Genomic DNA, 115343 nt, shown 5'->3' on the forward strand with positions numbered 1-115343 from the left:
TGCAGGCGTTCGAGGTTTTCCATCGTCCGCCGCATGCGGTTTTCGGTTTCACGGCGGCGGTCCTTGTAACGGGAAATCCCTGCCGCTTCTTCAACGTAAACCCGCAATTCGTCCGGCTTGGCTTCAATCAGCCGCGAAATCATGCCCTGTTCAATGATGGCGTAGGAACGCGGTCCAAGGCCTGTGCCGAGGAACAGGTCGGTGATGTCTTTACGGCGACAGCGGGCACCGTTGAGGAAATAGTTCGACTGACCGTCTCGGGTGACCTGTCGACGCACACTGATTTCGTTATAGGCGGCGTATTCGCCACGCAAGGTACGGTCGGAATTATCAAAGATAAGGTCAACGCTGGCTTTACCAACCGGCTTGCGTTCCGACGAACCGTTAAAAATAACGTCCGTCATGGCATCGCCACGCAGGTATTTGGCCGAGCTTTCACCCATTACCCAGCGCACGGCATCAATCGTGTTGGATTTGCCGCAGCCATTGGGTCCAACAATACCGGTCATATTGGTGTTAAAACTGACCGTGGTTGGATCGACAAATGACTTGAAACCAGAAAGCTTGATGGCCTTGAGGCGCATGGGAAATCAGTTCACCGGGCTACTTTAGAAGCCCGGTATCATAACCATGAAGTATCAGCTTGAATATGGGTCAGGTGGAGTTAGCGAGATGCGGTTCCGCTCTGGTCCTGAATGGCTTGTATGACCAGCGCGCTATGGCGTTTGAAATAGCCATTAACCAGTTCAGAGACCTTGTCGATTTGATCGCCCAGCGCGAAATCCACCAGATTTGCCATAAAGGAGGTGGTTTCATCCATCTCACTGAGGTTATTGCGAACCGCCAGCGCCAGCGCCCGCTGTACCGGTGGTCGCAGGTTCTCCAGCGCAGTAGTCAGATATTCATTGTCGGCCACTTCAGCGGCATTACTGATCAATTCGAAGTTGGCTTCAATAAACAGGTTTTCATCATGTACGGCCGCCGACTTGCGCAACTTGTCAGTCAGGCCGGACAACTGCTGGCGATCACTGTCGGAACAGCTCCAGCTGAGTTTTTCGGCCAGCATTTCCAGCAAGTTGCCATACAGCCGATACAGACCACGTACCCGCTCGGCATTGAGTTCGGTTACGAAGGCACCACGACGCGGCAAAATGGTAATCAGATGGCGACGTTCCAGAATCAGCAGCGCTTCACGCACGGAACCACGACTGACCTGCAGCTCGTTAACGATGCGGGCTTCCTGAATACGCTCATTGTTGACCATTTCGCCCTGAATAATTCGGCTTGCCAGATGGTTGGCAATTTGTTCTGCCAGGCTCTCGGCGACTACAAACGCCATGTCTTTTTCCTCACGACCAAAACCCTGTTCATCGTTTGCCTCTGCCAGGTCTGCTGGCAAAGGCTATCCATTCATTACATTAGATTACAGCTACTTATGCATCATAACGAATCATTCGTAAACCATCAGGTTATATCGACGTGTTACGGACCTGCTGTCTGACCATATTAATTATGGCTGAAAAACACCCAGCCAGCTGATTTTTACAAAATTCGTTGACGATCCGCAGGCTGATCAGACCTTACTTCCGCGTACATCCGGGAGCATTGTAAGAAATTGTAACCTATCAGGATCGTATAAATAAGCTCCCCCGATCAGCCACCAGCCAATTCTGTTAACCGGTGAATATTACGATTATCAGGGACGACTTCCGTGACCTGGGCCGGAATAACCCGCTCAACAAAGCCAGACAGTAATTCTTGCGTTCCAAAGACGCCATAAAATGAAATGTCTATCCGCCAGGAAAGCCGGAAAAGTGAACATTTTTCAGCCACCTAAACATCTTATGAGTGGTGTTATAAAACAAGAAACAAATAGAATTCGACCATATGGTCAGGATATATCCATTATATCGACAAGGTTATTAATAAAGAATCGATCAATAAATCAACGAATCTTTTAATATCTATTATTACCAAATGGCCAATCGCAATGACTTCAGCTCCCCCCTAAAAAGGCATCAGACCGCTTTCTTGAACCGCAATACCACAAAGACCCCCACCACAATCATGGCCATGGCGCCAATCATCGCCAGACTCAATGTTTCCTGCAGGACGATTGCTCCCATCACCACCGCCAGTGCTGGTACCAGCAGCTGTAATTGCGCTGCCAGCTGTAATCCCAGCCGCGGTAATACCTGATACCAGCCAAAATAACCGATCCCGGAAGCTACGCCACCAGACAGCAAGGCCAGCCCCCAGGCTTGCCAATGCATCGGTTGTTGCCACTGCACCAGCGGAATCAAGCTGAGCACCAACACGGCAGCCAGCACAAAGGCGGTTTGAACATCCTTCAGCGGTGCAGAGGATCCCTGCCCCAGCAGCACAAAACCACTCCAACCCAACCCCGCCAGAATCATCAGCAGCACCGGCAGCAATTCAGCAGAACCACTGCCGGGTAATAGCAGCCCGGCCAGGCCAGCCATCGCCAACAGGATTCCCACTATCTGCATCGGTGTATAAATAACCCCTCGAATCAGGCTGACGCCCTGCAGGCTCAATTGCACCGTGGTAAACAGGATAAAAGCACCAAGTCCGGTATCCAGCTGCACGTAGGCGGCCGAAAAGCCCGCCGCATACACAAACAGCGTCAGTGCCAGCAGCCAGTTGCGCCGTTGCTGCCAGAATGCGCTTGCAGCTCTCGGCGTGGCTATCAACCTGCGGCGACTGAGCTGTAACAGCAGACTCAGCATCAAGGCTCCAGACCACAGCCGCACCAGCGTGAACAAGGCCGGATCAAACTGGTATTCCCGCAACGCCCAACGACACAGCAGCGAGTTGGCTGCAAAAGCGATCAGCACCAGCGTTGTTATAAGTCCCAGTGGCATAAGCGATATCCTTGTTGGCGGCATGCCTGAATGAATAGTCAGAGCATCTGAAAGCAAGATAGCCAGAAACAACCGCTCTGATAGTTATCAGGCTGGCTGTCGATACTGGCGGTTTCCCTGTTGGCGGGCAATGGCTACTATGGGCCGAATTTCGTTGGCCTAACGGCCGATGATGACTGCCGGATTTATTCACTAACGACAGATAGAGATTGCAGATGACCTTGCTGATTATCGGCCTGATTATTTTTATTGGCGTACATTCCATTGTGCTGGCAGCTCCCGGCTGGCGTGAGCAAACCATTCAGAAACTGGGCAAAGCCAGCTATCAGGCCGTGCACGGCGTACTGGCACTGGTGTCTCTGCTGCTGATTATTAAGGGCTATGGTGACGCTCGTATGAGCCCGACCTGGTTGTGGATCGCGCCGGTCTGGACCCGCCATATCGCTGCCCTCTTCACGCTGATGGCGTTTATTGTGCTGGCTTCGGCCTATATTCCGGGCACCTGGATCAAGGCCAAGACCGGACATCCGTTACTGGCAGCGATCAAGGCCTGGGCGTTTGCTCACCTGCTGGCCAACGGCGGTCTGCACGATGTGCTGTTGTTTGGCTCAATCCTGGCCTGGTCCATCGTGGCTTATATCGTCCATCGCAAACGTGATCGTAAAAACGGCGTGACCTACCAGCATCAGGGCATTGCTCGCGATCTGATCGCGCTGGTTGCTGGTCTGGTGAGTTGGGCAGCGGTGGCGTTCTGGCTGCACGGTATGTTGATTGGCATTGCGCCGTTTGGGGTTTGATTCGGTCAAACTCCGGCAAGCTATAAACAAAAACCCCGCTGTTGCCAGCGGGGTTTTTGTTTACTCGACGTTTGTCGCCTGAAAGCTGGGCTATCTCATGCCCATGTTCCGACATGAGAATGCAGACCTGTACTCCCACGCAGGAACGCAGGAGCAAGGACGACCTCCCAGACGTCAGTCCAGTCGTTCCCAAACAGTCGCGATACCCTGTCCCAAACCAATACACATGGTTGAAACACCGTAACGACCACCCTTGTCTTCCAGCACGTTCAACAGCGTGGTGGAAATGCGGGCGCCGGAGCAACCGAGCGGGTGACCCAGCGCGATAGCGCCGCCGTTGACGTTAATGCGTTCGTCGGCGATTTCGGTCAGTTTCAGATCCTTGATGCACGGCAGTGACTGTGCAGCAAAGGCTTCGTTCAGTTCCCAGTAGTCGATGTCGGTAGTTTCCAGACCGGCACGCTTCAGCGCCTTTTTGGTCGCAGGCACCGGGCCGTAACCCATGATGGCGGCATCAACACCGGCAACTGCCATAGAGACGATCCGGGCACGAGGCTTGAGGCCCAGTTCTGCGGCTTTCTCGGCACTCATCAGCAACATGGCGGCAGCGCCGTCGGTGATCTGGGATGAGGTACCGGCGGTCACCGTACCATTCTTGGGATCAAACGCCGGACGCAGCTGGCCGAGGGTTTCCGCGGTGGTTTCCGGACGAATGGTTTCGTCTTCCGTCACCAGCACCTGTTTGCCATCGGCATCGTGGCCATAAACCGGCACGATTTCATTTTTAAACTTGCCATCCAGAGTCGCCTGATGGGCACGAGCGTGAGAACGGGCAGCAAACGCGTCTTGCTGCTCACGGGTAATACCGTGCATCTTGCCGAGCATTTCCGCAGTCAGGCCCATCATGTTGGAAGCCTTGGCGAAGTGTTTCGAAGACGCCGGGTTATGGTCAAAACCATGGGTCATTTCCACGTGGCCCATGTGCTCAACACCACCGACCACAAACACATCACCGTTGCCAGTCATGATCGCCTGGGCGGCAGTATGAATAGCGCTCATGGCGGAACCACACAGACGGTTAACCGTCTGGGCACCGGCTTCTTTTGGCACCTTGGTCAGCAGACCAATCTGGCGGGCAACGTTAAAGCCCTGCTCTTTGGTCTGGTTCACACAGCCCCAGATAATGTCTTCCACCAGCTTCGGCGGCACATTCGGGTTACGGTCAAACAAGGCGTCGATCAGGGTTGCAGACAGGGTTTCTGCCCGTACGTGGCGGAATACGCCACCTTTGGAACGGCCCATCGGTGTGCGAACCGCGTCAATCACTACAACGTCTTTTGGATTCAGGGTTGTCATGTTTATCTCCAGGTTCGCTCTTATTCTGCTGCCGCTTGCGGGAAGTAGGATTCACCTTTGGCGGCCATTTCACGCATGCGTTCGGTCGGCTGGTACAGCTTGCCGAGATGCGCGTATTGGTCACACAGGGCAACAAATGCCGCCAAACCAACGGTGTCCATGTAACGACAGGCACCGCCGCGGAATGGAGGGAAGCCAATACCAAAGATCAGACCCATATCGGCTTCAGCCGGAGTCGCAACAATGTTTTCTTCCAGACAGCGAGCGATTTCGATACACATTGGAATCATGCAACGGGCGACGATTTCGTCGGCATCGTAGTCTTTGGCTTCAGCCACTACAGGCTTGATCAGCTCATAGGCCACTTCATCAGCCACTTTCTTTGGCTTGCCCTTGCGATCTTTTTCGTACTTGTAGAAGCCCTTGTTGTTCTTCTGGCCGTAACGCTCGTTTTCGAACATCACTTCCATTGAAGTCTTGTAGTCGGCCTTCATGCGATCCGGGAAGCCTTCCGCCATCACTTCGTTGGCGTGCACGCCGGTGTCGATACCCACCACGTCGAGCAGATAGGCCGGGCCCATCGGGAAGCCGAACTTCTCCATCACCTTGTCGATTTGCTGGAAGTCAGCACCGTCACGTACCAGCGCCGCAAAACCGGCGAAGTACGGGAACAACACGCGGTTTACCAGGAAGCCCGGGCAGTCGTTCACCACAATCGGGGTTTTGCCCATTTGCTTGGCATAGGCCACCACAGTTGCAACGGCTTCATCGGAAGTTTTTGAACCACGGATCACTTCCACCAGCGGCATCATGTGTACCGGGTTAAAGAAGTGCATACCGAGGAAGTTTTCAGGGCGCTTGAGGTCAGCCGCCAGCAGGTCAATGGAAATGGTCGAGGTGTTGGAAGTCACAATGGTGTCTTCGCTGACCTGATTTTCCAGATCCGCCAGTACCGCTTTCTTGACCTTGGGATTCTCAACCACGGCTTCGACAACCACATCGACATCGCCGAAGTCGCCGTAGCTCAGGGTTGGACGAATACGGTTGAGGGCTTCACCCATTTTCATTGGCGTCATCTTGCCCTTTTCAACCCGCTTCGACAGCAGCTTGTTGGCTTCAGACAAACCCAGCTCAATACCGGCTTCGTTGATATCCTTCATCAGGATTGGGGTGCCTTTGTAGGCACTCTGATAGGCAATACCACCACCCATGATACCAGCACCCAGTACGGCCGCCTTTTTGGTTGGTTTGGCTTGCTTGTCGTATTCCTTGGCTTTTTTCTTCAGCAGCTGGTCGTTCAGGAACAGGCCGATCAAGGCCTGGCTTTCTGTCGACTTGGCCAGCGTGGCGAAACCTTTGGATTCGGTCTCCAGCGCCTTGTCCCGAGTCATGCTGCAGTGCTTCTGGATGGTCTTGATGGCCATGATCGGTGCCGGGTAATGGCCCTTGGTCTGGCCCATCACAAAGCCCTTGGCGGTTTCAAACACCATCATGGCTTCCATCGAATTCAGCTGCATCTTGCCGGTCTTTTCAGCCCGACGTTGCTGCCAGTTGATTTCACCGCTAATAGCAGACTTCAGCATTGCAATGGCGTTGTCGCGCAAGGTTTCCAGCGGGAAAACGGCATCCACAGCGCCATCAGCCAGCGCCTTGTCAGCTTTCTGCTCGTTACCCATGCAGATCCATTCGATGGCGTTATCAGCACCAATAACCCGTGGCAAACGTACGGTACCGCCAAAGCCCGGCATGATGCCAAGTTTGACTTCCGGCAGACCGATTTTGGCACTGTCAGCCATCACGCGGATGTCTGTAGACAGCACCATTTCCATACCGCCACCCAGTGCAATGCCGTTGATGGCAGACAGGGTTGGCACCGGCAGATCTTCTACCGCACTGAAGATAGCATTGGCATAACCGAGCCATTCAATGATGGCGTCTTCGCTACCGGCAAAATAACTGCCGAATTCGGTGATATCAGCGCCGACGATAAAACTGTCCTTGGCGGAAGTGACCAGCACCCCCTTAACAGCTTCGTTAGCAGCAATGGCCGCAGTCGCCTGCTCCAGTTCCTGCAATGCAGCGCGGTTGAATTTATTGACGGATTCGCCTTGCAGGTCGAACTTCAGCTCGGCGATATCACCTTCGATCATGCTTACCGTGATGGCTTTACCTTCGTAAATCATCAACTGATCTCCAAGTGTGGTTAGCTTTGGCACTGCCCGTCGGTTGCAGGCAGTAGTCTTGTTATTTTGCTGTCTTGCTGCGTTCCGCCCACTCCCTGCGGCAAAACCGACAGCCTGATCATTCAAACAATTGATTCATACGACCGTTTGAAACTGCAAGTACCTTCGTTGAATCAGGGGACAAAGTCAATAGCCTGATAATAGCCAAATCCACTGACTGCTGTTCGAGTACAAGGCAACAACCACAGTTCAAACACAGCAGCCTGAATCATCAGGCAAACACTTGCATTACCCATAAGTCACCATTCAACGATTCATAAAAGAACCGTTAAATAATTCAAAAAACCGGATTGCAACAAATGAGAGCTGTTGCACAAATCCTCATAAAAAACGCCACTATTCACGCCTTTGAGTCTTACTACCAATGTATTAGAACGGGACATCCTGCCAGGAATGCCTTACTATCGAATGACCCAAGGGATCTGGGCTGTCTTACCAGGCACGCCAAAGCTATTCCTCAAGGCACCACAAGAAGTAGCCGGGTAAACATAAAATAATCATAAAAAAGACAGAGGCCGCTATGAAAAAAATCCTTCGCCACGCAGGGGTTGTCCTGACCCTGTTAATCTGCTCGTTCTCAGCCAACGCTGCTACCGATCAACTGATGACTCACCTGCAACACATGCGTCTTGCTTCCGTGGGCATCATGACTGACTTCTTCATGTATACCGGGCTCGAGGGAGACCGCAAATACGCCCGCCGCATGCAGTCTGACGTTGAATCGTTTGAAACCGCGATGCAGAAAGCCATCGAAAATGCTTCCCGCAACGAACACAAGAATGAGCTGAACGGTATCCAGAATGACTGGCTGGCATTTACCAACTCACTCAACAGCAACCGCAACCTGATCCAGAACCAGGGCTTCCCCAGTGTCGAAATGGTCAATGACCTGACCCGCCTGAACTCCAGCCTGACCGAACGGATCGGCTCCTTCTACAAGCTGCTGGCTGGTAACTCCGACACTAATCCGCTGGTGCAGCGCACCCGTGAAATGGCGCTGATGCTGCAGGAGATGACCACTCAATACGCTGCTTCAGCGTCGATGGATCACGACGCCAACTTCCTCGATGAATACCAGACCAGTATGCAGAAGCTGACTTCTGATTTTGAATTCAAGCTGGAAGATCTGCGCGCCCAGGCCAATGCCAAGTCCAACTACGTTCTGATGGACAACATCAATAACAAGTGGCGCTTCCTGCGTAACTCCATCACCCGTCAGCACGAAATGGACGTGCCTTTCCTTGTGATCAGTTACAACGACCGCATTATCCGTCACCTGGAAGAACTGGAAGGCAAGATCGGCAATTCATGAAAGGGTAAGGAGCCTGCTCCAGCTCCCTGATTGAAAGACTGCAAGAACGAAAAGACAGCAAGAAAAAACGGCGCTGCTGATGATTCAGCAGCGCCGTTTTTGTTTGTCGAGGATTTGGCCGCCGAGGCGAAAACGCATCAGGATCAGCCTTTCAAGCCATCCGCCACGCTTTTCAGACCTTCCAGCACTTTGAGATATTTCTCGGCTGAGGCAGTTTTCTGCTCCGCCGGAAACAGCGTGATACGGTTTTCAAACACTTCCAGCATCACCAAACCATCATCCAGTGACGACAACAAACGCACCAGCTGTGGTGCCAGTTGTTCTGCAGCGGCCAGCTGTCGATCATGATCCTTGCCCGCTGGCAGATCATGCCAGGCCCATCCATCTGGTAAACCTGCAGTTTCCCAGCCAGTCTGGCCAACCACCCGGAACAACAGCGCCTGGCGTGGTTTTTCACCATGGGGCTGCGCTGGCAGCATCAGGGTGTAACCGGTAGCGGTAATATCTTCCCGCACACCGCTACGGGCGGAGTCGACCTTGAAGGTTTGCTGGCGAATTTGCAGCCCGGCCCGAATCGCAGACAGCCGCAGGTCGGCCAGGCGCTGATCCCGGGCGCTGGGTTTGAGCCAATAGATAGACCCAAACAGCATCAAACCAACAGCAACAAAAACCAGCCAGGTCATGAAGCCATTTCCTCCAGTTCCAGCCAGCGCTCTTCCAGCTGTTCCAGTTTTTGTTCTGCTGCTGCCAGCTGAGCCAGTGCTGCTTGCACCTTGTCCTGATCACCGCTGTAGAAATCCGCAGCACCGGTTTGCTGTTGCAGGGCATCCCGAGTCGCCTCGGCTTCGGCAATCATATCCGGCAGCATGTCCAGTTCGCGTTGCAGCTTGTACGACAGCTTTTTGGCTGGCGCAGCTTTGGCCGCTTCGGCTTTGGGAGCCGCTTGCTGGGTTTGTTGCTTCTGCTGATTGGCTTTTTCTAGCGCCTTGAATTGCGCCGCCTGGGCTTTCTTGCGTTCTTCCCAATCGCTGTAGCCACCGGCTTGTTCATCGATACGGCCTTCGCCCTCAAACACCCACATCTGGGTAATGACATTATCCAGGAAGGCCCGGTCGTGGCTCACCAGCAACAGGGTGCCATCGAATTCCATCAGGCGTTCTTCCAGCAACTCGAGGGTTTCCACGTCGAGGTCGTTAGTCGGTTCGTCCATTACCAGCAGGTTGCAGGGCTTGAGGAACAGCTTGGCCAGCAACACCCGGTTACGCTCACCACCCGACAAGGCACGCACAGGAGTGCGGGCACGTTCTGGCGGGAACAGGAAGTCGCCCAGGTAACCAATCACATGGCGGCTGATGCCGTTCACAATCACGTGATCCTTGCCATCGGCAACGTTGTCAGCAATCGACTTGTTATCGTCGAGCATTTCTCGTGACTGGTCGAAGTAGGCAACTTCCAGCTTGGTGCCGGTTTTCAGAGTACCAGTCTGAGGTTGCAGGGTTCCCAGCAGCAGTTTCAACAGGGTTGATTTACCCACGCCGTTGGGGCCAACCAGACCAATCCGGTCGCCACGCTGGACAATGGTGGAGAAGTCAGCGACCTGAGCCTGATCGGCCCAGCTGTAGTTAACCTGATCCAGTTCGAAAACGATCTTGCCGGAGGAGTCCGTGCTGGTCATGGCAATATTGGCAGTGCCCTGACGCTCACGACGGGCACCACGTTCCTTGCGCATTTCCTTCAGACGTTCAACCCGGCCTTCGTTACGGGTACGACGGGCCTTGATGCCCTGGCGAATCCACTTTTCCTCTTCCGCCAGCCGCTTGTCGAACAAGGCATTCTGGGTTGCTTCATCTTCCAGACGCTTTTCGCGGTACTCAATAAAGCTGAGGTAATCGCCCTGCCAGTTATAGAGATGACCACGATCCAGCTCGATAATACGGGTCGACAGATTCTGCACAAAAGCCCGGTCGTGGCTGATAAATACCAGCGTGCCCTGGAATTGTTTGAGCTGGTCTTCAAGCCACTGAATGGTGGCGATGTCCATGTGGTTGGTTGGTTCGTCGAGAATCAACAGTTCCGGTTCGACCACCAAAGCCCGCGCCAACATCACCCGCCGCTGCCAGCCACCACTGAGGCTGGCGAAACTGGTTTCGGCAGGCAGGTTCAGACGCTGGATAATAGCGTCCACCTTCTGCTGCCAGCTCCAGCCATCCTGACTTTCGATGCGGGTTTGCAGCTTTTCCAGCAAATCCAGATCAGCATGCTCACCTTTCATGGTCTCATCATGATAGGCGGCAATGTCGTCGCCCAACTGACCCAGCCCCTGCGCCACGACGTCGTATACCGGAATGTCTACCTTGGCTGGCAGTGCCTGTTGCAACACCGCCATTTTCAGCAGATCACGGCGCTGTACCACGCCATCATCCGGGATCACCTCGCCGGTGAGCACTTTCAGCAGCGTTGACTTGCCTTCGCCGTTACGTCCGACCACACACACCCGTTCGCCGTTCTGGATATCCAGATCGACCTTGTCGAGCAAGACATGATCACCGAAAGCCAGTTCGGCCTGCTTTAAACTCACCAACACCATACCAATGCCTGTAACCTTCTGGTCTGCAACAGCTGCGATACTTTGCCAGCGCCACAAACAGTCATATAACCAATAAAATAGGGTCAGCAGTTTACTGGCCTGGCCCAGATGTGAACAGCCTTGTTGGTCACCTTGTCGGGAACAGTGAGACTGACGCGTTCATATTGCAGCCGTAACTGTTTATCATCGTGGAAAACAATTACGCCAGCCCAACTGGCGACCAACAAGGAAGAATCATCATGCGTCTGGCTCTTAATCGCGGTCACCTGGTCGCTATTCTGCTGGTTCTCGGCACCCTTGGCTGGATGCTCAGTGGCGATACTGATCAGCCAACAAGGTCTGACACCGACAGCCTGCGTCCAACCACAGCTAACAGTCTTCCACGGGTACAGGCCAGCCATCTGCAACCCCAGCCCCATCAGCAACAGATTCGTTTATCCGGCCAGCTGGCAGAGGGCCGCCAGGTCACCTTGCAGGCGGAAATCAAGGCCAAAGTGGTGGCAATTCAGGCTCGTAAAGGCCAGCAGGTCAAAGCCGGTGAATTATTGTTACAACTCGACAAACGCGACTGGCCGGCACGGGTAAAACAGGCGGAGGCCAATCTCAAACAACGGCAACTGGAACAACAAAGCGCCCGCAGATTGTCTGAACAGGGACTCGCCAATCAGTCCTTGCTGGCGCAGGCAGAAACCGCGCTGGCCAATGCCGAAGCCGAACTGACGTCTGCCAGGCTGCAACTGGCCGCCACCGATATTCGGGCGCCGTTCGACGGTATCGTCAACAATCGTATGGTGGAAACAGGCGATTACGTGCGGGAAGGCGGCCAGCTGTTACAGCTGGTTGATGTGTCGCCCTACAAGGCGGTGGCCGGACTGCCGGAAAACCAGCTGAATCAGGTGCAAAGCGGCATTCATGCCCGTGTTAAACCCGTTAGTGGCCCTGCGGTAGCGGGCCAGATCAGCTTTGTTGCTGTGCTGGCCAACCAGGCCACCCGCACCTTCCGGCTGGAAGTCGAGATTGCCAACCCGGATAACCAGCCCGTCGCCCTGGGCCAAAGTGCCGAAATCATTATTCCCCTGACAACCCGCCCGGCCTATCGGGTTTCCCCGGCCCTGTTGATTGTGGATGACAGCGGCCAGCTGGGCCTGAAAACCCTGGACCAGCAACAGCGTGTGCAATTTACTGCCGTCGAGCTGGAAGGGGCCGAACAGGATGGTGTCTGGGTATTTGGCCCAGAGCAGCTTGATCTGATCACCCAGGGCGCCGGTTTCGTCAATGTCGGCGATCAGGTCGAAGCCGTCTGGCAAACCACCAGCTCGGCGACTCCGGAGAACTGATCATGCTGCAACTGATTGATGCGGCACTGAGCCGTACCCGCACGGTACTGATGCTGTTTACCCTGTTAATGATCGCTGGCGTGATGGTACTGATGAGCATTCCCAAGGAAAGTTCGCCCGACGTCACCGTGCCGATTGTGTATGTGTCGGTAAGCCACGAGGGGATTTCACCGGAAGACGCCGATGCCCTGATCTACAAGCCGCTGGAACGGGAATTACGTGGTCTCGATGGCCTCAAGGAAATGGTCGCTACCGCCACTACCGGTCACCAGTCGATCAAGCTGGAATTCTACTCCGATGTCGATATCGACCAGGCACTGCTGGACGTGCGTCAGAAAGTGGACGACGCTCGCGCCGACCTGCCCGCCGACAGTCATGAGCCACGGGTGCTGGAAATCAACGTCGCGCTGTTCCCGATTGCCGTTGTGACGCTCTCTGGTGATGTCAGTGAATCGGTTCTGTACGCCGTCGCCAGTGACCTGCAGGATCGCCTCGAAGCCATTCCTGGGGTGCTGGAAGCAGACATCAAGGGCAAGCGTGAGGAAATCGCCGAAATTATCGTTGACCCGACCCGGCTGGATAACTATCAGCTGTCGATGAGTGAGCTGGCTCAACTGGTTTCCAACAACAGTTCGCTGGTTGCCACCGAAGACCTGCAAAACCAGCAAGGCCGTTTTGCCATTCGTATTCCCGGACTGGTCGAAGACATCAATGACATCCTCAACATGCCGGTCAAGGTATCTGGTAATCAGGTGGTGCTGTTCCGCGATATTGCGGTTGGTCGACTGGCCTATAAAGACCGCAGCAGCGCCGCCAGAATCAACGGTCATCCGGCAGTAACGCTGGAAATCAAAAAGCGCATTGGTGCCAACATTATCGAAAGTGTTGAGCAGGTGCGGGCGGTGATCGAGCAGGTCAAACCCTATTGGCCGCAAGGCGTTGAGGCGGGCATCATTCAGGACGGCTCACGCGAGATCAATAACCTGCTCAACGACCTGTTTAACAACGTGCTGGTCGCCACCCTGATGGTGATGGCCGTGGTGCTTGGCAGTCTCGGAATTCGCAACTCCATCCTGATTGGGCTGGCCATTCCCGGCGCCTTCCTGATGGGAATTATCTGGCTCAGCCTCAGTGGCAGCACCATGAACATGGTGGTGCTGTTTGCACTGATTCTGGCCGTCGGCATGCTGGTTGACGGTGCCATTGTGGTGACCGAATTTGCCGACCGGCGGCTGGCTGAAGGTGATGCTCCGAAGCAGGCCTACGCGGCGGCAGCCAAACGGATGGCCTGGCCCATTATCGCCTCTACCGCCACGACCCTGGCGGTGTTTTTGCCACTGCTGTTCTGGCCCGACGTCACTGGCGAGTTCATGAAATACCTGCCACTGACGCTCCTGTATACCCTCACGGCGTCATTGGTGATGGCCCTGATTGTGGTGCCGGCGATGGGATCGCTGCTGGCCCGTCCGGTGACCGCAAATAGCACCACAGACCCTGCTATTGCTCTCATCATGGCGGCGGAGCGCGGTGAATTCGAAAAAATCGGCGGCATCGCAGGTGTCTATATCCGCTTGCTTCGACAAGCCTTGCAGCGGCCGCTGCTGATTCTGGCGCTGGCACTGCTCGCCATGGTCGGTTCTTTCTACCTGTACGGAAGCCACGGCCACGGCGTTGAATTTTTCCCGGAAGTTGACGCCGATATTGCTCTGATTGATGTGCGGGCGCGCGGCAACCTGTCGATGGACGAACGCGAAACGCTGGTGAATCAGGTCGAAGCGCTGATTTTCGACATGGACGAAATTGAATCCGTCTACACCACCGCCATGGTCAAACCCGCCAACGACGGTGCTCCCGACCAGATTGGCCGCATCCAGATCGAGCTGGTCGACTGGGAGCAACGACGTCCAGCCAATACTATCCTGACCGAAATTGAGCAAAAAGCCGCCGCCATTCCCGGCATTATTGTCGAAACCCAGAAGAAACAGGGCGGCCCCGCCGGTGGTGCTGATATCCAGCTGCAGCTGACCGGCCGTACAGGCGACACCATCATTCCGGTGCTGGAGCAGGTCCGCAAGATTTTTGAGGCCGACCCTGACCTCAAGGATATTCGGGATGACCGCCCACCAGAAGGCATCGAATGGCAGTTAAAGGTCGACCGTCAGCAAGCCGCCGAACTCGGCGCCAGCATCTCTGCCACTGGCGGCATGGTGAGGATGCTTACTGGCGGCCAGAAGGTCGGCAGCTTTCAGCCGGATTTTACCGATGATGAAGTGGATATCGTGCTGCGATACCCGGAAAACCGCCGCACCATCAGCGACCTCGACGGCTTTAACATCACCACGCCCTACGGGCTGGTACCAGTCAGTCAGTTTATGCAGCAGCAGGCCATTCCCCGCAGTGGCGATCTGGTTCGTATTGATGGCAAACGCCGTTACCGACTGACCGCCAACGTCCGCGAAGGAGTCAATGCCACAGAAAAGATCCGCCAGCTGGGTCAGCAAATGCAGCAGATCGATTGGCTCAAGGCGGGTGTCGAACCCAGATTCCGAGGGGATTTTGAACAAATGGCCACCACCGGGCGCTTCCTTGGCATCGCCTTTGGTATTGCCATCTTCCTGATGGCGACGATTCTGGTCACCCAGTTCAACAGCTTCTATCAGACAACCCTGATCATGAGCGCCATTGTGCTGTCGATTGTGGGGGTGCTGATGGGCCTGCTGATCCGTGGAGAGCCGTTTGGCATCGTTATGAGCGGCGTTGGTGTGATTGCCCTGGCGGGCATCGTGGTCAACAACAATATCGTGCTGATCGACACCTATAACCGTTTACGGCAAGAAGGGCTGGATGCCGTCGACGCCGCCCTGCGTACCGGTGCCCAGCGTTTGCGACCTGTGTTGCTGACGGCCATCACCACGGTATTGGGATTGATGCCAATGGTGCTGCAATGGAATATCGACCTGTTGCATCGCCATTTCAGTATTGGTGCGCCGTCATCCCAGTGGTGGACCCAATTATCTACCGCCATCGCTGGCGGCTTGACGTTTGCGACTGTGCTGACGCTGATTCTGACCCCTTGTTTGCTGGTTCTGGTGGACCGAAAACGGCCAATAAATACGCTAACGGCTAAAAAGCCCTAGTCTCTGATCAAAACTCAGCCAGAAAGGACAATAATTACGCAAGTTACTGAAAAATTGAAAAAAATCGAAATAAAGGTTTGACATCAGAACGGCCATGCGTAGAATGCCCACTCGCTTTCAGGGGGTGATTAGCTCAGCTGGGAGAGCATCTGCCTTACAAGCAGAGGGTCGGCGGTTCGATCCCGTCATCACCCACCAGAAAGCAAGAATGAAAAGCTGGACTGGTAGTTCAGTTGGTTAGAATACCGGCCTGTCACGCCGGGGGTCGCGGGTTCGAGTCCCGTCCAGTCCGCCATCTTTTCGTTCAACTCATGCCAGTGAGTATAAACATGGGTGATTAGCTCAGCTGGGAGAGCATCTGCCTTACAAGCAGAGGGTCGGCGGTTCGATCCCGTCATCACCCACCAATCTTTTGATGTGATTGGTCTGGTAAAGTAAAACATCAAGCGAATAAAAAGCTGGACTGGTAGTTCAGTTGGTTAGAATACCGGCCTGTCACGCCGGGGGTCGCGGGTTCGAGTCCCGTCCAGTCCGCCATCTTTTTATTCAACTCATACCAATGAGTATAAATTATGGGTGATTAGCTCAGCTGGGAGAGCATCTGCCTTACAAGCAGAGGGTCGGCGGTTCGATCCCGTCATCACCCACCAACCTTTGATGTGGTTGATCTTTGTAGATAGAACATCAAGCAGAATGAAAAGCTGGACTGGTAGTTCAGTTGGTTAGAATACCGGCCTGTCACGCCGGGGGTCGCGGGTTCGAGTCCCGTCCAGTCCGCCATCTTTTCGTTCGACTCATCCAGTGAGTATAAATTTGGGTGATTAGCTCAGCTGGGAGAGCATCTGCCTTACAAGCAGAGGGTCGGCGGTTCGATCCCGTCATCACCCACCAATAATGATGTCTCTGTTCAGATAACATCATGACAATGTGGACTGGTAGTTCAGTTGGTTAGAATACCGGCCTGTCACGCCGGGGGTCGCGGGTTCGAGTCCCGTCCAGTCCGCCATCTTGTTTTAAAATCCCTGATTTAAAATCCCTGTTCTGTTTCTCTGGTTTTGGTTGGCTCACCGCGAGTCTGATGAATTCAAACCAGTCGATTCACACTGATCAAAATCCCCTGGTTTTTAAACCTTGCAAGCTCTTGCTGGGCAACTCTGCTTCTGCCCACCCTGCGCATCAGCCAATTGGGCTGGCCCAGAATCAAACACCTGTTTGCCATAACAGGTCATCTTCCCAACAAGCGCTCTGCAGTCTTGATTTGCATCAGCCAGCCAGCTCAGCAACAAAAGTCAGCTGATTTATCATAAAGCTGTGGTTTTTCCTTAACCTCGGTGTCACAGATGCTGCTTAAAGTCTGCCGAGGCTTGAAGGGAACCTAGGGGTTTCCAAATGGTCAAACCAAACAGTTTCAGTTTCAGAAAGGATTTCTGGCACAGTAACTGCTTTATAAAACATGAAATTACATAACTAAAATAAGCCTCTGAACATATCGATCAGAGTCGCAATGGGACCACACCGAGTGGTGGTTCTCGAGGAAAAGGAGAAGGACTATGTCTGACTATACAGATGAACTGCTGGATATTAACTACGAAGAATACGAAGAGTATGACGACGACGTCGATGACGCCGTTGAGATGTAAATAACCCGCCTACGACTGCCTTAGCTGGCGTGGTGTTTGATTCGTCCAACGTTTAAACGCCCGCTGGAAGGCAGTCGCCGATCCAAACCCCGTCAAATACGCAATTTCCCCAATCGCAAGGCCCGTTTCCCGCACATACGCCAGCGCCAGCTCTCGTCTGGTGTCATCCAGCACCGTTTGATAATTGGTAGATTCCGCAGCCAGCAGCCGTTTCAGCGTCCAGGGTGGCTTACCCAGCTGACGTGCAACTTCAGATAATTCCGGGGCATGACCAACCAGCAAGGGGCTCAGAGCCCGTGCGACCTGCTCGGCAACCGACAACCCCCGCCGTACCTTGTCCAGTTCCAGCTCCGCCTGCTCGACCAGCCAGCGATGACTGGATGCGCAACTTTGAGTCAGCATCTGCTCCAATGCGCCATCACGGAGCAACAGCGCATTCTGTCCAGCACCAAACACCACCGGACAATCAACAAAACGCGGATAATCCGCCTGATATTCAGGTGCCGGAAATTCAATCAGAATGGCTTCAATCAGGCTCTTGCCAGCCATTTGCTCAAGCAAGGTTTTCCAGCCCACCAGCACCAGATCCACAACAAAACGGTTGTAATCGTTATAGGGACTGATCGAATAGAAACACATACGGCCCTTGCCGCCTTCGACGACAAAGGCCGAGCGTCCGCGCGCATTAAAACTGCACAACAATTCATAACGCACCAGCGCCTCACAGGCGCTGCGCACGCTGGCCGCCGAGTGGGCAATCCAGCCCGCCAGTCCCATCACCGAAGGACCACTGAGAACCCCCATTTGCAGGCCCAGATACGGTGCCCGGGTGCTTTCAATCAGCTCATGGCCGACCCGCATAAATCTGGGGATACTGACCCGATTTCCCGGTAGTGCGAGCCGCTCAGGCGGCAGCTGATAAGCCTGCAACACGGCTGAGGGATCATAGCCAAGCTGACGCGCAGCCCTGGCCATCAACTCGACATAGCTGATTGAAATATCGCCCAGTTTCATCAGTCAGCAATCAGGCATCAAAGCCGCCCGAGGAAGAACCTGAGCGGCTGAAATCCGTTGTCTGATCAGACTCAGCCGCACCGCCCTGCCCCGGACCATCCGTAAATTCAGCCAGGAACTGATAAGCCAGCGACAGGGTTACCAGGCCCACCAGAGTGGCAACATAGGAAACAAATGAGCCGACAAACACCAGCAGCAATTGCTGTTGAGACATCAGCCAGATGGCTGGAATCATCATCACCAGCGGCAGAATCACCACCACAATCGCCATACGGCTGCCATTTCCCTTGCTCATTTGCCAGGCGCGGGCAAAGCTGGTTTCACGTCCCAGTGCAATTTCCGGCAACGTAATCATCAGCCGGGAAGCCACATAAATAGCCACCATGATACAGGCGACAACAGCGACAATCCCTTCGCTGCTCGGTGCCTTGCCTTCACTCAATGGCACCGCAATCATCATAAAGCCCGGTACCATGATCATTCCGGCGAACACACCAATCAGCATGCTCCGCAGCAGATAACGACGCTGTGGACGACCAAAAACCCCGGCACTGAACATTTGCTGCTGTGGGCACAAGGTCATCCGATGAGCGGCAGTCGCCACCACCACCGACAGCAGCATGTTAATCATGGAAATGGGTAAGCGACCGACACCGTCACCGAAAAACTGCCCGGCCACAACGTCCAGCAGCGTCATCAACAACAGAATCGGCAAAAAGCGCTGTAGCAGGATTTGTCGCTTCTGAATCACCAGCGCAATCGCTTCCTTGACCAGATCAACCACCGGCAGGTTGGTATCCAATCCCAACGGGCTTTTCATTAACACTCTCCAGACAATCAATTGGGCGGCCAGTATAACGTCATAACGCAAAGACCCGGCATAGGCCGGGTCTGCAGTTGCGTAACAGAACCGTTTATACCGCTGGCGGTACCTGTTCGTGAATACGCTCATGACGCTGGCGAATCTTCGGCAGGTTAAGCAGTAAACTGGCCAGCGCTGGCAATAGAATCAACGCCCCCAGCATGTTCCAGATAAACATAAAGGTCAGCAGCACGCCCATATCAGCCTGGAACTTGATCGGTGAGATCATCCAGGTGGCAACACCAATCGCCAGTGTCACGCCGGTGAAGCTCACCGCCTTGCCGGTTGAGCGCAAGGTTTGCAGATAGGCATCCCGCAGACTCAGGCCGCTGATGATCATGGCCTCCAGACGGGTATAGATGTAGATTCCGTAGTCCACACCGATACCTACCCCCAGTGCGATCACTGGCAGGGTGGCGACTTTCACCCCAATGCCCAGCCAGGTCATCAATGCCTGCCCCAGAATCGAGGTCAGTACCAATGGCAGCAGGATACAGGCCACCGCTGTCAGCGAACGGAAGGTCAGCATACAAAGAGCAAATACCACCACGTAAACAAAGATCAGCATGGTACCCTGGGCATCAGCAATGACCTGATTAGTCGCCGCCTCGATACCGGCATTACCAGACGCCAGCTGCAATCGCAGCGGCGCCCCCTTGAGTTCGCCATTGGCGATGGCTTCTTCAATGGCATCTGCTTTCATGCCGAAATACATGTCATCGACCTGATCATCGTACTGCGCCTTGAAGTCCTCAACCGCAGCGACCACCCCTTGCAGGGTTTCCGCCTTGTGGTCGTTGAGATAAATCACCACCGGTGTCATCGAACAATCCGAGTTGATCAGGCCAGTAGGAGCACGTTGAATCGAGGTGTTCAGGATGGTCTGGTTACGTGACAGTGCGTACCACTTGAGGTTGCCCTCGTTCATGGCCTTGGTAACCAGCTTGGAAACCGTCACCAGCGAGGCTGACGACTGCACCCCCGGCACATTGTCCATATGCCACATAAAGCGGTCGAGCACGTCCATCACCTTGAAGGTGTTACACATTTCCGCCGGGGTTTCGGCCATGATCACCAGCACATCCGAACTGGTTGAATAATGCGACACCATAAAGTCGTTATCGAGATTGTAACGGGAGTCCGCCCGCAGCTCAGGCGCGCCCTTGTCGAGATCACCAATTTGCAGGTTCAGGCCATAAACATAACCCACAGCCCCCATCGCAACGGCCACCAGCAACGCCGGAATCGCCAGCTTTTTCTCGGCAAACCCACTCAGCGCCTTCCACACCACGGGGTCGGCCTGCTCGGCTTTCTGGGCCTGACGAATGCCACTGGCACTGATGCCGAGGAACGACATCACAATCGGCAGCAACACCAGGTTGGTAACGATGATCATGGCAACACCAACAGACGCGGCAATCGCCAGCTCCTGAATCACGCCAATATCAATAAACAGCAGCGTCAGGAAACCCATCGCATCACTGAGTAACGCCAGCATGCCGGGAACGTACAAGCCACGGAAAGCCAGCCGGGCGGCCATTAACTTGTCGGCCCCATGACCGGATTGCAGCGCAATGCCGTTGATAATCTGCACCCCGTGGCTGATCCCGATAGCAAACACCAGGAATGGCACCAGCACTGAGTAGAGGTCAATACTGAAGCCCAGCAACGCCAGCGCACCCAGCTGCCAGACCACCGCAATCAGGGATGCAATCACCGGTACCAGGGTACCGCGCAAACAACGGGAATAGAGGTACAGCAGAATGGCGGTCATCACCATGGCCGCGAGGAAGAAATAACCGATAGAAACTGCGCCATCGAGCAGATCACCAAGTTTTTTTGGCGTACCGGTAATGTAGATTTTTACCGTGTCGCTGCTGTACTGGTCGCGGATTTTGGCTTCCAGCTGGTGCGACAGCTGCTGATAGTTAAGCTTTTCACCGGTTTCCGGATTGATTTCAACCAGCGGCACATCAATGATGCTGGAACCAAAATCGTTGGCGACCAGGCGGCCAACCTGACCGGATTTCAGCACATTCTCGCGTACCTGATCGAGACTCTGTGGACCACCATCGTAATCCGCCGGAATAACCGGCCCACCCTGAAAGCCTTCTTCCGTCACTTCTGTCCAGCGGGTGTTCGGCGTCCAGAGGGATTGCATGCCTGCCCGATCAACCCCGGCGATAAAAAATACATCGTCGTTGATCTTGCTGAGCGTCTTTAGATAGTGATCGTTGAAAATATCCGAGCCCACCGCTTCGACAGCAATTTTGACGTTGGCAACGCCACTCTGCATGTCATCCTTGTGCGTCAGATAATTCTGGATATAGGGGTGGTTCAGCGGAATGTATTTTTCAATGCTGGAATCGAGCCGGATCTGTGTCAGCCCCCAGGCAAATACCAGCGTCAGCAATACCAGAATGGTCAGCACCAGACCCCGATTGTGGAACAACACCCGCTCAAGCAGCGGCTCGGTTTCCGGCGACAGGATAAAGTGTTCGGGTTCACTCGAATAACGATGATTCTGACTCATGGTGATTATTTCTCCTGGCTGCCAGTGTCGGCCGCCAGCGAGCTGGCTTCTGCAGTGATGGTCCCGCCACTCATGGTGGCTGGCGGCAGCAATTGGGCTGCCTTGTTGACGAGCTGGATACCGGCTTCACCGGCCAGTACATAACCGTTTGACACAGCAATCACCGCCGCCAGGTTCTTGCGACCAGCAACCGTATCGATTTCCGGCTCAGACAGCAGCGGCTTGACCAGCGTACCGCCGTTCCCCACCAATACCGGATTACCATCGTCCAGCGTTGCCCCAATCAGGGTATCTTCGTTATCCAGCGCCAGCTCCTGCCAGCTGGCACCATCATCCTGCGAGTTGTACAAGTGGCCACGCAAGCCCATCAGCAGCAGTTTGTTACCGTAACCAAGAATGCCGAACAGCGAGCCTTCATAAGGCGACTCCAGCGACTGCCAGCTTTCACCAGCGTCATCAGAACTGAGCAACAGCCCCATTTCACCAACGATATACAGCTGGCCACTGGCGGTGATCGCAATAGCGTTTAAATGAGGGCGTTCAGACAGCGGCAAACGCGAGCTGAACTCAGTCCAGCTGTTGCCACCATCGTGGGTTTCAAACGCCATGCCGTAGGCACCAACGGCGTAACCGTTGGCAGCGTCGACAAACAGCACATCCAAAAGCGGCTTGGTCGAACCAATTTCAGCATCGTACTGGGCATCTTCGAGGGCAAAGGTGGCGTTTTCCACGGCGGCATCAGCATCTTCAATTGCCATATCGTCATCACCATCAGCGACTTCAGCCTGCAGTTCTTCTGCCTGTTCCAGCAAACTTTGCGAAGCCTCGATCATCGCCTTGTTGGCGGCATGACCATCAAATTGCAACTGCCATGACTGACCGCCGTCGGTACTGGCCAGAATCACACCGTCATGACCGGTGGCCCAACCGTGGCTGGCATCGGCAAACATCACAGAGGTCAGGGTAACGCGAACAGGCACAGCTGCCTGCTGCCAGCGGTTGCCCTGATCATCGGAATAAATAATGTTGCCGTAGGCGCCGACAGCGACCAGGCGGCCAGCAGATGTCTCGGCGATATCGAGCATTAATGCAGTTTGGGCTTTTTGGCTTGGCACCGCAGCAGACTGCAAGGGATCAACCCATTCTGCGCGTACCGTCGATACTCCACTGGCGAGTGCCAGACAGAGCAAAGTCGCCTTGATTACAGACATCAAGAACTCCGTTTATTATTGTTGGCAAAGACTCATGCCTGCAGCCGGGTTTTTGCCATTTAATGAGTTAAAGGAACAGGTCTATATCCTGAAAGTTTTGCATAGTCTCATGCTGCCGCCACTTTGCCAACTTGCGGCCCAATACTTACTCACTTCCCGACAAAAATATGACCTGAGACACGCTTTATCAGTTAATCATTTTGTAAAGCAAATCAAGACTACCGGAAACCGGCTCAATAATCAGCGTTGCCACCGGTAGCACCGCCGGAATTCGATAGTCGTTGACCAATACGTTTAGCCCGACCCGCACCAGTTCGCCATCCTTGTCGTAAAAATCCGCCTGGGTTATCTGCCAGCTGTCTTCATCAATGTAATAGACGCGTTTGCTGTATTGGTTCTGACGCCCCTTGCGCAGCGAACCATCAATCACCCACACCCGGTGCTTTTCAAATCTCAGTCCGCCCAGCCCGGCCAGTTCAACCGGATCCGGTAAATGACTGGCGTACTGATAGTTATTATAAGGAACCAGCATTTCCTGTTTGCCCAGCAGCAGCCAGTAATAGTCACCCGGTAACAGACTGAACAGTTCGACGTCATCCTTACTGCGCAGTTCGGTATCCCAGTTTTCCGGCCAGTCTCCAAGACCGGCTGTTTTGAGCTCAGGCTGAGCCCCCATCGTGAGCGTTTGTTGCCAGACCCGGCCAGACGGGTTATCGGCAGCCATTTCAGCCATGCCGCCAGACTCAGATGCAGTGGAATCCTGCTGCCAGCGACGACTCATCAACAAACGACCAGCCGACTCCAGTGAGGTTTTCATCATCAGCTCGTCACAACCCGGATGACAGCCCATTCCGGCCAGGTAATAGGGCCACAGCTCTTCCACCTGCCAGTCAAGCCGCTGTTGTTGGCCATTGATGACCTGCCATTCAACCACCTTGCCAAGCCAGCGCTCTCCACGCCAGCTGAGCCACTGGTTCCACAACACATCTTCAGCGCTTTGGGGAATCGGAAAAGGAATCGCACCAGCCGTGTAGAGAATACCTCCACCCAGATTCTTCTCGGCACGCAGCAAATTACGATAGGCCTGTTCATAAATCCGATCGGGCGCAGCCGCGCTGCGATGGGTCGGAAAAACGCGAATATAACGACGGCCATCCACCAGCAAGCGTCCCAATCCGGCGCTGAGCTGGCCAATGAAAGCCGCCATATTATTGCGGTCAATGGTGATGAGCTGGGATTCTGCTTCGTAGGGGTCGATCAACTCACCGCTGAAACCTGGTGGTGGCAAACGCACCCCACCCCGCCAGGGGGGAATGCCGGTGACACTGGCTGCCCGCTCAGCTCCGACCGGCGTCAGATCGGTCGTGAGCCGGTCAGCCTGTTGTTGCCGCTGTTGCAGCAGCTGTTCCGACAGCGAAGCAGACCAGACGGCTGGCGTGCCGAGCGATAAGCAGACGGCTGCCAGCATCGCCAGCAGCCGTGTGCGCCTTAGGTGTCTGCGAGACACAAGGCGTTTGAGAGGCAAATACAATCTCTGCAACGCCTGCTTATTGCAGGCTCTTGCTGACAACCTCATAAACGTCGCGAGACAGCTGAGGTTCATCGGCAATGCGCTGCAACTCGGCCTGCATCAGTGCAGACAAGGCTGGCACCAGTCGACGCCACTTGGTCAACGGGGTAATCAGCCGTGAAGCAATCTGCGGATTGGAAGCATTCAGACGGATAATGGCATCCGCCAACAGCTTGTAACCGGAACCGTCAGTGGCGTGGAAATGACGCAGTGCCTGATTGGCGAACGCCCCCAGCACAGAACGAATCTTGTTAGGGTTACGCCAGTCGAAGGCTTCGTGCTCCAGCAAGCCTTGCACCCGTTGCAAACTGCCAATTTCGGACGAACCACTCTGCACCGACAGCCACTGGTTAACCACCAGCGGATCGTTCTTCCATTGCTGGTAGAAGGCATCAAGGGTTTGTTGCGCCAGCTCGTCATCACCACTGTTGGCCAACGCCATCAGCGCTGCCATCTGGTCGGTCATGTTATCGGTCTTGCTGAACTGGCTGACGGCCTGACGCAAACCGGCATCAGAAGCCAGGCTCCAGTAGTACAGCGCCAGATTTTTCAGTGCCCGGGCTGCCATTTGCTGTGGTTCTGGCTGATATTCGGCATCGGATTTCAGCCGCTGATAACAGGCCGCGAACTGCTCGCTGAGCGCCATTGCCACGGCCAGACGTACACGCTGACGACCAAGATGAATCGCATGAGGATCTACTTCGTCAACGAATTCGGCCACATAGGCTTCCGATGGCAGGGTCAGCAGATAGCTCACCATGGCCGGATCAAGAGACTGATCCGCCAGCAGTTCAGACAATACGGTCTGAGCCTCTGTCGACAGTTCAAATTCGTCCTTGCGAGCCTGCAGAATCCAGCCCAGCATCAGTTGCTGACCGGCATCCCAACGGTTGAAACCGTCAGAGTCATGTTTCAGACGGAACAGCAATTCCTGCTCAGATTGCTCGAAGTTGACCTTCACAGGCGCCGAGAAATCACGGAACAGCGATAGCACCGGTTTCTCAGTCAGTCCAGAGAACACAAAGGTCTGCTCAGCTTCGGTGAAGTGCAGCACCTGACTGGATGCCGTCCAGCTTTCCAGCCCCTGAGAGTCTTTGGCCGGGCTGACGTTGACGGTCATGTCGTTACCAGCGGAGTCAATCAGGCCCAGCTGCACCGGAATCCACATCGGCTGCTTGCCAGTTTGTCCCGGTGTATCCGGACACTGCTGACGCAGGGTCAGATACAGTGCCTGCTCATCGGCACGGTATTCAGCACTGGCGCTGACAACCGGCGTGCCTGCCTGCTTGTACCACAGCTTGAAGCGGGTCAAGTCAACACCGTTGGCATCTTCCATCGCCGACACAAAGTCATAAATGGTCACGGCCTGACCGTCATGGCGTTCAAAATACAGGTCCGAGCCTTTGCGGAAACCGTCGGCACCAAGGATCTTGTGGATCATGCCAACCACTTCAGCGCCTTTTTCATAAATGGTCACTGTGTAGAAGTTGGAGATTTCAATAAAGGAATCCGGCTGTACAGGATGCGCCATCGGGCCGCCGTCTTCAGCAAACTGCACGGTGCGCAGAATACGGGCGTCTTCAATCCGCTTGACGGTTGCCGAGTTCATATCGGCCGAGAAACCGGCGTCACGGAAGACGGTGAAACCTTCTTTCAGGCTCAACTGGAACCAGTCGCGGCAGGTCACCCGGTTACCGGACCAGTTGTGGAAATATTCGTGCGCAACAATGGACTCAATACGCTGGTAGGCGGCGTCGGTCGCAGTGGCCGGATTGGCCAGCACGCAGGAAGAGTTGAAGATATTCAGACCCTTGTTTTCCATCGCCCCCATGTTGAAGTCGTCTACTGCGACGATCATGAAAATATCCAGATCGTATTCGCGACCATAGACTTCTTCATCCCAGCGCATCGAGCGCTTGAGGGCGTCCAGAGCGTAGTCGGTCTTGTCGATGTTCTGTGGCTCAACAAAGATTTTCAGCTTCACCTCACGACCATTCATGGTGGTGAAGCTGTCTTCCTTGCTGAGCAGATCCCCGGCAACCAGCGCAAACAGGTAGGCTGGCTTGCGGTGCGGGTCCTGCCAGGTCACCTTGCGACGGCCATCATCGAGAGTGATGTCGGATGTGCAGTTGCCGTTCGACAGCATCACCGGATACAGGCTGCCATCGGCAATGATGTGAGTAGTAAACACCGACATCACGTCCGGGCGGTCGAGGTAATAGGTAATACGACGGAAGCCTTCAGCCTCACACTGGGTGCAGTACATGCCGCCGGAACGGTACAAGCCCTCCAGCGCGGTGTTCTGGGCCGGATAGATACGGGTCACGATGGTCAGCGTGTGCTGGCTGCCCAGCCCGCTCAGCGTCAGGCTTTCCTCATCCTGCTGATAAGCGTCGGCGGCAACAGCCGCACCGTCAATCGCCACACTGACCAGCTCCAGCTGTTGGCCATCCAGCCGCAGCGAACCGGAAGCAGGCAGATTGCCATTGGCTTCGATCATCAGGGTTGAGGTAACCAGCGTTGCCTCCTCGTACAGTTCAAAGCTCAGTTCGGTACTGCTGATCCAGTAATCCGGCTGACGGTAGTCCTGCAGATAGATGGCTTGTGGTTGGGCATCACGCATAAAAATGTTCCTTCTGGACTGTGGCCCCGGTGTAGCCACCGGGAGGCTCAGATTCGTTCCGTAACTTGTTACAGCTGGTGCAGTGCAACCTGGTAACTGGTGTACTTGCGCAGGTTGATTACGCCGGTATCAAGGATCAGGTATTGCCCCTTGATTCCCATTAACCGCCCCTGTACCTCGGCGGTTTTATCAAGATTATGACTGCTTACCTTGGTTGGGTATTCCAGCACAGGGTAATGAAAAGTATGAGACAGCTGGTCGACACCGATCAATTGAACAACCGCATCGGCACCGTGTTCAGCGTTCAGGGCCGCCAACGGCTCAGCAAATTGCTGCAGCAAGGCGTCCCGTTCGGCCGCCAGATCCAGCTCCGCCACCGAGCCTTTCAGCATCGCCCGCCAGTTGGTTTTGTCAGCTATCTTGCTGCGCAGCAGATCTTCTACCAAACCGGCCAGCCGACGGGTTTTGACTCTGGCAATCGCCAGCCCCTGCACCGCCCCCTGATCAAGCCAGCGGGTCGGTAACTGGGTCGCCCGGGTAATACCGACCTTGAGGCCTGAGGAGTTGGCCAGATAGACATAATGCGGCTGAAAGCAAACATCTTCTGCCCACTGTGGCTCCCGGCACGTACCAAGATGAAAGTGGCATTTTTCTGGGCTCATCATGCAGCTGTCACACTGCGCCAGCTTGCTGAAACAGGGGTAACAATAACCCTGGCCAAAACTCTTTTTGGTGTTGCGGCCGCAGGCACAGCACTGGATTGCCCCTTGCCAGGCCAGTAACAGTTGCTGACCTAACAAGGCGTTCATATCAACCTGTTGGTCAGCCAGTTCCAGCCGGTAACGGACCTCGCCATTGTCATTGGCGGTGGCGACCATCTTGCTGAGGCCGCCGCTTGCTATCAAGGTCATAAATTACTGGATCGTCAGAGGCTTTGGTTCATCGTCACGGCCAATCTTGTCAACATTGCCAGAAGCGCAGGCGCCGCCGACGTAACCAACCCGTTCATCAAATGGCACATCCGCAGCGACTTCATAATGCAGAATGGCTTCCAGGCACAGCTCGCGCTGGCCTTCTTTCAGGGCCTGGCCATTGGGCCACTTGCCCAGCGCCACGGCGTTTTTCAGATTTTCGTAGACTTCCGGAGTCATCGACTGGATCAGATCTTCTAGAGTCATGGTCAACCTCGGTCCTGGTCGTTGGAGTCCGGATCATTGGCATCCGGACGGGAAAATGATTGTTTGGCAGCGATCAGCTGTCGTTCATGCAGGCTCAGTGGCCATACCCAGGCCATCAGCAGGCCGCATACAAGGCCTCCCAAATGGGCGCTGTTGGCTGTGCCAGACAAGCCGGGAATGATACTGTCTCCGGCCATGGTCAGCAGCAAGAATCCCGCCATCAGAGGCAACAGCATTCTGGGAATCGGATACGGCACACCGCGCTGATACTGACGCCAGCCAATCCAGCCCATCAGACCATAGGTCACGCCAGACAGCCCGCCAAAGCCAGGTCCACTCACCCACCACTGGGCCAGGTTGCCTACCAGAGCTGTAATCAGGGTTAACAGCAGCAACCGCCAGACACCGTCCTGGCGTTCCAGCGCGCGGCCGAGAATCCACCACCACATGGTGTTAAACACCAGATGCATCAGGGAAAAATGCAGCACCGTCGGCTTCAGCCACCCCAACAAGCCAACATGTAAATAAGCGGCCAACGAGTTTTTATGCTGTGGCCACAAGCCCAACCCGGGCTGGGCCCAGTCGTACCAGAAATGACTGACCTGCATATAGGCAAAGACCGCCACCAAGACGACGGCGACCGCCAGTGTAAAGGGAGTCTGCAACATCGACAGCAGATAATGGCTGGCTGATCCCTGACGAGCCAACGAATGCTCAACCTGTTGCAGGTCACCGGTCTGCCACTGCTGTAACCAGACCCGCACCTTGGCGACATCCGCCGCGTCAGCGAGATACAAATGTTGCTTGCCTTCCACTTCGATAACCCGATGGGCGATGCGATTGGCCCACAACTGTTGGGTGAGTGGCGCCAGATCCACATCCGGGGGCGCCACCAGAACAAGTACGGACATTAACGCTCTTTTTGCTCCACTCGAACCCAGGTGAACTTGCTGGGTTGTAATTGCTGTTCAAGATCCATGCGATAGGCCACCAGGCGGCCATATTTCACGGCACTGTAATCAAGACATGCCAGATTTGGGGCAATCGGGGAAGGAATGCCTGACATCCAGTAGTGACCAAAAAACAGCGGTTTTTCTTCCGGGCCATAGAATAAAAGCTGGGCTTTTTCGGCATCCGACAGCAATGAGTAGTGCAAATCCGGTGGTAGTGGGTCGGGCTGGAAAATCACATCGCTGTAGCGCTTGGGATCTTCTTGCCAGAACTTGGTGCGGAAAAACTGCCGCACAAAACCGTCTCGGGCGGTCATTGAACGGCCCTCTGGCAACTTCAGTGAAGTGCCCCGCAAGGTGCGGTCGAGGAAACGGTACAGGAAGGTGCTGGTATCGACCGACTCTACCACCAGATCGTGATCGAGCTGGTTACCGCCATAACGGGCGATGTATTCGTCGATCATCTGTTGATCCCAGCTGGCATGCACCACCCGGAAATGGTCGTAATCCATGAATAACGGCCGTTCGAGGAACCAAGCCAGCATCTCGTTGAGCTCGGCGGGATGATTGGCAAATTGCTCCAGCGTGGCTTCAACAATGCGGGTGTTGCGCTTGGTATGCTCACGCAAATAGGCCCGGCGCATTCCGGCAGGTGCGGGAGTGCAGTAGGTAATCAGATTGTATTCGTGATTGCCCATCAGCATTTCTGCTTCCCCGGCATCCACCATGGTGCGGACGATCTCACAGGCTTCGCGAATATGGGGGCCACGATCAACAATATCGCCGACAAACACCACCTTGCGACGCGGGTGGCGATAAACACCATGCTGCTTGCGGTAGCCCATCTGTTCCAGCAGTTTGATCAGCGTATCGCCGCAACCGTGGATATCACCGATCAGGTCGTATCCCTGATGCATACTCATTCTCCAAGGTTACTGCTCCAGCCCAACTTGGTACGACAGATCTCGTAGAAGTTATGACTTTTCGGGTGAATCAGCTTCAGCTTGTGCGGCTTCTTGCGAATGGTGATGGTGTCACCGGGCGCACAGGGAATGTGTGTCTGGCCGTCGCAGCTGACGGTCGGATAGATATCCAGATCGCCATCGACATGAATCTTGATTTCACTCTTGCCGTCGACCACGATCGGTCGGCTCGACAAGGTATGCGGGAACATAGGTACCAGCACCAGCGCATCCAGTTTCGGATGCATGATGGGGCCGCCACCGGAAAGGGAATAGGCGGTTGAGCCGGTTGGGGTTGATACAATCAGGCCATCGGAACGCAGGTTGTAGACGTACTGGCCTTCAATCCACAGGTCAAAGCCGATCATCCGCGCGGACTTGCCAGGATGCAGCACCACATCGTTCAGTGCCGCGCCCGAGCCAATCGGATTGCCATCGCGTTTGACTTCGGTATCCAGCAGGAAGCGCATTTCACTGGTGTATTCGCCCTGCAACACTGCCAGCACTTCATCACACATGGATTCGTCCGGGCTGATATCGGTGAGGAAACCCAGTCGGCCACGGTTAATTCCGAGCACCGGGATGTTGTACTTGGCCAGCGCCCGGGCCGCGCCCAGCAAGCTGCCGTCACCGCCGACCACAATCACCAGGTCGCAGATCTCACCCAGCAGATTCACTTTGGAAACCTGCATATTATGGCCGGGAATCACGTCGGCAATACGGTCATCGAGGATGACGTAGTAGCCTTCGTCAGTCAGAAATCGCGACAGTCGCTTGACCGTGTCGATCACCTTGTTACTGTTCAAACGCCCGATAATGCCGATGTTGCGAAACTCTTCCATCATCCCAACCCAGTTTGTCTTTGACTCTGCAACCAACGCTGTTTGTTGCCAATCAGACATATCGCCACGGTTGGCAATACCCCTGCAGAATTGGGCGATTTATAACACAGCGCCCCCCAAAAGGCTTGTTGAGCTAACGCATGCATCCATCAGAACCGTATTTTTTCGACCTTGTGGACAAGCCCAAACGGGATCTCTGGTGGGCAATCAAGTCGCCATCCTTGCTGGACTGTGACTGGTCGCCCGCCGCTCCCGCCTGGTTGATTAACCAATTAGCACGAATGCCGCACGCTGGCCAATGGCCGCTGCCGCCAGGCTGTAATCACAGCCGCCTCGGGCTGGTGTTTGAATCGCTCTGGCATCACTGGCTTGAACAGACCGGTTGGCGCTGGCAAGCCAACCTGCACATCAGCGCCGCTGGCAAAACCCTTGGTGAACTGGATGTGTTATTTGACGATGGCCAGCAGCAACGCCATCTGGAACTGGCGCTGAAATTTTATCTTGGCTATGGCAACGGCGCTGACAGTGAATGGATTGGCCCCAACCGCCGCGACCGCTTGCGCCGCAAGCTGGACCACAGCCGCGATCACCAGTTGCCCCTGGCGGCAACTGCAGCAGCCCGGCCGCAACTGCAAAGCCATAACTGGGCCATTAACGAATCCAGTGCGCTGATGCGCGGCTGCCTGTTCTGGCCTTGCGATCAGTCACAACAACCTGAGTTGCCAGTTGAAGCCAATCCCGCTCACTGGTCTGGTTTCTGGTGTCATGCCAGGGATATCCGCCGCTATCTGACAGACGGACATTGGGTAATTCTGGCCCGCGACGAATGGCTTAGCCCGGTCGTCGCCCAGAAGGTGGTATCGGCTGAGCGGCTGTGTGAGCTATTGGCCATCCATTTTCGGTATCTGGAAGTGCCGCTGGCCATTGCCCGTATGGAGCAACTCGACCGTCAACCTGATGACCAGGCCAACGAACAACGCTGGGGCGAACAGCAACGGGGAATGGTGGTATGTGATCGGTGGCCGCTTAACTAGCGCCCGGCAGACCAGGCATGCCTGGACCCTACGCAGCACGTTCCACCCCTTAATCCGTGGGGCACGACATGTCATGCAAAAATCCGCTGCTATCTTCCGCGCCTATCCAGGCATACATGGCCCCTGCGCCGAACTCTATCGGATCAGGCGCTGTCTCCAAATACATAATCCAGCCCAATCCCGCGCCGTCCCTGCAAACCGCCGCCGTGCAAAAACAGGGTTTTGCGCCCTTCAAATTCGGCTTTGTGAAGCGTAACCGCGGCCAACATGGGCGCAGTATAAATTGGCTCCAGAGGCAGTTGCTGCTGATCCCACTGCTGAATCAGGGGCAGTAACTGCTGACGCTGTTTGCCAAAGCTGGCAGCCGAGGACAACAGCCGCCAGTTATATCCACTAAACTGCTGCTGCCAACCTTGCTGCAAAGCTCCCTGATCTGCCACCACCTGCACCCCCAGCAAACGCACCGCCGCAGGTAAACGGGGTAACAGATGTTCCGCCAGGGTACCGCTGCCGATCGCCAGACAAATCTGGTCATAGCCGGCCGCTTGCCGGATAAGCCAGTCGAACGCCTGTTCGGCCTGATCGCAAAATGAAGCCGCGCAGGAGTTTGCACTGCCCTGGCTAAACGCTGCCAGCGCACCACCTTCACCAATAAAATACCCATGAAAATTTTGCGCCTGCTGACGCTGCCAAACCGCGTCATAACGCTGTTGATAGGCCTTGCGGTCGAGGAATTGCAGCTGCATACCCCAGCGCTGGCAATCCGCCAGCATCGCCGTTAAGGGCTGCGCAGCATAACCCCGGATCAGTCCGGTGGCTGAAATTTCAAGCTGCTGTGCCAGCCAGGCCACCGCATGTAAATGATTCGACCAGACACCGCCGGGCGTCACCCAGCCATCGGCTTGCAGCAAGTCGGGCCAGTGCACCAATAACTTGAAGAATTTATTGCCTTGTAAAACCGGATGAAGCTGATCGAGCCGCAGGATATCGGTATAACAGTCGTTCGACAGACCCAGTGACTGTGGCGCAAGTGTATCCACAGGCAGACTTTGCAAACGCGCCAGCAAGCTGGCAAGCAACTCTTCGGCGCGGGCGTTGGTGATGGTTCGGGACAAACGGATTTTCGCTATTCAATAAACGGCCAGCCTGGGGCCGAACTCAGTATTTGCGTTTTTCGTCGAGGCCAACCGGAATTCCATGAACGTCCGGTTCGTCTTTTTCGGCTTCGCGTGACAAGGCTTTGGCCAAGGCATCATCTCTGGTGGTGGTGCCGGAGTAAAGATCCGTGCTGCGTTTGGACAATATACGAATCTTGTCGTTTTTCTCTGGATACTGCAGATCAAATTCAATCAACAGCTTGCGTGCCGCCTTGTAATAATTACTGGCTGTGAGGATATCTCCACGCTGGGCCGCAACGTCGCCTTGAGCAGTGAAGGTATCCACCTCCCGCTCCAACAATATCACCCGCAAATAACGGCGATAATCGTTAAGGGAGGTCGCTGATATTTCCTTGCGTTTGGCCATCGCATTCAGCACCGACATAATTCGCGCCACCTGCCGTTTGGCGAAATGAATTTCGCGATCACTTTTCAAAACCATTCTGGGTTCATGGTTTTCATTGATTTTGGCGCGCAACACTTCGGTATCCAGCTTTTCTGCCTTGGCGGTGATTTCCTCAGCCCCTTTTGGCCATTGTTGCTGAGCCAGCTGCAACATATGGTCTATACGCTCGGCGACCAACAGCTGAATTTCCTGAAAATTATCGATCAGGATCAACAGCTCCAATGCTTCGTACAATTCTTCCGCCTTGGACAAAATCAGTTTTGCCTGCATTCGCATGGATTGCTGTTGCTGTTGATGACGGCCATAAATCACCATAGCCACCATAAGCAGGGCCACAGGCAAGGCGATGGCAATCACCAGACCAATCGCAGACATTCTGATTCCTCCGAAATAAATTCGTACCAACTTATAGTTCAGATATTCAGTCTAGCAACTCTGTGGCGATCCTCCTGTCATCCGGGTAAAAGCTCGGATTGGCTGCTATGGTTGCTAATCAAGGGCTATGCAAGCAGGCCTCAAAAAGACCATTTTTTGAGAACCAGCAGACTGTTTCTGTCAAGAAGAAATATCGCTCAGGCTTGACCAATACGGGGGGTATCCCTATAAAGTGTCGCGACAGCCGCCGCTGAACAACATTACAGAATTGAAAGGTAACTCGGAGAATATGGGCAAATCGCTGGTGATTGTGGAGTCGCCCGCCAAGGCGAAAACCATCAACAAGTACTTGGGCAAGGACTTCATTGTTAAGTCCAGCGTGGGTCACGTACGTGACTTGCCAACCTCTGGTTCTGGCTCCACTACAGACCCCAAGGAACGGGCCAAGCAGGCCGCCCTGACTCGTAAAATGTCGCCTGAGGAAAAGGCGGCCTACAAGTCACGCAAAGCCAAGGAGCAGCTGATCAACCGTATGGGCGTTGATCCCGAGCACGGCTGGTCGGCCAATTACCAGGTCTTGCCTGGCAAGGAAAAAGTGGTTGATGAACTCAAACGGTTGGCCAAAGACGCCGACCAGGTCTATCTGGCAACGGATTTGGACCGCGAGGGGGAAGCAATCGCCTGGCACCTTCGTGAGATTATTGGCGGCAAAGACGAACAATACCGTCGGGTAGTGTTCAACGAGATTACCAAAAAAGCGATTCAGAAAGCGTTTGAAGAACCTTCAGACCTCAACATGAACCGTGTCAATGCCCAGCAAGCCCGTCGTTTCCTCGACCGGGTCGTCGGTTTCATGGTGTCGCCACTGCTGTGGAGCAAGGTTGCCCGTGGCTTGTCTGCCGGCCGGGTACAGTCCGTCGCAGTGCGCCTGATCGTCGAGCGCGAACGTGAAATCCGTGCCTTTGTGCCGGAAGAATACTGGGAAGCCTTCGCCAACCTAAGCACCGCCAGCGGCGAAGCCCTGCGTGCCCAGGTGGTCCGTTACATGGGCAATGAATTCCGCCCGACCAACGAGGCCGACACCAGTGCCCTGATGGCCGCCTTGCAGAAACTGCCGTTCAAGGTCAGCAAGCGCGAAGACAAGCCAACCAGTTCCAAACCTGCTGCTCCCTTTATTACCTCTACCCTGCAGCAGGCAGCAAGCACTCGCATGGGCTTCAGCGTCAAGAAAACCATGACACTGGCACAACGCCTGTACGAAGCCGGTTACATTACCTATATGCGTACCGACTCAACCAACCTGAGTCAGGATGCCGTCGACAGCGTACGTGATTACATCCAGAACAAGCTTGGTGATGACTACCTGCCAGCCCAGCCACGCCTGTACAGCAGCAAGGAAGGCGCCCAGGAAGCGCACGAAGCGATTCGTCCTTCTGACGTCAAACTGCGTGCGGCTGACCTCAGCAGCATGGAGCCGGATGCCCAGCGCCTGTACGACCTGATCTGGCGTCGTTTTGTTGCCTGTCAGACTGCCGATGCCAAATTCACCAGCACCAGCATTACCACCGCTGCGGGCGACTTCGAAATGAAAACCCGTGGCCGGGTGATCCGTTTTGACGGTCACCTGCGGGTGTTGTCCTCACAGGGCAAGGACGAAGATGTGTTGCTGCCGGATGTTGCTGAAGGCGACACCCTGACGCTGGTTGAACTGGAACCCAAACAGCATTTCACCAAACCATCGCCACGCTTCTCCGAAGCAGCGCTGGTAAAAGAACTGGAAAAACGTGGTATTGGTCGCCCTTCCACCTACGCATCGATCATCTCCACCATTCAGGAGCGTGGCTACGTCAGCCTCAAGGGCCGTCGTTTCTATGCTGAAAAAATGGGCGATATCGTCACCAGCCGACTGGTGGAAAACTTCGACGACCTGATGGACTTCAGCTTCACGGCCAACATGGAAGAGAAGCTCGACCATATCGCCGAAGGTGACTACAACTGGACTGAAGTGCTTGATCAGTTCTACTCCGGTTTCCAGAAAAAACTGGACGATGCTGCCGACCACATGCGCCCCAATGATCCGGTCGATACGGATATTGAATGCCCGAACTGCGGCCGTCACATGCAGATCCGCAACGGTGCCACCGGTGTCTTCCTTGGCTGTTCCGGTTATTCCCTGCCACCCAAAGAGCGCTGCACCCAAACGCTCAACCTGGTCGCCGGTGACGAAGCTATTTCTGCTGATGAAGACGAAGAAGCTGAAAGCCGCCGTCTGATGGAAAAACGTCGTTGTCCAAAATGTGACGCGGCGATGGAAAGCTACCTGCTGGATGAACACCGCAAGGTTCATATCTGCGGTAACAACCCGGACTGTGATGGTTTTGAAGTCGAAAAAGGCCAGTTCAAGCTGAAAGGCTACGATGGCCCCACTCTCGAATGCGACAAGTGTGGCAGCGAAATGCAACTGAAGTCCGGCCGCTTCGGCAAGTACTTCGGCTGTACCAACAGCGAGTGTAAGAACACCCGCAAGCTGCTCAAGAGCGGTGAAGCTGCGCCACCCAAAATGGAGCCGATTCCCTGCCCGGAACTCAAGTGCGACAAGGTCGACGACACCTATGTACTGCGTGATGGTGCTTCCGGCCTGTTCCTGGCAGCCAGCCAGTTTCCGAAAAACCGTGAAACCCGGCCACCTCTGGTACAGGAACTGATTGCTCACCAGGCGGAACTGCCGCACAAGTATCACTATTTACTGGATGCGCCGCTGGCCGACAGCGATGGCAACCCGAGCGTGATTCGCTACAGTCGCAAGAGCAAGGAACAGTATGTGATGTCCGAAATCGATGGCAAGGCGACCGGCTGGTCTGCCTGGCTTACCGATAACAAATGGACCATTGACGAGAAGAAAAAGGCCGCTCCGAAGAAAGCAGCCCCAGCCAAAAGTACCAAAGCCAAGGCTTGACGCCTCGGTCTTTGGTATGAAGCGGCGGAATCCACCTCAGGATTCCGCCTGATAGTCAGCCCTATCAGGCTTTGCTAGCGTGAACGCCCCCATCAACAAGGAGAAGTTGTTATGCGTTCACTCAAACTCGTCAGCCTGATGCTGACTGCCCTGCTCACCCTGCCCGCCGCATTGTCCGCCAACGCTGTTGAAACCACGGCACCAGCCAGCCCGGCGACCGTTTCCGAAGTCGAGGTTACAGCGCCCGGCAAGATCAATATCAACACCGCCACTGCCGCCGAACTGACCAGCCTCAAAGGTATTGGCAGCGCCAAGGCCGCAGCCATTGTCAGTTATCGGGAGCAAAACGGGCCATTCAAAACACTCGACGACCTGACTCAGGTCCGTGGCATTGGCCCGTCGACAGTTGAAAACAATCGCCTGATCAGTACCGTTGAATAACAGTGTCAGGCTTTTGGCTCAGCCGGATCAGGTGAGATCCGGCTGTGTCCCAGCAGCCACCAGCTCAGCAGCCGATAAAAGAAATAGCAGATGAAACCGGCGAATAGGGTATCGCTGAGGAAATGCCCACCTTGGGCAATCCGCACATAACTCACCAGCGCGCCCAAACCGATTCCCAGCCATAACCAAACCTGACGGCGGGTCCACCAGGCGAACACCATCAGCCAGAACGCCATGGCCGAATGGCCACTGACGAAAGAACGGCATTTACGCTCACAGCTGTCAGACACCTCAAACGCCGGCGTAAAACCGCTTTTACCACCAAACTCCTGCACCTGCTTGGGCCGTGGTCGCTCAAAACCTTCCTTGAACACGCTGTGCACCAGAATTCCCGGCCCCGCCAGCAGGCTAACCAGCAAGAAAACCCACACCCGCCGCTGCGAGGCTGGCAAACCGGAACGCCAGAAAGTCAGCCCGGTTCCAATCAACAACACTGGCACAATCAGATAGGGGATATAACGAAAAACGCCGTATACCGCGACATAAAACGGTGCGTCCTCACGTGGCCACTGACCAGCCAGCGAATCATAAAACCAGCCACTAACAGCCAGATCAAGCTGTGGCCAGCCGACAAACAGCAGCACCAGCAAGGCAAAAATCACAATATCCAGATGGCGTTTCAGAAAATCCACGCAGAACTCCAGGCTAAATTCGGGAATACAAAACGGGGGCAGCATACCGATGCGGTTGGCTGACGGCCACCACCATCAGTCATTGGCAACGGATTTTGGTTGCAGTGCCATGGTTGGCAAACTCAGGATGTACCAGCTGACACCAGCACCGATTAACGGCAGGATAAAGCGGGCATGCACGGAGTCCAGAATCACAAAAGCCGTCAGCAGCAGTGACGACCACATCAGCAGCAGCGTGTAGATCTTGGCTTTCATCGGCATGCCGCGACCATCAAGGTAATACAGCAAATAACTGCCAAGCCGGGGATGGCCCACCAGCCAATAATAGAAACGCGGCGAACAGCGCACAAAGCAGCCGGAGGCCAATAACAGGAATGGCGTGGTTGGCAGCACCGGCAGAAAAATACCCGCTACTCCCAACGCAACAGCAAGCCAGCCGATCACCACCAGCAACCAGCGGATCAGCGGGTTTTTAACCTGCCGAAACTCAGGCAAACGGGTATCAACAGGCTCCGGACCGGTTTCAGGCATGACAGCTCCCAGGCAGTGATTTTCCCTGAGTATAACCGCTTTCCAGCAGCAAGGTTTCGGTCTCTTGATCTGTAAAACAGGCAGTAAAACGGACAGTAAAAACAGGCGGATTAAACCGCCCTCAGATAACCAGGGCCACCGTTGGGTTTGGGCGACGACGGATCTTGTGGATCGTGGTCAATCCAGCTGCTGCCGAGATATTCGACAATCGCCGCATCGACCTTTTGCTGCAACTCGGGAATACCCTGATTACCAAAAATGCGGTTGAATTCCAGCACATATGGATGACCTGCCACCATGGCAATATCGAAACCACCATGATTGATCTCCAGCGCGGTCGCCAGCCGCGCCACCAACTCCAGCGCGGCTTCCGGCATAATACCCTGTTCGGCATGACCACCACGGGCGAGGTTGTTGTAAAACCCCTGCTCTGCTTGGATACGCCAGTAACCACCGACCACCTGTTTGCCCACCCAGACAATCCGCAAGTCACGGTCAATCGGCAGATATTCCTGCACATACAGCACTGGCGACTTGCGGCAGTATTCACGCCACTGTGACAGCTGCTCGATCAGGAATACGCCCTCCCCCATGCTGCTGCGGGGAATCTTGGCGACAAACGGAATCGGCATCAGATTCCACAAACGTTCGGCTTCGTAGTCGGTGTTGGCAGCGATTTCCGTCCAGGGAACATGAGCCGATGCCACCATTTGGAAACAGCGGGTCATTTCGACCTTGTCGTGACCAATGTGATAAGTCGCCAGGCTTGGGAATACCTTGCGTTTCAATCCATAAACCAGCGGATTCAATTGCCAGTATTGCGGAAACAGCACACCGTCACAGGCCAGTAGCTGGTCGATGTGATTGTTCATGTGTTCTGGTTTGAGTGAAGTGGCAACCGGTAATCCCAGTGTCCGGAAAGCGTCGAATGAAATGAGTTTCATAAATCACGATGGCAGGGTTAGTCTAATGCCCACACGGATTTTTCAGCCAATGCAACAACAACCGGCACCATGGGCGGCGGCGATAGTAATTCGGCCAGTGACAACTGAATATCAAAGTGTTTTTTTCGTCAGCATGAACAAATTTGCAGATCAGCCATGAAAACCACTCTCGAACAATGGCGTATGTTCAAGGCCGTCGTTGAACACGGCGGCTACGCCCAGGCAGCAGATGCCATTCACAAAAGCCAGTCCACCATCAGTTATGGTGTCCACAAGCTGCAAGAGCAGCTGGGTATCGTGCTGCTGGAAGTTGAGGGCCGCAAGGCAGTGTTGACCGAACACGGCAAGGTCATGCTGCAACGGGCCAATCAATTGCTGGAGCAGGCCGAAAACATGGACAAGGCCGCTGATGTTCTACGGCAAGGCGTTGAACCCATAGTACGGCTGGCGCTGGATATGATTTTCCCCTACGAACGGCTGTTCTCCCTGCTGCAGGATTTTTCCAGCCATTTCCCTGACACCCGGGTGGAACTCACCGAGTTCGTCATGAACGGCGGCAATGACATGCTGGAGCGTGGTGAAATCGATCTGTTGGTCACCCCGATCATGCCCGCGGGCATGAAAGGCAAACTGATTCATCGTGAACGTTTTGTGCCGGTCAGCAGTCCCGCTCACCCGTTACAGCAACAACAGCATTTACGGCTCGAAGACCTCACCGAACACCGTCAGATCGTGATGCGTGACAGCAGCCGCCATCGGCGTGACTCCGGCTGGCTCGGCGCCCATCAGCGCTGGACCGTGTCACACACCTACACCAGCCTCAATATCGTGCTGCGCGGACTGGGTTATGCCTGGCTGCCAATGAGCTGGATCAGCACCGAACTGGATCAGGGTCATTTGCGGGCCTTGCCTATGCGGGAAGATTACAGCCGCTATGAAGACCTGTTTCTGGTTGAAGCCGCCGCCGGAGGCTCTGGCCCGGCGACGCGCTATCTGGCCAAGCTGCTGGGAAATTGTTCTGAGCATATGCACCCGGATCAATCAACCACAGAGTAAAGCTCCATTGCAGTGCACTTTTGCTCTAATCTGGCCGTGGTTCCGCGGTTTTTGTTGGTACAAGGATTGCTCTGAAACTGGTGACGCAGAGGATCGAAGGATCACTGGACAAGACGTCCTTACAATTCAGAAATAGGTGGCTAGGGTTCCGGCCTGATGAGTCTGGCAACAGACGCACAGGTGGCAGGTCCGAGAGCAACCGACCTCAGGCACTCAGGTGTCAGGTTACACGGCGGGACAAAAGCCCGGGAGGCCCAGGAAACAGCAAGGAATCATGCTGAATCCCGAGACCTCTTGCCGCCACCAAACCAATTGAGGAATTTCCATGTTACGTATGAATCGCCTTGTCATTGCCAGCCTGGTCACCCTGGCCACCGTACTGCCATTCAACGCTGCAAACGCCAAGGACAGCTTCCGTCTGGCCTGGTCCATCTATGTGGGCTGGATGCCATGGGACTACGCTGACAAGTCCGGCATTATCAAAAAGTGGGCCGACAAATACGGCATCGATATCGAAGTCGTGCAGATCAACGATTACGTTGAATCCATCAACCAGTTCACCGCGGGTGAGTTTGACGCCTGCGTAATGACCAATATGGACGCCCTCACCATTCCAGCCGCCAGCGGTGTTGATACCACAGCACTGATTGTTGGCGACTTCTCCAACGGCAACGACGCGGTCATCCTGAAGCAAGGCAGCAACATCGCTGACCTGAAAGGCAAGCCGGTCAACCTCGTTGAGCTGTCGGTTTCCCACTACCTGCTGGCGCGTGGTCTGGAAAGTGTTGGCCTGTCTGAAAAAGACGTATCCGTGATCAATACCTCCGACGCCGACATGGTCGCCGCCTACGGTACTGACGACGTCGACGCCGTGGTGACCTGGAACCCACTGGTCAGTGAAATCATGTCCATGCCAAACGCCCACAAGGTATTTGATTCCAGCCAGATTCCCGGTGAAATCATCGACGCCACCATGGTCAATACCAGCGTCCTGAATGAAAATCCAAAGTTCGCCAAAGCGCTGGCCGGAGCCTGGTACGAAACCATGAGCATTATGTCGAAAAACGACAAGGCTGGTAAGGATGCCCGTTCCATGATGGCCGAAGCCTCTGGCACCGATCTGGCGGGTTACGACTCCCAGCTGGCGGCGACCAAAATGTTCTACAGCGCCGCCGACGCAGCCAGCTTCGTAAACTCATCCGAGCTGGTTGATACCATGCGTTATGTCGCCGACTTCTCCTTCGCCCACGGTCTGCTGGGTGACGGAGCACCGGATGCCAGTTTTATTGGCGTCGCCTTCCCGAATGGCACGGTTAATGGCGACATCAAAAACATCAAACTGCGCTTCAGCGACAGCTACATGAAACAGGCCGCCAAAGGCGAACTGTAAACGTATGTAGAACCATGCCGGGCTGAGCGTTTCAGCCCGGCATGGTTCCTCTGCTACAGCTGCTATCAAAACTCAAACGCCAACCACCAAACGTCTGGCTTAAACGCCACTGATAACCGGTGGTGTGGTGTTTTCATTGGTGGGAGTCAGGGTTTCAGTACTGCTGCCTGCGCCAGTCGCACTGTCGTTAGACAGCGCCGCAGCCAGTGACAGACCCGCATCAATATCGCTATCAGACACACCAGCCTGGGTCGCCAGCGACTCAACTGTATTGGCATCCACCCCGGCAGCCAGCAAACCGGCCACCAGCACATCACCAGAAACTCCGGCAGCCAGCGCAGCTTCAACCACCGCAGACATATCAATCGACGGGTTCTGTTTGGCAGCATCTGCCATCGCCATAACCGCATCCAGAGCACTGACCGAATCCAGCTGCAGCAATGAGCTCATGATCTGATCAATCGTCAAGCCAGTATCAACGGCTGACAGCACCAGAGAGGAAAGAATAAAGGACTTGTCGCCACCACCGGCCAACACCGCCTCCAGCACATCATTGGTGGTGTAACCCATAGCCTGCAACTGTTTGGCAATATCCCCATCACAGGTGCCGCCACAATCACTCGACGCCTGCATGTAGGCATCCGTCAGGTTCAGGCCCTGGCCCAGATAATCACTGATGGCAGCGTTTGCAGACGATGCCAGACCAATCACGGCAGCAGCCAGCAGACTGCGATAAGCAACGAATTTCATAAGGATTCCCCCACAAGAATGTGAGGGGATGCTAGGAGCCTGACTACTCCGAAACCACGAGATTTACCCGCTCATGACCGCTTTTTCAAAGCCCGGAAACAAGCTGCCGGAGCCTGACAGCAGCGGAATAAATTCGACAAAAATCCATTACGACAAAGGTCAACCAAAACCTGCGTTGACCGTTATGGGCGATTGGAAAGGGACACGCTGCCAGCCCCACAGGCTGGCAGTAGAAGATCAGGCTGGCTCAGCGACCTTGCTGCGTACTGGCGCGGCGAAACGACAGTCGGGATACTGGCTACACACCAGCAGGGTCTGACCGGCAAACCGACCAGTGGTGGGTTTATGGGGTTTCAGCCCGGCACCACATTTGGGACACAACGGCTGTTTTTTGACCGGTCGTGCTGCTGGCGGCTGCGACAGTTGAGGCTCTGCAACTTCTGGTTCAACAACGTCAGTCGAGCCAGCAGTCAGCGGCTCGTCGTCATCGGTGGCCCGGAACGGCTCAAGTACCATACGCTCAGCAGCCGGCTGCGGTTCTACCGAGCTGAAGGACTCGGGCGAAGACTGCTGCACTTCCCCCGTCAGCGGGGTTGAATCATCCGAGCCTACGGACAAATTAAAATTGGCCAGCGGGTCCTGCTGAGGATGAGCAATATCGACCACCGCTAGTATTTGCTGACGCAGCTCCTCAACCGAGCGGGATTGTCTGGCGTCCATCAGCAACATTGGAATCTCGGCTGCCACGCAGGCTGCCGAAAGAAATTCATTACGCTTCTGGCGTTCAGTGTTGGATTGCGAGGCGGTATCCAGATCAATCACACAAAATACCGTCATATCAGCAGGGTTGCAGAGGACATAGCCAAATTCCTTCTGCACGATGCGATCAAAATGCAGTCGCCAGGCATTGGCCTTGAGGCCGGAACGCGGCTTGATAACATCCACCACCCGCACCTTGCACAGCACCAGTGCAGCATTACCCACAGCGCGCTGTAACTGCTCATAGAAACTGTACTCCAGTGGTGACAGCACAGCCCCCACTGCCACATAAGGCAAGTCCTTGCCAGACACCCGGCCACTCAGCAGTTTCCATACAATCACCACCAGGGCCACAACTACCGCTGCCGCCAGGCCGACGATAATGTTGTCCATTACACACTCCACCCCTGTCCCGAAAAGCTGTATTCAAACAAATCCGGCCGCAGTTAACACCCCTACAGTGACGTTAATGTGAATATCAATCAGCTGACCGCTGCCTGCGAATGACCGCTGTCGGTACGGCCATCCAGCACTGATGCCGCCAAAATCAGCCCACAACCGAGCCAACCGGCCAGATCCAGCGCACTGGCACCGAGCAGTTCGGCCGACAGCACCGCCGTTACCAGTTCCATAATAATGATCAGCGCCGAACGGCTGGCAGGTAACTTGCTCACGCCCCATTGGGAACCAAACGACATCAACATCAACCAGCTGACACCGTACAGAGCCGCAAACAACCAGGCCGACAGCGGTACCTGAGCAACCAGGCCGTGGGCGTCAGCAGCAGTCACTCCAACAATTTCGACCAGCAGTAACGACAGCGCCGAACCCAATAACATCACCCCGACGCGAGTTGGCAAATCAGCCGCTTCGGCACGGCGGAACAAAACATTATTAGCGGCATAGGTGAAGCCCGCCAGCAGCCCGAGGGTATCCGCCAGGCCCCAGGGGGCTGAGGTAAAACTGGTCAGGTTATCCGGTTTCAATCCAGCCACCAGCGCCACACCCAGCAAAGCCATGGCAATCATCAGGGTCTTGAGGAAATTGATCTGCTCCCCCAGCCACCAGCGCCCCAACAAGGTGCTCCACACCGGCAACAGGTAGAACAACACCATCACCCGCACCACGTCCCCCTCCATCAGCGCAATCGAGAAACTGACATTGGCAACACCACCAAACAGCAGAATCCCCAGCAGTTCACGCCGATAACCTGCGACCGCCTGCACCAGCAAGGCACGTCTTTGCCACACCAGCAGCCAGGTCAGCAGCGCCCCCACGCTATAGGCCACCAGCAACAAACGGCTGTGTGACAGCCCCAGTTCCTGAATGGCATTAAGCGGAATCCAGGCACTGCCCCAGAGAATGGATGCGAAAAACAGTACAACAGCCGGGTTCATGATGATTTCCAAAAACTTGTATACAAGGTTCATTACAAAAACGATGCCGAAATAACAATCGCAGGATATCCCTCAACGCAGAGCCAAGGCCCGACGTGACTGATGTAACACCGGCTGCAGATAAGCCCTCTAAAAAAACATGACACAGGTCAATGCCCATTTTTAGTGCAATTATATCCAGAGGAATCTGGCAGGCGTTCAGTCAAGCACTGATGGCTGCGGCCTTTCTGGTAATTCTTGCAAACTGGCACAGGCTTCGCTTAGTGTCTTGTATGCAAGATGCAATGGGATGCTGGCATCTCATCGAAATAGACCGCTAGGGTTCCGGTGACCAGATAATCTGTGTTCACGTCAGGTCCGAGAGCAGTCGACCTTGCCGCTTCAGACTTCAAGTCCCATCCGACCGGATGACCGACCAAAGCTGATACGGGGGTTACACGGCGGGACAAAAGCCCGGGAGACTTGCAGATATCGACAACAGATTAGTACAGCTGTTAGATACCTGCCGGAGGTCTGGAAACAGGCCAGCCCGTTGTTTCGAACCGTTAACCTGCTATCAGGAGAGCGCAATGCGCAAACTGGTCAACCTCAAGCCTTCCAGGCTGACAGCCCTGACTCTGGGGGCTCTGCCGTTTATCGCAGTACTGCTGCTGTATCTGGTCGCCTCCGACCTGCGGCTGGAAGAAAACCCACGTGACAAACTGCTGCCTGCTTTTGCGACCATGGGCGATACGCTGCTGCGGCTGGCCACCGAGGAAAGCAAACGTACCGGTGAAATTATTTTCTGGGGCGATACCCAGGCCTCACTGGTGCGACTCGGTATCGGCGTTGGCATCAGCGCCCTGATTGCGCTGTTTTTTGGCCTTGCCCAGGGCAGCTTCCCGCTGGCTCGCGCCAAACTTTCGCCCTTCACCACCGCCATTGCCATGGTGCCGCCGATGGCGCTGCTTCCCGTGCTGTTTATTGTGTTTGGACTCGGTGAAGTCTCCAAGGTGGTGCTGATCGTCATCGGTATCACGCCGTTCCTGATCCGTGACCTGCAACAGCGGGTGATGGAGCTACCAGAAGAACAATGGATCAAGGCCCAGACGCTCGGCGCCAACAGCTGGCAACTGATCACCCGTATGGTGCTGCCACAAATGATGCCGCGGCTGATCGACGCCGTGCGCCTGTCGATGGGTTCGGCCTGGCTGTTCCTGATCGCAGCCGAAGCCATTGCCGCCAATGAAGGCCTTGGTTACCGGATTTTCCTGGTGCGTCGTTACATGTCGATGGACACCATTCTGCCCTACGTCGCCTGGATTACTGTACTGGCCATTGTTGCTGACCAGTTGCTGCGACAGCTCAACCGCCGGGCTTTCCCCTGGTATCAACGTTGATTCATGACCTCGGTAAAAGGAGCCTGATATGAGCCTGCAACTCGTGACCGAGAAACCCGCCCACTTTCTGGAATTCAAGCGTGTTGGTAAACGCTATGGCGACCAGGTGGTGCTGGAAAACGTCAACATCACCGTTGAACAGGGTGAATTTATTACCATGGTGGGTGCCTCCGGCTGTGGCAAATCGACCTTTCTGAAAATGCTGTCTGGCCAGGAAACTGTCAGCAGCGGCCAGTGCCTGATGCAAGGCCAGCCGATCACCAACGAACCCGATGTCGACCGTGGCATTGTGTTCCAGCGCTATTCCGTATTCCCCCATCTGACGGTAATCGACAACGTCATTCTGGGGCTCGAACTGGAATCCAGCAGCCTGACCGGACGGCTGTTCGGCAAGCTGTTTGGCAGCGCCCGCAAGGCTGCTCGCCAGCAAGCACTGGAATTGCTGGAACAGGTCGGCCTCGATCATGCGGTCAATAAATATCCCCATGAGCTTTCCGGTGGTATGCAGCAGCGTCTGGCGATTGCCCAGGCCCTGATCAAAAAACCGAAAATCCTGTTGCTGGACGAACCATTTGGCGCGCTTGATCCCGGTATTCGGGCGGATATGCACCAGCTGATTCTGGAGCTGTGGCAGGAAACCGGCACCACCATCTTTATGGTGACCCACGACCTTACCGAAGGTTTTTACCTTGGTACCCGGTTGTGGGTATTCGACAAGGTGCGGAATGACCCGGACGCCCCCAACGCCTGGGGTGCGACCATCACCTACGACCTGCCGATTGGCCTCACCAGCAAGAATCTGCACGACGATATTCGTCACGACGTCAACCTGACTTCCCGTCACCAGGATGAATTACTGGTGTCCTGAGCCGACATTCACAGGAGTAAAAAGAATGAGTGAGTATCAACTCGGTGAAACCGTCTACACAGATACCCTGCGCGGTGGCTGCCACTGGTCGATGCGGGTCAGAAAAGGCACCTTGCTGACGCTGACAGATGTCGAAGGTGGCGCCAACGTCGGCATGCTGATGTACAACCCCAACGACCTGCTGGAAAAATACAACGCCCCGGACAGCCTCAAGGCCCAGCACACTTTCAAACTGACCAAGGGCCACTGCCTGTACTCCGATATGGGCCGCGTCATGGCCTCCATCGTTGAGGACGACTGTGGCTGGCACGACACCGTCTGCGGCAATATGAACAAAACCATGCTGGAACAACGCTGGCCTCGCATCAGCTACCAGCAGGGGCTGAATGACTGGACCCTGAACGGTTACGACAGCTTTATGGTCGAGCTGGCCAAATACGGCCTCGGCCGCAAGGACATGGCGGCCAACCTCAACCTGTTCAGCAAGGTATCCACCGATGACGAAGGCAACCTGAGCTACGAGCCTGCAGGCAAGGCCAGTGATTCCATCACCTTGCGTTTTGAAATGGACACCCTGGTCATCCTGCACAGCTGTCCACACCCGCTCGCGTCTCCGGCCAGTGGCTTTGCTGAATACCCACGCAAACCGGTGCAATACGCCCTCGCCAAGGCCGCGCCAGTGGCTGACGACGACTATTGCAAAAACCTCTGCCCGGAAAACCAGCGCGGCTTCCAGAACACCTTCCTGTACACCTTTATGGACTAACGCTGAGGAGCACTCGAGATGATTAAAGAAAGTACGCTGCGCCCCGAAGACGCCATATTCCGCCAGACAGTCGATGCCGGGGATTATTTCCTCCACCGCATTGAAGCTGGCCAGACCTTCCGCATTCTGGATCTGGAAGGCAACCAGGCCGCCGATACCCTGTTCTACAACGCCGACGACGTTGCCGAGCGCTACAGCGCCATGGACACCATTCGCGAACAGGGCAACGTCTACCTGACCGCCGGTTCCGTACTGCGCACCAACGAAAACAAACCGCTGCTGGAAATCGTTGCCGACACCTGCGGCCGCCACGACACCCTCGGCGGTGCCTGCGCCACCGAATCCAACACCGTGCGGTATGCGCTCGACAAAAAATGCATGCACGCCTGTCGCGACAGCTGGATGCTGGCCATCAACGAACACGAAGAATATGGCCTCAACAAAGCCGACATCACCCACAACATCAACTTTTTTATGAACGTGCCCATCACCAAAGAAGGTGGCCTGACATTCGAAGATGGCATATCCGGCGCTGGCAAATACGTCGAAATGAAAGCCCTGATGAACACCCTGGTGCTGATCTCCAACTGCCCGCAGCTGAACAATCCGTGTAATGGCTACAACCCGACACCGATTGAAGTGCTGGTGTGGGAATAACCGCAGGCAGTGAGGTGTTGGGCATGGCCCAACCTGCAAAGCGAAATATGAAAAGCTGATGTGCGTGTTCATTCCGCGCATCAAGGTTCGCCCGACCGGACAATATTGAGCAGGACCGACCGGCATGGATGCCGGGAGAGCCGACTCTGGACATGGATGTCCAGTGAAGGCGGGTCCGTCGCGAGATATTGACGAGATCGGATCAGCGAACCGGTAGCGCAAAGCAGAGGGATGCCCGTCGGCGGGAGGTAAGACCTCCCAAGAGACAAGGAAGCCAGGTAAATCAAAGAGCGCTGTCAGTCCTACAAACACGACGCAGATAGCGCAAAGTACCCAACAAAAAACCAGCGGGACGACCCACTGGCTTCAGAATACCCGGCAGGACGGCCTGCCAGCTGAACAACGGAGCATCAAGCTCATGCTGAACAAAGTCCTTATTGCCAACCGTGGCGCGATTGCCTGTCGAATCATCCGCACCCTGAAAAAACTGGGCATTGGTTCAGTGGCTGTCTATCACCAGCAAGACCAGCATTCCCGTCATGTTCAGGAAGCCGATGAAGCCTACAGCCTTGGTGAAGGCAGTGTTGCCAGCACCTATCTGAACCAGCAACGGTTACTGGAAATTGCCCGTGCAAGCGGCGCCACAGCGATTCATCCGGGTTATGGCTTCCTCAGTGAAAACCCCGACTTTGCGACCGCCTGTGCCAACACCGGAATTTATTTCCTCGGCCCACGCCCGGAACATATGAAGGCCTTTGGTCTGAAGCACAGCGCCCGCACACTGGCCGAGCAAAATCAGGTGCCGCTGCTGCCGGGTACTGAATTGTTGAGTGATCTTGATGCTGCGCTGACAGCCGCCGCTAACATCAAATACCCGGTGATGCTGAAAAGCACCGCCGGTGGTGGCGGTATTGGTATGCAGCTGTGTTACAGCGCGGACGAACTGCAATCCGCCTGGCACAGTGTCAAACGTCTGAGCGCCAACAACTTCGCCAACGACGGCGTGTTTCTGGAAAAATTTGTCGAGAAAGCCCGTCATATCGAAGTGCAGGTATTCGGTGACGGCAACGGCAAGGTGATAACCCTCGGCGAGCGCGACTGCTCGCTGCAGCGCCGTAACCAGAAAGTACTGGAAGAAACCCCGGCACCGGGCCTGACTGACGCACAGCGTCAGCAGCTGCAGGCAACCGCCGAACGGCTGACCGCGGCGGTTAATTACCAGAGTGCCGGTACCGTTGAGTTTATTTTTGATGCCAGCAGCGGCGAATTCTACTTCCTCGAAGTGAATACTCGCTTACAGGTTGAGCACGGTGTTACCGAAGAAGTCTTTGGTGTCGACCTGGTTGAATGGATGGTGCGTCTACCAGCCGTTCAGGCAGGTAAGGACTCACTACCGCTGGACGGCCAGTTTGAATCAAAAGGTCACGCCATTCAGGCGCGGGTTTACGCCGAAGACCCGGCACTGGATTTCCAGCCATCCGCCGGACTGCTGAGCCGTGTTGAATGGGCAGAGTCTGTATCTAACGGTCGTTTGCGTATCGATACCTGGGTGGAATCCGGCACCACGGTGCCGGCGCTGTTCGACCCTATGGTCGCCAAGGTGATTGTCACCGCCGACAACCGCGCACAGGCCATTTCCGGTCTCGCCGACGCGCTGGCCAGTAGCGAGCTGTACGGCATCGAAACCAACCGTCGTTACCTGCTGGATATTCTGGCCGACCAACGGGTAGTTGCCGGTGACGTTTACACCCAGCTGTTGAAAACCATTCACCATGCACCAACCACAGTGCAGGTGATCGCCGCAGGAACCCAGACCACAGTGCAGGATTTGCCCGCCCGCATTGGTTATTGGGACATTGGCGTGCCGCCATCCGGCCCGTTCGACAGCTACTCCTTTGAACTGGGTAACCGTTTGCTCGGCAATAAGGTAGAAGCTGCCGGTCTGGAAATCACCCTCAAGGGCCCGCTGCTGAAATTCAACAGCGCCACTCGGGTGCTGCTGGCCGGAGCCAGCACCAACGCCAAAATCACCCATGGCAATGGTGTGGTTGAAGCCGTTGAATTCTGGCAGCCGGTTCATATTCAGGCCGGTGATTTGCTCGACACAGGTTCGGTCAGCGCCGCCGGTGCCCGCGCCTATCTGTTGATCGACGGTGGTTGGCAGTGCCCGGATTATCTGGGCTCAAAATCAACCTTCACCCTCGGCCAGTTTGGCGGCCATAACGGCCGTGCCCTGCTACCCGGCGATGTCTTGCATATCACCGCCAGTACCGCGGCGGCAGAAGAAGTTGCATGCGATACTGCGCTGCTGCCGCAGATCAGTAACGAATGGCAGCTGCGGGTCATTTATGGCCCCCACGGTGCGCCGGAATTTTTCACCGAAGCCGATATCGACCGGCTGTTCGAAACCGCCTATGAAATCCACTACAACTCCAGCCGCACCGGTGTGCGCCTGATCGGCCCAAAACCGGACTGGGCCCGCACCGACGGCGGTGAAGCCGGTCTGCATCCATCGAATATTCACGACAACGCCTACGCCATTGGCACCATCGACTTCACTGGCGACATGCCGGTGATTCTGGGCCCGGACGGCCCCAGCCTGGGGGGCTTTGTCTGCCCCGCAACTGTGATTACCGCTGACCTCTGGAAACTGGGCCAGCTCAAAGCCGGTGACAAGGTACGCTTTATCCCGGTTTCGCAGCAAACTGCCGTTGAGTTGTTTGAGCAACAAGCCAGCAGCCTGCAAACCCTCAGCTGTCAGGACACTGTGGTCGTTGAAGAATATCGTCCGACATCGCCGATTGTGGCGGAAATCAGCAACGAACAGCATCCGACCGGCGTGGTCTATCGGCCGTCCGGTGATCGCTATCTGCTGGTTGAATACGGTCCGCTGCAACTGGATATCCGTTTGCGCTTCCGCGTTCATGCGCTGATGCAATACCTGCAAAGCCAGAACATCGAGGGGTTGCAGGAACTGACCCCGGGCATTCGTTCGCTGCAACTGCATTACGACTCCACGCGGTTGCCACAACAGCAGCTGCTGGATTTGTTGCAGGCCGCAGAAGATCAACTGGGCGACCTCGAAGGTGCTGAAGTACCGTCTCGCATCGTTCACCTGCCACTGAGCTGGGACGATGAAGTCTGTCGGCTGGCAGCGGAAAAATACATGCAATCGGTCCGTGCCGATGCGCCATGGTGCCCGGATAACATTGAGTTTATCCGCCGTATCAACGGCCTGGATTCGATTCAGGATGTGAAAGACATCGTATTCAACGCCAGTTATCTGGTAATGGGCCTGGGCGACGTCTATCTTGGTGCTCCGGTGGCTACGCCGGTAGATCCGCGTCACCGCCTGGTGACCACCAAATACAACCCGGCCCGTACCTGGACTGCGGAAAACTCGGTTGGTATTGGTGGTGCCTATATGTGTATCTACGGTATGGAAGGCCCGGGTGGTTACCAGTTTGTTGGCCGTACCCTGCAAATGTGGAACCGCTACAAGCAGACCAAAGAGTTCAACCAGCCATGGCTGTTGCGCTTCTTTGATCAGGTACGTTTCTACGAAGTCAGCCACGACGAACTGACCGATATTCGCCAACAGTTCCCGCACGGCCGTTACCCGATCAAAATTGAAGAAACCCGTTTCAATCTGGCGGAATACGAAGCCTTTCTGGCTGCCCAGTCGTCTGGTATCAATGAATTTCAGGTGGAACGTCAGAAAGCATTTCAGCAAGAGCTGGAAGACTGGAAACGCACCGGCCGCTTTAACTATGACAGCGAACCTGCGGATACCGAACAGGATGACGAACGTCCGTTGGCTGATGGAGAATTCACCGTCGAAAGCCACGTTGCCGGTAACGTCTGGCAGTGTCTGGTAAAACCGGGTGACAAGGTACAGGCCAATCAGCCATTGCTGATTCTGGAATCGATGAAGATGGAAATCGAAGTATCCAGCCACCAGGCCGGTACTGTGGTTGAGCTGGTCAAGCAAGCGGGTCAAGGCGTCGCGCCGGGCAGCTTGTTGGTGGTACTTAAAGCCGATTGAGCGATGTCCGCAACTCGCGGGCATAAAAAAAGCAGGCTGTCAGAGCCTGCTTTTTTGTCGGAAGATCGAGTTATCAGATATCTAATTAGATAACGACGATGTTCTCAGCCTGTGGGCCTTTTTTGCCCTGGGTCACAGTGAACTGCACTGCCTGACCTTCAGCCAGGGTTTTGAAACCAGTGCTGGCAATAGCGCTGTAGTGAGCGAAAACATCTGGGCCGGATTCTTGAGAAATGAAGCCAAAACCCTTGGTTTCGTTGAACCATTTAACAGTGCCGGTAGTTACGTTAGACATATAAATATCCTGTAGAAAAAATTGTGGTGCCTTTTATATAGGCGAAGTAGCAGGAAAATCAGACGGTATTTATTAACTACAGGACGAGGGACTACTGAGGTACTTCGAAACGGGAGTCGCTAAACGGCTACTTTCTAGCTTGGTGAGCAAAATATAGTCAGCTTCAGGCAGTGTCAATCTTTATTTTGTAATGTGCTGATTAAAACAGCCGTAACCCCCGGCGCCGGGGTCACGGCTTCCAGACTCATCAACTGACGCGCAAATACACCAGTGTCTGATTTACCAGCTGGTAGGCAATTTCACCAAAGGTCATCGGGCCATGCATACGCCCGGTTTGCTGCCCCTCCAGCTCACCATACAGATAGTTAAGAATACAATTACAGCAAAAGGCGATTTCACCATCGTCGCCTGGCATCACCTGCTGGAAGGCTTCGGCGTAGGAAGGGACCGGGTTGGCAATGTGGTATTGCAGCTCCGGAAAGACCGGTGCATAGAGCTTCACCTCCCCCTTATCGACATCAACAGCCTGCACACTGACGTTGATAAAAGCACCGCAGTAATCAGCCACCAACGGCAAACGGGTGTCGATTTTGTGTTCCTTCAGATAATGGGCAAAGTTGGTCAGTTGCCCATCAACCTCAACGTCTTTCACCACAAAACCGGAATCGTGAAAGCGTAGCGTCGGGCCATTACCGGGTTCAAACAGGTTGATGATTTCAATGCTGGCGGCACGGTCTGCTGCGATTTCCACATGCATGGCAACCGCCAGATCCTCATTAAATTCTCCGGTTGGTCCAAATACGGTTTTGGGTTTGCTGGCCGCCGGACTATTGGCCAGATCATCCAGATGGGCGCCTGCGACCCAACCCACCAACGGCTGCATGTACATGCCGTCGAATTCAGGTGCATCGTGGGCAAAGCGCTGATGGATCTCTGAAAACGCCGGAACAATCAGCACACTGAAACCATTAGCCGGGGCATCCATACAGACGCTGTCGATATTACTGACGTCGTACGTACACATACCCGGAGCACCACTGGCAGCAGGCAGTTCATTCACGAACACCCGGTCACGGCAGCTGAGACCACCCTGGTCTGACATAAAGTAGGGAATGGTGCCGCCGATCCACAAGCCTTTGGGCAGCTGTCGTAGCGCCGCTTCATCACCGGCGATACTGACCCCGCGACCAGCCTGAATAATCCGGCTTGCTTCCTCAATACTCACCAGTCGCCCAGGCACTTTGGCAGTCCGATTCATTGCAGTGCCCCCCGGATCTGTTCAATCTCGTGGCTGGCACTGGCCTGATTTTTTTCAAAATAGGTCCGTAGCTGCTGCGCCTTGAGCATACGGACTTCGTCATCCCTGGCACTGGAGTATTGCTGACGTAATTTCATCAACATCAGCCGTAATCCCAGATTGCGCATCTCCAGGTCCTTGTCACCGCTCAATAAATCGTGCCAGATGGAACAATCGGCCGCTGGCAAATCGTTCTCAGGATCCAGCTCGCTGACCACTTCCGGTTTTGCAGTCACAGCCACCTTGTCGTAGTCGCCACCAAGCTTGCCTGTGTCGATACCGCGCTTGAATTGCCACAACATATCGGCGTCGAGATCCATCAAACGGCCAATACTGCCAAGTGGAATTCCTTCCGCCAGCATCTTCATAATGCGTTGGCCCATGGCATGGGTGAAAGGAGCCTGTACGTCACCAGCCCAGGGCGCTCCCGGCAGCACGCCGCCCTCTGGAAAATCAACCCGCACCGTACACCGTAACTGCCCCATATTAACGTGACGCCAGACCTTATGATGTCCGGCAAAGCCTTGTACTGCGCGGCGTGCACCAAACCAGCCGCTACGCGCCATGCCGATACAGATCTCGGCTCGCTGGTAGGTTTTGTTGATGCGGATATCGTGAATGATCCAGGGAGCAGACACCCCCATCAATTCTTCGACGGCGTCGTAATTCATCGGCTAGTCCTCGATTGTTATTATTCTCGACTTGCCCTGTGACCTGGGTTGCGGCAGCAACATGAGCGGGTTCCAAAGCATTCCTCATACTAGAGGCTTGCCAGCCCGGTGATATAAACCATCGGCAGCAATTTGGATCCTCATTTGGAACTAAACCCGGATGCGACTGTGGTGCTGATCTGAACCCGTGTAAGGCTGATAATTCCCATACATATTGTTCCACTAAACAAAGCAATATTTAGCTAATCACCCCATTTGCATCTCTTTTCTTGCTGAGTAGGAAATAATTGATCTGAGGCAAAATAACTACATGCGCAAAGATGTTCACTGGAGCATCCACACCAAGCAATGCAGGAAGCAAGGAGCTACTGTGAACCACGACAATAATAAAAATCCGCTGTGGTTATTACTGCCTGACTGGCAGAAGTGCACTCCCCTTGAGCAATATCAGGTGCTGCTACCTGACGACGAACTGGAAATTGCCCACGGCCCATTGGCTTATCGGGTCAAATCTCCGTCACCAGAGCATCCATCAACGCCAACTGAAAATCCGGATGCCATTTATCTGCCACTCAACGACATCGACTTCAGCACCCTGATTCCCCGTGATGATATTTTCCAGAACCCTGAGTTAGGCACCTGCTGGACCTTCGACCTGTTGATCGGCAATGAGCGTATCAAACAGGCCGCCTGGATTTATGTAGAGCAAATACCTCCCTTGCCTGGTAGCAGCGGCAGCTGGGTAGGTCTAGATAGCAGTAAAGTCAGCCTGAGATAACCCCTCACCCGGCTCAGATGCCCATCCGTTCACCTCATTAATTACCTGGCTATCAATACAGCGGTTGCCGTCTTGCTCTCTTGACGGCACAATAACCGTGAATTCAACTACATAAACTATAAATTTAAATTCACAAGTTGAGACCGCTGTATGTTCCAGGATATCCAATACCAGCTTGAGGATGGCATCGCTGTAATCAAGCTTCACCGCCCGGAAGTGCTGAATGCCATTCGGATCCAGACCTACCGGGATATTATTGCAGCTCTGCAGCAAGCCGATCAGGACGACAACGTTATGGTGGTGGTACTGACAGGTTCCGAGCGGGCTTTCTCTGCAGGGAACGACCTTGATGACCTCTTGCCAGGCGGAGATATTGTTGCGGTGCGGGATGGTGTTGCCGGTATTTTTCATACCCTGGCGAGCCTGACCAAACCCCTGATTATGGCGCAGGAAGGTTGTGCCATTGGTATTGGAGCCAACCTGCTGCTGCATGCAGACCTCGCCTACGCTGGTAAATCCACCCGCTATGCGCTGCCGTTTGCTCGCATCGGCGTAACCTCGGAAGGCGCCTGTTCAGTGATGCTGGCGGAAGCCATTGGCCCCAAAAATACCGCGGATCTGTTACTCACCGGGCGTTTCTATTCTGCTGCTGAAGCTCATCAGTGGGGCTTACTGAATCAGGTCACAGAAGATGGTCAGGCTTTGGCGACTGCCATGCAAGTCGCCCGCACCGTCTGCACCCACTCACAGCAATCCATTCGAGCCATCAAGCAACTGGCACGGGCCGAAGGCCATGTAGAGCGGGTTGATCAGGCAGTCGAGCGGGAAATGGCTATGTTTGCCGCACTACTGGATACTGAAGATACCCAAATGCGTATACGAGCTGCCCTGCAAGGTGGCAAGCGTTGACCGCAAAGCCCTGATAAAAACGTTTAGATAGAAACGTTTTTAGATATCTTGATTTGATAGAGAAGCCTTGATGACCCAACAAGGCTTCACTTCAAAACGGATGGCTGCAGGCTATCAGCTTTCATCCACGCTGCTGGAAAAATCCTCATCGCTGCTGCTCTCTGTCGCCACCCGATTACGTCCCAGTCGTTTGGCGTTGTACAGGCCACGATCGGCACGATTGATCAGCTGCTCAAGATCTTCACCTGGCCGCCAGCAAGCCACACCCAGGCTGGAAGACACCTTGCCTACTTCATCTATTTCAAGCTCATTAATCGCTTCCCGCACGTTACTGGCCAGCTGCAGGGCGCCGTCGAGATCCGTCATCGGGCAGATCACCATAAATTCATCGCCACCCCAGCGGCCCACTGCATCAATTTTACGTACCGTGTTTTTGAGCATTCGGGAGAGCTCAATAATCACCTGATCACCAATCGCATGACCAAGATTATCGTTTATGTCCTTAAAGTGGTCGATGTCCATCAAAACGATGCTGAAGGGCACGTCAGAACGTTCGGAACGATCCACTTCTGAGCGCAACATGTCATCCAGCTTGCGACGGTTGTAAAGGTTACTGAGGCGGTCGGTGGTTGCCAGTTGTTCCAGAATCTCCGATTCACGCTGATGTAGCCGTTCACGGGTACGTGATTCCACCAGCTCTTTGGTTTTTTCCTCCAGGAAGCTGCTCATGCGGTTAACATCGCGATAGAGGCTGTCGATTTCCACAATCCCAACCGGTTCCAGCCGAGCTGCTGACAGTTCTTCTCCAAGCTGGTTGGTCCAGCGTGACAACTCCCGGATTGGCTCGGAAATACGTACCGATATACGCCGGGACTTGTACTCCAGATAGAGGAAAAACAGGATATAGAACAGCACCATCAACAGCATGGCGGCAAAACCGGCACGCTGAATCGAGCGCTGCAAGGACACGATGGGTTCCAGTGTTGCCTGCTTGTCGGCAATGGTTACCAGTAACCAGCCGGTGGTTGGAATACGTTGGGCATTGAGCAGGTATTCCCGAGAGCCCACTCGCAGGCTTTCAAGATTACCGCGCAGCTCCTTGCTGGCCAGAATTGCCGCCATACGACGACGCACTTCCGGTTCCGGGCTGTTGAGCAAATTGAATTCTTCCGGCTTTTCCACCGTGCCAGAAATGGAGGTGCGGTAAACGTGGTCGCGCAGCTCTTTCAGGTCAAAGACTTCTTCCACCCAAGGGGGCATCGCCAGAATCAGGCCCTTGTCGTCGAGCAGGAAACGCGCACCTTCCCAGCCGGTAGCTTCGTTCAACACGTTTTTAACGATACTGTCGATGGTGATATCAAGACCACTGACACCTTCGAGGAAATTATCCCGGTAAATCGGCACCACCACGGACGTCATCCAGCCCTGCCCGGCTGGGTCCAGATACATACCGGTCCACATTGGCTTGCGTGAAGGATCGTGCTTGGCGTCCGCCAGGTAATAGAAGTTGTAATCTTCCATTTGCAGCACCGGGCCATATTGCCCGGCAGCATCCGCCATAAAGGGATACAGCCGGTTCATGTCATCCCAGGTATTGAGGTAGGCCTGGGTCACCAGTGGGCTGGTGTTGACCAGTGACTCCAGCAGCGGATCAAGCGACTCCGAACAGATGGCCTTTTGCCAGGTCGTATCGTCCATGCTGGTCGACGAGGAATAATACAGCGATGCCCCGCCCCGCTCAGCGGATTTGTAAAGCGCACCATTGTCATGACGCAGGAACATGCCATCCGGCACCGGCCGATGGCACTGGTCCAGCTGTTTGAAAAAGTGTTCATGATCTGCCCGCATGATCTGGGCGAGGTGTTCAACATCCTGTAGCTGCTGATCAATGTTTTCGGCCTTGCGGATCGCCGTTTGGCCGATGGTGTTATGCACCTCATCCAGCAAGGTATTTTTGTAGGAAGAGAAGACGAACCAGTTGGCACCAAAATACAGCAGCAACAGGCAGGCTTCGATGACTAACAGAGGAATCAGGGCACTGGTTAAAAAGCCCCGGTAGACCAGGCTTTGGAGTCTGAGTTGTGTATTCATTCCCAACCATTTTTGCTGAGCCGGTCAGACGGCGACAGGATAAAGCTGACGACCAAATTATAGACCTGATCCCGCTATTCACCGCCCAATCCAGACATTTTTTCAGACCACTTTTTAGCCACCTATGACCTGCACCAAGGTTTGCTGATCATACGTACGTTAATCCTGTAAAATCCCTCCACTACAAGCTCAACCGCCATGGCCGAAGCAAGATTGTGGCGCAGGCCACGCTGGCCCTGTGGCTGGTCAGGGCCGGAATCGGTCATTCGGCACAGGCGCTGGCTCTACCCGCAGTAAATGCACGGTATGAATAGCTCAGCAGCGCTTATCCAATTCCCAAAGCGGAAAAGCCTCCCCTGCACAGAATATCCGGGTCAGTTTTTTACCTTGCCAGCCAGATTTTCGGGCCACTTCGAGTGACCATACCGCGATAAAACAGCAAAGCCCGCGATGTCATCCGGTCAACCTGCAAGACCTTCAAACAACGCGGGCTTTGTATTGCAACCCCGCCGCAGCGGGTTGCCATGAATGTTCGCTTAGCTGAACTGGTTCATGGTGTTGTCTTTACCAGACGCTTTCAGAGCGTTCTCACCAGAGAAGTACTCTTTGTGCGCGTCGCCGATGTCAGAACCAGACATGTTCTGGTGTTTAACACAGGCGATACCCTGACGGATTTCCTGACGCTGTACCTGCTGAACGTAGCCCAGCATGCCTTCTTCACCGAAGTAACGCTTGGCCAGGTTGTCGGTAGACAGGGCCGCAGTGTGGTAAGTCGGCAGTGTAATCAGGTGGTGGAAGATACCCGCTTCGCGAGATGCATCCGCCTGGAAGCTCTGGATACGACGGTCCGCTTCAGCAGACAGTTCAGTCTCATCGTATTCAACGCTCATCAGGCTGGCGCGGTCGTAGGCAGATACATCCTTGCCTTCAGCCTGCCATGCATCGAACACCTGCTGACGGAAGTTCAGAGTCCAGTTGAAGCTTGGGCTGTTGTTGTACACCAGCTTGGCATTTGGAACTTCCTTGCGGATTTCGTCCATCATTGCCTTGATTTGGCCAACGTGTGGCTTCTCGGTTTCGATCCACAGCAGGTCAGCACCCGCCTTGATGGCTTCGATACAGTCGAATACACAACGCTCTTCACCAGTACCACGACGGAACTGGAACAGACCGGAAGGCAGACGCTTCGGACGTACCAGCTTGCCGTTCTGGTTAATCACCACGTCACCCTGCTGCATCTGGTCAACGGTGATTTCTTCAACATCCAGGTAGCTGTTGTAGATGTCACCCTGGTCGCCAGGGGTCTTAACGGTAGCGATCTGCTTGGTCAGACCAGCACCCTGGGAGTCGGTACGGGCAACGATCACACCATCATCAACACCCAGTTCCAGGAAGGCGTAGCGAACGGCGCGCAGCTTGGCGTGGAAGTCATCATGAGGAACGGTAACCTTGCCGTCCTGGTGACCACACTGCTTCTCGTCAGCAACCTGGTTTTCGATCTGGATGCAGCAAGCACCCGCTTCGATCATCTGCTTGGCCATCAGGTAAGTGGCTTCTTCGTTACCGAAACCGGCATCGATGTCAGCAATGATTGGTACTACGTGTGTTTCGTGGTTATCGATCTGTTCCTGAATGTCGGCAGCCTTGGCGGTGTCGCCGGCTTCTTTGGCGGCATCCAGTTGACGGAACAGCAGATCCAGCTCACGGGCATCGGCCTGACGCAGGAAGGTGTACAGTTCTTCGATCAGGCCAGCAACCACGGTTTTTTCGTGCATGGACTGGTCAGGCAGCGGGCCAAACTGGGAACGCAGTGCAGCAACCATCCAGCCAGACAGATACAGGTAACGACGGTTGGTGTTGCCGAAGTGCTTCTTGATAGAAATCATCTTCTGCTGACCAATGAAACCGTGCCAGCAACCCAGAGACTGGGTGTACTGGGAGCTGTCTGCATCATAGGCAGCCATGTCTTCGCGCATGATCCTGGCGGTGTACTTGGCAATGTCCAGGTGAGTCTTGAACTTGTTCTGGGCACGCATACGCGCAACTGCTTCCTCGGAGATGCCAGACCAGCCAGCGCCAGCGGCTTCTTTCAGTGCGGTAACTGCTTTGATGTCGTTTTGGTATGCAGACATGGGTTTCGTCCTTTGTCATAGCGTTTTGGGGTATTCAGCGCCGGCTCCGGTTTATTGTGTTTGGATGCTCAGCCCTGCTTGAGATCAATACTATGGACGACCAAACCATAATTGAAATCAATAGTTTGTATTTCTATTATTCACCCAGAAAATATAGACAGGAGTATTGGAAAGCCCGCACCAAAGTACTGGTGGCGGGCCTTGAGAGACTGACAAGGCCGCCTGAATCAGCCCTGCTGGGCCAGATGCTGGGCAGCCGCCCAGGCGCTTGACCAGGCCCATTGAAAGTTGAAACCGCCCAAATGGCCGGTCACATCCATTACTTCACCAATAAAATACAAACCGGCTACTCGCTTGCACTGCATGGTTTTCGACGAGAGTTCATCCGTGTTCACGCCGCCCAGCGCCACTTCCGCCGTGCGATAGCCCTCGGTACCGGCAGGTTTGACCTGCCACTGATGCAACGCCATGGCAATCGCATCCATTTGTTTGCCATTCAGACTGGCGAGGCTGGCTTCCGGCTGAAAGCCCATAAACGGCAGCCATTGCTCACTGATTTTCTGGCTCAGCAAGTGGCCGAGCCAGGTTTTCAGCTGCTGTTTGGGATTCTGATGCTGATCTGCACGCAGCTGTTCTGCGGCATCAAGACCTGGCAGCAGATCAATGCTCAATGCATCACCGGGCTGCCAATAACTGGAAATCTGCAGCATTGTCGGACCGCTGAGACCACGATGGGTGAACAACATGTCATCCATAAACGACTGGCCATTACAGCTGACAGACACCTGACAGGCGTTGCCAGAAAGCGCTGAACTGAGAGTTTTCAGCTCGCTGGTAAGGGTGAACGGCACCAGCGCAGCCACAGGTTCATATACATCAAGGCCAAACTGGCGGGCGACTTTGTAGCCGAAGCCGGTGGCTCCGAGGGTTGGAATCGACGGCCCACCGGTAGCGATCACCAGTTGCTGCGCCTTGATGGCAACGGCATCAGCGCCTTCCTGACCGGCTTTGGAGGTCTGAATCAGAAAACCACCTGCAGGCAAAGACTCAATCCCATCAACAGCAGTCGATAACTGGATTCGCGCGCCTGATGTTTCACATTCAGCCAACAGCATATTGAGTATGTCGCTGGCCTTGTTATCGCAGAAAAGTTGACCGTCTTTCTTCTCGTGATACGGAATTGCGTGTTTATCAACCAGCGCAATAAAGTCCCACTGGGTATATTGGCTCAGTGCCGACTTGCAAAAGTGTGGGTTATGGCTGAGATACCGATTAGGCTCAACATAATAGTTGGTGAAATTGCAACGCCCACCACCCGACATGAGGATTTTTTTACCCGGCTTGTTGGCGTGATCGAGTACCAGTACCTCACGGCCAGCTGCTGCGACCTGTGCTGCACACATCAAACCGGCGGCCCCTGCCCCTATGATTACCACGGCTGCTTCTTTCACATTAAAACTCACATCTGTATTTGCGGATAAAACCGGACTCACTGCTTGCTGAGACACCGGTGACTGGTATTATGCCTGCGATTTTTATCTGACCACGGGGCCGTCGCTATGGAGTTATTTGATCGCAAGGGTTTATTGGAAGCGACCAAACTCTCCCCATTCAAACTGAATATGCTGTTACGTTTGTTAAAAGGTCCGACCATGGTGCGGATTTACAACAAACTGGAACGTAAACAGGGTATCGACATGATTGAGGATGCCCTGAAGTATCTGGATATCAAACTCGACTACGACGAAGAAGCACTGCGTCGAGTGATTCCCAAAGAAGGGCCTTTCATCACGGTCTCCAACCACCCGTTCGGTTTTCTCGACGGCATTATCCTGCTGCTGCTGATTTGCCGGATCCGACCGGATTTTCGCGTCGTCGCCAATTTCCTGTTGAGCTATTTTGCACCGATTTCCGAACTCTTTATCACCGTAAACCCGTTCGAGAATCGCGGCCCGAAAGGCATGGGTGGCATGCGCAAATCACTGGGTCAGCTGAAACAGGGTAATGGCCTGGGTTTGTTCCCTGCCGGTGAGGTATCGACCTGGTACAAAGGCCAGCAAGGCATCGCTGACAAGGAGTGGCCGATTGCCAGCATGCGGCTGATCCGCAAAGCCAATGTGCCGGTGATTCCGGTGTATTTCCATGGTCATAACAGTGGCAGCTTCCATGTGCTGGGCAAAATTCACCCGGCCCTGCGGACCCTGCGTATTCCGGCAGAATTCCTCAAGAAGCGTCGCTCAACCATTCAGCTGGGCATCGGAGAAGCCATCAGTGCCGAGCAGATCCAGGCGACTGAAAACGACGAAGCTCTGCGTGATCTGGTACGTCATGCGACCTATTCACAGGCCGACAAGCTGACTCGCAAGATCTGATCCGCTGGATCCCTGTCCTGATGGCAAGGCATGCCTTGACCCTGCACAAACTCCACCTCTCTCACTATGCCGGTGCCGCGGGGTTGCTGTTACAGCTTCCCCATCTCTTCCAGCAAGGCCCGCACCGGCGCGTAACTGCGTCGGTGAATGGCACATGGCCCCAGCGCCCGCAGAGCTTCAAGATGGGCCTTGGTGCCATAACCCTTGTGCTGGGCAAAGCCATAGCCCGGATATTGTTGGTCCAGTTCGAGCATTTCGCGATCACGGCTAACCTTGGCAAGAATCGACGCTGCCGCAATCGCACTGACCAGACTATCCCCTTTCACCACCGCAGTAGCCGGCATCGCCAGTTCGGGTAAACGGTTACCGTCGATCAGGGCGTACTGCGGCGCTACCGCCAAACCGGCAACCGCGCGACTCATTGCCAGCATCCGAGCCTTGAGGATATTAATGGTGTCGATTTCCTCCACCGTTGAGCGCGCCACGCACCAGGCTTTGGCGTTGGCAATAATCTGCTCAAACAGTACTTCACGACGTTTTTCGGTGAGCTTTTTGGAATCGTTCAGACCTTCTATCGGTCGTGCAGGATCCAGAATAACCGCGGCGGCAACCACGTCACCGCACAAGGGACCGGCACCCGCTTCGTCAACGCCGCAATAGCTGACACCCTGCTGAAGCAGGGTCTGTTCGATTTCAATCATGGGGGAATTCCGGCTGAGATCAGGATTCGATCAGCTGGATCACAGCGTTGGCTGCTTCCTGATCGGCATTACGCCGCAGCTGTCGATGAATAAACTGAAAGGTTTCGTGCAGCTGGTGACGGGTTTGCTGGTCTTCCAGACAACGCATCAGCTCCTGCGACAAGCGCATTGGCGTGGCGCTTTCCTGCAATATTTCCGGCACAACTTCACGCCCTGCCAGCAGGTTTGGCAGCGAAATAAACGGCTGCTTGAGCATCCGTCGCAACAGCAAGGCCGTCAGACCATTAACCTTATAGCTGACCACCATTGGCCGCTTCAGCAGCATGGCTTCCAGCGTCGCAGTGCCGGACGCCAGCAAGATCACATCGGCCGCCGCCATACAGGACTGTGATTGTCCCAACACCACCTTGACCGGCAAGCTCAACGGCAGTTGTTCGAGTATGGCTTCCAGCTGCTGACGACGATCAACACTGGCAGCCGGGATCACAAATTGCAGATCCGGCCGTTTGCGCAGCATCAGCTGGGCAGTTTCCAGGAACAGCGGCCCCATACGCTCAACTTCACCGCCACGACTGCCGGGCATCAGGCACACCAGCGGTTTGCTGACGTCGAGGCCAAGGCTTTCGCGAGCAGGGGTTTTCGGAGTTTCAAACGGAATCTTGTCAGCCAGATGGTGGCCAACGAACTTCACCGGCACCCGGTGCTGTTGGTAGAATTTGGCTTCAAACGGAAACAGGGTCAGCATCAGATCGACCGCTTTTTCGACCTTGAGCACCCGCTTCTGACGCCAGGCCCAAACGGATGGGCTGACGTAATGAACGGTTTTTACGCCTTTGGCACGCAGCTTCTGCTCCAGCGTCAGATTAAAATCCGGCGCATCAATGCCAATCATTACATCGGGGGGATTTTCAACCCAGCGGTTGAACAGGGATTTACGGATTTTCAGCAACTCGCCGAGACGGCCCAGTACTTCCACCAGGCCCATCACCGACAAGCGCTCCATTGGATACAGGCTGTCGAAACCATAAGCCTGCATCAATGGGCCACCGATGCCTTCAAATATCGCATCCGGGTACTTCTCGCGCAGGGCTTTCAGCAAGCCTGCTCCAAGCATATCGCCGGAGGTTTCTCCAACAACGATGGCAATCCGTTTCACTATCTGATGATTCCACGCGTGGCTGCCTTAACGGAGTCTGTCAGCATCTGAACAGCTTCGTCGGCATCATCCTGTTGCAGTTTTTCCAGTGCTTCAGCGCTGGTCAGCCCCTGGCGATAAATCACCTTGTAGGCAGCCCGAACAGCACTGATCTGCTCGGCGCTGAAACCACGACGACGCAGACCCTCGGCATTAATACCGTGTGGCTGGGCCGGATAACCCAGCGCCATCACATAGGCTGGAATATCCTTCAGCACCACAGTACCGGCACCGGCCATTACATGGGCACCAATACGGCAGAACTGATGCACCTGGGTAGCACCACCCAGAATCGCCCAGTCATCAACCACAACGTGACCCGCGAGGTTGGTGTCGTTGGCAAAAATACAGTTATCGCCAATCACGCAATCGTGGGCGACATGTACGTTCACCATAAACAGGTTGTTACTACCAATACGGGTTTCGCTGTTGTCCTGTACCGTTCCGCGATGGAAAGAACAGGCTTCACGAATCACGTTATTGTCACCGATGACCAAACGAGTTGGTTCACCTGCGTACTTTTTGTCCTGACAGTCTTCACCAATGCTGGCGAACTGAAAAATGCGGTTGCCCTGACCAATAATGGTCGGGCCTTTGATCACGACATGAGGGCCGATAACGGTACCGGCACCAATCTCGACATCAGCACCAATAATGCTGTATGGACCAACTTCCACACCATCAGCGATTCGTGCAGCTGGATCTATGATGGCTGTTGGGTGAATCATGCCTTCTCCATTACCCGCTCGGCACAGGTAATCAGGGCCGCACAAGCGACTTCGTCATCCACCAGGGCACGGCAATCAAACTTCCAGATACCGCGACGGCTGTTGATGTAACGAGCCTCCAGTACCACCTGGTCACCCGGTACGATCGGACGCTTGAAGCGCACGTTATCAGCACCAGCGAAGTAATAAAGCATATTAGGATCACGCTCACCGCCCAGAATCGTCATGCCCAACAGGCCTGCAGCCTGAGCCATGGCTTCCAGAATCAGTACACCCGGCATCACAGGGTGACCAGGGAAGTGGCCGTTAAAGAATTCTTCGTTGATGGTGACGTTCTTGATGGCACGAATGACCGGACCTTCGGAGTCTTCAAGGTCTACTCCATTAATACGGTCAACCAACAGGAATGGATAACGATGTGGCAAATATTCCTGAATCGTCTGTACGGTTTTCGGGTACATCAAGAGTTACCTTTTTGGCTTTTCTCTAATTTCTGCAGCCGTTTGGCTATCGAATCGAGCTGTTTAAATCTTGCGGCGTTGCGACGCCACAGTTGGGCTGGCATATGTGATGTGCCGGAGGCGTAAACGCCTGGTTCATCAATAGAATTCGTTACCAGTGTCATACCCATGATATGAACACCGTCAGCCAGCGTCAGGTGCCCTGCCAAGCCGGCACCGCCAGCGATGGTGCAGTGTTTACCAACTTTGGTGCTACCTGCCAGACCGGCACAACCCGCCATTGCACTACCTTCGCCGATGACGCAGTTGTGGGCAATCTGGATCAGGTTATCAATGATCACGTGATCTTCGATCACAGTGTCTTCGAGTGCACCACGGTCAATACAGGTATTGGCACCGATTTCGACATCGTTACCAACTCTGACACTGCCTAACTGGGCAATACGTTCCCAACGCCCCTTGTTTGGCGCGTAACCGAACCCATCACCACCAATAACGGTGCCGGATTGTACTCGAACCCGATCACCAAGTGTTACCTGATAATAGAGAGTAACGTTGGCATTCAACACACAGTTGTCGCCAATGACACAGTGATCACCGATCACACATCCTGCACCGATTTCAGTATCGGCGCCAATTCGGCAACCCTTGCCAATCACGGCATTGGCACCGATTGAAACGCCCTCGCCGAGCACCACATCATCTTCAATCACAGCACGTGGATGAATCTGTCGGGTCGCTGCCGGACGGTTATCAAACAACTGGGTGGTACGGGCAAATGCCAGGTACGGGTCCGCAACCACCAATGCCGCCGAAACGACTTCATCAGCCAGGTCTGCACGCACCATCACGGCACTGGCGGCAGTCGTTGCCAGCTCGGACCGATAGGCCGGGTCTGACAGAAAGGCGACCTGCCCATCCGTCGCACTACCAAGAGGAGCCACGCCCCGGATCATGGTGGTGCCGTCGCCACGCAGCTCGGCACCCAGATGAGTAGCCAGCTCGGCCAAACTCAGTTCCATACTATTGTCCATACGAACTTGATGATCGAAAATTATTTAGCGTTCAGTCGCTCAAGCAGCACTTTGGTGAGGTCGGCTGACGGATGGCTGTAAACAACGGCACCGGCTTGCAGTACGACGTCGTATTTGCCTTCTTCAATGATCGACTTCAGCTTTTCTTCCAGTGATGGCAACTTGGAACGGAAGAACCCCTGACGCCATTGCTGGTCCTGCTTTTGCAGCTTGTCCAGGTAGAACTGACGCTCACGGGCTTTTTCATCATAGTCGGAAGCCAGCTTGTTGAGTTCATCCTGGCCCATGATGTCACCGTCCTTATCCTTCTTCTCTTTCAGAGCCATCATGGCATCTTCCAGTGAACGAACCTTGCCAATGGCCTCAGCATTGTCGTCTTCGAATTTTTTGGCGGCGGCCTTGGCTTCATCAGACAGGAACAGGGCGCGTTCCATATCTACCACGGCAACCTTGGTTTCGGCCAGCGCCAGTGGCGAGACCAGTGCAATCAACATCAAAAATACAATACGCATCCCATTGCTCCTGAATTGGAAGTCTAAAAATGGCTATCAGAATACCTGACCAAGAGAGAACTCGAAGCCTTCAGTCTTGTCATTCCGCTGATCATTCAGCGGGATTGAATATACAAATGTCAGTGGCCCGATAGCGGTAATCCAGGTCAGGCTGACACCGGTACTCATCCGGATATCGTTAAGATTCACACCGGTTTCGCAATACGGATGCGAGGTCAGTGACGGAATATCTTCGTCATACGGGCTGTAGCAGTAGTCGGTAAAGGTATTACCGGCGTCGAAGAACACCAGGCTCCGTACTGAGCTTTGATCTTCAATAAACGGCAACGGAAATATCAGCTCCAGTGAGCTTTCAACCAAAATGTTACCACCCAGAGCTGCCGGGGTTTCATAGTAAGCTGGCGCTGTTACGACTGAACCATCATCGTTGGTTTTATAGACCGGCTTGTAATGATTGGAGTTGGAAACGGCGACTGCAGCACCATCGGCATCGGTCTTGTAGACGATTGATGGAGATGAGCTGTCATACTCTGGCAGACCAAGGTTGTCGGTCTCGTACACCACATTGCCATCAGAATCGGTTTCAACCACAGGTACAGCAGTGTATTCCGGCAGACCTTTTGGCCCCAGACTGTTGCTCTGATAACCGCGAATGGAACCCAGACCACCAGAACGATAGTTCTTGAAGAATGGCAAACGGCTGAGGTTACCGTAACCATTGCCATAACCCAATTCGGTACGAATACGGAATGACCACTCATCTGCCAGCGGGAAATAGTAGTTGGCGGTATAGCCCAGCTTGTAACTGGTCAGGTCACTGCCCGGCACACCAATGTCCACCGACAGTTTCTGCTCCATACCAGCGGTTGGGAACATGCCCTTGTTGAGGCCGTTATAACGCCAGTTCAGACCAACGGAATACTCATCAAAGGTATCGCCCTGCTCGTCCATGAACTCAATGATTTCAGCAGGTACTGTTGAGCCTTCAAACATCTTGGTATTGGTATACCCCACCGACGCCGACAAACGCTGACGACTGGAAATCGGATAACCAAAAGTCACGTTACCGCCCTTGCTGTTGGTCTGGTAATCACTGACCGTGCTCAGGCTCTTGTAGTCAGTTTCGCGATAGAACAGGTTGTAACCACGGCTGACGCCATCAATGGTGTAGTACGGGTTGTAGTAGGAGAAGTTGTACGACTGGGTAGTATCGTTCTTCTGCACACTCAGACTCATGCGGTTACCCGTGCCGAGGAAGTTGTTCTGGCTGACACTGGCCCCCAGAATCATGCCACTGCCACCAGCGTAACCGATGTTGAAGTTGAGGCTACCGTTAAGCTGTTCTTCAACGTTGTAGTTAACGTCGATCAGATCATCCTCGCCAGGAACCGCCGGAGTTTCAACGGTAACGGTTTTAAAGAAGCCCAGCTGATTCAGTCGGTTCTTGCCAGACTCAATCTTTTCGGTCGACGCCCAGCCACCTTCCATCTGCACCATTTCACGACGCAATACTTCATCTTCAGTATTGTCGTTACCACTGAAATTCACGCTGCGAACATAGGTGCGACGACCAGGTTCCACAAAGAAGGTAATATCAACTTCCAGCGCCTCGTCATCCGGCTTCGGATTGCCGTCAACCTTGGCAAAGGTATAACCATCGTTACCCAGCCGACGAATCATGGATTCGCTGCTATCAACCACCTTGCGACGGGAGAACACATCGCCGGATTTGATTTGATACAGCTTGGTGAACTCTTCTTCATCCAGTTTAAGGTTACCGGCCAGATTGATGTTACGGATATGGTAGACCTCGCCTTCCGACACACTGATGGTGATGTAAACCCCATCCTTGCCTGGCGCCAGTGCGACCTGAGTGGATTCGATGTTAAAGCGCAGATAACCACGGTCGTAATACCAGGAACGCAGGGTTTCCTGGTCGGCCGCCAGCTTCTCACGGGAATACTTGTTGTCACCAGCGTACCAGGACCAGAAATTACTTTCCTGCAACGACAATTGTTTCAGCAGTTGCTCATCACTGAACGCCTTGTTACCCACGATGTTGATGTGGGCAATGCTGGCAACATTTCCTTCATCAATCTTGATTTTGAGGCTGACGCGGTTGCGCGGCAACGCGGTTACTTCGGTATTGATATCAGCGTCATAACGACCCTGAATCACATACTGGCGCTCCAGTTCCAGCGCGATGCGATCCAGCGTTGAACGCTTGAATACCATGCCTTCGGACAGGCCGGCATTTTTCAGCGAATCCAGCAGAGCGTCATCGGGAATGGCGGAGTTACCATCGAGATCAATGGTGGTGATGGTTGGCAATTCAACCAGCTGAAAAATCAGCACATTGCCATCACGATAGAGTTTGACGTCGTTGAACAAACCACTGGCAAACAGACGGTGAGACACTTCCGACAGCCGACTGGAATCAACCGAATCTCCTACCGCAATTGGCAGGCGCTCGAAAACAGTACCGGCAGACACCCGCTGCAGGCCTTCGAGGCGAATATCTTCAACAACAAACGAATCGGCTACGGCAACGGAAGAAACCAGCCCCAGCAACAGGGTCAAAAACAGCGAGCGCATGAAATACGTAAATCCAGTTCAGAGGCCTTAGAGCCTGCCAATATCGTTATAAAAAGCTACTGCCATCAGGCTGAACAGCAAAAAGACTCCCACCTGCATGGCGACAGACTGAATGCGCTCCGGAAGCGGTTTGCCCAGCACACCTTCAATGGTGTTGAAGACAATATGACCACCATCCAGCATAGGCACAGGCAAAAGGTTCAGCACTCCGAGTGAAACACTCAACAAAGCGAGGAACTGAACAAAGGATTCCAGCCCGCCAGAGGCTGAAGCGCCGGCTACTTTAGCAATCGTGATTGGGCCGCTCAAGTTCTTTACCGAAAGATCACCAACAACCATTTTGCGGAGAGAATCCAGTGTAAAAACAATGAGATCCCAGGTTTTTGAACAGGCTTTCAGAAACGCAGAAAAGGGATCCAGCGAGCTGCTGGCAAGCCAATCTGAGGGAATTTCCGGCTGCTGGGCAGCCACTCCGGCAAAACCACTCTTACTGCCATCGGCCAGCTCACGGGTACGTGGTGTCAGATCGATATGCAAACGAATACCGCTGCGTTCAATCTCCAGATCCAGAGTTTGGCCAGCACTTTGCTGCACCAACTCGACCCAGTCGTACCAGTCGCCAATCGCAATGCCATTGGCGTTGAGAACCTTGTCGCCCGGCTGTAAACCAGCGGCCTCGGCAGCACTGTCCTCAACGATGGAACCCACGACTGCCGGAACCTGCAACTGCGGCGGAATCAGCCCCAGCGAACCAATCATGTCGGGCTGATCGGTATCTGAAAGCCAGTGACTGATCGGTAACGATACTTCCCGGGTCAACTGGTTATGGTCCTGCAGCGTCAGGCTGATACTGCCGGACTCACCCAGACGGCTGATCAAGCGCCAGCTGACATCTTCCCACGTTGCGGTGGCACTGCCGTCAACAGCAACGATCTGCTCCCCTGCACGTACACCGGCAGCCGCAGCGACACTGTTCTCTGGTACCGAGCCGATCTGGGAAATAACCCCGGTAGTGCCAGCCGTAAACAAGGCCCAGTACGCCAGCACAGCAAAGATAAAATTGGCAAACGGACCCGCGGCAGCAATGAAATTACGCTGGGCGACGGATTTGGCGTTAAAGCTTTCTGAGCGGAGTTCTTCCGGCACATCGCCTTCACGTTCATCCAGCATCTTGACGTAGCCACCCAGTGGCAGTGGTGCCACCGAATATTCAGTTCCCAGCTTGTCGCGTACCGAAAACAGCGGTTTGCCAAAGCCAACGGAAAACCTCAGTACCTTGACCCCACTGCGGCGGGCGGCCCAAAAATGACCATATTCATGAATAACCACCAGAATACTGATGGCCACGATGAACCAGATTAGCGTCACAATCCAACCTCATTTACCGACGAATGCAGATACTGCCGAGCCTGTTGACGAGCCCAGTCATCCGCTTCCAATACATCATCCAGCTGATGAATCACCCTCGGCGTGTGGGAGTCCATCACCTGCGCAACCAGGCTTGGAATCCTGTTGAAGCCAATTTGTTCCTGCAAAAATGCTTCAACCGCAATTTCGTTGGCGGCATTCATGACCGCCGGCATGGTGTCACCCACCGCAAACGCCCGCCGTGCCAGCGTCAGGGCCGGAAAAGTCGCATCATCGACGGTTTCAAAATCAAACCGGGCAATCTCGAACAGGTCGAGATTTTTGACGCCCGCATCTATGCGTTGCGGCCAGGCCAGACCATAGGCAATCGGCGTGCGCATGTCCGGCTGTCCCAGCTGGGCAATCACCGATCCATCGCAATATTGCACCATGCTGTGAATCACGCTCTGGCGATGAACGACGACCTGGATATCATCCGGCTGGCAGTTGAACAGGAAGCAGGCTTCGATCAGCTCCAGCCCCTTGTTCATCAGGGTGGCGGAATCGACAGAAATTTTCTGACCCATTGACCAGTTAGGATGCGCCACCGCCTGGGCGGGCGTTACATCTTGCAACTGCTCAGCAGTCCAGCCACGAAATGGCCCACCAGAGGCCGTCAGCAGAATCTTGCGAATGCCATGCTGGCCAAAATCGCCCTGATAGCTGGCTGGCATGGATTGGAAAATAGCGTTGTGTTCGCTGTCGATCGGCAACAGCTCGGCACCACCGTCGCGTACTGCCGCCATAAACAGCGGCCCAGCCATCACCAGCGCTTCCTTGTTGGCTAACAGTACCCGCTTGCCTGTGCGGGCCGCAGCCAGCGTCGGAATCAACCCGGCCGCCCCGACAATCGCCGCCATCACCATGTCGACATCAACATGTGCGGCAACTTCGGCAATGGCATCAGCACCCGATAACACAGTGGTTGGACAATCGGCTGGCAGCAGGGCCTGCAACTCAACGGCCGCCGACGGATTCAACATTACCGCATAGAGAGGCTGGTGTTGCAGCACCTGTTCAGCCATTTTGGTGGCACTACTGGCCGCCGTCAGTGCAAAGGCACGATAGCGGTCGGGATGACGACCAATTACGTCGAGTGTGCTGCAACCGATTGAGCCGGTTGAGCCAAGCACAGTGACGTTGCGGATCATTTGGCGAATCCCCAGTCGAGCAGGTAAATACACAGAGCAAAGACGGGCACAGCTGCCGCCATGCTATCGATGCGATCCAGCACACCACCATGACCCGGCAATAGTGAAGAGCTGTCCTTGATACCACGATGACGCTTCATCATGCTTTCAACCAGATCGCCCAGCACGGAAACCACCATGGTCACGACGGCAATGATCACCATCTGCAGATAGTCACTGGCAGACATTGGCTGCAACCAGGTATCCAGTCCCCAGCCAAACAACAGTGCAACAACCGCCGCAGTTACCAGGCCTCCACGGAAACCAGCCCAGGATTTACCCGGACTAACGTTAGGTGCCAGTTTGGTGTTACCCCAGCGCTTGCCAGCGAAATAGGCACCGGTATCCGCACCCCAGACAATCAGCATCACAAAAACGATCAGCAATGAACTGTGTGGCTGCATCTTCAGCTGCATAAAACCCACCCACATCGGCAGCAGCACGCAAAGCCCCAGCATGGCGCGGATGGGTCGTGAACTCCACCAGGCGGTACCTTGTGGATAACGCCGCACCAATGCAAAGGCGATCACCCACCAGAAGGCTCCGACGAGCAGGAAATAAACCACCACGGAAGGGAAAAAATAATAGGCCCGGGCGGTAATATAGAGGCAGACGAACACCATAAAGGCGTATCCAACCCGCCCCCATTTACGCTCATAACCGGCGATATTGGCCCATTCCCAGGCACCAAGTGTGGCAATAACGGCAATAAAAATGGCGAATTGCTTCAGCGGCAGGAAAAAGATGCCGATGATCATCAATGGCGCCAGCACCAGGGCGGTGAGAACACGCTGTTTAAACACTGGCAGTAGCTTCCTTCAACTGATCATCGGTACGACCGAATCGGCGAGTCCGATTGGCAAAACTGTCGAGCGCCTTGCGGTATTCCGCTTCCTTGAAATCAGGCCAGAATGCCGGCGAGAAATACAACTCACTGTAGGCACACTGCCACAGCATGAAGTTGCTGATACGCTGCTCACCACCGGTACGGATCATCAAGTCCGGCGCTGGCAGATCACTGAGCCAGGTATATTGGTGCAGGACCTGCTCATTGATATCAGCAGGATCAAGACGACCAGCCTGGACTTCTTCGGCAACCTTGCGACACGCCTGGGCAATGTCCCATTGGCCACCGTAGTTGGCAGCAATCACCACAGTCATACCGGTGTTATTGGCAGTCAGCGCTTCGGCATCCGCAATCAGTTTCTGAATGCGGGCTGAAAAACCGGACTTGTCGCCCATCACCAGTAGCCGCAGCTTGTTACGGTGCAATCGCTTGACCTCACGCTCGAGTGCGATCGTGAAGAGTTGCATCAAGGCATTCACCTCGATCGCCGGGCGGCGCCAGTTTTCGCTGGAAAACGCGAACAGTGTCAACACTTCCACGCCAGCCCTGGCAGACACCTCTACCACGCTTTTCACCGCATCGACACCGGCCTTGTGGCCGGCGATTCCTGGCATCAGACGGGATTTTGCCCAGCGATTATTGCCATCCATAATGATGGCAACATGGCGAGGCGCGCAGCCAGCGGCTGCGCCTTTATCATCAATACTGGTAGACATCTGCTAATCAGACCTGCATCAGATCCTTTTCTTTCTGGGCCAGATGCTCGTCCACCTGAGCGATGTATTTGTCAGTCAGTTTCTGGATCTGGTCTTCACCGCCACGCTCTTCGTCTTCGGAAATCATTTTTTCCTTCAACAGTTCCTTGATGCTGCCATTGGCATCACGACGGATGTTGCGCACGGACACACGACCTTTTTCAGCTTCAGCACGAGCCTGCTTGATGAAATCCTTACGGGTTTCTTCAGTCAGCATTGGCATGTGCAGGCGGATAGTGTCGCCATTGGTAGTCGGGTTCAGGCCCAGGTCAGATTTCAGAATGGCGCGTTCGATCACAGGCACCATGTTCTTTTCCCATGGGTTGATTGCCAGGGTACGGCCATCTTCAACAATGACGTTGGCAGCCTGGGCAACCGGAGTTTCAGTGCCGTAATAATCAACCTTGATATTGTCCAGGATAGCCGGATTGGCACGACCGGTACGAACGCGCTTGAAGGCTTCCAGCAAGGCAGCAACGCTTTTCTGCATGCGGTCTTCAGCGTCTTTCTTGATATCTTCGATCATTATTACTTCTCCTCGCTCACAATCAGGGTGCCGTCACTGCCGCCAGTAACCAGACGGGCCAGCACACCCATTTCATTCATGTCATATACACGCAGTGGCATTTTGTGGTCCCGAGCCAGACAAATAGCAGTCAGGTCCATTACGCCAAGCTCCTTCGCCAGTACTTCCTGATAGGTCAGGGTGTCGTACTTGGTTGCCGAAGGATCTTTTTTCGGGTCGGCAGTATACACACCATCCACGTTGGTGGCTTTCATTACCACGTCAGCATTGATTTCAATACCACGCAGACAGGCTGCAGAATCAGTTGTAAAGAAAGGATTGCCGGTACCGGCAGCAAAAATAACCACGTCACCCTGATCCAGTGCCCGAATAGCACTACGACGATCATAATGATCAACCACACCGCTCATCGGAATCGCCGACATAACACGAGTGGTAATATTGGCGCGCTCCAGCGCATCACGCATGGCCAGCGCGTTCATAACGGTCGCCAGCATGCCCATGTGATCTCCCGCCACGCGATCGAGGCCGGACTCACTCAATTTTTTGCCACGGAACAGGTTACCACCACCAATCACCAGCCCCACCTGTACGCCGATTCCCTTCAGCTGGCCAATTTCCAGAGCCATACGATCGAGCACCTTGGGATCAATCCCGAAGTCCAGCTCACCCATCAGGGCTTCGCCGCTCAGTTTCAGAAGAATGCGTTTGTATTTGGGACTTTGTTGCTTGGACATGATCGACTCCGATTCCATTTGCTTAATCTGGATACAAATATGCCGGGCAAACCCGGCATATCAATAATCGGGACAGGGACAGGCCTGCCCCAATCAGAAATCAGCCTTTCAGCTGTGCAGCTACCTCAGCAGCGAAGTCAACGTGTTCAACTTCGATACCTTCGCCAACTTCCATACGGATGAAAGCAACGATTTCCGCACCGGCTTCCTTGGCCAGCTGACCAACAGTCTGGTCTGGGTTCTTGACGAATGGCTGATCTACCAGGCTGTTCTCTTTCAGGAACTTGGAGATACGGCCAACCATCATTTTTTCAACGATGGCTTCTGGCTTGCCTTCCATATCAGGCTGAGCCTTGATGATTTCTTTCTCTTTCTCAACAACGTCTGCAGGCATGTCTTCTGCGCGAACCACACGTGGGTTGGCAGCAGTTACGTGCATGGCGATGTCTTTGGCGACTTCTTCGTTACCGCCGTTCAGGGCAACGATACAGCCAACCTTGCCGTTGGAGTGCAGGTAAGCACCAACAACACTGGATTCGATTACAGCTGGACGACGTACAGTGATGTTTTCGCCGATCTTCTGAACCAGACCCATACGAGCTTCTTCCAGCTCGCCTTCCATCAGCTTGGCGACGTCAGTTTCACGAGTCTCTACCAGTTTGGCAACTACTTTGTCAGCGAAGCCATTGAAGTTGGAATCACCGGCAGCGAAGTCAGTTTCAGAGTTAACTTCAACAACGAAAGCAACACCTTCCTGAACCACAATGCGCAGTTTGCCTTCAGCTGCAGTACGATCAGCTTTCTTGGCAGCTTTCAGACCAGAGTTCTTGCGCAGGTCTTCGATTGCTTTTTCGATGTCGCCATCGTTGGCAGTCAGGGCTTTCTTACACTCCATCATGCCCAGACCGGTGCGTTCACGCAGTTCTTTAACCAGAGCGGCTGATACGTTCGCCATAATCCCAATCCTCTAAAAATACTTGTCTACAAATTCTTGCTTTAAAAAAAGGGGGCAAGCCCCCTTTTTCACGTCAGACTGCGGCGTTACTCTGCTGCAGCTTCTTCAGCGTCAGCGGCAACTTCAACGAAAGCATCCGCTGCAGGACCATTCTGCTGCTTGCCTTCCAGTACGGCGTCTGCAACGGCAGAAGCGTAGATCTGGATAGCGCGGATAGCGTCGTCGTTACCAGGAATAACGAAATCAACACCGTCTGGGTTGGAGTTGGTATCAACGATACCAGCAACCGGGATACCCAGCTTGTTGGCTTCCTGAACAGCGATACGCTCGTGGTCAACGTCGATCACGAACAGCATATCTGGCAGACCACCCATTTCCTTGATACCACCGATGGAGCGTTCCAGCTTCTCCATTTCACGGCTGCGCATCAGGGCTTCTTTTTTGGTCAGCTGTTCGAAAGTACCATCGTTTTGTTGCGCTTCGAGGTCACGCAGACGACGGATAGACTGACGGATGGTTTTGTAGTTGGTCAGCATGCCACCCAACCAGCGGTGAGCAACGAAAGGCATGTTGCAACGCTCAGCCTGCTCTTTCATGATCTTGCCGGCAGCGCGCTTGGTACCAACAAACAGAACCTTGTTGTTACGGGCTGCAACGCCTTCAATCTGAGCCAGGGCAGCATTCATCGCTGGAACAGTGTGCTCCAGGTTGATGATGTGAATCTTGTTACGAGCACCAAAGATGTAACGACCCATCTTTGGGTTCCAGTAACGGGTCTGGTGACCGAAGTGAACACCTGCTTTCAGCAGGTCACGCATATTTACTTGTGCCATTTTTCTTACCTTGATAATTGGGTTAGGCCTCCACATACCCAGAGACTCGACTGCTTGCGAACAAACAGCACCCCGAGACGCCGTTGCGGTACGTGTGTGTGTTGTATGCCGGTGCAGGGTCAGTTACCTGCCCTGTCCGTACAAGAATTTCAGCGCGCGCTTTATACCACTTTGGCTGCAGACTTTCCAGCGCGATTAAGTCTATAGCAACAGCTTATTACAAATAATGATTATTCACCCTGGCGTGCTCTACCGATACAATAGGCGTTCAAACAAACCGAGTTACCAAGTATTTCAATGACTGTTCAAATCAAGACGGCTGAAGATATCGAGAAAATGCGCGTTGCCGGACGACTGGCTGCCGAAGTCCTCGAGATGATTGGTCCCCACGTTGTACCAGGCGTTTCCACCGGCGAACTGGATCGTATCTGTCACGACTATATTGTTAACGTGCAGCAGGCCATTCCTGCGCCGCTTAACTATAACGGTTTCCCGAAGTCGATCTGCACCTCCATCAATCAGGTTATCTGCCACGGTATTCCGAGCGATGACAAGCTGCTGAAGAAAGGCGACATCATCAATATCGACATTACCGTCATCAAGGACGGTTACCACGGCGATACCAGTATGATGTTTTTCGTTGGCGAACCATCACCAGCCAACAAGCGTCTGGTCGAGATCACCCGCGACTGCCTGTACCTCGGCATCGACATGGTCAAACCCGGCGTTCGCCTGGGCGATATTGGTGCTGCGATCCAGCAGCTGGCCGAATCCAGCCACTACTCTGTTGTGCGTGAGTATTGCGGCCACGGTATTGGCAAGGTGTTCCACGAAGAGCCCCAGGTGCTGCACTACGGCAAGGCCGGTACCGGCCTCGAATTGCAGCCCGGCATGACCTTCACCATCGAGCCCATGATCAACCTGGGAACCCGCTTCAACAAGTTGATGAAAGATGGCTGGACTGTGGTCACCAAAGACCGCAAACCATCAGCCCAGTGGGAGCACACCCTGCTGGTCACTGAAACCGGTGTGGAAGTGCTGACTGCCCGCCAGGACGAGAAATACTGGAACAAGTGATGGATATGGTGGTTGCGGAACTGACTCCGGTTTGCAGGCAAACCCTGCAAGCCCAGATGGCTGAATGCCGGGCATTGATTCCTTTTATCAAGGAGTTTCTGGCCGAAACCCAACGGCAAGCCGATGCCTATTTCCGCGCCACTCTTGACGCCACCCCACCGGTAGTATTTCGTTCAGCCCAGATTGATGCCCTGCTGGAAGCCATGTGGATCCATCAGGGTCTTGATGTTGAAGGTCTGGCCCTGATCGCCGTTGGTGGTTATGGCCGCGGCGAGCTACAGCGTCATTCCGATATTGATGTACTGCTGCTGTGTCGTGATGAAGCCAGCATCCAGCAACATGGCGAAGCCCTGCAGGGGTTCATTACCCTGCTATGGGATACCCGGCTGGATATTGGTCACAGCGTTCGCACCCTCGACGACTGCTTCACCGAAGCCGAGAAAGATCTCACCATCATCACCAACATGCTGGAAAGCCGGCCACTGGCAGGCGACCCGGAACTGTTTTACCAGCTCAGACATATCATTCGCGAAGACAACATGTGGCCAGCAGCCCGTTTCTTTGCCGAAAAATGGCGTGAACTGCTCGACCGCCACGCCAAGCACAATGACCCCGAATACAACCTCGAACCCAACGTTAAAAACTCTCCGGGGGCGCTGCGGGATATCCAGACCATTTGCTGGGTCACCAGCCGCTATTTCGGCGAAGGCAGCCTGACCGCACTGCTGGAAAAAGGCTTTTTAACGCCGTTTGAGCACAAACGTCTGGCCAGCAGCCTGCATTTTCTCTGGCAGGTGCGTTACGCCCTGCACATGCTGTCCAATCGTGAAGAAGACCGTTTGCTGTTTGACCTGCAACGGGAAGTTGCCAGCCTGCTGGGTTTTGAAGACAACGCCGAACAACTTGGCGTCGAACGCTTTATGACCCGCTTCTACCGCAACCAGCTGGCCACTACCGAGCTATGTGACCTGCTGCTGCTGCATTTCAACGAAGACATCATGAAAGCCGGTCAGTCCAGCGAACCGGTCATTGTGAACAAGTACTTCGTACTGCAGGACGGCTATTTGCGAGTAACTGACCCGGAACTGTTCGCGCGCGAGCCAATCTGGCTGTTAAAAGTCTTTGTTTTGTGTGCGCATCTGAAAGATGTCGATGGCGGCGATATTCTCGGCGTCCACTCCGACACCATCCGAGCCCTGCGTGATCACCGCCATCTGATCGACTTTGCCTATCGCACCGATCCGGCCAACAACGCCTGTTTTATGGAGTTGATGCGCAACAAGGATCATGTCGTGCGCGAACTGTCGCGAATGATGCGCTACGGTATTCTTGGTCGTTACATTCCTGAATTTGGTCATATCATCGGCATGATGGAGCACGACCTGCTGCACATTCATACAGTCGATGATCACAGCTTCCGAATGATTCGTTTCCTGCGTCAGCTGCGTTTTTCAGAACAGCGTGAACACTACCCGCTGGCTTCCAAGCTGATTCACAAGGTGCAGAAACGCGAAGTTATCTATCTGGCGGCACTGCTGCACGACACCGGCAAGTCCATTGAAGGTGACCACTGCGCCAACGGCGAAACCATTGCCCAGAATTTCTGCCGCCAGCATAACCTCAAGCCGACCGACACCCACATGGTCAGCTGGCTGATTGCCAACCACCTGACCATGTCGCACGCAGCGCAACGGCTGGATCTCAACAATCCAGAAGATATTCACCAGTTCGCCATCGAGATGGGCGACCAGTATCACCTCGACCTGCTGTATCTGATTACCCTGGCCGACATGGTGACCACCAATCCGAAGCTGTGGACCAGCTGGCGTGCCGAACAGATGCGCGAACTGTACCGCAACACCCAGCAAGCCTTGCGTCGAGGGCTGGCCAACCCGATCAACAAGGAAGATTACATCGAGGAAATCCAGCAAGACGCCATCGCCCTGCTGAAGCAATCCGGTCTTGATCAGGATGCAGTCCGTAGCATCTGGGGCCATGCCGGTGATGATTATTTCCTGCGTGAGAACCTCGATAACATCGTCTGGCACACCATGGCGATCCACCAGCATGGTGACGATCCCAACCCGCTGGTCAGCATTCGCCAGACCTCCAATGAAGATCTCGAAGGTGCCACCCAGATCTTCATCTATATGAAAGACCAGATCGACCTGTTTGCCGTAACCACCGCTACCCTCGACCAGCTCAACCTCAACATTCAGGACGCCCGCATTATGACGTCCGAGGTCGATAACAATGTGATGGACACCTACATCGTGCTGGATGAGCAATACCAGCCAATCGAGGACCCACAACGACTGGCGACCATCAGGCAGGCCCTGATCGACGCGCTCGACGACCCGGAAGACTATTCCACCATTATTCGCCGTCGCACTCCACGCATGCTCAAACAGTTCCCGGTGAAAACCCAGGTCACCATGAGCAACGATCCTTTTATGCAACGCACGGTACTGGAAGTTATCGCCGCTGACCGCCCCGGCCTGCTGGCTCGCGTTGGCGCGATTTTCTCGGAGTTCGGAGCCCAGATTCAGGGCGCCAAGCTGCTGACCGAAGGGGAAAAGGTGTCGGATATTTTCTACATCGTTGACCAGAACGGCGAGCCCTATTCCGACCCCGATACCTGTACGACCTTGCAGCAGGCAATCAAGCAGGGCCTCGATGAGCAGATCGAAGCCCAGACCCAGTTCTAGTTGCCATCCATATCCAGCCGGGATTAATTCGACAAAATAGAACATATTTGTCGAATTAATCCGATTTTCTCGAAGCCTCTAACTGGTTATTGTGTCTCGTAACCAGGAGGTTTCCATGACACAAGCATACAAAAAACTTATCCGCGCCCATGCCAGCTCTGATGGCGATGGCGTCAAGATCCAGCGCGTCGCGCTGTTCAACGAAGCGCTCAGTGACCCCTTCCTGATGATCGACGAACTGCGCTCCGATAACCCGGATGACTATATTGGTGGCTTTCCGCCGCATCCGCACCGCGGCATGGAAACCCTCACCTACCTGATTCAGGGTGGCCTCGAGCACCGTGACCATATGGGCAACCGCGGCATGATTCACAGTGGTGGGGCGCAGTGGATGTCCGCAGGTCGTGGCGTGATTCACTCGGAAATGCCATCTCTGGAAATGGACGGCCTGCACGGTTTCCAGCTGTGGATTAACCTGCCAGCTGCCGAAAAAATGCAGGACCCGGCCTACCGTGATGTCCCTGCCAGTGACATTCCACAAGTCCAGAGCCAGAGTGGTGTCAGCCTCAAATTGATCGCTGGTCAGTGGACCATTGATGGAGAGCAGTTCAGTGCGCCGTTGAGCCGTATGGCGGCCGACGCCGGCATTGCCGACGTGCAGATTGCTGCTGGCCAGTCGCTGACATTGCCGCTAAAAGCCGGTTATCAGGCGATGGCGTTTATGTACGACGGCAACCTCAAGGGTCTGAATCAGGGCAAGGCACTGGTGGTGTTCAACACCGAAGGGGATCAGATTGTGCTGGAAGCCGAACAGGACTGTCGCCTGCTGCTGTTAAGCGGTCGTCCGCTGCAAGAGCCAGTCGCTCATTACGGACCATTTGTGATGAATACCGTGGAAGAAATCCAGCAGGCAATTGCAGATTATAACGCGGGCCGTTTTGGCAACTAATTAACAGCCTGCCGCACAGACGACAGCGGTGTGTTTATCAAACACCGCTGGTGTCCGTTCCCGGCTCAGCTCAAACTCAGCTTTCGCCTGGCTTTTTACGGCGAATCGGTGCAAAACCTTCACCGTCCATCAGATTACCGCGATCAGCAGCGGTCTTTGGACGTGACGGCCTCGGGCCATTACGCTTCTTGTCGCTGGCACCCTTGGCCTTCGCAGCCGCTTTGCCGGTTGGCTTTTTCTTGCGCTTGACCGTGCTGGCAGCCTTGCCGGAAGCCTTGAGCTTTTTCGGGCCCTTGTAGGCACCTTCCAGACCTGGAATCTTGCGGGATTCCATTTCCACCTGCAGATAACGCTCGATGGTGGCCTTGAGGTTCCACTCGTTTGGCGCGATCAGACTAATGGCACGACCGATGTTATCAGCACGGCCGGTACGACCAATACGGTGAACGTATTCATCGGCCTTGCGGGCCAGATCATAGTTGATCACCAGATCCATGCCTTCAACGTCGAGACCACGAGCAGCAACATCGGTGGCGATCAGAATGTTGCGCTTGCCTTCGCGCAGTTGCTGCATCACGTACTTGCGCTCGTCCTGGGTCATCTCGCCGTGCAGCATGGCCACACCTTCACGATGACGACGGACAAATTCCACCAGCCGCTGCACTTCGTCGCGCTTGTTGGCAAAAATAATCGCCTTGTCGTATTGCTCATTGGCCAGCAGCCAGACCAGCAAACGATCCTTGTGAGCGTTGTCGTCAGCCAGAATGCGCTGCTGCTGGATCTTTTCGTGCTGATCCTGAATCGAACGGGTGGTAATGGCTTCCGGCTCACGCAGCAGGGTTTTGGCAATCCGCACCACACCTTCGTGACGCAGGGTCGCCGACAGCAGCATGGTCTGACGCTCACTGCCACAGGCCTGACGGATAATATCCATGTCTTCGGCAAAACCCATGTCGAGCATACGGTCAGCTTCGTCAAGAATCAGGAATTCCAGATCGCTCAGCACACAGGTTTCACGCTTGAGGTGATCAACCAGACGACCCGGCGTGGCCACCACAATTTCCGGATTCTTGCGCAACAGGGCGGCCTGATACTGGAACTCCTGACCACCGGTCAGCAAGCCCACATTCAACTGCACCAGACTGCAGAAATGCTCGGCAACCTTGAACACCTGCTGGGCCAGCTCACGGGTTGGCAGCAGAATCAGCATCCGGGTAGCAGAATCAGGCGCCGGAGTTTCCAGCATTGCCTGCATGGCTGGCAACAAATAAGCCAGGGTTTTACCACTACCGGTTTCTGCGCATACCTGAACATCCTTGCCTGCCAGCGCCAGCGGGATAACCGCCTGCTGCACATCCGTCGGGGTGTCGATAGACAGTTGCTCAAGACCCAGCAGCAAACGTGGATTTAGGGAAAATTCGGTAAACACAGATCAACCTCTCGATAAATTTGCGCGGAGTATAACAGTCTCGTGACAACAGTGAGGGAAAAGCGTATCGGACTTCAGCATCCCGCCAAATAACTTTAGACTGAGACTCTTGTTTACGTCATCTGACACTTCATTAGAAACCGGAATTCGATCATGTCACAGAATTTACACCGTCCTCGTCTGCTGCCACTGGCACTTTCCGTCACCCTTACTGGTGCCTTGCTGGCTGGCTGTTCCACCAGCCCGACCGGCCGTTCCCAACTGATGGTGGTCACCCCGGATCAGGCCATCACTGAATCCAAAAGCGCTTATGTTTCCACGGTTGGCGAATTGGGCACCGAAGGCAAGCTGGTTACCGACAGCAAAACCCTCAACCGCATCAAAACCATTACCGGCCGTCTGGTCACCGAAGCGGTGGCGAAGTTTCCCAAAACCGCCAACTGGAGCTGGAGCGTTGCGGTGATTGACGATGCCGAAACACTGAACGCCTGGTGTATGGCTGGCGGCCGCATGGCCATCTACACAGGCATTATCGACAAGCTCGACCTCACCGATGACGAAATAGCCCAGATCATGGGCCATGAAATTTCCCACGCACTGGCTAACCATACAGCCGAACAGATGTCCCGTGCAGTGCTGATCAACGCCGGTCTGCAGGCCACCGCTGCCGCTACGGAAAACAACCAGTATGCATTGAGCGGCACTGCGTTGGCCGCCAAATACGCACTGCAATTGCCCAACAGCCGCACTGCGGAAACCGAAGCCGACCGCATTGGTATTGAGCTGGCCGCCCGTGCAGGTTACAACCCGGCGGCAGCTGTCAGCCTGTGGGAAAAAATGAAAAAAGCCGCCGGTGGCAGCACGCCGGAATTCATGAGCACTCACCCGTCGCCATCCAACCGTTCCAAAACCCTCGGTAAACTGGGGACGGAAATGCTGGCGCTGAACCCAACGCTGAAAAAAGCCGCAGTGTACCCGGTTACCATGGTGACCAGTACCAGTCAGCTGCAATAAGAAGTGCGTGCTGCGGCGGGAAATGAATTCCCGTCTCAGCCAATCAATGGTTCAAACAAACTGACGCGACTGCGAGCGTCACTGGGAGTCACGCCCACCCAGCGCTTGAAAGCGCGACGGAAGTTGGTGCTGTCATTGAAATTCAGATGAGCCGCCACCTGCTCGTTGTTCCAGCCCCGTACATGCAACAAATACAAACTCATTTGCAAGCGCGCCTGATCCTGCAACTGCTGGAACCGACAGCCCTGTTTACCCAGCTTGCGTTTCAGCGTTGCCGAGCTCATCGCCAGCATATCCGCCACATCCGGCAAGGAAACCGGCTCCTGCACGTGCCGCAGTAACAGCTGATAGACATGTTCGGCCAAACTGACTTTGGCCCGATCTGTCAGCAGCAGTGATTCTCTCCAGGCAGCCTGGCGGGCAGTTTCTGAACCACGACTCCAGGGTTTGTCGATCCATTGCCGCTCGATAAACATGACGTTAACGCCAAGATCAAAGGCCAGCTGATCGCCCAGATTCACTGTGTATTGCTCATCGTAGGTCGGCCGACTATAGGCAAAACCAAACCGCCACGGCGACCGTTCGCCACTCATCCAACGGCTGTAGGAGGCCAACGCACTCATCGCGGCTTCGATCAGAAAAGGACTGGCCGACGCTTCCGAAAGAGTCAGCCAATAAACATAACAGTAGCGATCATCGGTCTGGATATGCGGTACTGCCCAGGGCGATAACTGCACCCTGTGATTGCTGAGGGCATCCAGTGCATCCCGCAAGCAACCGGCGTTGCCGAGCAAGGCACTTGGAGCACCATAATGACCGGGCCACCAGGATGATCCCCAGCGGAACGAGATTTCCGGCTCATTGGATAACTTGCCAGCGTTAGCCACCAGTGCCAGCCCCTGGTTTTCAGAGATCAATACCTGGCCTGCCAGCAAGTCTTCATAAAACAACCCGGTACCACGCAGAATCTTGTGACTGCAGATATCCCGCGAGCGCAGCATATCAATCAGCATGGCAGGCTGGTGATGGGCAGCAAAGATGCGTTCGTCACTTTCGTACCAGAGCGTCGCTGACGTCATCTCAGGCGGCCTCTGCAAAACCGTTACTGGACTTGGCCTGCTGCAAGGCCAGGTTAGCCCGCTGGATCAATTGCTCGGCGGTTTCGCCCTGCCACGAGGCCAGACCGATACTGACGGTCTGGTACAGGCTTTCCCCCGTCGTCTTGTGCTTATAGGCAAAATGTTTCACCGCACCCGCCAACTCCTCACCCAACTGGCGACCACGGTCAGAATCCGTATCGGGTAGCAGCACTGCAAAACGATCGGCAGCATAACGGCAAACCAGATCATTCTGGCGTAAATTGAGCAGTAACAATTCGGAAATTTCATGCAACATGGCATCACCTTCGCGGTGGCCATGGAGTCGGTTAACGTCGGCAAAATTATCAATATCAACCATCAACAGCACCAGCTGCTGTTGTGGCCCAAACACCGCCTGCAGCTGCTCCCGCAAATAACCAACTCGCCCCAGCTGGGTGAGGTTGTCGACAAATCGGTGCTCCCGGAACAACCGTTCACGCTTGCGTAATTGCTGATTAATACTCAGCTGTTCCTTGTGCCAGTGCACCAGACCATACGTCAGCAAGGCAACACCGATTGGCATGGCGCCGGATTCAAGCCAGTGATCCCAGAACACCTCACCGGGTAAACGAATAAATTCGTCGAGGTTGTCCTGCCACATGGCGAGAAACATAAAACCCAGGCCCAGCGTCAACAGGTCAGTCACCCGACCAGCCGGGCGGCTGCCAATGATCAGCATCATCCAGACCGCCAGCGCCAGTGCTGAGCCACCTTCGCCCACCACATCGAGCCAGTCGATTTCAGCCAGGGTCTTGGGCGTTCCGACCAGCAGAAAACCAACCAGTCCACTCAGTGCCAGACCAAAGATCAGCACCAGTTTCTGACGATGTAATCCCAGGTTAGTGAACATACTCATAAGCCGAACTCATACAAACCATAGCCATCACGGCGTTTAACCAGTGAAAGTGCTGCGCCGTCTCAATGGCGGGCATTAAACCATGAAGACCCCGGAGGAAACCCGCGGGGGTCAAATTAGCTCATTCAAATCCGGCCCGATTTCGATGAATTTTTTATGACAGCAAGACCAGCCCAGTAAACATCAAGCCCGTCAGTTTCAGGCGGGTTCACGCCGGAGCAGCAGAGCTGATTCCAATACGGGTCAATTTGGGGGTCAATTTGGATCACCTACAGACGTTGGACGGTCAAAAATCCTTGTTTTCACCAGCCCTGACGGCCTCACCAAAATCACAGTAACAGAACTGTCATAATCAGTTTCTAGTTTGCGCTCGTCCATCAAGTGACCATTCAGGCCAGCCGCACCCAACGACGCCTGAGATAAAAGAACTACCTGGAGAGCATAGAGTGAAACCCATGATGAAACCTCTGGCTGTGAGCATTGCTCTGGCCACTGCCGCTCTGGCCCATGCCGACGGCACTGTTGAAGGCCGCATCGTTGATGCCGCCAGCCAGACTGTTTACAAAGGCGCCGTGGTACGTTTGGAAGAAGCCAAACGTGAAGTGCTGGCCGAGCAAGGTGGTCGTTTCCGTCTGCCACAGATTCCAGCAGGCAGCTACACCCTCACCATCCGTATGGGTGACAAGGTGATCGACAGCCGCACCATCACAGTTGCTGACGATGAAGTGACCAACGCCGCCGTTATTGTTAACGAAGGCAACAACATGATCGACGAGGTTCTGGTCGTTGGCCAGGCCGCCCAGATGCAGCGTGCGATTGACCGTCAGCGCTATTCTGACCAGATCGTCAGCGCCGTTAACGCCGACGCCATCGGTGAACTGCCGGATGCCAACGCCGCTGAAGCACTGCAACGTATTCCTGGCCTGTCGATCGAACGTGACCAGGGCGAAGGCCGCTTTGTCCGCGTCCGTGGTATGGGTGCTGACTACAACTCCGTATCCGTGAATGGTACCCAGATTCCGGCACCAGAAGCCGGTACCCGTTCTGTCGCGCTGGACGTCATCCCATCCAACCTGATCAGCTCACTGGTCGTAACCAAGTCACTGACCCCGGATATGGACGCCAACTCCATTGGTGGCGCCATCGAAATTGAAAGTATTTCGGCACTCGACCGCGAAGGTACTTTCTACAGCGCGGATGTTGAATACAGCCATGTTGAGCTGACGGACGACAACAACCCGAAACTGTCGCTGGGTGGTGGTACAACCTTCGAACTGGGCGGTGATCGTCGTCTAGGTATTGCTGCCGCTGCCAGCTATGAAAGCCGTGACTTCGGTTCCGAAAACACCGAAACCGGCGGTGCCTGGGACGGTGATGGTCTGGAAGAAATGGAGATGCGTGACTACACCATCAACCGTGAGCGTAAAGGCGCTGCCATCAACATCGACTACGAACACGACCTCAATAACGCCTTCCACCTGCGTACCCTGTACTCAGAGTTTTCTGACGAGGAACAACGTCAGGCACTGGTTGCTGAATTCCTCGATGCCGATGAAGAAACCGAAGCTCGCACCGCTGGTGAAACCGGAGCTGCAGAAGTGGCCCGTGAGCTGAAAGATCGTACTGAAACCCAGAAAATCACCGCGGTTACCCTGGGTGGCGAGCACTACATTAACGACTGGACCGTTGAATACGATCTCGGACTCTCTCATGCGGAGGAAAACGAGCCGGATTCCATGGACAGTGCGGTCTTTACTGCCGACGTTGACAGCATCGGTTTTAACGGTTCCCGCAAGCCAATTCTGTTTGGCGACGAGCTGTATGATGCGTCCAACTTTGAGCTCGACGAAATCGAACGCGTCAAAAGTAAAACCACCGACGACCTGAATGTATTCAGCATCGACATCACCCGCGATCTGATGATTGCCGACTACCCGGCACTGATCAAGTTTGGTGGCAAGACCTCCAGCCGTAAAAAGGAAATGGACGTCGATATTCGCAAGTACGAAGCTGACGACGTCTCCATGTCTGACTATGTCGATGGCAATGCCGACTACAGTCTGGGCAAATTTGGCCCGGCACTGAGCAAGAGCAAGGTCCGTGGCCTGATGAACGCGCTGGCTTCTGATGCTGCCGCCGAAGCAACTGCCGTTGAAGAAGGTCTGGAAGACTCCTTCATCGAGGACTACACCATTGAAGAAGACATCAATGCCGCCTACCTGATGGGCAAAATCGAGCTGGATCAGTTGCAACTGATTGGTGGTTTCCGTCATGAAGCCACCAAACAGAAGAGCAAGGGTTATGAGCTGAGCAACGGCGACCTGTCTCGTATCAATTTCACAAACGACTACAGCCACACCTTGCCAGCCTTGCTGGCCAAGTATGAACTGGATGCCGACACCCAGGTTCGTGCCGCCTGGACCAACTCGGTGGTACGTCCAACCTTCGAAATGATCCGCCCGAACGTTGTCATTGACGGTGATGAGCTGGAAGCCGGTAACCCGAACCTGAAAGCGCTGGAATCCAGCAACATCGACCTGGGTATCGAGCACTTTATGGGTAACGCCGGTACGATTTCCGCATTTGCCTTCTATAAGAGCATCGATAACTTCGCTTACGAGACCGATGTCTACAACGACGCCTACTACAACGCATTGGCTGGCGAAGACAGCACCACGACCACCACCTATCACAACGGCGAATCCGCTACCGTGAAAGGTCTGGAACTGGCGTACTCACAGCAGTTCGACATGCTGCCGGCACCATTTAATGGCCTCTTGCTGGCTGCCAACGTGACCTTCGTTGACTCCAAAGCCAGGATTTCCAATCAGGATGATGAAGGCACGGTTGAACGCACGATCAGCCTGCCAAAACAGTCTGATACCACCGGCAACCTGATGGTCGGCTATGAAAACGACACCATCAGCCTGCGTCTGGCAGCCAACTACAAGTCCTCTTACCTGGATGAAGTTGGCAACTACGAAGACAGCAGCGAAGACATTCGCCAGGCCGCTCAGACCCAGGTCGACTTCAACGCCTCCTACAAGGTATCCGAGCAGGTCAAGGTTCGCTTCAAGGCTGCCAACCTGACTGACGAGCCTTACTACATGTACCAGGGCAGCAACAAGTACAACGCCCAGTACGAAACCTACGGCACCACCTACAGCCTGGGCGTGAGCTTCAACAGCTTCTGATCCAGCCCGGTCAGGGATGACCTCGCCAACCGCTGACACGCTTGTCAGCGATTGGCCCATGCACGACTTCGCATATCGTCAGAGAATAGATTATGAAATTATTTGCAAACGCCCGTCCCGCCACGCTGGGCGCGTGCAGCCTGCTGGCTGCAGCACTGGCTGGCTGTGCCAGCCAACCAGCCAGCGACAACCATCACTCACTGTCCAGCCAGCCTGCCAGCGCCAGAGGTGAACACCTGTTGATGCTGGATGACAGCCACTGGCTGTCAGTTGGCCCGGATGCCCCGATTCAGCTGGGTCAGCAAGGCAGCAATCGTGCTGACATCTGGCAAGGCAACTGGAGCGGTGAATTTCTCGATGCCAAACAACATGGTGAACAAATCAAGGTCATCAGCCTGGATGATCAGCAACGCCTGCACCTGCTGACACTCAACAGCCGTTATGAACTGCAACAGGATGCCCTTGGCCCTGTGGTTACCCAACCGCTGGAAGGCCTGTGTCTGTACGCGCCACAAGGTGATGCCCTGCAACTGTTCCTGCTGGATGAATCCGCCACCGCCCAACAGCTGATGCTGTCGGTTGACGGCAAGGGCCCCAAAGCCAGCCTGAAAACCACCCTGCTGCGCAGCTTTGCCACCGCACCTGGCGCCGAATACTGTGTGACGGATGACCAGCGCGACCAGCTTTACATCAGTGAACAGGCCACCGGTGTCTGGGCCATGAATGCCCGCGCTGAAAGCGATCCGTCCCGTGCCATGATCGATCTGACCCAGCCATTCGGCCACATCCGTGAAGAAGCCGGTGCCCTGAGCATTCAACAAGGCAGCCTGTGGCTGGCCGAAGCCAAAAGCAACCAGCTGCATCAGTACCGTTTGAGCGATCGTCAGTATCTGGGTAACTGGCAGCTGCCGGAAGACATCAAGATCGACACCCTGCTGAGCCTCAGCGACGGCAAACTCAGCGGTGCCATGAACAAGCACGACAAGAGCCTGGTCACACTGCAGCTGCCATCGGTCGCCGCCAGCGTTGATAACAGCCATATCGTCAATATTGCCGCCAGCCAGGAAACCGACCCGGTTGGCACGCTGGGCGATGCTGCTGACGATCCGGCGATCTGGGTTAACCCACACAACCCGCAACAAAGCCGGGTACTGGGAACCAACAAGAAACACAGCCTCAACGTCTATGACCTGCAGGGCAAGCAGCTACAGGAACTGGCTGTTGGCCGGGTCAACAACGTCGACGTTCGCCAGGGCTTCAGCCTGCGTGGCAAACCAATGGACATCGCCACCGCCAGCCACCGCGACCTGATCGGTATCTCGATGTTCAGCATTGATCCGAAATCCGGCAAGGTTGCTGAAGCCGGTGTGATTCCGACCAGCCTGAAGAGCGTCTACGGCCTCTGTATGTATAAGAACCAGGCAGGCGACATTTTCACCATTATCAACAGCGAAGATGGTCATTTTGAGCAGTATCAGATCACTGATTCCGCCAATGGCTGGCAAGGCAAGCTGGTACGTCAATTCGCCGTGGCTACCCAACCAGAAGGCTGCGCCGCTGACGACCGCAACCAGCGCCTGTTCCTTGGTGAAGAAAACCGTGCCGTCTGGACCCTGGACGCCGAGCCAGATGCCAGCACAGCCATGACCGAGGTTGCTGGCGTTGGTGACGTGCTGGTTGCCGATATCGAAGGTATGGATATCTACCAAACTGCCGATGCCAACTATCTGGTGGTTTCCAGCCAGGGCAACGACAGCTACGCCGTTTATTCTGCTGATGCGCCCTACCAGTACCTGGGTCGCTTCCGGGTTGGCATGAACGCCGACAAGGGCATTGATGGTGCTTCTGAAACCGATGGCCTGACAGTGACCTCCGCCAATCTCGGCGCGGATTACCCACAAGGCATGCTGGTTGTCCAGGATGGTCGCAACCTGATGCCGGAACAGAGCCAGAATTTCAAATATGTTGATTGGCGTTCAATCCAGCAGCAGCTGAAGCTGCGTTGAAACCGCCAAACCGAATCATGATTGCAAGGGAATGACATGTGCTGCTGGCACAATACTGATCATTTATTGATCGAATTGTGCCAGCCTTTTGAAGATTTGAAGGTTGTTCGTGTTGAGCCAGGCTGGCGTTGCTAAGTTAATAACTGCGAGGCCCATCCACGCTCGTGAAATACATGCTTTCCTTCAAAGCGATATTGCCGGGGTTTCCCCCGGCTTTTTTTATTCCGACGACCCAAACGGGTCAGAACACCACTTTAAGATCATCCTCATCCGGCACGCCAAAACTGCTCCAGGATTCCACCACCCGGCCCTGCTGATCAATCAGGTATTTATAGAAATTCCAGCGTGGCGCACCCGCCTGTTCAGCCACCGCCTTGAACAGGGGATGGGCATCCTCTCCCTTGACCGGTACCGGCGCTATCATGGTGAAGGTCACCCCAAAATTCTTGAAGCAAATATCTGCAGCTTCTGCTTCAGTATCCGCCTCCTGATCAAAACTGTCTGACGCGACGCCAATCACAACCAGTCCCTTATCGGCAAACTGCTCGTGAATCTTTTCCAGATCTTCAAACTGGCCAGTAAAACCGCAATGGCTGGCAGTATTCACCAGCAACACGGGATGGCCTGCAGCAACCTCACAGAGATTCAACACCTTGCTGCTGTGCAACTGCTTCATATCCTGGTTGAACAGCTCCGGACAAGCCGCGTTGTTGCCTTGCGCCTGGGAATTGAACGCCAGCAGTGACAGCCACAGCAGCACCAGAGCCATCAGCAAACCAGCTGACAAACGTGACAGCGACGGTGCATTCCCGGTTTCCCGGGTAATGGCAATCGCACGACTGCTACGATCAAGTGGCTGGGGGATTCGTTGACGGGTATGTCGGCGCATGCGAGAGGAGTAAGTCATCACGACCTCCTGAAGAACTTTTGTTATACAAAGCCTGTACAACAATAAGCTCAACGCCGATAAAGTCCAACAGTTTTCAGTCTCGGCATGGCCTGCCTGGGTTCTCCAGCCAGGCCAACCTGCTCAGCTCTTTTTACCAGCCGCCTCGGCAATGCGCTTAACCACTCTGGAAGCAGCCACAAACCCAAAGGTACCTGTCACCATGGTGGCGGAACCAAAGCCGGATGAGCAATCCAGCCGGGTACTGTCGCCGTCGAAGGATTTCATTTGGCAGACGGAGCCATCCGGTTGCGGATAAACCAGCTGTTCAGTGGAAAAAACACAGGGAATCGAATAATTGCGGGAAGGATTGCGAGAGAAATTATATTCACGTCGCAACAGGGAGCGCACCTTGCGAGCAAGAGGATCATTGGTGGTTTTGTTGAGGTCGGCAATCTGGATCTGGGTAGGATCGGTCTGGCCACCGGCTGCGCCAGTGGTCACCACCCGTAACTTGCGACGCTTGCAGAAGGCCAACAACGCCGCCTTGTTCTTGACGCTGTCGATACAGTCAATCACATAGTCATAAGGCGCTTCATCAGCAGCAAGCAACAGACTTTCCATGTTACTGGCGGTCAGAAAACCTTCGATAGCCGATACCTGACATTCCGGATTGATTTGCAGAATTCGCTCTTTCATGGCCAGTACTTTCATCTGGCCAACAGTATTAGCCATGGCATGAATTTGTCGATTGGTATTGGTGACGCAAACATCGTCGAGATCAATCAGGGTAATGGCACCAACACCGGAACGCGCCAGCGCTTCAGCAGCCCAGGTACCAACACCGCCGATACCAACAACACATACCCGCGCGGCCGCCAGGCGTTGCAGCCCGGCGATACCATATAAACGGCCTATCCCACCAAAACGGTCGATATAGTCTGGCGTCACCACTACCTCTGATTTCACTGTGATCGAAAACGCCGCAGTATATCAGAGCCCGCAGCAGCTTCAGAACCAGTGTCAGAGCTGTGACACAGAGGAGTTGTCGTTATCGTAACGCAACCAGCGAGCAGTCTGGTTAACCCGACCAAGGGAGACATCTTCGTTAGTGAAACGTCGCTCCAGTTTACGGCGGTCAAGCTGGGAGATTTCGTTGGTCAGACCCTGACGTAAAACCGGAATCGGCGCAATCCGATCAGTCAACGCAGCAACCACCATATCCATGAATTCACCGCTCAGGATCGCATGCTCATAGTGATTGATGGTCAGCACAGCAACCTTGCCCTGGCGCTCCAGTGCCAGATAGTCCCCTTGTTCCAATGGTCCTTTAATCGCACCAAAAAAGGTTTTCATATCTGTGCCGAAACGGTGTAACTGAATATCAGCACCGGAAGAAGACAGCGCATCAGTCCAGAGGGTCTGGAAGCGACGCTGGGAAATCTCTTGTTCGGCGACCTTGAACTCAAGCCGATCGCCATCGTGAACCACACCTTTGGCAGCTTCTACATCGCTGAGGGAGACAACGAACCACTCCTTACCCAACAGCTCGAACGCACCAAATGATCGTTCACCCGCAGCAAACGCTGGCATAGACACCACCAGCATCAGGAACCACGCGGTTATCAGTTTCATAAAATTACCCGCCAGTATCAGGGTTTGCGTTAACAACACTGACCACATCCCCGTGGCCAAACAGCCTGTTAACAACTCACCAAGCTACTTTTCCTGCGATCCATGCAGGATTGTCCTACGTTTCAAGAGTAATTTATAAAATGAACAATTACTGGTGATTCATCACAAAACGGAAAGGAACCTCGAATTCGAATTCATTTCCTTCGAGTACTTCCGGTATCGGCCCGTAAGGCGCTGCCCGGCCGGCGGCCTGTAATGCTGCACGATCAAGTACTTCCTGACCCGAGGATTCACTGGTTTCAGCCTGAATCAGCTGGCCTGTCCTGTTGACCACCATGACGACCCGAGCGACACCTTCGACACCACGTCGCAGCGCCTGCTTGGGGTACACAGCACTGCCATTGGCTTGTTGCAGCAGATGCCGATAATAATCAGCTTCAGCCTGCTGCCGAGCAATTTGCTGCTGCAACAACTGTTGTTGCTGTGCTTGTTGCTGCGCCAGCTCAATGGCCTGTCGCGCCGCCAATTCGGTGGCAGCCTGCTCAGCTGCTTCACGTAATGCCTGCTGCTGTTCAGAGGAAAGCTCATTCTGCGCCAACGTTTGCATGCCTGGCTCATCCGCAGGCTCAGGCGTGGTTACCGTGAGGCTTGAGGACTGACTGCCAGTGGCTGTTTGCTCATCAACCCCATCCACTACAGCACCCGTCGTTGGCACTCTGGTTTCCTGAGTCACGGCCACAGCCGCCACGGCTGTTGCTGGCTGCGCTGCACGTTGCGGCACCAACCAGCTGGCAATCACATCCGCCCGTCCCTCAGCCGGTTGTAACAAATCTACTTCCGATTGCCGTACCCCACGCATCTCTGCAGACATCTGGGTCAACGACATTTTGAACGCCTGCGAGCGCGGGAACTTGCCAATCCAGCTGGTCAGTAGCAATTTGACAAAATCAGGGTCCTCCAGCGTCAGCAAGGTCACGCCATTAACCGAAACCACCGACTGGCCGCTTTCGTTGGAAACCAGCAGATGGTCTCCAGCCAGCAGATCGCCTTTCAGTAGATGCATAAAGCGGGTGACTTCGTCGACGTGCTGATTCATTTCAGCTTCGCTGAGGTTGATCGCCAGGCCCTCGTTCCAGAGCCGGTAAAACCGTCGTGGCGACAGGTTTTCTGCCAACACAACCATCTCCAGACGCAGAGGATCTGAACTGGTTAACCAGCTTTGGCTGGCAGCAGAATCGGCATAAACAGCCGCCAGATAGACATCGTTATCAAGGCGGCGATAAACCGCCGAGCCTTGTAATTCAAGCGCCAAAGCAGGCAAGGACAGGATCAAACCGACAAGCAGGAAAAGAGTTGAAACACGCATAGACATATCTGCATTTAAAAATTGTTACAGATTGTACGTATGGCAGATGACAGATTATTTTCGTAATGACCAAAAACGAGGATTATCAGCAAAAAATCCCCGCCCATGGCAGCCCGGATTCGATCAGTCGATGCTGACCAGATGGATATGTTCGTTGCTGGATTTGAACGAATCCGCCAGCCGCTGCAAACCGGCCGGATGACGAATATCGTTAAGGCTGATACCCGCCAGCACCATGCCCAACACCTGGTTGATTCCAACCCAGTTACCGGCCAGTGAACATTGTTCGGTAATTTCGCAATCCGATTCGGTGCTGCTGCATTCCGTCAGCGTCAGCTTGCCTTCAAAGGCCTCCACAATGGCCAGCAAGGGAATCTGTGCCGGACTACGTCCGAGTCGGTAACCGCCCTTGGCACCACGGCGCGCCAGCACCAGCCCGGCGTCGACCAGAGTACGCATCACCTTGCGGGCGGTTGGTAACGGAATCCCGGTGGCAGTGGCGATCTCTTCTGTGCTTTGCAGGTTTACGCCGGTACGGGCAAGGTGGTTAAGCACCAGCACGCCGTAATCAGTCAACTTGCCAATCTTCATGGGAATTAACCTGAGACAGGGAAAAGTAATGCGTTTGGCTATCAGGCTGAAAGAATACCAAATTAGTATCCATTCTGGTAATCCCGCAATTACTTGAGTAAAATGCTTGGAAAATCGATTAAACGCTTCAGCCGGCCTGCTCAGGCCCTCTCAAACTGCTGTGCATCCCTGAACTGTCCAACAGTTGGCTGAATCGAGTCTTTGGCCAATCGCAGTTAACTGCGACTGACCCAACCGAGAGATAGCGCCATGAATGATGTAGTCAATCCAGCTGCGGCAGAACTGCCCAACCAGGAAATCCATCAGCAAATCCGCAAGGAATACGCTGCCGGTTTTATCAGTGAGATTGAATCCGATACCCTGCCACCCGGTCTGAATGAAGACGTGGTGCGCTTTATTTCTGCAAAGAAAGGCGAACCCGAGTGGATGACAGAATGGCGTCTGAAGGCTTATCGCGCCTGGCTGGAAATGGTTGAGCCAGACTGGGCTCACCTGCGTTACGAAAAGCCGGACTTCCAGGCACTGTCCTACTACTCTGCTCCCAAGAGCATGGCTGACGGCCCAAAATCTCTTGATGAGGTCGATCCCAAGCTGCTGGAAACCTACGACAAGCTCGGCATTCCATTGCACGAACAGCTGGCGCTGGCCGGTGTTGCGGTTGACGCGGTATTCGACTCGGTATCCGTTGCCACCACCTTCCGCGACAAGCTGGCCGAAGCCGGTGTGATCTTCATGCCGATCTCCGAAGCCGTGCACAAACATCCGGAGCTGGTGAAAAAATACCTCGGCACCGTGGTTCCACAGCGTGACAACTTCTACGCTGCGCTGAACTCCGCCGTGTTCTCCGATGGCTCGTTTGTCTATATTCCGAAAGGCACCCGCTGCCCGATGGAGCTGAGCACCTACTTCCGTATCAACGAAGCCAAAACCGGCCAGTTCGAACGTACCCTGATCATCTGTGATGAAGGCGCCTACGTTTCCTATCTGGAAGGCTGTACCGCGCCGATGCGTGACGAAAACCAGCTGCACGCTGCGGTGGTGGAACTGATTGCACTGGACGACGCCGAAATCAAATACAGCACAGTGCAGAACTGGTATCCCGGCGACGAAGAAGGCAAAGGTGGTATTTACAACTTTGTGACCAAACGCGCGGTTGCCCATACCAATGCCAAAATCAGCTGGACCCAGGTAGAAACCGGCTCAGCCGTCACCTGGAAATACCCAAGCTGTATTCTCAAGGGTGACAACGCCGTGGGTGAGTTCTACTCCGTAGCACTGACCAACAACTACCAGCAAGCCGATACCGGCACCAAGATGATTCACCTGGGCAAAAATACCCGCTCCACCATCATCTCCAAGGGTATTTCTGCCGGTAAGAGCCAGAACGCCTACCGTGGCCTGGTACGCATGAACCCGAATGCCGAAGGCGCCCGCAACTACACCCAGTGTGACTCGTTATTGATTGGCGACCAGTGTGGAGCCCACACCTTCCCGTACATCGAAAGCCGTCATCCGTCAGCCGTGGTTGAACACGAAGCCACCACCTCCACCGTTAGCGATGATCAGCTGTTCCTCTGTCGCCAGCGTGGTATCGACACCGAAAAAGCCGTGTCCATGATTGTGAATGGCTTCTGTAAAGAGGTGTTCAAGGAGCTGCCGATGGAATTTGCCGTAGAAGCGGGCAAGTTGCTGGAAATCAGCCTCGAAGGCTCAGTGGGATAGCAAACGGTCTGACGTCTGAAGCCAGACGTCTGAAGCACAAGCAATGAATTAGCGTCCGACGTCCGACTGCAGACGTTCGACCAGAAATACAAATCGCGTCCGGCGTCCGACTTCAGACGTCCGGCCAGGAAAGAGATACAACCATGATCAGCATTAAAAACCTGCACGCCAAAGTGGAAGACAAGCCGATCCTCAAGGGTCTGAATCTGGACATCAAGCCGGGCGAAGTTCACGCCATCATGGGCCCCAACGGTGCTGGCAAGTCCACCCTGGGTAACGTTCTGGCCGGTCGTGACGGCTACGAAGTCACTGAAGGTTCCGTTGTCATGAACGGCAAGGAAATGCTCGAACTGGAAGCCGAAGAGCGTGCTCGTGAAGGTCTGTTCCTGGCGTTCCAATACCCGGTTGAAATCCCTGGTGTGTCCAATCTGGAGTTTCTGAAAGCCTCGGTCGATGCCGTGCGTGAGCATCAGGGCAAGCCAGCGCTGGACAGTGTCAATTTCCTCAAGACCGCCCGTGAGAAAATCAAATCCGTCAATCTGGATCAGAGTTTCCTCAAGCGTGGTGTCAACGAAGGTTTCTCCGGCGGCGAGAAAAAGCGTAACGAACTGATGCAAATGATGATGCTGGAACCTCAGCTGTGCATCCTCGATGAAACTGACTCAGGTCTGGATATCGACGCCCTGCAAGTGGTTGCCAACGGTGTCAACGCCATGCGTGATCCAAACCGCTCCTTCATCGTCGTAACCCACTACCAGCGTCTGCTCGACTACATCGTGCCTGACTATGTTCACGTGCTGGCCGACGGCAAGATCGTCAAGTCTGGTGGCAAGGAGCTCGCGCTGGAACTGGAAGAAAAAGGCTACGGCTGGCTGGAAAACGGCGAGGCCTGATATGTCGACTGTATTTCAAACTCAGCAGCTGGCGGCGCTTAACGCCAGCAATGGCTGGCTCACTGCCATTAATGAAGCCGGTAAAGCAGCCTTTGCCGAAGCCCAGTGGCCGAGCCGCAAAACCGAAGCCTGGAAATATTGCTCGCTGAAAGCGCTGGCCGATCATGCGTTCGACGCAGCCGCGACAGCCAGTACCACAGCCGAACAACTGGCAGAGATCACTCAGATTGCCGGTCTGGACGCCTACCAGCTGGTGCTGGTGAATGGCCAGCTGCAAGCCGAACTGTCCAGTGCGATGGCACTGTCACAGGTCAGCCTGTTCAGCGGTGCTGATGCCGAACAGCAGACTCTGATTGCTGACCGCCTGCAACAGGCCCGTCTGCAACCCGGCCATCACCTGTTCAACGACCTCAACGATGCTGCCCTGGCGGACGGCGTGCTGGTACAGATTGGCAAAAACAGCCGTCTCGACAAGCCACTGCAGCTGGTTTCCATCAGCACTGGCGACAACCACGTCGTCAACAGTCGAGTCATCGTGGTACTGGAAACCGGTGCCGAGCTGACCCTGATCGAGCAGTTTGCTTCGCTGGCTAACGACAGCAGCTTTACCAACAACCAGACCGAAGTACTGGTTGGCGATAACGCCCGTTTCAATCACTACCGCCTCAACCTGATGGAATCTGACGCCCGCTTCATTGGCACTACGCTGGTTGACCTGCAACGCGACGCCAACTACGACAGCTTCCATCTGGGCCTGGGTTCAGTACTGACTCGCAACGATCTGATCGTGAACCACAATGTTGGTGGCTCCCATGCCGAGATCGCCGGTGTTTACGTTCCCAAAGACAGCCAGCTGGTCGATTTCCACACCGACATCGAACACAGGGTGGCGCACTGCACCAGTAACGAAGTCTTCCGTGGCATCATCAACGACCAGGCCAAAGCCGTATTTAACGGCCGCATCCACATTCACAAGGATGCCCAGAAAACCCTGGCCGAGCTGAGCAACAAGAACCTGTTGCTGACCAACAAGGCTGAAATCAACACCAAGCCGGAACTGGAAATCTACGCCGATGACGTCAAATGTGCCCACGGTGCGACTGTCGCCCAGCTGGATAACAAGGCCCGCTTCTACCTGCAAAGCCGTGGTATTGGCGAACAGGAAGCCCAGGTGATGCTGAGCTTTGGTTTTATCAACGAATTGCTGGATGGTCTGAAAGTAGAAGCCATTGGTGACTGGCTGCGGCCGGTACTGGCCCATCGTTTTGGCCGAGACCAGGTATTCTCTGCCGAACAGACAGGAGATCTTTAATGAGCATGATTCCTGCCGCTGAACGTCAGGCCTATATCGAAAAAATTCGCCAGGATTTCCCGGCCCTGCAACAGCAGGTGCACGGTAAACCACTGGTGTATATGGACAACGGCGCGACCACCCACAAGCCCAACGTGGTGATCGAAACCGAAGCCAACTTCTACCGCACCGTGAACTCCAACGTTCACCGCGGCGCGCACTACCTCAGTGACAAGGCGACTGAACAGTTCGAGAACGCCCGTCGGGTAGTACAGAACTTTATCGGCGCACTGAAGCCAGAAGAAATCATCTGGACCAGTGGTACCACCGAAGGCATCAACCTGGTGGCTTCAACCTGGGGCCGCAAGAACATTGGCAAGGGCGACCGCATTCTGGTTTCCGGCATGGAGCACCACTCCAACATTGTGCCGTGGCAGATGCTGGCCGAGGAAAAAGGCGCTGAAGTCGTACCGATTCCGGTACTCGACAACGGCGAGCTGGACCTTAATGGTTTTGCCGAGCTGATGGAGCCTCGCGTCAAGCTGATCTCCATCGCGCATGTGTCCAACTCACTGGGTACCATCAACCCGATTGCCGACATCGTTCGCATGGCACGCATCAACGAATCCGTGGTGATGGTTGACGGCGCTCAGGGGGTTTCGCATTTTGACGTCGACGTGCTGAAGCTGGACGTCGATTTCTACGCCTTCTCCAGCCACAAGTTGTTTGGCCCAACCGGCATGGGCGTGCTGTACGGCAAGGAAGAACTGCTCAACGACATGCCGCCGTACCGTGGCGGCGGTGAAATGATCGAGCGCTGCTCGTTCGAAGGCACCACCTGGAACCAGCTGCCGTACAAGTTTGAAGCTGGTACGCCGAATATTGCTGGTGCAATCGCTCTGGGAGCAGCAATCGAGTACCTCAACGGCCTCGACCGCAAAATGCTGGCAGCCCAGGAAGAAGTACTGATCAAGAAGGCTCATGCCATGGCGGCAGAGCTGGGCGGCATCCGGATTATCGGTGAAGCCCGCAAGAAGGCCTCGGTCTTCAGTTTCCTGCTGGATGGCGCCCACCCGGCTGACGTTGGCACCCTGCTCGATCAGCAAGGCATTGCCGTTCGCACCGGCCACCACTGCGCCATGCCACTGATGGATCGGTTGCAGATTCCAGGCACAGTGCGAGCCTCAATGGCGTTCTATAACACGGAAGCCGAAGTCGACGCGCTGTTTAAAGGGCTCGAAAAAGCCAAGATGTTCTTGTTGTAGAACGTCAGGAGACTGGTGTCGGGAGTCCGGTGAAAATCGGACCAGACACTGGCTCCGATCGCGGCCCAGCCAGAGGCCAGACAAGTATTAACTCCCTCACCTATTTGAGGAAACACCATGACCATCGAAACCTACGATCCCAATGCTGCTGCCGAAGTCACCATGACTGACGCTGCCATTGCCCATGTCCGCAAGATGCTGAGCAAGAACGCCAGCAAAACCGGCGTGCGTCTGGCAGTGAAGAAAAGCGGCTGTTCAGGTTTCAAATACGATGTTGAGTTTGTCGAGCAGCCTGCTGCTGACGACCAGCCAATCCAGGTTGCCGACGACATCGTTCTGTACGTCGCTGCCGATGCCAAAGCCTATGTGCGCGGCACCGAAATCGACTTCACCAAGGAAGGCCTGAACAGCACCATCAAGTTCAACAACCCCAACGCCAAGGATCTCTGCGGCTGTGGTGAGTCTTTCTCGGTCTAAACCGTAGAGCGTGCCAGTTCGGCCAGTGCCGTCGTTGCACTGGCCGAACCCGTCATTTTACCAACCAGCTCAATAATCGACCGGATCAATGGCATAATCGGGCCAGTTTTTGATAATGCCGTTAATATGGCACGGAGTACGCCGATGACTCTCCCGCTTGAAGAAGTAAAAGAACATATTCTGCACCTGTATTACATGGACTTTCTGAAAGACCATTACGGGCTGCTGAGCCGCCACGACGTCTGTATCGCACTGGACTTCGAAGTGTGGCTGGAAACCCATCATTCGGCACTGATGGATTTTGGTTCATCCAAAACCGAACGATTCAATATGATCCGCGACTGGATTAAGCACCCGGATCTCGACTATCACGAACTGCTGGATTACTTTAATAGCCAGGTTCGCAAACAATGATGCAGATTTGATCAATGGAAAAACGCATGGTCGTCTCGCTGGCTGAATGCCCGGCGCGACAGGTTCCTTCTGGTGTTCCCACTGTCATCCCGTCCGGGGTGTTCGTCACTATTAATCAGGCTCTTGGTGGTAACTACACCGTCACCGTCAATGGCAACATGATGCGGGTTGACGGCACGGACGCTGCTGCCCTGGGTCTGGAAGCCGAAGATATTCAATTTGAAGATCGCGGCGATGAACAGGTTCACCAGGACCAGATTGAACAGGCCCTGCGGACCATCTTTGACCCGGAAATCCCGATCAACCTGCTTGATCTCGGGCTGGTCTACGGCATTGATATCGACGCCCACAAGGTCAATATCCGCATGACCCTGACCGCACCGACCTGTGGTATGGGGCCGGTACTGATTTCCGATGTGAAGTACCGGGTCGCCAAGGTACCCAATGTTGAATCCGTCGAGGTCGAACTGGTGTTCGATCCACCATGGAGCCGCGACATGATGACCGAAGAAGCCCAGCTCGAAGCGGGCTTATTCTTCTGATCACATTTGTTTGAATCCAACGGCAGTCTCAGACTGCCGTTTTTGTAGCTGAATTCAAATCAAGGGATACAAGCCATGCAAATGCAGGAAACCCCGCAGCAGGTGATGCTGGAGCCACAACAGCCAGCGGAATATTGCGTTATCTGGATGCATGGCCTGGGTGCCGATGGCTATGATTTTATTGCAGTTGCCCAGCATATGGCGCGGCAAATGGACTGCAGTAAGGTACGGTTTATTTTCCCCCACGCGACGATTCAACCAGTCACTATGGCCGCAGGAGAATCCATGCGTTCCTGGTACGACATTCTCTCTGCCAGCCCAAGACGGGTGGTTGATCCGGCCCAGCTGCTGACGTCGGTAAAACGGATTCAGGCATTGATTCAGGAGCAGGTTGATAGCGGCATAGACTCACGCCATATCGCCCTGGTGGGGTTTTCCCAGGGTGGTGCGGTCGCTTATGAAACGGCCAGCATGAGCCAGCTGCCACTGGCTGCGCTGGCGGCCTTGAGCACCTATATTCCGCTCGGCCACTCTCACGATCCTTTCAATATGACTGCCGCCAACAACCAATTGCCGATATTTATTGGCCATGGCAACCGCGATGGCGTGGTACCTGCCCAGCTGGGTGAGGAAGCCATGAAACGGCTGTCAGGCCATGGTAGCCAACCGCAGTGGCACAGCTACCCGATGCAACATGAAGTCTGCGTTGCTGAAATCAACGATTTGTGCGACTTCCTGCAACACGCCTGGCAGGCTTGAGCGCAACCTGTTTGTCATCTGACAAACGAAACTGCTGCGCCAGTGTCTGCAGTTGATCCGCCAACTCCCGCTGCTGACCACTGGTCTTGAGCATAAAGCTGCCAGTGGCAGCGGTGGATTCCGACAATTTATGAATGGCGACAATCCCCTGCGTCAGTTCGCGGTTGGTTGCCACCTGTTGTTCCGCCGCCGATGCCACCTGATCGGTCATATTCTGGATACTGCTAATCGACTGCTGGATTTTGCCCAGCTCAGTCGACAGCGACCCTGACAAGGTGACGGTTTCCGCCGCAACCTGCTGGGATTCCTCCACCGCCTTGAAGGCATGATGGGAATCCTGCTGGAACTGGCTGACAATTCGGGTGATTTCCTGAGTTGATTCCTGGGTTTTCTGCGCCAGCGCCCGCACCTCGTCAGCCACCACGGCAAATCCACGTCCCTGCTCACCGGCCCGTGCTGCCTCAATGGCAGCATTCAAGGCCAGCAAATTGGTTTGTTCGGCGATGGTCCGAATCACTTCCAGCACACCACCAATCGAATCGCTGGATTTATGCAACTGCTGAATCACATCCGCCGCACGAGTCATGGATTCGTTCAGATGATCGATATTCTCCAGGCTTCGGCTAACGACCTTGACCCCATCATTGGCGATATGACCGGCTTCATCAGCACGATCAGAGACGGTCTGAATGCTGGTAGCAATTTCCTGCGTTGCCTGCTCCAGCTGATTAACGGCGGTGGCCGACGCTGAAGTTTCATCCTGTTGCACCTGCATGCCACGGGTACTGAGCTTGACGGTCATCTGGTTTTGCATGGCACTCAGATTCAGCTCTGTAGCATGAGCCGTGAACTTGCCAATCGTCTCTTCGATGCGAATCAGGAAAGAATTAAAGGCCGCTGCCAGCTGCCCCAGCTCATCATCTGATAACCTGGGGACTCGTACCGACAAATCCAGCTCAGAGGTCGCCCGGCTGATGGCACTGAACAAGCGACTGGTTTGCTGATAGATCGCCACCGACACCAGGTACACCACCAGCGCAGTAAGCAATAGCGCGCCGATACCCAGCGTCAGGTTTATCCACAAGGAACGCTCAGCGCTGTGTAACTTGCTGGCAGCCACTTCCTGCAATGTATCTTCGAGTCCATCTTCCAGCTGTTTCAGCAGATTAATACGGGCCGTTGCAGCAGCAAACCAATCTGGCGGCTTGATATTAAAGCCGCCACTCAGATGGCGATCATGGGCCTGCTGCCGCAAGGCCTGCACCTGACGTTCCTGTTGACTCTGGTTAAACTCATTAAAAGCACGCTTGCTGGCATCACCAGCAAACGCCAGATAGCTGGCAAAAAAGGCTTGCTGTTCTGTTTCCAAGCGGATGAAACGAGTGTACAAGCCTTCAGCAAATTGATCGGCAGCAAACACATTACTTAACACGGCCCGTTCAATACCTGCCCTCTCCTTACCCTGCAAGAAGCTGTAATAGGCTTGCAGCATCCGTGCTATATCCCCATCGCTGGTGTAATTGGTTGCCTGCGCTGGCAATTCGAGTAACTGGCGAATAGTGCCCGTGTAGTACTTCAGTACCTCTGCCAAGGGTTGCTGCAGGCTGCTGACGCCCGTGCGAGTGGCTTGTAACTGTGCCAGTGCTGAGCTGGCTTCGCGGATGGCACCGGCGACCAGCGCATAATCGTCCAGTGCTACATTAGCCATTATTCCTTGCCACTCAACCAACATGGCATCGACCTGTTGCCGCTGGCCTGGCAAAGCATCGGCGAACGAGGAACCCTTGCTGCCAATAAACCCGGCAGACATACCTCGTTCCTTTTGTAACTCATGGGCAAGTCGTCCATTGGCCTTGGCAATTTTCACCAGCACCTGCAAATCATCCGCTTGTGACAGCGATTGATAGCGCCAGGAAATATCCTCAAATAACAAAAAGATCAGTGCTGCCATTGGCAGCAGCGTCATCATTAACAGTTTGGCTTTCAATGGCAGATTGCGAATAGGGTTCATATCCCGACTCCGTGGATATTTCAGCTGTACAATTTTTACCCTAGCCCATCTCGTTCAGGTTGCCCGCTAAAACAGCAATTTCCTCATCAGGGTGTCACCATTGGCAGTTGTGATAGTGCCCGGCTATCGTTGGCTGCAAAAGCTGTCCATTAAAGCTGATCTGAACGGTCGGGTTTGTTATCCTTCGCGCTCGAAATTTCAGGCAGCAGGGTTCTTCAATGACCACCATGTATGGCATCAAAAACTGCGACACCATCAAGAAAGCCCGTAAATGGCTGGACGACGCAGGTATCGACTATCAGTTTCACGATTACAAGAAGGATGGTTTGTCAGAAGCCCTGCTGGATCAATGGCTGGCAGAACTGGGTTGGGAAGCACTGGTCAACAAGCGCGGTACTACCTGGCGCAAGCTCGACGACAGCCTGAAAGACAACATGAATGAAGCTAACGCTCGTCAGGTGATGCTGGAAAACCCGTCCATCATCAAACGCCCGTTACTCGATACCGGGAGCCAGAAAGTACTCGGCTTCAGTGCCGATGAGTACACCGCCCTGCACGGCAACTGAGCACCGGATCAAACCTGTTTTAATCACCTTTTCAAGATTGCCACTGCCGCCCGGCAGCGGGACGCTGATTTGAGGAAAAATAAATGAGCAACGCATTCGCACTGGCCATTGGTGTCGGTACCAAAAACGCCAACGGTGACTGGCTGGAAGTGTTCTACGCCAAACCACTGCTGGCTCCAGCCGCAGAGCTGGTTGAAGCAGCCAAGGCCGCCCTGGGTTACGAAGGCGGCAACGAAGCGCTGGAAGCAGACGGTGGCGAACTGAACGCTTTTGCTGACGCCATCGAAGCGACTGATGCCCAGCAAGCTGCTATCGCCCGTGCCTGCACCGACAGCGACAAGCCGGTTGTGGTAACCATCCTGGCCACCGACGATCAGTCTGTGAGCACCCCGGAAGTTTACCTCAAGCTGCACCTGCTGTCGCACCGTCTGGTCAAGCCTCACGGCCTGAACCTGGCTGGCATGTTTGGCCTGCTGCCAAACGTTGCCTGGACCAACAAGGGTGCGATCGACCTGTCTGAACTGCCAGCAGCCCAGCTGGAAGCCCGTCTGAGCGGCGAACTGCTGTCGGTTAACAGCGTTGACAAATTCCCACGCATGACCGACTACGTGGTACCGGCTGGTGTTCGTATCGCCGACACTTCCCGTGTACGTCTGGGCGCCTACATTGGTGAAGGCACCACCATCATGCACGAAGGTTTTGTTAACTTTAACGCCGGTACCGAAGGCGTTTCCATGGTTGAAGGCCGTATCTCTGCTGGCGTTGTGGTTGGTAACGGTTCTGACCTCGGCGGCGGCTGTTCCACCATGGGCACCCTGTCTGGTGGCGGCAACATCATTATCGCCGTGGGCGAAAACTGTCTGATCGGTGCCAACGCCGGTATTGGTATCCCTCTGGGCGACCGTTGCACTGTTGAAGCGGGTCTGTACGTGACTGCCGGTACCAAGATCCAGGTACTGGACGATGCCAAGAACCTGGTTGAAACCGTCAAGGGTCGTGACCTGGCTGGCAAATCTGACCTGCTGTTCCGTCGTGACTCCATCACTGGCGCAGTCCAGTGTGTAACCAATAAGTCTGCCATCGAACTGAATGAAGAACTGCACGCTCACAACTGAGTTTGAGTCTTTGCTTCAGCCAATAAAAAAGCGCCCACGGGCGCTTTTTTATTGCTCAGCTTTTACCAAACGATCTTATTCAGTCGCTGGCACCAGGGTGATTTCTACCCGACGGTTCTGCTGCTTGCCTTCGGCTGTGCTGTTGCTGGCCAATGGCTGGCTTTCGCCAAAGCCGACTGGCTCCAGACGTACCTGGTTGATGCCCTGGCTTTTCAGGTAATTGGATACCGAGTTGGCACGTTCTTCAGACAGCTTCTGGTTGAAATCGGCAGAACCGTCGCTGTCGGTGTGACCAGCAACGACCACCAGCGTCTTGTCGTACTCTTTCAGCACGATGGCGACGGAATCCAGTACTTCGTAGAAGTCAGAAGCAATGGCTGAACGGCCGGAGCCAAAAGTAATGTTGCCTGGCATTACCAGGTTAACGTTATCTCCCACACGCTCAACACTGACGCCAGTACCACGCAGCTTCTTGCGCAGCTCGGCTTCCTGGGAATCCATGTAATAACCAATGCCACCGCCGATGGCACCACCACCAGCCGCTGCCGCCAGAATACGACGGTTACGGGTACCGCTCTTTTCGTCCTTGTTGGCCAGGTAGGCGGCTACTGCACCAACACTGGCACCAATACCCGCACCAATGGCGGTTTTAGAGGTTTTTTCCTCACCGGTGTAGGCATCATAAGTGGTACAACCGCTTGCCATCACAGCAATTGCCGCTGCCAGTGCAATGTATTTCATGTCACTACCTTACATTTGTTGATATTTGTGGAAGTGTATAAATTTTCCGTGACAACTTCCTGAACCGGTTCTCTATCTGGCGTTACAGATGGCCAAAAGCTGCACGAAAAAGCCCCCGGCTGGGTCACAACCGGGGGCTTGATGAATGGCCTTTGCTCAGATCAGACTTACAAACCGTCAGAAGACTCAGTCAGGTATTTGGCGACACCTTCCGGTGACGCAGTCATGCCCTTGTCACCCTTGTTCCAGCCTGCCGGGCATACTTCACCATGCTCTTCGTGGAACTGCAGCGCTTCGACCAGACGAATCAGTTCGTCGATGTTACGTCCCAGCGGCAGGTCATTGATGTTGGCTGCCCGTACCATACCTTCCTGGTCGATCAGGAAAGCCCCGCGCAGCGCCACGCCAGCAGCAGTTTCAACGTCATAGGCCTTGCAGATCGCATGAGAAACGTCTGCCGCCATGGTGTATTTGACCGGGCCGATACCACCATCATTGATGGCGGTGTTACGCCAGGCGTTGTGAGTAAAGTGGGAATCGATGGAAACCGAGATAACTTCCACACCCAGCTCGGAAAACTTGTCCATGCGTTTGTCCAGCGCGATCAGCTCAGACGGACAAACAAAGGTGAAATCCAGTGGGTAAAAGAAAACCAGCGCATACTTGCCACGGGTTTCTTCTGCAAAGTTGTACTCATTGACGATGGTTCCGTCGCCCAGCACGGCAGGAACGGTAAAATCCGGGGCTTGCTTGCCGACCAAGACACTCATGGTATCACTCCATTTGAAACGGGCCTGGCCGTTTGCCATGCCCAGTGAGGCTGATCATACGCAGCCCTGACGATGGCACAAGCCAGCCGTTTGGCGAAGCTGACCTTTTGCCTGATACTTCAGCCCGAACGGTTCACTCTGCCGAATGAATGACGGTTATTTCAGCCACTCTGCAATATCCGCGGTGTGAGGAATGGAACCGCTGTGCACCAGCTTGCCATCCACCACCACCGCTGGTGTCCGCATCACACCATAGGTCAGCAGCGCTTCCGGGCTGGTGTTCTTGTGAATCTCAATCTCAGCACCCTGCTGTTTGGCCTGGGTTTCAATCGCTTCAAAGGTCTTGTTGCACTTGGTACAACCGCTGCCCAGTACTTCGATATTTTTCATAACCAACTCCTTCGCAAATCAGTTTTGGATTTCCAACCTGATGCCTGTTACACACCTGCCATCACATTCATGGCATCACATGAGAGGCATCAGGGCATTAAACAACCAGCCCAACAGCGTGAAGGCCACCAGCAACAGCACAAACAACAGAGCCAGCAAGCGCCACTGCATCACCTGTTTGAGCAGAATAAATTCCGGGAAACTGGCCGCCACGGTACTCATGCAGAACGCCAGAGTGGTACCGACCGGCAAACCGTTTTGTATCAGGCTCTCCATCACCGGAATCACCCCGGTGGCGTTGGAATACAATGGAATACCTAACAACACCGCCGCTGGCACTGACCACCACTGGCCACTGCCCAGATGTTGCTGAATCCAGCCGTCCGGCACGAAGCCGTGTAAGGCCGCCCCCAGACCCACACCGATTAATACCCACTTCCACACCCGGCTGAAAATGTCGCGGGTTTCATCACGAGCAAATTCGTGGCGATCTCGCCAGCTGATGGCTTCTGCCTCACCATCATCTGCCGTCGCTGTTTGAGCACTGGCTTGTTGCAGGGCTTTGGCTGCGAACGATTGCAACCAGCGTTCGGCGTGAATCAGATCAAGCAGGAAACCGCCGAGAATCCCGACAGCCATGCCAGCCAGAATGTAAATGAGGGTGAATTTCCAGCCCAGCAGACTCAACAGCATCACTACCGCCACTTCGTTAATCAGTGGTGACGTCAGCAGGAATGCCATGGTGAATCCAACCGGAATGCCAGCAGCTGAAAAGCCCAGAAATACCGGGATGCTGGAACAGGAGCAAAAAGGCGTGATGGCACCGAACATGGATGCCAAGGTATAGCCCCCGGCACGACTGCGGCCAGCCAGGAAACCACGTACCCGTTCAACCTGCAGCGATGCCCGTAACCAGGACACCAGATAAATCATCACCACCAGCAAAAACAGAATCTTGCTGACGTCTTCGACAAAAAAATGCAGTGCCTGCCCGAGTCGGGTCGCCGGATCAAACCCCGCCAGATCGTAAACCAGCCAACTTGCCAACCAGGTAAATACCACAAACATAATGGCTGTCCTTTCCGTATTTGCGGTCATTATGCCTCTGGAGTAATACAGATGTCTTGATGTCCGGCACATTTGTCTGACAACTGGCGTTTTGGACCTGTGGCAACGCAAAAGCAGGCAACAAAAAGCCCGTGATGGTTATTCCATCACGGGCTAATTGTTATATCTGGAGAGGTTACGCCAGGAGCAACGCCTCTTTGAACAACTCTCCTTTGAACAACTCTCCTTTCGACAACTATGTCTTGAGAGACTAGATGCGGAACCGCACCACGGTTGACCTGAGATGCTCGGCCAGCGACTTCAGCTCCGATGAGCTGCCAGACAACTGGCTGGCACTGTCATGGGTCGCGGTCGCTTCGGTATCTACATCCACAATGTTGCGGTTGATCATTTCCGAAACCTGATGCTGCTCTTCCGCTGCCGCCGCAATTTGTTGGGCCATATCCCGAATCGACGTCACCGAATGCTGAATACGGCTGAATACCTCGCGGGTCTTTTCAGTCGCCTGCATGGTTTGGGAAGAATGCTGCAAGGTGTTTTCGAGCTTGGAAGCCACAGAAGCCGTTTGCTGGGTTAATGAAGCAATCATGCTGTCAATTTCAGCGGTTGAATCCGCCGTCCGGCCTGCCAGCGTACGAACTTCGTCCGCTACCACCGCAAAACCCCGCCCCTGTTCACCGGCCCTTGCGGCTTCAATCGCTGCGTTAAGTGCCAACAGGTTGGTTTGTTCAGCAATACCGCGAATGGTATCGAGAATGGTGGTGATGTTACGGGACTCCTCTGCCAGCGCTTTCATGGCCTGGTTGGAGTCTTCGATACCGGCAGTCAGTGACTCCACCGCCGACACGCTGCTGTTGATATAGCCCTGGCCTTCGCCGACATGCTGCTGGCTCTGGTCCGCTGCCGAAGCGGTTTCCGCACAGCTACGCGCAACTTCAGTGGCGGTTGATACCATTTCATTGAACGACACCGACAACTGCGACATGGTCTCTGACTGATGCTCGGCACTCTTGGCCATACGGGTTGAAATCGCAGCGCCGTCCGCAGCCTTGTGACTGACATCGCCGGACGTCTGGGTTATGTCGCGCACCAGCTGATGAATCATGGCGACAAAGCGGTTGAAGGAGCCTGCCATCTGCGCCAGTTCATCCTTGCCATTGACCGGCAAGCGTTTGGTGAGGTCGCCTTCACCATTGGCGATCTCTTCCATTTGCGCCGTCATATAGGCAATCGGGCTGGTAATGCGATTGCTGTACCAGAGGCCCACCACCCCAAACACAGCAATCACGATCAGACAAATAATCGCCACATTCCACTGGAAAGCATCCACCGCCGCAAAGACTTCTTTGGTCGGCACCAGGCCAATCAAGGTCCAGCCAGACACTGGCGAGCGGTAGTTTGCAACCAGCCACTCGCGACCATTCAACATCACATGATCCATACTGCCGGCGGCCATACCGTTGTAATCGCTGCCCAGCTCGGCGACCTTCTTGAAGTTGTTGTCCTTGTTACCGGCATCAGCCAGTACAACACCGTTTTGATCCACCAGAATCAGATAACCGGATTCACCAAAGGTTACGCTACGAACAATTTCCGTCAGTTTGGCCAAGGTTATATCCATGGCGATCACTCCCGTCAGACCTGAACTGGTCTTGAAGGAATGCATATAGGGCACCAGCGGATTGCCAGTATTGAAGTCAGCGTAGGGAGCCATGGTGACCGCCTGCCCCGGCTGTTTCAGTGCCGCCGCATACCAGGGACGTTTGGTCGGGTTATAGCCGCCCAGATCGGTTTTTGGCCATTGGATATAGCTGCCGTTTTCCAGACCCAGATAGACGTATTCCAGATTGGGATTCACACTGCCGAAATCTTCCATCAAACGCCAGGCATTACGCTCTACCTCGCCGTTTTGTTCCGGCGTCATCGGGCCTTCGGCACCGGTGTAATTCACCACACTGTCGTCCAGCGCCAGCAAGGCGTCCGTCTTGGCCAGAAAGGCGACACTCTGCGCCATGCTGGTCATATAGGTTTCAAAAGTCTGGCTGATCTGCATCATTTGCTGATTGGCACCGTGACGGAAACTCGTCTCTGCTGTCGTCCTGAACTCGCCAATTGCAATCGAAACTGTCACCAGCATCGGCAGAATCACGGCCGCCAACACAATCAGGATAAGCCTTTGTTTAATAGTCATGCGTGCACTCCCACAGAGCAGCAAAACGGGAAGAGGTAATAAAAGCCTAGACCAGTCTGCGGCAACCGCCGGGCGTTGGTCGTATTCAGATAAGTCATAGCGGCGGATTGGGTTAAAACTTGAAAGCAATCCAGATGGGGGCACATCGGGATTTGGCCAGGCTGCGGGCATTACAATAAACGCAGCAACAATGGTGATTTTTTACATAACATCCTGCGGCAATATTGGCCAATCTGACCATGAGGATGTGCACCAGATCGCAAGCCTGTATACTGCTTGCCCTTTTTTGATACGGTCCGGCATGTGACAAGATCCATTCCGGCGTCGACTGATAGCAGGACGGCTCATGGCAAAACGCACAGCTCTGTACGACAAACATATTGAAGCCAATGGCAAGATGGTTGATTTCGCGGGTTGGGACATGCCGGTTAATTACGGCTCCCAGATTGAGGAACACAACGCCGTTCGCACCAACGCCGGCATGTTTGACGTATCGCACATGACCATCATTGATGTGATGGGCTCCGACTCCACCGATTACCTGCAAAAGCTGCTGGCCAACGACGTCGCCCGTCTGCAGGAAAAAGGCAAGGCGCTCTACAGCGGCATGCTGAATCAGGATGGTGGCGTAATCGACGACCTGATCGTTTACAAAGCCGATGGCGGTTACCGCGTGGTGGTGAACTCGGCGACCCGTGCCAAAGATCTGGAATGGCTGCAAAGCCACCGTCCGGCGTTTGACAACCTGACCCTGACCGAACGCCCTGAACTGGCCATGGTTGCCGTGCAAGGCCCGAATGCCATCGCCAGGGTCAAGCAGGCCAAGCCTGAATGTGAAGTTGCTGTTGATGGCCTGAAAGTATTCCAGGGCCGTCCACTGGCCGACTGGTTCTTCGCCCGCACTGGCTACACTGGTGAAGATGGCCTCGAAATCATGGTACCGGAAGCAGAAGTGGCTGCCTTCTGGCAAGCCCTGCTCAACGTTGGTGTACAACCTTGTGGCCTTGGCGCCCGTGACACCCTGCGTCTGGAAGCCGGTATGAACCTGTATGGCAACGACATGGACGAGTCCATCAGCCCGCTGCAAGCCAACATGGCCTGGACCGTGGCGTGGGAACCCGCTGATCGTCAGTTCGTTGGCCGTGACGCGCTGGAAGCTGAAAAAGCCGCCGGTGTTGCCAACAAGCTGGTTGGTCTGGTGCTGGAAGGTCGCGGCATCATGCGTTCCCACCAGAAAGTGATCGTTGAAGGTGTTGGTGAAGGTGAAGTTACCTCTGGTACTTTCTCGCCAACTCTCGAATGCTCCATCGCCATGGCGCGCGTACCGGTTGCCACCGGCGACAGCTGCCTGGTCGATATTCGCGGCAAACAGATTCCAGCCCGGGTTGTGAAGCTGCCTTTTGTACGCAACGGAAAAAAAGTTTACGAGGGGTAAAATCCCGCTCGTTTTCGACTGATTAAAATCGCGGATTCCTGCTTGCAACGCTTTTCCCCGCAGCAGGAATCCGTAGAATGCACAAACTGTAACTAACCCCCAAAATCGTCGTTGCCAGACCTGCCCGATCACCATTGCCAAATGGCTTTCGGCAGCCAGTATTTCAAACTCCGAATGCAATCCGCCCCGCCATCCCGATGGCATTGGCGCTTGTTATTGCGGTTTGAAACAGCAACGCAGTAAATCCGGAGAAACCAATGGCTAATGTACCTGCAGACCTGAAATACGTCGCTTCTCACGAATGGATCCGCGTCGAAGCCGACGGCACTGTTACCGTAGGTATTACCGACTTCGCCCAGGAAGCACTGGGTGACGTGGTATTTGTTGAGCTGCCAGAAGTTGGTGCTGACGTTGAAGCCGACGCTGATTGCGCCGTGGTTGAATCGGTAAAAGCCGCTTCCGATATTTACGCGCCTCTGAGCGGTAAAATCATCGCCGTTAACGAAGATCTGGTGGATGCACCGGAAAAAGTCAACGAAGACCCATACGGCGAAGCCTGGTTCTTCAAAATGGAACTGGCCAACGCTGCTGACCTCGACGGCCTGATGGACGCTGACGCCTACAGCGCTGCTTGCGAAGGCTGATTCCTTTCCAGGCGATTGCGCGCAAGTCGGATGACGCAGGCTTATTCGCCCTACGGTGAATATGCCGTGCAATAATCCGTAGGATGTATTAGCACGAAGTGCGTAATACATCAGGTCGTAGTGCCAGCGGCTTCTCGCCAGACTGAGCAACTACCACCAATATCCGAACCCCTGCTCTCACAGGGGTTCTTCGCTTTATCAACTTGTTATTTAACAGCGACAGGGTCCTCTCATGACTCAAACTCTCTCTCAACTGGAACAGCGCGACGCTTTTGTGGGTCGCCATATTGCCTCCAACGGTGCCGGCTTCGACAATCAGGAAACCGCTGCCATGCTGGCAACGGTCGGTGCCGAATCTATCGATGCGCTGACAGCCGAAATCGTCCCGGCCGATATTCTCCGCGCGCCATTCCTGGACATTGCCAACAGCAAAACCGAGTTTGAAGCACTGAACTACCTGCGCTCGCTGGCCAACAAGAACAAGGTGTTCAAGAGCTATATTGGTCTGGGTTACCACGACACCATTATGCCGAACG

Annotated in this window: 97 protein-coding genes, 8 tRNA genes and 2 riboswitches (2 of these 107 cut by a window edge); of the genes, 44 read left to right on the forward strand and 61 right to left on the reverse strand. The window is 54.5% G+C overall.

What is annotated here, in order from left to right:
- From smc to K6123_RS16075, 3 genes are all read right to left on the reverse strand, one after another.
- Nucleotides 1-584: the 5' end (the start) of a chromosome segregation protein SMC gene (gene smc, locus K6123_RS16065; protein ID WP_221799568.1), read on the reverse strand. 2929 nt of this gene lie to the left of the window's left edge; the window shows 584 of its 3513 coding nt (coding positions 1-584); its start codon is at nucleotides 582-584; its stop codon lies beyond the left edge, outside the window.
- 80 nt (nucleotides 585-664) lie between these two features.
- Nucleotides 665-1399: a GntR family transcriptional regulator gene (locus K6123_RS16070; protein ID WP_221799570.1), complete on the reverse strand. Its 735-nt coding sequence runs from the start codon at nucleotides 1397-1399 to the stop codon at nucleotides 665-667.
- Nucleotides 1400-2018: 619 nt separating this feature from the next.
- Nucleotides 2019-2885, reverse strand: a complete 867-nt coding sequence (locus tag K6123_RS16075) for a DMT family transporter (protein ID WP_221799572.1) — start codon at nucleotides 2883-2885, stop codon at nucleotides 2019-2021.
- 215 nt (nucleotides 2886-3100) lie between these two features.
- Here K6123_RS16075 and K6123_RS16080 point away from each other — a divergent pair, with 215 nt between their 5' ends.
- Nucleotides 3101-3682, forward strand: a complete 582-nt coding sequence (locus tag K6123_RS16080; RefSeq protein ID WP_221799574.1) for an NnrU family protein — start codon at nucleotides 3101-3103, stop codon at nucleotides 3680-3682.
- A gap of 174 nt (nucleotides 3683-3856) precedes the next feature.
- On the opposite strand, the gene fadA is transcribed toward K6123_RS16080, so the two are convergent.
- Together fadA and fadB are read right to left on the reverse strand one after the other, a co-directional pair.
- On the reverse strand, nucleotides 3857-5038 hold the full coding sequence (fadA, locus tag K6123_RS16085; protein ID WP_221799576.1) for an acetyl-CoA C-acyltransferase FadA: 1182 nt from the start codon (nucleotides 5036-5038) through the stop codon (nucleotides 3857-3859).
- A 20-nt stretch (nucleotides 5039-5058) separates the two neighbouring features.
- On the reverse strand, nucleotides 5059-7221 hold the full coding sequence (fadB, locus tag K6123_RS16090; protein ID WP_221799578.1) for a fatty acid oxidation complex subunit alpha FadB: 2163 nt from the start codon (nucleotides 7219-7221) through the stop codon (nucleotides 5059-5061).
- Nucleotides 7222-7801: 580 nt separating this feature from the next.
- Here fadB and K6123_RS16095 point away from each other — a divergent pair.
- Entirely contained in the window at nucleotides 7802-8593 is a 792-nt protein-coding gene (locus tag K6123_RS16095; protein WP_221799580.1) for a hypothetical protein, read from the forward strand.
- Between the two features lie 143 nt (nucleotides 8594-8736).
- On the opposite strand, the gene K6123_RS16100 is transcribed toward K6123_RS16095, so the two are convergent.
- Entirely contained in the window at nucleotides 8737-9276 is a 540-nt protein-coding gene (locus tag K6123_RS16100) for a hypothetical protein (protein ID WP_221799582.1), read from the reverse strand.
- Nucleotides 9273-11180 (reverse strand): ATP-binding cassette domain-containing protein, encoded by a 1908-nt coding sequence (locus K6123_RS16105; RefSeq protein ID WP_221799584.1) that lies wholly within the window; start codon nucleotides 11178-11180, stop codon nucleotides 9273-9275. The genes K6123_RS16100 and K6123_RS16105 overlap by 4 nt, the downstream gene beginning before the upstream one ends.
- 239 nt (nucleotides 11181-11419) lie before the next feature.
- On the opposite strand from K6123_RS16105, the gene K6123_RS16110 reads away from it, so the two are divergent.
- The 10 genes from K6123_RS16110 (at nucleotide 11420) to K6123_RS16155 (ending at nucleotide 16660) form a co-directional block, all read left to right on the forward strand.
- Nucleotides 11420-12517, forward strand: coding sequence for an efflux RND transporter periplasmic adaptor subunit (locus K6123_RS16110; RefSeq protein WP_221799586.1), 1098 nt, complete (start codon nucleotides 11420-11422; stop codon nucleotides 12515-12517).
- Between the two features lie 2 nt (nucleotides 12518-12519).
- Nucleotides 12520-15654, forward strand: a complete 3135-nt coding sequence (locus tag K6123_RS16115; protein WP_221799588.1) for an efflux RND transporter permease subunit — start codon at nucleotides 12520-12522, stop codon at nucleotides 15652-15654.
- 122 nt (nucleotides 15655-15776) lie between these two features.
- Nucleotides 15777-15852 (forward strand) — tRNA-Val (locus K6123_RS16120).
- Nucleotides 15853-15872: 20 nt separating this feature from the next.
- A tRNA-Asp gene (locus K6123_RS16125) sits at nucleotides 15873-15949 on the forward strand.
- A gap of 36 nt (nucleotides 15950-15985) precedes the next feature.
- A tRNA-Val gene (locus K6123_RS16130) sits at nucleotides 15986-16061 on the forward strand.
- 53 nt (nucleotides 16062-16114) lie between these two features.
- A tRNA-Asp gene (locus K6123_RS16135) sits at nucleotides 16115-16191 on the forward strand.
- A 37-nt stretch (nucleotides 16192-16228) separates the two neighbouring features.
- Nucleotides 16229-16304 (forward strand) — tRNA-Val (locus K6123_RS16140).
- 53 nt (nucleotides 16305-16357) lie between these two features.
- A tRNA-Asp gene (locus K6123_RS16145) sits at nucleotides 16358-16434 on the forward strand.
- Between the two features lie 35 nt (nucleotides 16435-16469).
- Nucleotides 16470-16545: transfer RNA gene (locus K6123_RS16150), tRNA-Val, on the forward strand.
- Nucleotides 16546-16583: 38 nt separating this feature from the next.
- Nucleotides 16584-16660, forward strand: a tRNA-Asp gene (locus K6123_RS16155).
- A 643-nt stretch (nucleotides 16661-17303) separates the two neighbouring features.
- Here K6123_RS16155 and K6123_RS16160 read toward each other — a convergent pair.
- The 11 genes from K6123_RS16160 to K6123_RS16210 all read right to left on the reverse strand — a co-directional run bounded on the left by K6123_RS16160 (nucleotide 17304) and on the right by K6123_RS16210 (nucleotide 31039).
- Nucleotides 17304-18308 carry an AraC family transcriptional regulator gene (locus tag K6123_RS16160; RefSeq protein WP_221799590.1) on the reverse strand — a complete coding sequence of 335 codons (1005 nt, stop codon included), beginning with the start codon at nucleotides 18306-18308 and terminating at the stop codon, nucleotides 17304-17306.
- 10 nt (nucleotides 18309-18318) lie between these two features.
- On the reverse strand, nucleotides 18319-19128 hold the full coding sequence (locus K6123_RS16165) for a hypothetical protein (RefSeq protein ID WP_221799592.1): 810 nt from the start codon (nucleotides 19126-19128) through the stop codon (nucleotides 18319-18321).
- A gap of 94 nt (nucleotides 19129-19222) precedes the next feature.
- Nucleotides 19223-21703, reverse strand: coding sequence for an efflux RND transporter permease subunit (locus K6123_RS16170; protein ID WP_221799594.1), 2481 nt, complete (start codon nucleotides 21701-21703; stop codon nucleotides 19223-19225).
- Nucleotides 21704-21708: 5 nt separating this feature from the next.
- Nucleotides 21709-22914 (reverse strand): WD40/YVTN/BNR-like repeat-containing protein, encoded by a 1206-nt coding sequence (locus K6123_RS16175; protein ID WP_221799596.1) that lies wholly within the window; start codon nucleotides 22912-22914, stop codon nucleotides 21709-21711.
- 187 nt (nucleotides 22915-23101) lie between these two features.
- Nucleotides 23102-24382 (reverse strand): DUF1329 domain-containing protein, encoded by a 1281-nt coding sequence (locus tag K6123_RS16180; RefSeq protein ID WP_221799598.1) that lies wholly within the window; start codon nucleotides 24380-24382, stop codon nucleotides 23102-23104.
- 79 nt (nucleotides 24383-24461) lie between these two features.
- Nucleotides 24462-27107, reverse strand: coding sequence for an aminopeptidase N (gene pepN, locus K6123_RS16185; protein WP_221799600.1), 2646 nt, complete (start codon nucleotides 27105-27107; stop codon nucleotides 24462-24464).
- 68 nt (nucleotides 27108-27175) lie between these two features.
- Nucleotides 27176-28018: a DUF2797 domain-containing protein gene (locus K6123_RS16190; protein WP_221799602.1), complete on the reverse strand. Its 843-nt coding sequence runs from the start codon at nucleotides 28016-28018 to the stop codon at nucleotides 27176-27178.
- 3 nt (nucleotides 28019-28021) lie between these two features.
- Nucleotides 28022-28285 (reverse strand): YeaC family protein, encoded by a 264-nt coding sequence (locus K6123_RS16195; RefSeq protein ID WP_221799604.1) that lies wholly within the window; start codon nucleotides 28283-28285, stop codon nucleotides 28022-28024.
- 2 nt (nucleotides 28286-28287) lie between these two features.
- Nucleotides 28288-29196 carry a rhomboid family intramembrane serine protease gene (locus K6123_RS16200; protein ID WP_221799606.1) on the reverse strand — a complete coding sequence of 303 codons (909 nt, stop codon included), beginning with the start codon at nucleotides 29194-29196 and terminating at the stop codon, nucleotides 28288-28290.
- Nucleotides 29196-30152: a metallophosphoesterase gene (locus K6123_RS16205; RefSeq protein ID WP_221799608.1), complete on the reverse strand. Its 957-nt coding sequence runs from the start codon at nucleotides 30150-30152 to the stop codon at nucleotides 29196-29198. The genes K6123_RS16200 and K6123_RS16205 overlap by 1 nt, the downstream gene beginning before the upstream one ends.
- Before the next feature lie 2 nt (nucleotides 30153-30154).
- Entirely contained in the window at nucleotides 30155-31039 is an 885-nt protein-coding gene (locus K6123_RS16210; protein ID WP_221799869.1) for an NAD(+) kinase, read from the reverse strand.
- A gap of 140 nt (nucleotides 31040-31179) precedes the next feature.
- On the opposite strand from K6123_RS16210, the gene K6123_RS16215 reads away from it, so the two are divergent.
- A complete protein-coding gene (locus K6123_RS16215; RefSeq protein ID WP_221799610.1) occupies nucleotides 31180-32073 on the forward strand; it encodes a DUF1853 family protein in 894 nt (297 codons plus the stop codon).
- A gap of 143 nt (nucleotides 32074-32216) precedes the next feature.
- On the opposite strand, the gene K6123_RS16220 is transcribed toward K6123_RS16215, so the two are convergent.
- A complete protein-coding gene (locus tag K6123_RS16220) occupies nucleotides 32217-33188 on the reverse strand; it encodes a hypothetical protein (RefSeq protein WP_221799612.1) in 972 nt (323 codons plus the stop codon).
- 43 nt (nucleotides 33189-33231) lie between these two features.
- Complete coding sequence (locus K6123_RS16225; RefSeq protein WP_221799614.1) at nucleotides 33232-34011, reverse strand: hypothetical protein; 780 nt, start codon at nucleotides 34009-34011, stop codon at nucleotides 33232-33234.
- A gap of 289 nt (nucleotides 34012-34300) precedes the next feature.
- On the opposite strand from K6123_RS16225, the gene topA reads away from it, so the two are divergent.
- Nucleotides 34301-36967: a type I DNA topoisomerase gene (topA, locus tag K6123_RS16230; RefSeq protein WP_221799616.1), complete on the forward strand. Its 2667-nt coding sequence runs from the start codon at nucleotides 34301-34303 to the stop codon at nucleotides 36965-36967.
- A 111-nt stretch (nucleotides 36968-37078) separates the two neighbouring features.
- Nucleotides 37079-37408, forward strand: a complete 330-nt coding sequence (locus tag K6123_RS16235) for a ComEA family DNA-binding protein (RefSeq protein WP_221799617.1) — start codon at nucleotides 37079-37081, stop codon at nucleotides 37406-37408.
- A 5-nt stretch (nucleotides 37409-37413) separates the two neighbouring features.
- On the opposite strand, the gene K6123_RS16240 is transcribed toward K6123_RS16235, so the two are convergent.
- From K6123_RS16240 to K6123_RS16250, 3 genes are all read right to left on the reverse strand, one after another.
- On the reverse strand, nucleotides 37414-38100 hold the full coding sequence (locus K6123_RS16240; protein WP_221799620.1) for a phosphatase PAP2 family protein: 687 nt from the start codon (nucleotides 38098-38100) through the stop codon (nucleotides 37414-37416).
- 75 nt (nucleotides 38101-38175) lie between these two features.
- Nucleotides 38176-38631 carry a YbaN family protein gene (locus K6123_RS16245; RefSeq protein ID WP_221799621.1) on the reverse strand — a complete coding sequence of 152 codons (456 nt, stop codon included), beginning with the start codon at nucleotides 38629-38631 and terminating at the stop codon, nucleotides 38176-38178.
- A gap of 110 nt (nucleotides 38632-38741) precedes the next feature.
- The gene (locus tag K6123_RS16250; RefSeq protein WP_221799623.1) at nucleotides 38742-39575 is read right to left on the reverse strand and encodes an ATP-grasp domain-containing protein; all 834 of its coding nucleotides are present in this window, start codon (nucleotides 39573-39575) and stop codon (nucleotides 38742-38744) included.
- Nucleotides 39576-39731: 156 nt separating this feature from the next.
- On the opposite strand from K6123_RS16250, the gene K6123_RS16255 reads away from it, so the two are divergent.
- Complete coding sequence (locus tag K6123_RS16255; RefSeq protein ID WP_221799625.1) at nucleotides 39732-40631, forward strand: LysR family transcriptional regulator; 900 nt, start codon at nucleotides 39732-39734, stop codon at nucleotides 40629-40631.
- Between the two features lie 129 nt (nucleotides 40632-40760).
- Nucleotides 40761-40885: riboswitch (guanidine-I (ykkC/yxkD leader) on the forward strand.
- Nucleotides 40886-40956: 71 nt separating this feature from the next.
- On the forward strand, nucleotides 40957-42021 hold the full coding sequence (locus tag K6123_RS16260; protein ID WP_221799627.1) for a putative urea ABC transporter substrate-binding protein: 1065 nt from the start codon (nucleotides 40957-40959) through the stop codon (nucleotides 42019-42021).
- 99 nt (nucleotides 42022-42120) lie between these two features.
- Here K6123_RS16260 and K6123_RS16265 read toward each other — a convergent pair whose 3' ends face one another.
- From K6123_RS16265 to K6123_RS16275, 3 genes are all read right to left on the reverse strand, one after another.
- Complete coding sequence (locus K6123_RS16265) at nucleotides 42121-42771, reverse strand: hypothetical protein (RefSeq protein ID WP_221799629.1); 651 nt, start codon at nucleotides 42769-42771, stop codon at nucleotides 42121-42123.
- A gap of 237 nt (nucleotides 42772-43008) precedes the next feature.
- On the reverse strand, nucleotides 43009-43923 hold the full coding sequence (locus K6123_RS16270; RefSeq protein WP_221799631.1) for a DUF2726 domain-containing protein: 915 nt from the start codon (nucleotides 43921-43923) through the stop codon (nucleotides 43009-43011).
- 89 nt (nucleotides 43924-44012) lie between these two features.
- On the reverse strand, nucleotides 44013-44927 hold the full coding sequence (locus K6123_RS16275; protein WP_221799633.1) for a DMT family transporter: 915 nt from the start codon (nucleotides 44925-44927) through the stop codon (nucleotides 44013-44015).
- A gap of 305 nt (nucleotides 44928-45232) precedes the next feature.
- Nucleotides 45233-45389, forward strand: a riboswitch (guanidine-I (ykkC/yxkD leader).
- 107 nt (nucleotides 45390-45496) lie between these two features.
- Here K6123_RS16275 and K6123_RS16280 point away from each other — a divergent pair.
- The 5 genes from K6123_RS16280 (at nucleotide 45497) to uca (ending at nucleotide 52642) form a co-directional block, all read left to right on the forward strand.
- Nucleotides 45497-46306, forward strand: a complete 810-nt coding sequence (locus tag K6123_RS16280) for an ABC transporter permease (protein ID WP_221799635.1) — start codon at nucleotides 45497-45499, stop codon at nucleotides 46304-46306.
- A 28-nt stretch (nucleotides 46307-46334) separates the two neighbouring features.
- The gene (locus K6123_RS16285) at nucleotides 46335-47174 is read left to right on the forward strand and encodes an ABC transporter ATP-binding protein (protein ID WP_221799638.1); all 840 of its coding nucleotides are present in this window, start codon (nucleotides 46335-46337) and stop codon (nucleotides 47172-47174) included.
- Between the two features lie 25 nt (nucleotides 47175-47199).
- Nucleotides 47200-47940, forward strand: coding sequence for an urea amidolyase associated protein UAAP1 (locus K6123_RS16290; RefSeq protein ID WP_221799640.1), 741 nt, complete (start codon nucleotides 47200-47202; stop codon nucleotides 47938-47940).
- An 18-nt stretch (nucleotides 47941-47958) separates the two neighbouring features.
- On the forward strand, nucleotides 47959-48597 hold the full coding sequence (locus tag K6123_RS16295; RefSeq protein WP_221799642.1) for an urea amidolyase associated protein UAAP2: 639 nt from the start codon (nucleotides 47959-47961) through the stop codon (nucleotides 48595-48597).
- A 418-nt stretch (nucleotides 48598-49015) separates the two neighbouring features.
- Nucleotides 49016-52642 (forward strand): urea carboxylase, encoded by a 3627-nt coding sequence (uca, locus tag K6123_RS16300; RefSeq protein ID WP_221799644.1) that lies wholly within the window; start codon nucleotides 49016-49018, stop codon nucleotides 52640-52642.
- 85 nt (nucleotides 52643-52727) lie between these two features.
- Here uca and K6123_RS16305 read toward each other — a convergent pair whose 3' ends face one another.
- The 3 genes from K6123_RS16305 to K6123_RS16315 all read right to left on the reverse strand — a co-directional run bounded on the left by K6123_RS16305 (nucleotide 52728) and on the right by K6123_RS16315 (nucleotide 54905).
- The gene (locus tag K6123_RS16305) at nucleotides 52728-52937 is read right to left on the reverse strand and encodes a cold-shock protein (protein WP_221799646.1); all 210 of its coding nucleotides are present in this window, start codon (nucleotides 52935-52937) and stop codon (nucleotides 52728-52730) included.
- A 247-nt stretch (nucleotides 52938-53184) separates the two neighbouring features.
- Nucleotides 53185-54195 (reverse strand): DUF6976 family protein, encoded by a 1011-nt coding sequence (locus K6123_RS16310; RefSeq protein ID WP_221799648.1) that lies wholly within the window; start codon nucleotides 54193-54195, stop codon nucleotides 53185-53187.
- The gene (locus K6123_RS16315) at nucleotides 54192-54905 is read right to left on the reverse strand and encodes a hypothetical protein (RefSeq protein WP_221799650.1); all 714 of its coding nucleotides are present in this window, start codon (nucleotides 54903-54905) and stop codon (nucleotides 54192-54194) included. The genes K6123_RS16310 and K6123_RS16315 overlap by 4 nt, the downstream gene beginning before the upstream one ends.
- 370 nt (nucleotides 54906-55275) lie before the next feature.
- Here K6123_RS16315 and K6123_RS16320 point away from each other — a divergent pair, with 370 nt between their 5' ends.
- Together K6123_RS16320 and K6123_RS16325 are read left to right on the forward strand one after the other, a co-directional pair.
- The gene (locus tag K6123_RS16320; RefSeq protein WP_221799652.1) at nucleotides 55276-55683 is read left to right on the forward strand and encodes a DUF427 domain-containing protein; all 408 of its coding nucleotides are present in this window, start codon (nucleotides 55276-55278) and stop codon (nucleotides 55681-55683) included.
- Between the two features lie 150 nt (nucleotides 55684-55833).
- On the forward strand, nucleotides 55834-56592 hold the full coding sequence (locus K6123_RS16325) for an enoyl-CoA hydratase/isomerase family protein (protein WP_221799654.1): 759 nt from the start codon (nucleotides 55834-55836) through the stop codon (nucleotides 56590-56592).
- Between the two features lie 114 nt (nucleotides 56593-56706).
- Here the strand turns inward: K6123_RS16325 and K6123_RS16330 are convergent, their stop codons facing one another.
- The 3 genes from K6123_RS16330 to K6123_RS16340 all read right to left on the reverse strand — a co-directional run bounded on the left by K6123_RS16330 (nucleotide 56707) and on the right by K6123_RS16340 (nucleotide 62323).
- The gene (locus tag K6123_RS16330; protein ID WP_221799656.1) at nucleotides 56707-58683 is read right to left on the reverse strand and encodes a diguanylate cyclase; all 1977 of its coding nucleotides are present in this window, start codon (nucleotides 58681-58683) and stop codon (nucleotides 56707-56709) included.
- A gap of 536 nt (nucleotides 58684-59219) precedes the next feature.
- On the reverse strand, nucleotides 59220-60815 hold the full coding sequence (locus K6123_RS16335; RefSeq protein ID WP_221799659.1) for an isocitrate lyase: 1596 nt from the start codon (nucleotides 60813-60815) through the stop codon (nucleotides 59220-59222).
- 227 nt (nucleotides 60816-61042) lie between these two features.
- On the reverse strand, nucleotides 61043-62323 hold the full coding sequence (locus tag K6123_RS16340; protein WP_343224006.1) for a BaiN/RdsA family NAD(P)/FAD-dependent oxidoreductase: 1281 nt from the start codon (nucleotides 62321-62323) through the stop codon (nucleotides 61043-61045).
- A gap of 51 nt (nucleotides 62324-62374) precedes the next feature.
- On the opposite strand from K6123_RS16340, the gene K6123_RS16345 reads away from it, so the two are divergent.
- Nucleotides 62375-63187 (forward strand): lysophospholipid acyltransferase family protein, encoded by an 813-nt coding sequence (locus K6123_RS16345; protein WP_221799663.1) that lies wholly within the window; start codon nucleotides 62375-62377, stop codon nucleotides 63185-63187.
- Nucleotides 63188-63276: 89 nt separating this feature from the next.
- On the opposite strand, the gene rnhB is transcribed toward K6123_RS16345, so the two are convergent.
- The 15 genes from rnhB to rpsB form a co-directional block, all read right to left on the reverse strand.
- On the reverse strand, nucleotides 63277-63888 hold the full coding sequence (gene rnhB, locus K6123_RS16350) for a ribonuclease HII (RefSeq protein ID WP_221799666.1): 612 nt from the start codon (nucleotides 63886-63888) through the stop codon (nucleotides 63277-63279).
- Nucleotides 63889-63907: 19 nt separating this feature from the next.
- Nucleotides 63908-65044: a lipid-A-disaccharide synthase gene (lpxB, locus tag K6123_RS16355; protein WP_221799668.1), complete on the reverse strand. Its 1137-nt coding sequence runs from the start codon at nucleotides 65042-65044 to the stop codon at nucleotides 63908-63910.
- A complete protein-coding gene (gene lpxA, locus K6123_RS16360; RefSeq protein WP_221799670.1) occupies nucleotides 65044-65811 on the reverse strand; it encodes an acyl-ACP--UDP-N-acetylglucosamine O-acyltransferase in 768 nt (255 codons plus the stop codon). Before lpxA ends, lpxB begins: the two co-directional genes overlap by 1 nt.
- On the reverse strand, nucleotides 65808-66272 hold the full coding sequence (gene fabZ / locus K6123_RS16365) for a 3-hydroxyacyl-ACP dehydratase FabZ (RefSeq protein WP_221799672.1): 465 nt from the start codon (nucleotides 66270-66272) through the stop codon (nucleotides 65808-65810). The genes lpxA and fabZ overlap by 4 nt, the downstream gene beginning before the upstream one ends.
- Nucleotides 66272-67294 carry a UDP-3-O-(3-hydroxymyristoyl)glucosamine N-acyltransferase gene (gene lpxD / locus K6123_RS16370; protein WP_221799674.1) on the reverse strand — a complete coding sequence of 341 codons (1023 nt, stop codon included), beginning with the start codon at nucleotides 67292-67294 and terminating at the stop codon, nucleotides 66272-66274. The genes fabZ and lpxD overlap by 1 nt, the downstream gene beginning before the upstream one ends.
- Nucleotides 67295-67326: 32 nt before the next feature.
- The gene (locus K6123_RS16375) at nucleotides 67327-67818 is read right to left on the reverse strand and encodes an OmpH/Skp family outer membrane protein (RefSeq protein ID WP_221799676.1); all 492 of its coding nucleotides are present in this window, start codon (nucleotides 67816-67818) and stop codon (nucleotides 67327-67329) included.
- Between the two features lie 36 nt (nucleotides 67819-67854).
- Nucleotides 67855-70413 (reverse strand): outer membrane protein assembly factor BamA, encoded by a 2559-nt coding sequence (bamA, locus tag K6123_RS16380; protein ID WP_221799678.1) that lies wholly within the window; start codon nucleotides 70411-70413, stop codon nucleotides 67855-67857.
- Nucleotides 70414-70440: 27 nt separating this feature from the next.
- The gene (gene rseP / locus K6123_RS16385; RefSeq protein WP_221799680.1) at nucleotides 70441-71781 is read right to left on the reverse strand and encodes an RIP metalloprotease RseP; all 1341 of its coding nucleotides are present in this window, start codon (nucleotides 71779-71781) and stop codon (nucleotides 70441-70443) included.
- Nucleotides 71778-72971, reverse strand: a complete 1194-nt coding sequence (ispC, locus tag K6123_RS16390) for a 1-deoxy-D-xylulose-5-phosphate reductoisomerase (protein WP_221799682.1) — start codon at nucleotides 72969-72971, stop codon at nucleotides 71778-71780. Before ispC ends, rseP begins: the two co-directional genes overlap by 4 nt.
- Nucleotides 72968-73813 (reverse strand): phosphatidate cytidylyltransferase, encoded by an 846-nt coding sequence (locus K6123_RS16395; protein ID WP_221799684.1) that lies wholly within the window; start codon nucleotides 73811-73813, stop codon nucleotides 72968-72970. The genes ispC and K6123_RS16395 overlap by 4 nt, the downstream gene beginning before the upstream one ends.
- Nucleotides 73806-74573 (reverse strand): polyprenyl diphosphate synthase, encoded by a 768-nt coding sequence (uppS, locus tag K6123_RS16400; RefSeq protein WP_221799686.1) that lies wholly within the window; start codon nucleotides 74571-74573, stop codon nucleotides 73806-73808. The genes K6123_RS16395 and uppS overlap by 8 nt, the downstream gene beginning before the upstream one ends.
- Nucleotides 74574-74580: 7 nt before the next feature.
- The gene (frr, locus tag K6123_RS16405; RefSeq protein WP_221799688.1) at nucleotides 74581-75138 is read right to left on the reverse strand and encodes a ribosome recycling factor; all 558 of its coding nucleotides are present in this window, start codon (nucleotides 75136-75138) and stop codon (nucleotides 74581-74583) included.
- Between the two features lie 2 nt (nucleotides 75139-75140).
- Nucleotides 75141-75875 carry a UMP kinase gene (gene pyrH / locus K6123_RS16410; protein ID WP_221799690.1) on the reverse strand — a complete coding sequence of 245 codons (735 nt, stop codon included), beginning with the start codon at nucleotides 75873-75875 and terminating at the stop codon, nucleotides 75141-75143.
- 100 nt (nucleotides 75876-75975) lie between these two features.
- A complete protein-coding gene (gene tsf / locus K6123_RS16415; protein WP_221799692.1) occupies nucleotides 75976-76830 on the reverse strand; it encodes a translation elongation factor Ts in 855 nt (284 codons plus the stop codon).
- An 86-nt stretch (nucleotides 76831-76916) separates the two neighbouring features.
- On the reverse strand, nucleotides 76917-77663 hold the full coding sequence (gene rpsB / locus K6123_RS16420) for a 30S ribosomal protein S2 (RefSeq protein WP_221799694.1): 747 nt from the start codon (nucleotides 77661-77663) through the stop codon (nucleotides 76917-76919).
- Nucleotides 77664-77960: 297 nt separating this feature from the next.
- Here rpsB and map point away from each other — a divergent pair, with 297 nt between their 5' ends.
- The 3 genes from map (at nucleotide 77961) to K6123_RS16435 (ending at nucleotide 82397) form a co-directional block, all read left to right on the forward strand.
- Entirely contained in the window at nucleotides 77961-78740 is a 780-nt protein-coding gene (map, locus tag K6123_RS16425) for a type I methionyl aminopeptidase (protein WP_221799696.1), read from the forward strand.
- On the forward strand, nucleotides 78740-81448 hold the full coding sequence (gene glnD / locus K6123_RS16430; RefSeq protein WP_246624856.1) for a [protein-PII] uridylyltransferase: 2709 nt from the start codon (nucleotides 78740-78742) through the stop codon (nucleotides 81446-81448). Before map ends, glnD begins: the two co-directional genes overlap by 1 nt.
- 115 nt (nucleotides 81449-81563) lie before the next feature.
- Complete coding sequence (locus tag K6123_RS16435) at nucleotides 81564-82397, forward strand: pirin family protein (RefSeq protein ID WP_221799699.1); 834 nt, start codon at nucleotides 81564-81566, stop codon at nucleotides 82395-82397.
- A gap of 76 nt (nucleotides 82398-82473) precedes the next feature.
- On the opposite strand, the gene K6123_RS16440 is transcribed toward K6123_RS16435, so the two are convergent.
- Nucleotides 82474-83826 carry a DEAD/DEAH box helicase gene (locus K6123_RS16440; protein ID WP_221799701.1) on the reverse strand — a complete coding sequence of 451 codons (1353 nt, stop codon included), beginning with the start codon at nucleotides 83824-83826 and terminating at the stop codon, nucleotides 82474-82476.
- Nucleotides 83827-83979: 153 nt separating this feature from the next.
- On the opposite strand from K6123_RS16440, the gene K6123_RS16445 reads away from it, so the two are divergent.
- The gene (locus K6123_RS16445; protein ID WP_246624857.1) at nucleotides 83980-84840 is read left to right on the forward strand and encodes a M48 family metallopeptidase; all 861 of its coding nucleotides are present in this window, start codon (nucleotides 83980-83982) and stop codon (nucleotides 84838-84840) included.
- A 35-nt stretch (nucleotides 84841-84875) separates the two neighbouring features.
- On the opposite strand, the gene K6123_RS16450 is transcribed toward K6123_RS16445, so the two are convergent.
- Nucleotides 84876-85919 carry an AraC family transcriptional regulator gene (locus tag K6123_RS16450; protein ID WP_221799703.1) on the reverse strand — a complete coding sequence of 348 codons (1044 nt, stop codon included), beginning with the start codon at nucleotides 85917-85919 and terminating at the stop codon, nucleotides 84876-84878.
- 1 nt (nucleotide 85920) lies between these two features.
- A complete protein-coding gene (locus K6123_RS16455) occupies nucleotides 85921-86835 on the reverse strand; it encodes a GGDEF domain-containing protein (RefSeq protein ID WP_221799705.1) in 915 nt (304 codons plus the stop codon).
- Nucleotides 86836-87290: 455 nt separating this feature from the next.
- Here K6123_RS16455 and K6123_RS16460 point away from each other — a divergent pair, with 455 nt between their 5' ends.
- Entirely contained in the window at nucleotides 87291-90029 is a 2739-nt protein-coding gene (locus K6123_RS16460; protein WP_246624858.1) for a TonB-dependent receptor, read from the forward strand.
- Nucleotides 90030-90121: 92 nt separating this feature from the next.
- Nucleotides 90122-92035, forward strand: coding sequence for a phytase (locus tag K6123_RS16465; protein WP_221799708.1), 1914 nt, complete (start codon nucleotides 90122-90124; stop codon nucleotides 92033-92035).
- Nucleotides 92036-92276: 241 nt separating this feature from the next.
- Here the strand turns inward: K6123_RS16465 and K6123_RS16470 are convergent, their stop codons facing one another.
- The 5 genes from K6123_RS16470 to K6123_RS16490 all read right to left on the reverse strand — a co-directional run bounded on the left by K6123_RS16470 (nucleotide 92277) and on the right by K6123_RS16490 (nucleotide 96513).
- On the reverse strand, nucleotides 92277-92942 hold the full coding sequence (locus K6123_RS16470; RefSeq protein WP_246624859.1) for a glutathione peroxidase: 666 nt from the start codon (nucleotides 92940-92942) through the stop codon (nucleotides 92277-92279).
- Nucleotides 92943-93065: 123 nt separating this feature from the next.
- Entirely contained in the window at nucleotides 93066-93890 is an 825-nt protein-coding gene (gene tcdA / locus K6123_RS16475) for a tRNA cyclic N6-threonylcarbamoyladenosine(37) synthase TcdA (protein WP_343224007.1), read from the reverse strand.
- 54 nt (nucleotides 93891-93944) lie between these two features.
- On the reverse strand, nucleotides 93945-94556 hold the full coding sequence (locus K6123_RS16480; RefSeq protein WP_221799710.1) for a hypothetical protein: 612 nt from the start codon (nucleotides 94554-94556) through the stop codon (nucleotides 93945-93947).
- A 148-nt stretch (nucleotides 94557-94704) separates the two neighbouring features.
- Complete coding sequence (locus K6123_RS16485) at nucleotides 94705-95922, reverse strand: TonB family protein (RefSeq protein WP_221799712.1); 1218 nt, start codon at nucleotides 95920-95922, stop codon at nucleotides 94705-94707.
- Between the two features lie 123 nt (nucleotides 95923-96045).
- Nucleotides 96046-96513 (reverse strand): SUF system Fe-S cluster assembly regulator, encoded by a 468-nt coding sequence (locus K6123_RS16490; RefSeq protein WP_221799714.1) that lies wholly within the window; start codon nucleotides 96511-96513, stop codon nucleotides 96046-96048.
- Nucleotides 96514-96762: 249 nt separating this feature from the next.
- On the opposite strand from K6123_RS16490, the gene sufB reads away from it, so the two are divergent.
- From sufB to K6123_RS16530, 8 genes are all read left to right on the forward strand, one after another.
- Nucleotides 96763-98235, forward strand: a complete 1473-nt coding sequence (gene sufB, locus K6123_RS16495) for a Fe-S cluster assembly protein SufB (RefSeq protein WP_221799716.1) — start codon at nucleotides 96763-96765, stop codon at nucleotides 98233-98235.
- A 143-nt stretch (nucleotides 98236-98378) separates the two neighbouring features.
- A complete protein-coding gene (gene sufC, locus K6123_RS16500) occupies nucleotides 98379-99128 on the forward strand; it encodes a Fe-S cluster assembly ATPase SufC (RefSeq protein ID WP_221799718.1) in 750 nt (249 codons plus the stop codon).
- A gap of 1 nt (nucleotide 99129) precedes the next feature.
- Nucleotides 99130-100440 carry a Fe-S cluster assembly protein SufD gene (gene sufD, locus K6123_RS16505; RefSeq protein WP_221799720.1) on the forward strand — a complete coding sequence of 437 codons (1311 nt, stop codon included), beginning with the start codon at nucleotides 99130-99132 and terminating at the stop codon, nucleotides 100438-100440.
- Nucleotides 100440-101684: an aminotransferase class V-fold PLP-dependent enzyme gene (locus K6123_RS16510; RefSeq protein WP_246624860.1), complete on the forward strand. Its 1245-nt coding sequence runs from the start codon at nucleotides 100440-100442 to the stop codon at nucleotides 101682-101684. Before sufD ends, K6123_RS16510 begins: the two co-directional genes overlap by 1 nt.
- Nucleotides 101685-101801: 117 nt before the next feature.
- The gene (locus K6123_RS16515; RefSeq protein WP_221799722.1) at nucleotides 101802-102161 is read left to right on the forward strand and encodes a HesB/IscA family protein; all 360 of its coding nucleotides are present in this window, start codon (nucleotides 101802-101804) and stop codon (nucleotides 102159-102161) included.
- Nucleotides 102162-102305: 144 nt separating this feature from the next.
- A complete protein-coding gene (locus K6123_RS16520) occupies nucleotides 102306-102575 on the forward strand; it encodes a hypothetical protein (RefSeq protein ID WP_221799724.1) in 270 nt (89 codons plus the stop codon).
- Between the two features lie 14 nt (nucleotides 102576-102589).
- Entirely contained in the window at nucleotides 102590-103117 is a 528-nt protein-coding gene (gene sufT, locus K6123_RS16525) for a putative Fe-S cluster assembly protein SufT (RefSeq protein WP_221799726.1), read from the forward strand.
- A gap of 75 nt (nucleotides 103118-103192) precedes the next feature.
- Nucleotides 103193-103876, forward strand: a complete 684-nt coding sequence (locus tag K6123_RS16530) for an alpha/beta hydrolase (protein WP_221799728.1) — start codon at nucleotides 103193-103195, stop codon at nucleotides 103874-103876.
- On the opposite strand, the gene K6123_RS16535 is transcribed toward K6123_RS16530, so the two are convergent.
- Complete coding sequence (locus K6123_RS16535; protein ID WP_221799730.1) at nucleotides 103833-105887, reverse strand: methyl-accepting chemotaxis protein; 2055 nt, start codon at nucleotides 105885-105887, stop codon at nucleotides 103833-103835. The genes K6123_RS16530 and K6123_RS16535 overlap by 44 nt on opposite strands.
- 218 nt (nucleotides 105888-106105) lie before the next feature.
- Here K6123_RS16535 and K6123_RS16540 point away from each other — a divergent pair, with 218 nt between their 5' ends.
- Both K6123_RS16540 and dapD read left to right on the forward strand, forming a co-directional pair.
- Complete coding sequence (locus K6123_RS16540) at nucleotides 106106-106453, forward strand: ArsC family reductase (RefSeq protein ID WP_221799732.1); 348 nt, start codon at nucleotides 106106-106108, stop codon at nucleotides 106451-106453.
- Nucleotides 106454-106536: 83 nt separating this feature from the next.
- On the forward strand, nucleotides 106537-107568 hold the full coding sequence (dapD, locus tag K6123_RS16545; RefSeq protein WP_221799734.1) for a 2,3,4,5-tetrahydropyridine-2,6-dicarboxylate N-succinyltransferase: 1032 nt from the start codon (nucleotides 106537-106539) through the stop codon (nucleotides 107566-107568).
- Nucleotides 107569-107643: 75 nt separating this feature from the next.
- Here the strand turns inward: dapD and K6123_RS16550 are convergent, their stop codons facing one another.
- The 5 genes from K6123_RS16550 to K6123_RS16570 form a co-directional block, all read right to left on the reverse strand.
- On the reverse strand, nucleotides 107644-108309 hold the full coding sequence (locus tag K6123_RS16550; protein ID WP_221799736.1) for a YiaD family glycine zipper/OmpA-like lipoprotein: 666 nt from the start codon (nucleotides 108307-108309) through the stop codon (nucleotides 107644-107646).
- A gap of 167 nt (nucleotides 108310-108476) precedes the next feature.
- Entirely contained in the window at nucleotides 108477-109079 is a 603-nt protein-coding gene (locus K6123_RS16555) for a peroxiredoxin (protein ID WP_221799738.1), read from the reverse strand.
- A 156-nt stretch (nucleotides 109080-109235) separates the two neighbouring features.
- Entirely contained in the window at nucleotides 109236-109469 is a 234-nt protein-coding gene (locus tag K6123_RS16560) for a thioredoxin family protein (RefSeq protein ID WP_221799739.1), read from the reverse strand.
- Nucleotides 109470-109544: 75 nt separating this feature from the next.
- A complete protein-coding gene (locus K6123_RS16565; RefSeq protein ID WP_221799741.1) occupies nucleotides 109545-110537 on the reverse strand; it encodes a permease in 993 nt (330 codons plus the stop codon).
- 250 nt (nucleotides 110538-110787) lie between these two features.
- The gene (locus tag K6123_RS16570) at nucleotides 110788-112728 is read right to left on the reverse strand and encodes a methyl-accepting chemotaxis protein (RefSeq protein WP_221799744.1); all 1941 of its coding nucleotides are present in this window, start codon (nucleotides 112726-112728) and stop codon (nucleotides 110788-110790) included.
- 346 nt (nucleotides 112729-113074) lie between these two features.
- Here K6123_RS16570 and gcvT point away from each other — a divergent pair, with 346 nt between their 5' ends.
- From gcvT to gcvP, 3 genes are all read left to right on the forward strand, one after another.
- Complete coding sequence (gene gcvT / locus K6123_RS16575) at nucleotides 113075-114163, forward strand: glycine cleavage system aminomethyltransferase GcvT (protein WP_221799746.1); 1089 nt, start codon at nucleotides 113075-113077, stop codon at nucleotides 114161-114163.
- 257 nt (nucleotides 114164-114420) lie between these two features.
- The gene (gcvH, locus tag K6123_RS16580) at nucleotides 114421-114807 is read left to right on the forward strand and encodes a glycine cleavage system protein GcvH (RefSeq protein WP_221799748.1); all 387 of its coding nucleotides are present in this window, start codon (nucleotides 114421-114423) and stop codon (nucleotides 114805-114807) included.
- A 232-nt stretch (nucleotides 114808-115039) separates the two neighbouring features.
- On the forward strand, nucleotides 115040-115343 hold the 5' portion of the coding sequence (gene gcvP / locus K6123_RS16585) for an aminomethyl-transferring glycine dehydrogenase (RefSeq protein WP_221799750.1). The gene runs 2609 nt beyond the window's last position; 304 of the gene's 2913 nt are visible here — the first part of the coding sequence; the start codon lies at nucleotides 115040-115042; the stop codon falls past the right edge of the window.

Origin of the sequence: Oceanobacter mangrovi (genome assembly GCF_019740315.1) — a bacterium.
GTDB classification, from domain to species: Bacteria; Pseudomonadota; Gammaproteobacteria; order Pseudomonadales; family Oceanobacteraceae; genus Oceanobacter; species Oceanobacter mangrovi.

Coding starts and splice junctions, on each gene's coding strand:
- K6123_RS16250 (WP_221799623.1), bottom strand. CDS start 39,575: ATGAAACTCATTTCATTCGACGCTTTCCGGACACTGGGATTACCGGTT.
- K6123_RS16465 (WP_221799708.1), top strand. CDS start 90,122: ATGAAATTATTTGCAAACGCCCGTCCCGCCACGCTGGGCGCGTGCAGC.
- map (WP_221799696.1), top strand. CDS start 77,961: ATGACTGTTCAAATCAAGACGGCTGAAGATATCGAGAAAATGCGCGTT.
- K6123_RS16460 (WP_246624858.1), top strand. CDS start 87,291: ATGATGAAACCTCTGGCTGTGAGCATTGCTCTGGCCACTGCCGCTCTG.
- K6123_RS16280 (WP_221799635.1), top strand. CDS start 45,497: ATGCGCAAACTGGTCAACCTCAAGCCTTCCAGGCTGACAGCCCTGACT.
- K6123_RS16275 (WP_221799633.1), bottom strand. CDS start 44,927: ATGAACCCGGCTGTTGTACTGTTTTTCGCATCCATTCTCTGGGGCAGT.
- rnhB (WP_221799666.1), bottom strand. CDS start 63,888: ATGATTGAAATCGAACAGACCCTGCTTCAGCAGGGTGTCAGCTATTGC.
- gcvH (WP_221799748.1), top strand. CDS start 114,421: ATGGCTAATGTACCTGCAGACCTGAAATACGTCGCTTCTCACGAATGG.
- K6123_RS16540 (WP_221799732.1), top strand. CDS start 106,106: ATGACCACCATGTATGGCATCAAAAACTGCGACACCATCAAGAAAGCC.
- K6123_RS16555 (WP_221799738.1), bottom strand. CDS start 109,079: ATGAGTGTCTTGGTCGGCAAGCAAGCCCCGGATTTTACCGTTCCTGCC.
- K6123_RS16535 (WP_221799730.1), bottom strand. CDS start 105,887: ATGAACCCTATTCGCAATCTGCCATTGAAAGCCAAACTGTTAATGATG.
- K6123_RS16210 (WP_221799869.1), bottom strand. CDS start 31,039: ATGGAAGAGTTTCGCAACATCGGCATTATCGGGCGTTTGAACAGTAAC.
- ispC (WP_221799682.1), bottom strand. CDS start 72,971: ATGATCCGCAACGTCACTGTGCTTGGCTCAACCGGCTCAATCGGTTGC.
- K6123_RS16235 (WP_221799617.1), top strand. CDS start 37,079: ATGCGTTCACTCAAACTCGTCAGCCTGATGCTGACTGCCCTGCTCACC.
- K6123_RS16330 (WP_221799656.1), bottom strand. CDS start 58,683: ATGAATACACAACTCAGACTCCAAAGCCTGGTCTACCGGGGCTTTTTA.
- lpxA (WP_221799670.1), bottom strand. CDS start 65,811: ATGATTCACCCAACAGCCATCATAGATCCAGCTGCACGAATCGCTGAT.
- K6123_RS16510 (WP_246624860.1), top strand. CDS start 100,440: ATGAGCATGATTCCTGCCGCTGAACGTCAGGCCTATATCGAAAAAATT.
- K6123_RS16450 (WP_221799703.1), bottom strand. CDS start 85,919: ATGACGTCAGCGACGCTCTGGTACGAAAGTGACGAACGCATCTTTGCT.
- fadA (WP_221799576.1), bottom strand. CDS start 5,038: ATGACAACCCTGAATCCAAAAGACGTTGTAGTGATTGACGCGGTTCGC.
- K6123_RS16270 (WP_221799631.1), bottom strand. CDS start 43,923: ATGGACAACATTATCGTCGGCCTGGCGGCAGCGGTAGTTGTGGCCCTG.
- K6123_RS16445 (WP_246624857.1), top strand. CDS start 83,980: ATGTCACAGAATTTACACCGTCCTCGTCTGCTGCCACTGGCACTTTCC.
- K6123_RS16490 (WP_221799714.1), bottom strand. CDS start 96,513: ATGAAGATTGGCAAGTTGACTGATTACGGCGTGCTGGTGCTTAACCAC.
- pyrH (WP_221799690.1), bottom strand. CDS start 75,875: ATGTCCAAGCAACAAAGTCCCAAATACAAACGCATTCTTCTGAAACTG.
- sufT (WP_221799726.1), top strand. CDS start 102,590: ATGGAAAAACGCATGGTCGTCTCGCTGGCTGAATGCCCGGCGCGACAG.
- K6123_RS16335 (WP_221799659.1), bottom strand. CDS start 60,815: ATGTCTGCATACCAAAACGACATCAAAGCAGTTACCGCACTGAAAGAA.
- topA (WP_221799616.1), top strand. CDS start 34,301: ATGGGCAAATCGCTGGTGATTGTGGAGTCGCCCGCCAAGGCGAAAACC.
- K6123_RS16305 (WP_221799646.1), bottom strand. CDS start 52,937: ATGTCTAACGTAACTACCGGCACTGTTAAATGGTTCAACGAAACCAAG.
- uppS (WP_221799686.1), bottom strand. CDS start 74,573: ATGTCTACCAGTATTGATGATAAAGGCGCAGCCGCTGGCTGCGCGCCT.
- tsf (WP_221799692.1), bottom strand. CDS start 76,830: ATGGCGAACGTATCAGCCGCTCTGGTTAAAGAACTGCGTGAACGCACC.
- K6123_RS16195 (WP_221799604.1), bottom strand. CDS start 28,285: ATGACTCTAGAAGATCTGATCCAGTCGATGACTCCGGAAGTCTACGAA.
- K6123_RS16325 (WP_221799654.1), top strand. CDS start 55,834: ATGTTCCAGGATATCCAATACCAGCTTGAGGATGGCATCGCTGTAATC.
- K6123_RS16295 (WP_221799642.1), top strand. CDS start 47,959: ATGATTAAAGAAAGTACGCTGCGCCCCGAAGACGCCATATTCCGCCAG.
- K6123_RS16345 (WP_221799663.1), top strand. CDS start 62,375: ATGGAGTTATTTGATCGCAAGGGTTTATTGGAAGCGACCAAACTCTCC.
- K6123_RS16485 (WP_221799712.1), bottom strand. CDS start 95,922: ATGCGTGTTTCAACTCTTTTCCTGCTTGTCGGTTTGATCCTGTCCTTG.
- K6123_RS16075 (WP_221799572.1), bottom strand. CDS start 2,885: ATGCCACTGGGACTTATAACAACGCTGGTGCTGATCGCTTTTGCAGCC.
- lpxD (WP_221799674.1), bottom strand. CDS start 67,294: ATGGAACTGAGTTTGGCCGAGCTGGCTACTCATCTGGGTGCCGAGCTG.
- fadB (WP_221799578.1), bottom strand. CDS start 7,221: ATGATTTACGAAGGTAAAGCCATCACGGTAAGCATGATCGAAGGTGAT.
- K6123_RS16265 (WP_221799629.1), bottom strand. CDS start 42,771: ATGAAATTCGTTGCTTATCGCAGTCTGCTGGCTGCTGCCGTGATTGGT.
- K6123_RS16315 (WP_221799650.1), bottom strand. CDS start 54,905: ATGAATTACGACGCCGTCGAAGAATTGATGGGGGTGTCTGCTCCCTGG.
- K6123_RS16515 (WP_221799722.1), top strand. CDS start 101,802: ATGACCATCGAAACCTACGATCCCAATGCTGCTGCCGAAGTCACCATG.
- glnD (WP_246624856.1), top strand. CDS start 78,740: ATGGATATGGTGGTTGCGGAACTGACTCCGGTTTGCAGGCAAACCCTG.
- K6123_RS16245 (WP_221799621.1), bottom strand. CDS start 38,631: ATGCCTGAAACCGGTCCGGAGCCTGTTGATACCCGTTTGCCTGAGTTT.
- K6123_RS16470 (WP_246624859.1), bottom strand. CDS start 92,942: ATGACTTACTCCTCTCGCATGCGCCGACATACCCGTCAACGAATCCCC.
- K6123_RS16180 (WP_221799598.1), bottom strand. CDS start 24,382: ATGCTGGCAGCCGTCTGCTTATCGCTCGGCACGCCAGCCGTCTGGTCT.
- K6123_RS16095 (WP_221799580.1), top strand. CDS start 7,802: ATGAAAAAAATCCTTCGCCACGCAGGGGTTGTCCTGACCCTGTTAATC.
- K6123_RS16550 (WP_221799736.1), bottom strand. CDS start 108,309: ATGAAATACATTGCACTGGCAGCGGCAATTGCTGTGATGGCAAGCGGT.
- K6123_RS16160 (WP_221799590.1), bottom strand. CDS start 18,308: ATGAAACTGGGCGATATTTCAATCAGCTATGTCGAGTTGATGGCCAGG.
- K6123_RS16170 (WP_221799594.1), bottom strand. CDS start 21,703: ATGAGTCAGAATCATCGTTATTCGAGTGAACCCGAACACTTTATCCTG.
- K6123_RS16110 (WP_221799586.1), top strand. CDS start 11,420: ATGCGTCTGGCTCTTAATCGCGGTCACCTGGTCGCTATTCTGCTGGTT.
- K6123_RS16115 (WP_221799588.1), top strand. CDS start 12,520: ATGCTGCAACTGATTGATGCGGCACTGAGCCGTACCCGCACGGTACTG.
- K6123_RS16565 (WP_221799741.1), bottom strand. CDS start 110,537: ATGTTTGTGGTATTTACCTGGTTGGCAAGTTGGCTGGTTTACGATCTG.
- pepN (WP_221799600.1), bottom strand. CDS start 27,107: ATGCGTGATGCCCAACCACAAGCCATCTATCTGCAGGACTACCGTCAG.
- K6123_RS16205 (WP_221799608.1), bottom strand. CDS start 30,152: ATGCATCAGGGATACGACCTGATCGGTGATATCCACGGTTGCGGCGAT.
- frr (WP_221799688.1), bottom strand. CDS start 75,138: ATGATCGAAGATATCAAGAAAGACGCTGAAGACCGCATGCAGAAAAGC.
- K6123_RS16080 (WP_221799574.1), top strand. CDS start 3,101: ATGACCTTGCTGATTATCGGCCTGATTATTTTTATTGGCGTACATTCC.
- K6123_RS16175 (WP_221799596.1), bottom strand. CDS start 22,914: ATGTCTGTAATCAAGGCGACTTTGCTCTGTCTGGCACTCGCCAGTGGA.
- K6123_RS16285 (WP_221799638.1), top strand. CDS start 46,335: ATGAGCCTGCAACTCGTGACCGAGAAACCCGCCCACTTTCTGGAATTC.
- K6123_RS16215 (WP_221799610.1), top strand. CDS start 31,180: ATGCATCCATCAGAACCGTATTTTTTCGACCTTGTGGACAAGCCCAAA.
- K6123_RS16560 (WP_221799739.1), bottom strand. CDS start 109,469: ATGAAAAATATCGAAGTACTGGGCAGCGGTTGTACCAAGTGCAACAAG.
- K6123_RS16200 (WP_221799606.1), bottom strand. CDS start 29,196: ATGTCCGTACTTGTTCTGGTGGCGCCCCCGGATGTGGATCTGGCGCCA.
- dapD (WP_221799734.1), top strand. CDS start 106,537: ATGAGCAACGCATTCGCACTGGCCATTGGTGTCGGTACCAAAAACGCC.
- rpsB (WP_221799694.1), bottom strand. CDS start 77,663: ATGGCACAAGTAAATATGCGTGACCTGCTGAAAGCAGGTGTTCACTTC.
- uca (WP_221799644.1), top strand. CDS start 49,016: ATGCTGAACAAAGTCCTTATTGCCAACCGTGGCGCGATTGCCTGTCGA.
- K6123_RS16435 (WP_221799699.1), top strand. CDS start 81,564: ATGACACAAGCATACAAAAAACTTATCCGCGCCCATGCCAGCTCTGAT.
- K6123_RS16375 (WP_221799676.1), bottom strand. CDS start 67,818: ATGCGTATTGTATTTTTGATGTTGATTGCACTGGTCTCGCCACTGGCG.
- K6123_RS16290 (WP_221799640.1), top strand. CDS start 47,200: ATGAGTGAGTATCAACTCGGTGAAACCGTCTACACAGATACCCTGCGC.
- K6123_RS16190 (WP_221799602.1), bottom strand. CDS start 28,018: ATGACCTTGATAGCAAGCGGCGGCCTCAGCAAGATGGTCGCCACCGCC.
- K6123_RS16570 (WP_221799744.1), bottom strand. CDS start 112,728: ATGACTATTAAACAAAGGCTTATCCTGATTGTGTTGGCGGCCGTGATT.
- sufD (WP_221799720.1), top strand. CDS start 99,130: ATGTCGACTGTATTTCAAACTCAGCAGCTGGCGGCGCTTAACGCCAGC.
- fabZ (WP_221799672.1), bottom strand. CDS start 66,272: ATGTACCCGAAAACCGTACAGACGATTCAGGAATATTTGCCACATCGT.
- K6123_RS16310 (WP_221799648.1), bottom strand. CDS start 54,195: ATGAATCGGACTGCCAAAGTGCCTGGGCGACTGGTGAGTATTGAGGAA.
- K6123_RS16165 (WP_221799592.1), bottom strand. CDS start 19,128: ATGAAAAGCCCGTTGGGATTGGATACCAACCTGCCGGTGGTTGATCTG.
- K6123_RS16255 (WP_221799625.1), top strand. CDS start 39,732: ATGAAAACCACTCTCGAACAATGGCGTATGTTCAAGGCCGTCGTTGAA.
- gcvT (WP_221799746.1), top strand. CDS start 113,075: ATGGCAAAACGCACAGCTCTGTACGACAAACATATTGAAGCCAATGGC.
- K6123_RS16455 (WP_221799705.1), bottom strand. CDS start 86,835: ATGAGTATGTTCACTAACCTGGGATTACATCGTCAGAAACTGGTGCTG.
- K6123_RS16530 (WP_221799728.1), top strand. CDS start 103,193: ATGCAAATGCAGGAAACCCCGCAGCAGGTGATGCTGGAGCCACAACAG.
- K6123_RS16520 (WP_221799724.1), top strand. CDS start 102,306: ATGACTCTCCCGCTTGAAGAAGTAAAAGAACATATTCTGCACCTGTAT.
- K6123_RS16225 (WP_221799614.1), bottom strand. CDS start 34,011: ATGTCTGCGATTGGTCTGGTGATTGCCATCGCCTTGCCTGTGGCCCTG.
- K6123_RS16100 (WP_221799582.1), bottom strand. CDS start 9,276: ATGACCTGGCTGGTTTTTGTTGCTGTTGGTTTGATGCTGTTTGGGTCT.
- sufB (WP_221799716.1), top strand. CDS start 96,763: ATGAATGATGTAGTCAATCCAGCTGCGGCAGAACTGCCCAACCAGGAA.
- K6123_RS16260 (WP_221799627.1), top strand. CDS start 40,957: ATGTTACGTATGAATCGCCTTGTCATTGCCAGCCTGGTCACCCTGGCC.
- K6123_RS16480 (WP_221799710.1), bottom strand. CDS start 94,556: ATGAAACTGATAACCGCGTGGTTCCTGATGCTGGTGGTGTCTATGCCA.
- bamA (WP_221799678.1), bottom strand. CDS start 70,413: ATGCGCTCGCTGTTTTTGACCCTGTTGCTGGGGCTGGTTTCTTCCGTT.
- K6123_RS16105 (WP_221799584.1), bottom strand. CDS start 11,180: ATGGTGTTGGTGAGTTTAAAGCAGGCCGAACTGGCTTTCGGTGATCAT.
- sufC (WP_221799718.1), top strand. CDS start 98,379: ATGATCAGCATTAAAAACCTGCACGCCAAAGTGGAAGACAAGCCGATC.